Below are 115,343 nucleotides of genomic sequence, written 5' to 3' on the forward strand. Positions count from 1 at the left end.
TCACCCTCAATCCGCACCACCTCCGTATGATAGGAAATCGTAACATCAGGATGCTCTTTCAGCTCATCGACAGCCGCAGACGAGATCGAAAAGTCATCTCCGCGAACAAGGACATGGACTTTGCGACCATACTTAGTGAGGAAAAGGGCTTCCTCCACGGCTGCATACCCACCGCCAACAACAAAGATGTCCTTTCCGGTGAAGAACTCTCCATCACATGTCGCACAATAAGCGACACCATGCCCACGGAATTCTTTTTCGCCGGAAAATCCGGCAAGACGGGGATGCGCACCGGCTGCATAGATGATACCCATCGCCTCAAAATCTCCTCGATCGCTATGTACCACCTTTGTATCTGCAGTAAGCGACAGGCTCTTTACTTCTGCCGTCAAAAATTCTGCACCGAAGGCTTCAGCCTGACGCACCATTTCTCGGGTCAGTGCCTCCCCGTCCGTCTTATAAACGCCGGGATAATTCACCACTTCAGATGTGATCGTGATCTGTCCACCCATCTTCTCTTTTTCGATGACAAGGACATGAAAACGTGCTCGTGCCATATAAATAGCGGCGGAGAGCCCTGCCGGTCCTCCGCCTACTATAATGGCATCATATCGTTTTTCCATGATGCCGCTCCTTTTTATAATTTTCCAACCAGATCAAAGGACGGTTTCAGTGTTTTTGCACCTGGCTGCCATTTAGCCGGGCAGACTTCATCGCCATGCTCATATACGAACTGAGCGGCTTCGACCTTGCGAAGCAGCTCATCCGCATTGCGGCCGATGTTGCCTGCGCTCACTTCGTACAGTACGACTTCGCCCTTCGGATTGATGACAAAGGTACCTCTTTCTGTGAGGCCGGAGTCTTCGATGTAGATATCAAGCTCCTTAGACAGTTTACCGGTCGGGTCGCCGATCATCGGATACTCGACCTTGCCGACTGCCTGAGACGATTCATGCCATGCTTTGTGAACAAAGTGGGTATCGCAGGAAACAGAATAAATTTCACATCCGATTCTCTGGAAGTCAGCATACTTGCCCTGCAAGTCTTCAAGTTCGGTCGGGCACACAAAGGTGAAGTCCGCCGGATAGAAGAAGAGCACACTCCACTTGCCGAGAAGATCCTTATCGGTGACTTCGATGAAATCGTTCTGCTGGAATGCATTCAGTTTGAATTCGCTAATTTTTTTACCGTTGAGAGACATTTGGGATTCCTCCTTATAAGAAATACTCTCTCGTACAGGATTCGTATCGAACCCTCACGAAGCATATTTAACTTTCTGAATGTATTATAGCGGGTTATTCGAAAAATGTCAATATAGTATTTTGAAAATTTTCGATTTCAGGTATTTTTACCAGTTTAAGGGGACTACAGGAAAATGACAAAGAAAAATAATTCTATGCCTCACAGATTTAGGAGAATGCCGAGGAAATTACTGTTTGGTTTTATGCTTTGCCTAAGGAAACGCTGATTAAATCGCAGAGTCAAATTCTACAAGAATTTTTATACATAGCTTCGTCATAGCCTTCCTTAAATAGCTCGCTATTCTCGTTAGGTTATTCCTCGCTATGCATAAAAATTCAAGAGTAAAATCTGACAACGATTTAATCAGTGTTTCCTTAAAATGCCTGTGAAGTCAAACGCTGTGATATACTTGCGTTTCCCTTGCCCCTGTCACCAGTAACGCCTGCTTTCGTGCCTTCACTACCGCTTCGGTGAACGTATTCCCGAAAAGTTCATGCGTCACATAGTCCGGCTCGATGGCCTCGACGATCTCTCTGGCGGCTCTCGTACGAAACGGATCATGATGATCCAAAGAACATATATGACGCATCATGACCTGATTCGTCAGCGGAACCGGCATTTCTCGCCTGAACTGGCGGATATATGCTCCGGAAAGAGAGCAGGAGAGATGAATACCTTTCACGAGCGCTCTCATTTTCCCCAGCCGCTTCATGCATTCCCTGATATAGAGCGCGGCCTCTTTTTCGCTTTTCAGATCCGGATTCGTGATCATGAAATGTCCGCTGTCAAACATAAGGCCTGTATGAGCGGGATCATCCAGTCTTGTGAAAAAGTATTCCACCTTCTCTGGTTCAAGCCGGTAAAGCCCCGGCCAGAAGATATTTTCAAAGAGAATGAATACCCCGTCCGGGATCAGATCGCGGAAAGACTGATAGAGCTCTGCCGTCGCTGCCAGAACTTCTTCATCGGTATGGCGGAAGCGCCAGGAAAAGGCCTCTTCAGGCGTACTCTCCTGCACATGCCAGACCAAATAGCGGGGCTTCTCAGCCAGTGCTGCACGGATATTCGCACGGATGACCTGTATCCAGCCTTCTCTATCCTCTGCGCCATACATTTGGCGTATATTATCCTGATTTGTAAAAATTTCAAACAGACGATCCTTATTCCCTTCATAGAAATCCATCCAATAGGGCCAGTACCTGAGATGCGTTCCCACGGTGATTTGCAAAAATGGCGGACTCCCCGCCTGACTGCCATATATGAGGTTTTCCACCCCATCCAGACCTTCCGCATGGATAAGACGCGAGATCTCCTCCTCCCGGTCACCCGGCATACGATAGTAGCTGATCAGTTGTTTCATCGGAGTATATCCTTTTCTATGTATCTGACTGGAACAGTTTATTATTTATCAAAAAAGCGATTGTACACATCTACCGCTTCCTGTGCCTTTTTTACAGCTTTATTTCTGGCTTCTATGATGGCATTCGCACCATTTGTCGCTCCGTCAATGTAGTGCTGGCAGGCTTTCACATACAGATCCACCTCTTCTGCATATTTTTGAAAAGCGGCTACATCCTGGATCCCCTTCTCCGGCGGTACAGGCACTGGCGGAAGGATGGCATCCGGAGATGGATATGCCTCTGTCATCTGTGTCGCTGCCGGATCGACCTCCGGGCTCGTCTTCTCCTCCTCTGCAAAGACGCATCCCGCACCAAGAAGGGCGAAGCATAAAATAAAGGCACCCATTTTCTTTTTCATTTTCATTCCTCCTTAAAAATGAGAAATTCATCGCTGTAACACCTAAAAAAGCCGCACGAAGTCAGGATGGACTTCTCCATCCCAAGATCCTGCGGCCACTCTCTCGATGGCTTACGATCGGACTACATCTTTCAGGCGCTCTGACTTGGTTCCCTGCTCTCCCATGTCCGTGCGAAGGAATTGCCATGAGAAAACTCCCTATACAGTTGCGGAACAGTTCCGGAGTCTCACCGGATTCCCCTGTAAATATCACTCACTAACCTTTTCATAGGATATTCTTATTTCCCACTAATGTCAAGAGATTTTATTGTCCTATGATGCTGGAGGGCCGACATAAGCAGCCGATGCGTACTTTTCGATGGCTGTGCGTTATCCCTTCAAATCCTGATAACCTGAAGAAACGCTGATTCAATCGCAGCGTCAGATGTATTCGGTGTTTGTGTAAAGAACCTCATCATTCCCATAAAAAAAAAGCAGAGCTCTCGCTCTGCTTTTCATGTTCCTTATTCTGCTGCGATAAACATCGGATACAGCGGCTGGTCGCCTTCGTACATTTCAAAGGTGACATTCGGGTAGGCTTTTTCTGCCTTCTCGATCTCTTTCTGACAGTCTTCTTCCGAAAGGTCTTTTCCGAAGTAAATGGTGACGATCTCGGTATCTTCATCAATAAGTTCACCAAGTACCTGCATGAAGCAGTCGGAAAGCTCCGGTACAGAGATGACTTCACAACCTTTGACAAGACCCATGAAGTCGTCCTTGTGAATGGTGGATTCACCGACGATGCTGTCACGTACAGCGGTCGTGATCATACCGCTCCTGATGTCTGAAAGACGATCGGCCATGGCATCAAGATTTTCCGCGATAGTGGCCTTACCATCAAAAACCATAGCAGCTGCCAGCCCTTCCATCGGGTTCGTGGATGGTACGATATGGACTTTTTCACCAAGCATTTTCTTCAGCTGCTGCGCAGCAAGAATGATGTTTTTGTTATTTGGCAGGATGATATATTTCTCATACTGTCCATTTTCCATACCTGCCGAGAGTTCCTGCACGGATGGATTCATGGACTGGCCGCCGGAGACAACATCACAGCCTGATTTTTCGAAAAGCTCTGTCCAGCCTTCTCCAGAGACCACGGTCAGGACACCAAGCGGTTTCTTTTCCATCTTCTGCTGCTTTTCTTTATTTCTATGAAATTGGTCGACCATGTTATCACACTTGATGTCATGGAGCGTACCCCAGTCCGCTGCCATGTCCAGGACATGGCCCGGACGCTGGGCGTGGATGTGGACCTTCACCAGATTATCGCCCGCAGCGACGATCATAGATTCCCCCCAGGAAGAAAGCTTCTGGCGAACTTCACGAGCACTTACTTTGCATGGGCTGATGATGAATTCCGTGCAGTAGGGATACTCAATGGAGAAAGACTCTCCTTTTGCTTCCAGACGGCTGATGACCGGCTTCACATCGACTTCGATATCCTCGACTTTTCCGGTCAGACCATTCAGACAACCCATCAAAAAGAAGATCAGTCCCTGACCACCAGCATCAACAACATTCGCATCTTTTAAAATCTGCAGCTGCTCCGGCGTCTTAGCGAGTGCTTCTTCTCCCGCATCGATAGATGCTTCCAAAATTTTGCTGAAATCCGTTTCCACGCGGTATACATCATGTGTCCCTTTCGCAATGCCGCGAGCTACGGAAAGGATGGTGCCCTCCACCGGCTTGGTGACAGCACGATATGCATACAGGATACCGTACTGGAAAGCCTTGCTCATCTGTCCGCAGGAGGCAGTCTTCTTGCCATGCAGGCCACGGCTGATGCCATGAATGATCTGCGAAAGGATGACACCAGAATTTCCGCGTGCCCCCATGATAGCACCAGCAGAAGCTTTCTCAGCGATGATGCCAACCGGCTCTTCCGGGCTGACTTCCGCAATCATGCTGTACATGGACTTCAAGGTATTCAGCATGTTATTCCCTGTATCGCCATCCGGCACGGGGAAAACATTCAGCTGATTGATAATTTCATATTTCTTCTGGAAAAGCTGATACGCTCCTACCAGCATATTTTTGAAACAATTCCCATCAATAACGGTATACATCATTCTCTCCCCCATTTATTTGGCTCTTTCAAAAATGAATCCAGTAAGCCCAGGACCCAGATAGGCTGTCAGAACCGGGGTCGCCGTCGTGAGTGTAATGTCCATGTCCGGATACATTTCCTTCGCTTTGTCATAGAGCACCTTCGCTCCGGCTTCATTTTCGATGTGTACGATGCCGAGTCTCTTGAGCGGCTCCTGCTTTTTCAGATAATCGATCATGAGCGCATTTGCTTTTTTTGTCGTGCGCACCTTCCCTAAAGCATCTACTTCATTGTTTTCATTCAGGTAAATCACCGGCTTGATTTTGAGAATGCTTCCAATGAGGCCAGCAGCCTTCCCGATGCGTCCTCCGCGCTTCAGATAGTCAATGGTATCGAGCGCAACGGTGAGTCCCGTCCGCATCGAGGCTTCTTCGAGCGCTTTCGCGATTTCCTCATAGGAAAGCCCCTTCTCGATCATATCCAGACCATCCTCCAGCAGATGGATCATGCCGATCGCCGTCGTTCTCGTATTGATGACCGTGATATTCTTGCGTCCCGACTGTCGGGCAGCCAAAAGCGCCCCGTTGTACGTGCCGCTGATGGTGGAGCAAATGCAGAGCACAATGATCGGGTCTTCGGCAGGAATATCGGAGAACAGCTTCAAAAAATCGCCGGTACTCGGCTGGCTCGTAGGTACCGATTTCTTCGTCGCTTCGGAATAATCGATGACAGCCTTAATGGTTGCCTCGCTTTCCGGTACGTAATTCTCTCCCATTTCAATGGTCAGGGAAATACAGTGTACATTCGGGTGAAGGGCTAGAAAATCTGCACCAACGCCGGAGGTACTGTCCAGAATCAAATGAATCATAGCAGTATGTTCCTTCCTATTGTTATTATGTTAGCGGTTAAGAGCTGAGAGGCTTCTGTAAGAGCGCATCATGGCCGAAGTGACATGTCGATCCGCGTCTTTCCGCAAGATCAAAATGCCATTTCTCATATCAAACATATCCATGCCGGTCAAATGCATGGATGCCCTGAAACGCATTACGCTTTTTTCTCTTTGGCTACTTTTCTTTCCGCCTGACGTTCCTTGAATTCCTTCAGGAGCTGCTGGTAGTCATCATCATCGTAACCATTGGTCGCAAGCATATATTCATGCAGCTTTTTTCTCTGTTTTGCTACATTCAGCGCAGACAGCTCAAAAGGATCGAGGGAAATTCTTGCCAGCATTTCACCGGTCGAAGAATAGCCGACGATGCCTTCGCCAAGGATGTCCACCAGCTTCTGCTTCTTCACTTCTTCACAGAAGGTATGGAAAAACTTATCTGCTTCCTTCGCCATGCTGTCGCGAAGACGCTTGTACTCTTCGCCTTTGTCTGCAGGAATCTTGAAGCCGTCAATCATGACATATTTTTCTGGTAAATTAAACATTTTATCACCTATTCGATTTTATATTTATCCACTGTATTTAACTATATCGCCCAAGCCGATTTTGGTCAAGTTTTTTGCACCATTTTGTACTGATATTCTCAAGGAAATCGGTACATTTTCAAGGAACCCTGCTATAGTATATCTAAACATTTTTTATGTTTGATTTTAAATGAGAATACACCTGTAAAACAGAAGGGTGCGTTTGAAAAAAAGTTGAACCAGAGAAGGTACGAATGGGCCTTTCGCCCCCGCAAAAAGCCGCCTGGCCTCAAAGACCGGGCGGCTTTTCTAAATTCGATCATTCTACAATCAGATTTTTCTTTTCTTCTTTAGGGAATACGAGGTTCAGAATAACAGCGACAACAAAGACCACAGCCACACAGTTTTCCGCAAAAACACTGCGGAAGAGTTCCGGGAAGATATGGAAAATCTGCGGGGTCTGTGTGAAACCGAGACCAATGCTGAGAGAGAGGGCAGCGATGCTCATATTTCTCTGCGAGTAACCGCATTCTCCGAGCATACGGACACCGGAAACAACGATAGAGCCGAACATCATGAGCGTGCAGCCGCCGAGAACGGCATCCGGAAGGGACGCCAGGATGACGCCAAGGCCGGGGATAATGCCTGCCAAAATCATAAGTGCCGCACCGCATCCGATAGCCTTACGGTTTACGACCTTGGTCATAGCGACAAGACCGACATTCTGGCTGAAGGATGTGATCGGCATGCAGCCGAAAAGGGAAGACAGTGAGCTTACGAAGCCATCGACCGCGATGGAGCCAGAAACTTCACGGCTCGTCGCCTGGCGGCCATACCCCATCATAGCAAGAGCACTGGTATCCCCCAGCGTTTCTGTTGCGGAGACGAGGAAAATCAGGAAGAAGGAGAAAATGGCATCTCCATGGAATTCAAGCGAGATCGGCATGATCCCGGGAAGGGAAATGAGCGGGACTTCCGTCAGACGAGACAGATCGACCATGCCGAAGCAGTACGCGGCGATATAGCCGACGACAAGCCCGAAGAGGACGGAAAGCTGCTTATAGAAAGAGTGTGCTTTAAGATTCCACGCAAGGCAGGCGACAAGCGTGATGGTGCCGACGATCAGGTAATTCTGGGCGCCAAAATTTGGATTGCCAAAGCCGCCGCCAAAAGAATTTGCCCCGATGGGAAGCAGGGAGAAACCGATGGCCGTCACGACGGACGCAGACACGATCGGCGGGATAAATTTCCTCCACCAGGAGGCGCCAAGGCCAAGGATACCTTCCAATATACCGCCAATGAGCGCAGCACCAAGGACTGCACCATAGCCATACTTGGTACCGATGATGCAGGCCACGGAAACGAAGGTGAAGCTGATCCCCATGATGATCGGCAGACCGCTGCCAAAACGCCAGATCGGGAAAAGCTGGAGAAGAGAGCCGATGCCGGCTACGATCATCGCAGACTGCACGAGTGCCGCCGACTCCGCCGGATCCATTTTGACAGCACCGGCTACGATGAGGATCGGCGCGATATTGGCCACGAACATGGCAAGTACATGCTGCAGTCCGAAAGGAACCGCTTTTCTGATTGTGATTTTCCCATTGGTTTCATAAATCGGATCTTTTTCCACAATACACTCCTAACTATAATAATTATTGGACTCCCTACATAAATTCACTGCTTTGCATCTTTGCGCATTATCTAAAAGTAATCGTGCCTGTTTCTGCATCCATCTTTTCGATAATAGCCAACGATTTCACATCAATGCCGGAAGCACGGAGCTCATCACCGCCGCCCTGAAATCCTTTCTCGATACAGATACCGACACCTTCTACGATGCCGCCGGCCTGTTTGACAAGGTCGATCAGCCCCTGCACAGCGCAGCCGTTTGCCAGAAAATCATCCATAATGAGGATGTGTTCACCGGCATTCAGATATTTCTTGGAGGCTACGACATGATTCACTTTATTATGTGTGAAGGACTTCACTTCGGTCGCATAGACATCCTTATCCATATTGCTGCCTGCCGACTTTTTGGCAAAGAGGACCGGAACACCGAAATATACTGCAGTGAGACAGGCAATGCCGATACCGGACGCTTCGATGGTCAGGATCTTATCCACCTGGCGGTCACCAAAAAGTTTCTTGAACTCCTTCCCCAGTTCACTAATGAAAGGGACATCGATCTGATGGTTCAGAAAGCTGTCGACCTTGAGTACATTCCCCGCTTTGATGACGCCGTCTTTCATAATTTTCTTCTGCAGTAAATTGAGTTCGCCCACGATACTCCTCCTCATTTCACTCACGGTCTGCCAAGCTGAACCGTGCTGACAAAAATATTTTACCTATTTTATCACGTTCCTTTACCTAGTGCAAAATTTAACGCAAAAAACGAGCCGGAGAGGCTCGTTTTTGGGGTATCAGAAATGAAGGGTAGGCTTCCTCCTTTTTTATGTTTGTTGACGCTTCCATGAAGAGAAAATCATATCCGCTTTGCCTTACAGTCTACCGTCAGAAGAAGACCTCTGTCACGCCCGCGCCCCCATTTCTATAGTCAGCTTCATGGAATTCCTTTACGAAATTCAGCGTACGAAGATACTCCTGGATCCCCTGACGCAGTGCGCCGGTCCCTTTGCCATGAATAATCTGCACCGGCGAAACGCCTGCCATGAAACATTCATTCAGAAAACGATCTACTTCAGGGACAGCCTCATCGACTGTTTTCCCGATGACATTGAGTGTGGTATGAACGGTACGAACACTCGCCGCACCCCGGGCAGCGAACGGACGACTGACCGGCTTCCTGACCTTCTTCACCGGTTTCTTCGTCTCGAAGCAATGCTCCGGAGTCACGGTGACATGCATCAGACCGCAGGCGATGGTGATCTTATTCCCCGACACTTTGGTGATGGTACCATCACTGTCCAGCGTATCGATATAGACATAGGTGCCTTTTTTGATCTGCTCCTGGGGAAGCGGATTTCTTCGGTTTTCTCTTCCGGGGAGTGCCATGGCATCGATCGCACCACGCACTTTAGAAACATGCTGCTGGAGATCATCCTTCGCCATCGCTGAGGCCTTTTTCTTGAGATCTTTGATGATGGCTTCCGACTGATTTCTAAGATCTCTTTTGATGGTCTCCGCTTCTTGTCTGGTTTTCTCCAAGATCTGGTCTTTCTTTTTATAGAAAGCATCCGTCTCTGTCCTAAGTTCGTTCCGCAGTTCCTCAGCCTTCTTCAGCTGGGCTTCCACCTCTTCTTTTTCATGCGCGACTTCACGCGTCTGGCGGTTCAGCCGTGCCATGACTTCTTCCATATTGTGAAGCGGAGAGCCTTCTTTCAGCTGGCTGGCACGAGAAAGGACAAGGGGCGGCATGCCAAGCCGCTTGCAAATGCTGAAGGCATTGCTGTTCCCCGCAACGCCGATGATAAGGTGGTAAGTCGGCGTCAGTGTCTCTTCGTCAAACTCCACAAATGCATTTTCGATGCCGCGCGTCTCGTAAGCGAGTTTTTTCATTTCACTGAAATGGGACGTAATGATAGCAGGTACTCCCTGCATCTGCAGATACTCCGTAACGGACTGTGCAAGCGCGGCTCCTTCAACAGGGTCTGTGCCTGACCCCAGTTCATCGAGAAGCACCAGATCTTCTGTCCCCACATGAGAAAGAAAAGCCGTGAGCTGTGTGATGTAGGAAGAAAAGGTCGAAAGATTGTACTGGATGCTCTGCTCGTCACCGATAATGGCATAGATATTTTTATAAATCGGAAGCATCGAGCCCTCAGCCGCCGGAATAAAGAGACCGGACTGATTCATGAGCGATAGAAGCCCCGCTGTTTTGATCGCAATGGTTTTGCCGCCCGCATTCGATCCTGTAATGATGAGGATCTGGAAATCCATTCCCAGCGTCAAAGATATCGGCACCACCTTATCCGCAGGAATAAGCGGGTGACGAGCACGGCGAAGGTCGAGCGCATGAGCGGAGTGGATGGCTTTTACTCCCTGCATAGAGAGTGCCAATTTCGCACGCGCAAAAATAAACTCCAGCTCGGTCGCAAGGTGACAGTTGTTCTTCGTGACTTCCCGTGTCTTCTTCACCTGCTCGGTAAGTGCGCGGAGGATTTCCTGTACTTCCTGCTTTTCCGAAGCCGTGAGTTCCGCGAGGTCGTTATTCAGGCGCACTGAGACCATCGGCTCCATAAAAAGCGTCTGCCCGGTGGATGATCTGTCATGCACGATCCCTTCAAATTTATACCGGTATTCTTCCTTGACCGGTACGACATAGCGACCATTTCTCTGCGTCACGATGGCATCCTGAAAATAGGATGACTGATCCTTATCCTGGATGATCTGCTGGATCGTCTTGCGGATACGATTCTTGATCATTTCTTTTTCCGTGCGGATGCGGGAAAGACGCGGGGAGGCGCGGTCACTGACCTCGCCATGCTCATCGAAGACCTGATGGATCCTTGCAATCAGCTGTTCCTGCGGGATGATGAGCGAAGCAAGCTCTTCGAGCGCGGGATAGACCAGATGACGCTCGCCTTCGAAATAGTGATGCATCTTCTTATACGTTTCGAGCGTTGCGGCGAGATCAATGAATTCCTTCGCCATCAGGATCATGTCTTTCCCAGCTTTTTCCAGTGTCTCGGTGATGTCATGCGTCTCCCCCAAAGGGGTCGTGATCTCGCGCTCTAGAAGAATCGATGCTTCTTCTGTTTCCGTGAGCTTTTTCTCTATGATCTCCGGCTCTACGGACGGCATGAGCGTCCGTGCCATAGCTTTGGAAAGCTGCGAGGGGGCGAGCTCTGCGAGCTTTTCGCGGATCTTGTCGAACTCCAGTGTTTCCAGTACATCTTGTTTCATTTATAAAACTCCTCTAAAGAAGTGACCACGGGTGACATCGTCTCCCCTGCCTGCTCCGGGGGCCTCTTTCCGGCCGCATAGTATATCACAGGCATCCTTACAAAGCGAGAGGATGCTTCCTTCATTCCCGCGAACGTCCAGTGTCAACGCAGAAAGGCCTGCTTTTTTCAATTCATCAAAGTACGGACGCATATCAAGGACATGGCAGTTGGCGATATGCATATGGCACCATTCATCGGTATGGATAGGGAAACGGCGTCCTTCCCCATCCTTCAGGGCGAAGCGCCCCCGCATGCAATACATAGGGCAGTGCTTTTTGTCCTTATCTCCCATCACCGCATTGATCGCGCAGTACTCGGAAATCATCATCTCCGTCCGTCCATACACATAGGCCCCGAGCGGTATATCCGATCCTTTCGCAATATGACGGATCTGCGGGATCGTCAGCTCCTGTGAAAGGAAGCAACCTGAAAAGCCGAGCCTTTCGATTTCTTTTTCAGCTTCTCTATTGAAAATATTCATGGACGGTCCCGCCCAGACAGCGAGGCTTTCCTCCCCCTTTACCCATTCGATGGCTCCGGCATATTCCAGCACCACGCCATCGGGAAGGAGCGTCAAAAGCTTTCGCAGCTGCGCCTGCGCTCTGGCCTGATATTTTTCTCGTACCACGCGCGGTGTGGGGAAGAGGATCTCTGCCCCCGCCTCGTGGCAAAGACGCACCGCCTCCTCATAGTCTTTCCATGGAATCGGCCTATGCGAGAAGGATTCTCCGCCAAAAATCACCTGACGTACACCGGCCTCCAGCGCCTCTTTCACATGAGAAAGAAGCGTCGTCCGGACCGTCACATGTGTCCCCTCCTCAGAAGGAACCCTCGAAAAAGCAGGCGTCATCGAGGCAGGGAGTGAGCGCGGAATGCCAGCCTCATGTGCCTCTATGCGCTTTTTCCAAAGGGACTCTACCGCCTCCTGCCGCAGATGGTTCAGAATACTTTTCGGCACCATGCATCCCTCATTGGATACCGATATGTCTGCAAGCGTGAACCATGTATTGCCAAGTCGGCCCATCTGCTTTATGATCTCTTCCGCACTCGTCACACGGGCTTTAGCTTTTTCCATGAGAACATCGGACAGAACCGTCACCGCATGCCCCTTATCATCGGCAGCGGTCAAAGACAGCGCTTCCCCGGGAGTCGCCGACAGGGAGAGATAGAGCGGGATCTTCCCCTCCAGATCCTTCATTGCAAGTGACTTCTTCGGTATTTTCACATTCCAGTAGACATGTGCATGCGCGAGAGGGCGTTTTTCGAAAAGAGCGCGATATTTCCCCTTTTTCAGAGGAGACAGCCGTTCTACAGGAATAAAGGCGATTGTTTTTTCTTCTGTCGCATAGGAAATACCCGTCACATCCACAAGACGCCTATCTGCCTCTGATTTAAAAACAAAGGCGGCGCGCCCGATGCTTTCCACACGTCCTGCCTCGACGCCGTGATTTCCTGGCGCGTACTCCGTGATCATAGACGGTCCTGCGGTATCATCCGGATATGCCGTCGTATAGCCGCGGTTAAATTCCTCTTCCAGATCGAGCTTCAACGGCTCGGTATCGATCAGAAGATGCTGCTTCGCTGCATCGATCGCTTTTCTATACGCTGATACGGTATTATAGACGTACTCTGCACTCTTCATGCGGCCTTCCACCTTGAGAGAGGACACATGGGCGGCCAAGAGGTCGGGGATCCGAGGAAGCCCCATCATATCCTTGAGGCTTAGGATGTACTTTCCCTTCTCCTGCGCGAGAGGACGGCCCGCATCATCCACCAGCTCATAGGGCATGCGGCAGGGCTGCGCGCAGGAACCACGGTTTCCACTGCGCCCGCCGATGAAACTGCTCATGAGACACTGCCCCGAGTAACACACACAGAGCGCGCCATGAACAAAAACTTCGATCTCCACATTCGTTTGGTCGGTGATTTCCTTGATTTCCGCCAGAGATAGCTCGCGCGAAAGCACCACACGCTGGAATCCATGATCCCCCAGAAAACGAACGCCGTCCAGATTTGACACAGTCATCTGTGTGCTGGCATGGAGCGGAATGTGTGGAGCGATCTTCCTGACCATGGAAACGACACCGAAATCCTGCACCAGTAGTCCGTCAATTGGGATCGTCCCTAAAAACTGAAGATACTCTGCGAGAGCCTTATTCTCCATATCGCCGATCAATGTATTCAGTGTCACATACACCGAGACGCCTTTTCCATGCGCCATACGGACGGCCTCTTTCATCTCCTCATCAGAGAAATTGCCCGCAAATTTTCGCGCGCTGAAGCGTTTCCCACCAAGATACACAGCATCTGCTCCTGCATCGAGCGCAGCGATAAGATGTGCCGGAGATCCGGCTGGTGCTAAAAGTTCCATGATATTTCTCCTTTGAAAACGAATGGTAACTAGTGACTGATGATTAGAAATTGTGGATGAGGGATCGCACGTCTCATCGTACTCTCTTCCCCCAGAAAAGTGGTTTTGCGAGGGGCACAGCATTTCTGCTGAGAGCGCTTCACCCCGACGCTCTCCCCATGAATAAACTCGTCTTATTGTATACTACCAGCCGGATAGTTTCAATGATAAGCCTGAAAGCGAAGAACCATCCTGATCCCCAATCCCCTGTCCACCCACATGCAAAAACCGCCAAACGAGAAAATGTCGCTTGGCGGTTCCACCATTCCGGTCACTTATCTCTTATTTGACTTCAGCTTCGTAACGGGCAAGAGTGAAGCAAAGGTCAGACAGACGATTCAGGTAGCGGATATCCACTTCATGCACCTCTTCCTCTTCGGAAAGACGCCACATGTCACGTTCTGCACGGCGAACAACAGTACGCGCCACATCAAGGAAGCTGGCGCTCTGGGTATCCCCCGGCACCAGGAAATGATCAAGTGGTGCCAGCTCATCCGTATAGGTATCGATGATCTGTTCCAGCTTCGTCACATGATCCGGCGTAATGTTTGCTTCTTTGCCGACGCTCGCTACATCCGCCATCAAAAGCCACAGTTCTTTCTGCAGCGCATAGATCGTTTCCTTGACATTATCATGGGTCGCAAAAGCACGCGCCTCGCCCAGCACAGAATCCACTTCATCAATGGTGCCATAGGTTTCTACACGCTGACAGCCTTTCGATACGCGTTCTCCTGTGTAGAGAGAGGTCTTGCCCTTGTCACCCGTTCTTGTATATACCTTTGCCATTTGAATCCTCCTTATTATTAAATGAGAGAATTATGAAAATATAGGCTTTCCTGATTCCATTATATCGCATGCCGGAGAAGGGTTCAAGGTTCAGAAAATGCGACATCAAAGTTTCCTTAGGAAAACACTGATTAAATCGTTGTCAGATTTCATTCTTGGATTTTTATACAGAGCAAGGAATCATCTGACGCGAATAGCGAGCTATTTAAGGAGGATGATGACGAAGCTATGTATAAAAATCCATATGAAATTCGACTCTGCGATTTAATCAGCGTTTCCTTAGCACATCTTAATAAAAAGAGCAGCTGACACATCAGCTGCTCTTTTGTAGTGTTTCTCACATCGCATCATAGATATCTGCGACTGCATCATATTCATCATCCGTCGGAGGGACGTATTCAGCTTCTCCATTTTCATCGGTATCGATACGTGCCAGAATGATATCCGGCTCTTCTTCATCATCTTCTGATGTCGGAATGGAGACCAGGACGGCGAATTCTTTTCCCTGAAAAGGAATGACCACGTCCTGTGCATAATCTCTTTCATCACCATCCGGACCGGTAATGGTGATAATGATCGCTTCTTCTTTTTTCTCTGCCATGGGCTTATCCTCTGTTTTTAAAAGCCAGGTGCTGGAGATAGCCCTCCAGGATCACCACGGCGGCCATTTTATCGATGACTTTTTTACGCTTCTTTCGGCTGACATCTGCGGCGATGAGCTGTTTCTGCGCCATCACCGTCGTCAAACGTTCATCCCAGAAGTAATAAGGAATATCGGGGAAAGCAGCCGCAAGCTCAGCAGCGAATTCCTCTGTCCGCTCAGCACGCATGCCTTTCGTACCATTCATATTAAGCGGCATGCCAAGGACAAATTCTTCGACCTTGTATTCATCCGTCAGCTGACGAAGCCGTTCAAAATCTTTTTCCCTCGTCGTATGACGGATGGTTTCCAGTCCCTGTGCCGTCCAGCCGAAAAGATCACTCACCGCGACGCCGATGGTCTGGGATCCTACATCAAGACTCATGATCCGCATATCAAAGTCCTTTGTGCTTGACATAGAAACGGACCAGTTCTTCCACCAGTTCATCTCTTTCGATGCCGGAGATCAGACGTCTTGCGTCATGACGGCTGGTGATATAGGTCGGTTCGCCGGAAACCAGGTATCCCACCAGCTGCACGGTCGGATTGTGTCCGGCTTCTTTCAAAGCACTGTACACCTCCTGCAGGATCATGGCAGCCTGGCGATTCTCGCCTTCATCGACATTCGTATTGAATAAAATCGTTTCATCAGAAACTGACATGGGTATACCTCCTTTGATAGTTCAGTCCACGAGAAAAGGGAACGGAAAAACAGGTGCAGCAGGTTTCAATGGTTCTCAAGATTCGATGGGATGCCGTGTTCTCCAACCTTGGACGGATGCCGTATCCTCGCTCTTGCAGTTCTACGAGACCCTCCTTATTTTTGCGTAGTGCCTCTCATTGAATCCTGTGAGCCTTCTGGACCTGATAAATCCACTTTGGCTATAAGACCCAAAGGAACTCCTTCAAATCTGATTCCTTTATTGGATCATTTCTGCGATAGCTTTCACACCTTCAGCGATAGATTCATTGATCTTGGACGGATCCTTGCCGCCTGCCTGTGCGACAGCCGGCTTGCCGCCGCCACCACCACCACAGCAGATTTTAGCAGCTTTGGAAATGACTTTGCCCATATGGACACCTGCCTTGATGGCTTCCGGAGAAGCCATACCGACGAGGTTCACTTTGTCACCGCAAACTGCACCGAGCAGGAAACAACCGCCAGAGAGCTTAGCTTTCGCTACGTCAGCTGCCTTTCTGAGCTCATCCATATTACCTGCATGAACGATAGCGCCAAAGAACGGTACGCCATTCTTTTCCTGCACATCTTTCATCAGATCACCCAGTTCATTCTTGGCCTGCTGCTGTTTCAGGCTGTCGAGTTCACGCTCCAGATCTTTCATTTGTGCCAGCGTCTTTTCGATCTTTTCAGCCAGCTGTTCCGGTTTACCTTTCAAGAGAGCCGCTGCCTCGCGGAGAAGTGCTCTGTCCTTCTTCATGTCTTCATAGGAGGCTTTCCCCGTGACAGCTTCGATACGTCGAATACCAGAGCCGATGCCGCCTTCGGAAAGCAGACGGAAGGAACCGATCTCTCCGACATTCTTTACATGACTGCCGCCGCAGAGCTCCTTGCTGTAGCCGGGAATGCTGACAACACGGACAACGTCACCATATTTTTCACCAAAGAGCGCCATAGCACCGGATTTCTTCGCTTCTTCGATCGGCATTTCACGGATATCGACAGGTGTCGCTTTGAGGATCTCCTCATTAACGATCTGTTCAACGGCAGCGAGCTGCTTCTCAGAAAGCGGTTCTGGCCATGTGAAGTCGAAGCGCAGACGGTCAGGAAGAACGAGAGAACCGGCCTGATTCACCTGATCGCCAAGTACGCGGCGAAGTGCTGCCTGAAGCATGTGTGTGCCTGTATGGTTTCTCGCAATGTCTTCTCTTCTGACGCGGTCAACTGTGACAGTGACCGTTTCCCCTTCACGGATGATGCCTTCAGAAACGGTACCGATGACATAGACGATACCATCTGGCAACTTCTTCGTGTCTTCGACCTGAATGGTACCCTCTTCGCCAACGATGGTGCCGGAATCCCCGATCTGTCCGCCGCCTTCTGCATGGAACGGGTTATTCTTGAGGACTACAGTGACTTCGGTGCCGTCTGCTGCAGAGACGATCTCTTTGCCATCCTGACCAAGAAGGAGCAGCTTCGTTTCGCCATCTTTGTCTTCCGTGGTGAGCTCTTTTGCATCGAGTTTTGTGGTATCCGGTGTAGCGACTTTCGCAGAAACTTTCGCACGCGCAGCTCTTGCTCTTTCCTTCTGTTCAGCCATGGCCGCTTCGAAGCCTTTCTCATCGATGGTGAGGCCCTGTTCCTTGGCAATCTCATTGGTCAGTTCCCATGGGAAGCCATAGGTATCATAAAGTTTGAAAACCTGATCACCGGAAAGAATGGTCTGCTGCTTTTTCTTCGTATCTTCCAACATTTCAGAAAGCAGGTCACAGCCTGCATTCAGCGTGGTATGGAAGCGTTCTTCTTCGACGCCGGCGACTTTCTTAATGAAAGCCTGCTTATCAACGAGTTCCGGATAGGCCGGCTTCATCATCTGAATGACGACATCAATCATCTGACCCATGAAGGCATCCTGAATGCCCAGAAGCTTGCCAAAACGAACGGCACGGCGCAGTACACGGCGGAGGACATAGCCTCTGCCTTCATTCGACGGAAGGATGCCGTCAGCGATCATATTCGTGATAGCACGCGCATGGTCAGAAATGACCTTCAGTGCCACATCACCCTCGGCACTCTGTCCATAGGATACGCCGGAAAGCTTCGAAGCTTCTTCAATGATCGGGAAAAACAGGTCGGTTTCAAAGTTATTCTTTTTCTTCTGAAGAACGGCAGCCAGACGTTCCAGACCTGCACCGGTATCGATGTTCTTCTTGGCAAGCGGCAGGTAGGAACCATCCTTCTGGCGGTCGTACTGGGAGAATACAAGGTTCCAGATCTCAAGGAAACGATCTCCGTCTCCCCCCATCTGGTTTTCCGGATCCGTGCCGAATTCTTCGCCCTGATCAAAGAAAATTTCAGAGTCTGGGCCGCATGGGCCTTCCCCGATTTCCCAGAAGTTATCGGAAAGCGGATAGATATGGTTTTCCGGCAGGCCGATCATTTTGTGCCAGTAGTCATGCGCTTCATTGTCATCGGGATAAATGGTGACGTAGAGGCGGGACTGATCGAGCTTCAGGACTTCGGTCAGGAATTCCCATGCCCAAGAAATCGCTTCCTTCTTGAAATAATCGCCAAAGGAGAAATTCCCCAGCATTTCGAAGAAAGTATGATGGCGTGCGGTACGGCCTACGTTTTCAATATCTCCGGTACGGATACATTTCTGGCTGGTCGTCACTCTGTGTTTCGGTGGTTCTACTTTGCCGGTGAAGTACGGCTTCAGTGGCGCCATGCCGGCACCGATCAAGAGAAGGCTGGGGTCATCCTTTGGAATCAAGGAGAAACTCTTCAGTCTCAGATGGTCTTTTTTATTTTCAAAAAACGAAAGATAATTTTCGCGAATGTCATTGCCTTTCATGATAAACCCCCTTAGTGATTCTTAAAGTATTTCTACATTATACTTGACTTGGGCAAGGCATGCAAATTTTTTTAAGAGGGACCACGGGTTCTGCGGGTCCTGCAAAAGTGGTGCGCCGCAAAACACGATGAACCCGGAAGCAGGAACGCAGGATGACCGGCCTGCAGGGATAAGATTCGAACGGGATCAAGGGCGCTGCCCGCACAACGGGTCAACCCCAAGCCAAGCAAAAAACCGCAGTCTTGCTGCGGCTTTCGTATTCCTTATTTCTGAAGCAGTCCGTTGATGGCGATACTCGGACGACCTTTTCTCATCTCTATGTCCGCATCGACATCAAAGACTTCCGCGATAGCTTCATGAGTCATGACCTCCATCGGTGGTCCCGAACGTTCGATGACGCCATTTTCAAGGACGAGAAGGTCTGTCGAATAGCGGATAGCCTGATTGATTTCATGTAAGACCATGACGACGGTCAAATTCTCTTCATGGTTCAGCTTTGAAACAAGCTCCATGACTTCAAGCTGGTGACAGATATCCAGATACGTAGTCGGTTCATCCAGGATGAGGATCTTCGGCTCCTGTGCGAGTGCCATCGCGATCCACACGCGCTGTCGTTCACCGCCGGAAAGGCTCGCTGCCAGGCGATCTTTCAGATGAAGCGTATTCGTCTTTCTCATGACCTCTTCCACGACTTCTCTGTCATGCGTGGAGACTCCCGACCACCAGTGCTGGTACGGATAGCGTCCGCAGGAAACGAGCTCCTCCGCTGTCATATCTTTCGGGATCTCATGAAACTGCGGCAGGAAGGCAACGACGCGTGAGAGTTCATCCGCTTTGTAGGCACCCAGGGGTTTACCCGCGATTTCCACGCTCCCTTTATCCGGCTTGAGATTTCCCGTCACTGCCTTCAGAAGCGTCGATTTCCCGCAGCCATTCCGTCCAAGGAAGGTAACGATGCTGCCCTTTCTGATGAGGCCGCTCGCCCCTTTCAGTACTTTATGATCGCCGAAGGTCACATGAATGTCAGAAATTCGAATTGCAATATCACCCATCATGCGCTCCTCCTTAACAGATACAGGAAAAATGGAGCACCAAGAAAGGCCATGATGATGCCCGCAGGGATCTCTATCGGTGAGAAGAGGACACGTCCGAGCGTATCACAGAAGACGAGTACCCCCGCCCCCAGGATAGCTGAACCGGGTACGACATACTTGTAGTCCGTCCCGACGATCAAACGGACAATATGCGGCACAACAAGACCGACAAAACCGATAAGTCCCGCGATGCTGACCGCACCTGCGGCAAGAAGCGCTGCTACGGCTGTCATGGTGAAGCGGACTTTCTCGACAGGAAGGCCAAGCCCGCGCGCCGTCTCATCGCCAAGAGAGAGGATGGTGAGTGCCTTGCATCCGCAGATGGCAAAGACAAGCCCTAAGATCGTGTACGGGAAAAGAGACTCAACCTGCGGCCAGCTGCGTGCGGAAAGACCACCGACCATCCAGAGAAGCGCCCCCTGTACTTTATCCGAGTAGAAGACGAGCAGCGCCGAAATCCCACTCCCGAGAAATGCACTGACGGCAACACCTGCCAGAATGATACGGCTAGGCCGGATACCATTCTTCCACGCAAGAGCATACACCGCCGCTGCGGAAAGCATCGCGCCGATGAAAGCCACTGGCGTCAGCAGAAGCGATGCCTCCGGCATGAAAATCAGCATAATGACCCCGGCAAGACCTGCGCCGGAAGAAACACCCACGATGCCTGGATCCGCCAGCGGGTTCTTCATCACCGCCTGCAGGATCGCTCCCGATACGGCGAGATTGGCCCCGACCAGCGCCCCTACGATATTTCGCGGGAATCGGATATTCCAGATGACCATCTCATCTGTCGTCTGGACATTTCCCATAAGCGTATGCAGGATCACCCCAAAGGAAATATCTGCCGATCCGAAAAGAAGACTTGCGATCATGGCAAAGACAGTGAATACGGCAAAGCAGCCAATGATCGCTACGCGCAGCGCCTTGCTCTTCCCTGTCTCATATTCGCCTTTTTTACTCATCCTTCCTCCTCATAGAACTATATGATAAGACTCACTATTTTTCATTATACCACGATTGTCTCCTCTTTTTTCAAATTTCAAAGTATTTTTAATCCAACAGGAAAGTTTATGACAGCGCCTTGTATAAAAGCCCTTGTGCAAAACTATATCCGTCCCTGCATCGGCCTTCTTTAAAAGGCTCCCCTGTCACCCGCATACGGCATATCACGCTCTCTGCAAACGGAGAACGAGGGGCCTTACCTCATCTTTTCCATCTTCACGCGAAAGGCGATCTTTCTTGCGGTCATCATGCCATCAAAATGAATGGTATAGGACTATTCGGCTTCCTGTACCTCTTCCACAGTGCCTTCGCCAAAGACGCGATGGCGGATGCGATCACCTGCCTTGAATCGAATCCCGGAAGACGCATCCTCACGCAGGCCTTCTTCCATGCGCTCGATATAGGAGAGACTTTCTGCTTTGTATTCGTCTGTCAGCGGCGGATCATAAAAAAGAGTGTCCGGATCGATATCGAAAACGAATCGGGACGGATAGCGGGGCGCACCATCGAGCCCCCATCCGCCCGCCTCGGAGAGGTAGAGCCCTTTCTCAGCGCGAGTCAGAGCAACAAAAGCGAGCCGACGCTCTTCTTCCATCGCCTGACGGGTGCGCGTCTTCCTTGATGGAAAAATGCCTTCATTCATACCGCAGAGAAAGACGTAGGGAAATTCCAGCCCTTTCGCCGTATGAATGGTCATGAGCTTCACCTTGTCCTCTGAAGGCGATGTGTCCAGATTGGAGAAAAGGGCTGCATGTGCGAGATAGTCAGCGATGCCCGTCTCTTCGCCGGCGGTCATTTCATACTCGAAGACGGACTGCTTGAGTTCCGCAAGATTATCCAGACGCTCCTGGCTCCCCACGGTACGCATCATTTCCTCATAACCGCTCTCATCCAGTAAAGCAGAAAGGATCTCCGAAACGGGCTTCCCTTCCCTATCTTTGGAAAAGGTTTCGATGAGTTCAACGAAATCAGAAGCCCTTGTCCCTTTGAAGATCGGATCGTCCATGTGCGATGTGAGTGCTTCATAGAGAGTGATCCCCTGCTGCCGGGCAATCGTTTCCAAAAACTGCATGCGCTTAGGGCCCATGTTTCGTTTCGGGACATTCACGATGCGCCTGAAAGCCATATCATCCTTGTATACAAGCATACGAAGATAGCAGAGGGCATCCTTGATCTCCATCCGCGAGAAAAACTGCGTCCCGCTGTACATGGTATAGGGGATCTTTTCTTTGAGGAGTGCTTCCTCAAGATTCCTTGTCACGTAGTGAGCCCGATAAAGAAGCGTCATGTCCTTGTAGGGAATGTGATGGTCATGAAGCATGTGTATTTCTTCGCAGATCCTTCGGGCTTCATCCTCTGCTGTTTTCAGATGGAAGCAGGTCACCTTCTGACCACTCGGCTGATGAGCGATGAGATCCTTCCTCATGCGATTCTGATTCTTTGAAATCAGTGAATTGGCCGCTGCAAGGATTTCCGGCGTCGATCGGTAGTTGTCATTCATTATGATCGTCTTCACGTCGGGGAAATGCTTGTCAAAGTCCAAAAGAAAGCGAATATTCGCCCCTCGCCAGGTGTAAATCGTCTGGTCCGAATCACCCACGACGAAAAGATTCTTATGATAGCCAGCCAGCACACGCATCAGCTCGTACTGGAGCGGGTCGATATCCTGAAACTCGTCCACCATGATGTACTCGAGACGTGACTGCCACTTCCGACATATGTCTTCTTGCTCTTCAAAAATATAAAGCGTGAACTTGATGAGGTCATTGTAGTCGAGGGCAAAGCATTTTTTCTCCTGATAAAGGTATCCGTAGAAAATGATGTCCTCTACATTGCTCGCCTTGTGGTATTTTTCGTAGAGTGTGGAGATCGGCATCGCGATCATATCCCGATAGTACTCTGGCTCAAAGACGCACTTCTTCATCTCGATCATGTCACGCGCTTTGGAAAAAGGCATATCACGCAGTGTCAGCTCCATTTCCTCATACACCATCGAGAGCATATCATCAATATCTGCATTGTCGATCACCAGAAAGCTTTTCGGATACGACACAGCATAGCTGTCCTCCTGCAGGACTGACACGCAGAAGGAGTGGAAGGTGGAAATATAGCCCGTATCTTCATCTCCCGTCAGCTGATGGATACGCATCGCCATTTCCCGCGCGGCTTTATTCGTAAATGTTGCACAGAGAATATGACCGGGAAGGATGCCGAGCTCATTCACAAGGTATGCGAATCGATGCGTCAAAGCGCGCGTCTTTCCGCTCCCTGCACCTGCGATCACACGCACCACACCCTCTGTCGTCGTCACAGCTTCTTTCTGCCGCTCATTGAGCCCTGCTAGTACATCCTGCATCGTTCTCTTCCTCCCTGCGAATGGTTTTCTCTATTGTAACATATAGGAGGAGCGGTGGACTAACGACAGGGATCTCTCCTTTGACCGCCATAAAGAAACGCGGATGACATCCTTTTCCTATGTCATCCGCGTTTCTTTATTCACTTTTTCTGACTTCCGTCCGATGGAGCTCACTGCCGTCAGGGAGATAGCCTGTCAGTATGAGCGCATCCTCGCTGGCCTCAAGTACCACATAATTGTCTGTTTCCGGCTGCGGTGCCGTATATTCATCGAGAGCATGCTCTTTCCAAAGTCCCGGATAACGAACATTGCCGGAAAGTCCAAGGATCACATACGCCGGCCCCTCTGGATTTCTCTTAAAATCATATACATGACCGCGATCACGATAGGTATGAAGATGTGCGGAGAGTACCAGATCCACGCCTGTCTCATCGAAGATCGGCATGAAGGTCTGCCCTTCTTCAGAGAAGCCCTCCTGACGCATCGGCCGCGAGGGATCGGCGAAGCTGTACTGGAAAGGATCCTTGTGCATCAGGACCACTTTCCACTTCTTTTTAGATTGCAGGATATCCTTTTTCGCCCAGACCTTTTCTTTTTCGTAGAGATCCGGTATCCATTCCTTTTCTTCATAGAGCGATGTATCGAGTACCGTGAAATGAACATCGCCCCAGTCGAAAGAGTAGTAGTGATTCGGAAGCGCGCTGTCTCCATTCTGAGGCACGTTGAAATGTGATGTATAGCGCTCCGGGAGCATCATCTTCCAGTCGAGCGTATACGCCTCGTGATTTCCGAGCGCCGGCACGAGCGGAATATCCGAAATGGTGGGCTCAACCGATTTCAGCCAGGTCTGCCACTGGTACTCATCCTCGCCATTATCTACCATGTCCCCAAGATCGACGAAGAAATCCGCGTCCTGGTTCCGTGCCATCGCGCCTTTGAATAACTTCTCCCAATCCGCATAGTCCGAGCTCTGTGAATCAGAGACAACGACCGCCTTGAAAGATTTGCCGTCGTCGGTCTTCAGCGGATACCACTCGCTGACCGTGTCCCCTGTGCGCGTGCGATATTCGTAGTCTGTGCCCTTGGTCAGATTCGTGAGACGCACCGTGTAGAGATAGCTATCAGAGATACCGTTATTCCCTTTGTATGATTTCGACGTGGCTTTCTCTGAGGAGATCCTATCGCTCCCTTTCATGCGATACTCCAGCGTGCAGTCTTTCTCTGTCTTGAGCTGCCACATGATCGTGCGCTCTTTGGTATTATCCGCTGCCACGATCTGGCGCAAAGCCTGCGGCTGCATCGTCTGAATCACCGAAGAAGAAGAGGAAGAGGCTCCCTTTCCCGTGCTTGCCCCGCAGGCAGAGACTGCCAGCGCCGAAAGCGCGAGTACTGCTCCAAAGCATATTTTCCAGTATGTCATAGTTTTATAGTTCCTTCCTTCAGGTATCCGTGTTTCCCTGTTTTTACTTTAGTATAAAGAGAATCGCTCTTCATCGCAAATACCTGTCTTTTATCCATACCTATGCGCAAGGAGCATGGGGGAGCCACCTCCATGCCATCAAAAGAAATGCGGATCGTATGTCAAAATGTCCATGGTTCCCATTTCTGATGGCAGCAGGGCGACTGGGCGCATACAAAAACCGCCCTGCCGTATAAAAGGCAGGACGGTATGTAAAAAGATCGGAGCCAGCGGCTCTACGCTTTGGCTGCTGCTTCCATAGCTGTTTTGGCAGCCTTAATTGTCTTTTCGATATCTTCGTCGCTATGAAAATAGGACATGAAGAGTGTCTCGAAAGGAGACGGAGCCAGATAAATATGCTGATCGAGCATAGAGAGGAACCAGGCTTTGAACTGCGAAGCATTCGCCTCACAGGCATCTGGGTAGTTCAGTACTTCTTTTTCAGAGAAGAAAATGCCAAACATGGAGCCGGACTGGTGGCAGATGAGCGGGACGCCCGCTTTGTCAGCCGCCTCTTTCCAGCCCTCAAGCAGAGAGGCGGTTTTCTTTTCAAGGATCTCATCAAAATGCGGGATCGCCATCATCTGCTTCAGCGTTTCGATCCCGGCTGTAACAGCGAGCGGATTTCCGGAAAGGGTGCCTGCCTGATAGACAGAGCCATCCGGAGCGATGCAGTTCATGATCTCTCTCTTTCCGCCGTAAGCCGCTGCCGGGAGGCCGCCGCCGATGATCTTGCCGAGGCAGGTCATATCCGGGCTGATATGGTAGCGCGCCTGCGCCCCGTGGAAAGAGGTACGGAAGCCACACATGACTTCATCAAAAATGAGGACAGTGCCATGCTTTTCAGTCTCTGCTCGGAGCGTTTCAAGGAAACCCTTGACCGGAGGCACGCAGCACATATTGCCTGCGACCGGCTCAACAATGACAGCAGCGATCTCATCCCCCTCTTCATCCATCAGCTTTTTGAACGCATCGATGTCATTATAAGGGGAAACGAGGGTATCCTTTGCGGTGCCTTTCGTGACACCCGCACTGTCCGGACTGCCAAAGGTCGCTGCGCCGGAACCCGCCTTGACGAGAAGGCTGTCGCCGTGTCCATGGTAGCAGCCTTCAAATTTCAAGATCTTATCACGGCCGGTATAGCCTCTCGCTGCACGAAGTGCGCTCATCGTCGCTTCGGTACCGGAGTTCACCATACGGAGTTTTTCGATGGAAGGATAGACTTCGTGAATCAGCTCAGCGATTTCTGTCTCCATCGGTGTCGGCGCACCGTAAGAGGTGCTTCGCTCAGCTGCTTTCTGAATGGCAGCAATAACAGATGGATGTGCGTGTCCGAGGACCATCGGTCCCCAGGAGCCGACGTAATCAATATAGGTATTTCCATCGATATCTGTGATATGAGAACCTTTCGCCGACGCAATGAAGGGCGGCGGGCAGCCCATGTGCGGGTAGGAACGGACAGGACTATTGACCCCGCCGGGCATGAATTTCCGCGCTTCTTCAAACGCAGCTTTGGATTTCGTGAGATCGATCATTTCCCTGCTTCCTCCTTCATCCATTTCGCTACATCAGGCGCATGATAGGAAATGATGATATCGCTTCCGGCGCGTTTCATCGAGAGCAGGGACTCCATAACGATCCTCTTTTCATCGATCCAGCCCTTGGCAGCAGCCGCTTTGACCATGGCGTATTCACCGGATACATTGTAGCAGGCCACCGGACGGTCAATGCGGTCGCGCACCTGACGGACAATATCGAGGTAAGCGAGAGCCGGCTTCACCATGATGATGTCAGCGCCCTCTTCCATGTCGAGATCCACTTCCTTCATCGCTTCGCGGCTGTTTGCCGGATCCATCTGGTATCCTCTTCTGTCGCCAAACTGCGGTGCAGAGTCAGCCGCATCGCGGAATGGACCATAGTAGCCGGATGCATATTTCACGGCATACGACATGATGGATACCTGCGCGAGGTCATTCGCATCGAGTGTCTCACGGATCTTTGCGATACGGCCGTCCATCATATCGGACGGTGCGATGATGTCGGCGCCGCATTCTGCCTGAGAAAGTGCGACTTTCGCCAAAAGCTCCAGTGTCGGGTCGTTATCGACTTCATGGCCTTTCAGCTGCCCGCAGTGCCCGCTTGTCGTATACTGGCAAAGGCAGACATCCCCCACGATGACCAGATCCGGTACGGCTTCTTTGATGGCACGAATGGCACGCTGCACGGGGCTCGTCATATCCCAGGCGGAGGATCCCTTGTCATCTTTGTATTCCGGCAGGCCAAAGATCTCTACCGCCGGGATACCGAGCTTATATACTTCTTCTGCCATCTTGACCGCATTGTCAACGGAGAGATGGTACTGCCCCGGCATACTCGGGATTTCCTCCTTCACATTCGTGCCCGGTACGACAAAGATCGGGTAGACGAAATCATTCAGTTCCAGAGAGTTTTCTCTGACCATGCTGCGAATGGCAGCCGTTCTTCTTAAACGACGAGGGCGAAGAGTATTGAGTTTCATGATTGTCAGACTCCTTTGAATAAGTGATATACCGTCTGCTTCCACAGGCGAAAAATGATACGCAGGGTGCAAGGTTATCGGGAGAGCCCCTTTGATTCTGTTTGAAGCTCTGCTTGGATAGGTAATAAGAGGAATTGCTGATTCTATCTGATAGCGATTCCATCAGTATTTTCCCGGATTCTTCTCGATCGCTTCCACCAGTCCATCGATGGTATAGACATCAGAAACGATATGCGGTGCAAAGCCGTAGCTGAGGCAGGTGTCTGCGGTGATCGGTCCGATGCAGGCAAGCGCGACGCCTTCCAAGAGCTCCTTCTTCCCATCCAGCAGCTTCATGAGATTGTGAACGGTCGATGAGCTGGTGAAAGTGATGATATCGACTTCATGATGTGTCAGAAGGGAGAGCAGCTGATCTTTGTATTCCAGCTCCGGCGTGGTCATGTATGCTTCAGCGACGACGCAATGTGCGCCCATCGCTTCGATGCCTTCAGGGAGAATATTTCTCGCTTCCTTTGCACGAGGAAGGAAGATGCGATCGCCTTTCTGCACGTGCTTTTTCATTTCTGCCAGGAGATCTTCCGCCTTGTATTTTTCCGGCACGCAGTCACAGGAAAGACCGTATTTTCTAAGCTCTTTCGCCGTGACAGGTCCGATGGCTGCGATCTTTACATGTCCCAGCGCACGGACATCTTTGCCCTGCCGGAAGAGACGGTCAAAGAAGCAGTTTACCCCATTCTGACTGGTGAAAACGATCCACTGGAAGGAGGAGATCTCTGCAATGCCTTTGTCAAGACCAGCATAGTCATCTGACGGAGCGGAGATGGAGATCGTAGGGATCTCTTCGCAGAGCGCGCCTTTGGCATCGAGTACATGCACGAGCTTCGACGCCTGACTGCGGGAACGGGTCACGACGATGCGTTTTCCGAAGAGCGGACGATTGTCAAACCAGTCCATGGTGCTTCGCAGGTTTACCACATCCCCGACGACGAAGACAGCCGGCGGCTTAATCCCGAGCTTCTTCACATCTTCTGCCGCTTTTTCAAGTGTCGTGGTATAGGTCTCCTGGTACGGCCGCGTCCCCCAGCGTACAAATGCTGCCGGTGTCTCACCCGCGCGTCCGTACTTCATCAGCTGGGAAGCAATCATCGCGGTATGGCCGACGCCCATCAGGAAGATCAGTGTATCGACACCGCCTGCCAGCTTGTCCCAGTGAATGGAAGACTGGTCTTTCGTCGGGTCTTCATGTCCGGTAATGACGGCGAAGGATGCTGCCACACCGCGATGTGTGACCGGAATGCCCGCATAGGCCGGCGCTGCGATGGCACTCGTGATGCCGGGTACTTCTTCGAAAGGCACGCCATGCGCGCGGAGTACCTCGATCTCTTCCCCGCCGCGTCCGAAGACGAAGGGGTCACCGCCTTTGAGGCGGGCAACGATCTTCCCCGCCTCGCCTTTTTCGGCCAGAAGCTCGCTGATCTCATGCTGCTTCATGGTGTGACAGCCTGCTTGTTTCCCGACATAAATGTATTCGTAACCAGGCTTCGCATATCTCAAAAGACGTGGATCCGCCAAATAATCGCCGACGATCACATCGGCTTCTTCTAGGCAGCACTTGCCCTTCAGTGTCAAAAGTTCCGGATCTCCCGGACCAGCTCCGATCAAATATACTTTCCCTTTTTTCATAGAAATCTCCTCGTGTTCGTTAGTGGGTAGTTCTTGGTATAATGAGGGGTCAGACGTGACGGGTGACTGAAATACCACAGTCACCCACTATGTATTCAGCGCATGACCTCGCTCCTATGAGCCCCTATCAGGGGAGCCGGAGCGCACCCGATAGGCTCCTCAGATCTTACACCTGTTTTTAAATTTTCTGCATTTCCTCAAGCACTTCTCTTCCGCCGGCATCCAAAAGCTCTGCCGCCAGAGCCTTCCCGACAGATACGGCTTCAGAAACAGCAGCCGATCTCTCGCTGCGATAGAGTCTCTTTCCATCGGTGGAAGCGATAAAGGCATGGGCCTCGATGCCACCATCTTTCGCTGTCGCATAGATACCAGCCGGTACCTTGCAGTCCCCGCCGACTTTGGCAAGGAACGCACGCTCCGTGGTGATACAGGAAGCCACATCGCTGTCATGCAGGAAGGAGATCAGATCCAGTGTTTCCTTGTCATCTGATCTGGCTTCGACCGCCATGACGCCCTGCCCTGCAGCCGGGATGCTTGTCGCTGTATCAATGAAAGAGCAGATACGCTCAGCAAGGCCGAGACGTTTGAGTCCTGCTGCCGCAAGAATGATAGCGTCAAAATCACCTTCATCCAGATGCCGGAGACGGGTCTGCACATTGCCGCGCAGGGATCTGATTTCCAGATCCGGGCGCAGGTGCAGGAGCTGCGCCTGGCGTCGGAGACTCGATGTCCCCACCTTCGCATGAAGCGGAAGCTCGTCCAGCGACCGGTATTTATTCGACACGAAGGCATCTCTAGGGTCTTCTCTCTTCGTGACTGCGGCGATAGTGAGCCCTTTCGGACATTCCGCTGTCATATCCTTCAAAGAGTGAACGGCGATATCCGCCTTTCCTTCGAGCAGGATGACCTCAAGTTCTTTAATGAAAAGTCCCTTCCCTCCGATTTCAACCAGCGGACGATCGAGGATCTGATCTCCTTTCGTGGTGACGGGGAAAAGCTCGACCGTGAGCCCCGGATGTGCTTCTTCCAAAGTATGAGCGACGTATTTCGCCTGCCAGAGAGCCAGAAGGCTTTCTCTGGTTGCGATGGTGATTTTATTTTTCAAGTGCCTGCCCCTTTCTGACATCCAGCTTGAAGAGACGGGTCACAGCTGACTTATCCGCATCTTCCCACTTGGTTCCCGCGTGTTCATTGAGGTGCATCATCGGTTCTCGAAGGATCTTGCGGACGATCATGCGGGTCATGTACTGCAGGACACGTTTATCTTCCTCTGTCAGTCCATCGATCTTTGCAAAAATATGACGCAGCTCGCGCTGACGGATCTCCTCGGCCTTATCCGAAAGAGACACCATAACCGGACGTGTAGACAGATACGTGAAGCGGTCCTCAATGGACTCTATCTCTTCCTCGATGATGCTCTTCGCACGCTCCGCCTCCCCTTCGCGGAAACGGATATTGCTCTCGACGATATCCTGCAGATCATCGATATTGTAAAGCGTCACATGGCGGATATCACCGACCGACGGCTCGATGTCGCACGGCACTGCGATATCGATGGCGACCAGTGGGCGTGTCTTTCTCTTCATCATGAGGTTTCTGACATCCCATGCTTTTACGATGTACTGAGAAGCTCCGGTCGCTGTCACGATGATATCGACATCTTCAGCATGTTGGAGTGCTCCTTTGAACGGGACCGTCTCGCCGTCGATCTTCTTTGCGAGTTCTTCTGCTTTCTCAATGTGACGGTTTGTCACAATGACCTTTTTGAGACCTTTGCCCTGCAGATTCTTCACCAGCAGCTCAGCCGCCTCACCTGCTCCGAAGACCATGGCAGTACGATCGTCCAAGCCGCCCAGGATCTTCTCCGCGAGTTTCACCGCTGCATAGCTGACAGATACCGCACTGTAGGAAATCTGCGTCTCCGTCCGCACACGCTTGCCCGTACGGATGGCACGGTGAAAGAGAGTATTCAGGATGGTGCGGGTCGCTTTTTCTTCGAGCGCCATCGTGTACGCTGTCTTGATCTGATTCAGGATCTGGCTCTCTCCGATGACCATGGAGTCCAGACCTGAGACCACTTCGAAAAGATGTCGGATGCAGGCTTCCCCTTCAAAATAGAAGAAATACTCATCCTTCGCCTCGCTGTTTCCGGAAAGGGCTAAAAAGAAATCGTACAGTATTTCCTTCGCTGTCTCATCCTTGAGTACCGCATAGATCTCAGTGCGGTTACAGGTGGAAAGCACGACGGCTTCCTCGATCCCTTCCTGTTCATCCAGATGAATCAGCCCGCTTCTCGCACTGTCTGGCGAAATCGCAAACTGCTCACGAATATCTACCGGGACTGTCTTATGATTCAGCCCCAAAACGACCAATTGCATGACGTACACACTCCTCTGCTTCGTCTAATTTTCCCTGCATCACCAGATGCATGATATCTTCAGTAAAAACAGCTCTCCAGAAGGCTTCTCTGGCCTCGCTGGTGCTGATCCTTTCTTTCATTTCCACTCTCATCTTTCCCACCCGGTCCAGCCACAGGCCAAAGCCTTCGGGTATTTTCAGAGAAAGCCACTCTTTCATATACCGCGCCATCGCAGGCGATCGGCCATTCGTAGAAACGGTGATCTGAATCCCCCCTGCATCAAAAGCAGCCGGCAGTGAGCAATTCCCCAGCGAAGGAAAATCTGCAGCATTATAAAGGAAATGGCTCTCCTTCGATGCCTGCTGCACCGCTTCTGCCACTTTCCTCACACCACAGGCTGTCACTATCAGTCCATAGGAAGAGAGATCGTCACCACGGAAAAGGTGCTTTTCCCAGTGCACCTTTTTTGCCTCGGAAAGCGCCTCGATGTCAGAAACAACTTCCGGCGCAAGGATCGTCACGTCTGCTCCCTCTGCTATTAACTTTTTCACCTTTCTAAGAGCCACATGGCCGCCGCCGATGATCAGCGCACGAAGGCCTGCCGCTTTGAGATTCACAGGATACAAAAAAATCTCCTCACAATGATTAATAAACTCTGGATCTCATTTGCCCTGATTCATAAAAAATGATGGCAAATGACCAAATACCAGCATTTTAAATTATACAGCAAAAAGATAGCCGTCACAATAAAACAAGCCCATTAGAATATAGGACTTGTTTTATTGTGCTTTATTATAATATATTTATCCTGTCTTTATCTCTGATTATACAATATTAGAAAACCGTTCTACTGCTTTGGCAAAGCGAGCGATCGTCTCCTCGGCATCACCATGCTCGATACCATCTCGGACGCAGTGCTGAAGATGACCTTCGAGAATGATCTGTCCCACCTTGTGCAGAGCAGACTTTGCCGCATTCACCTGAGTGATGACATCCTCACACGGAATGTCTTCTTCGATCATACGATCAATCGCCTGCACCTGACCGATGATTTTTCGAAGACGGCGATGCAGATTTTCTTCATCCATACATTGTTTCATTTGATATACCTCATATATTGTACGTAACTGGCGGCCACTATCTTTAGTCACCGGATGGCGATCTGACAGTCTATCCGTCCAATGTCTATTCGTCTCTCATCTGACGTCTCAAAGCCTTCTCACTTTCCAAGCACCATGCTCTTTACCGGCTCAAAGCTCTTTCGGTGAATCGGCGTGATGCCCAGTGTCTTCAGCGCCGCAATATGCTCGGCAGTGCCATAGCCTTTATTTTGGGCAAATCCATAGCCAGGATACTGCCTGTCATACTCATCCATCAGATGATCACGATACACCTTTGCCACGATGGAAGCAGCCGCAACAGAGGCACTCTTCGCATCTCCATGAATCAAGGACTCGGTCGGACAGTTGAAATGAAGCGGCATCGCATCGACAATGACCACCTCCGGCGAGACGGTCAGATTCTTCACCGCCTGATACATCGCCATCATCGTCGCCTCATAGATATTTACAGCATCGATCTCTTCCGGCGAAAGGCTGACAACAGAGACATCCAATGCGCTCTCATAAATCTTCGCTGCGATCTCTTCGCGGTGTTTCGGTGTGACCTTCTTCGAGTCATTGAGCCCCGCACAGAACCAGTGCGGGGGAAGAATGACTGCCGCGACCGTTACCGGTCCGGCAAGCGGTCCCCGTCCCACTTCATCGATCCCGACGATATGTGTGAGTCCGTCCTGATAGAAACGGCTCTCCACGTCATACATGGACTCCACGCGGAGACGCTCCCTGCTCTTTCGCTCGAGACGCTTCATATAGGAGCCTACAAGGGTCTTCACGCCCTTCCTCCCATCCGAAAGTATCTCCTGCAAAAGCTCTTCTTCGACATCGTCCTGCGAAAGGATGGTACGGATTTCAGAAATGGTCATAGTGCCTCACATGATTTTGTACTACGATAGAGAAAACAGCCGCAAAAATGGACTGGCTGGTTCAGAAGATCCTACAGGTTCTGCGGGAAAAGTGCAGCGCAAAAATAAGAATACATCGCCGTGGAATTTGTTCATTGATAAAAACACATTTTTCCCAAAATAGAAACCGAAGTGAATCATCGGAGCCATCTTCCTTCCATTATTTTTCCGGAAGCGGATCCAGCGTCAGCTTCCCGAGCTTCCCGCTTCGGAAATCACGGAGGACCACCATTTCTGCGCGATCATAGTCGATGGCCCCGCCGGGAAGAAGGCAGCCTCTTCTCCTTCCGGCCGCCTCCAGAAGCAGCTGCGGATCCTGATGGACATCTTTGATATTGTACTTTTCCTGCAAAACCCAAGGTGCCGTTTCAGCCAGAGAAGCGAGCAGCTCCGGGACGACTTCATCGGCATTGAATACATCGCCTGCGATTGCACCTGTTGCCGCCAGCCTGAGCGCTGCGACCTGATCATCAAATTTCGGCCAAAGTACCCCCGGTGTATCCAGCAGATCAAGCCCTTCAGAGAGGCGCACCCACTGTTTACCCCGGGTATGCCCCGGAGTATTTGCCGTGCGTGTCGCTGCCGTTCCAGCAAGAAAATTGATCAGCGTAGATTTACCCACGTTCGGGATACCGAGGATCATGAGACGCACCGAGCGGCTCTTGATGCCTCGTTTTCGCCACTTCGCCAGCATCGGCTCTGCAGTCCCCCGGATCAGAGACAGCAGCTTTTTCTTATTTTTACTGTTCCCGACGCTCATGGGGACGACTGGTATATTTTTCTTCTGATAATAAGAGATCCAGCGATCCGTCGCCTTCGGATCCGCCAGATCCGCTTTATTCAGTATGATGATCCGAGGCTTGCCCTGAACCAGCTCTTCCACCATGGGGTTCGCACTCGACATCGGAATCCGGGCGTCCAAGAGTTCAGCTACGACATCCACTGCCTTTAGGTGACTTTCGATCATACGCTTCGTCTTGGTCATATGACCGGGAAACCATTGAATTAACATACGCACCTCCCGGATACCATACGGGGTATCCTGATAACGGTTCTATTTTAACATAAACGGGAGGTTTGGGAAACGCCGATTCCGTCGTGATCCATTTTCACTCCCTAAAAAAACGGTCCGGGAAAAACTGATGCATCACAGTATCCGTCTTTCCTGAGCCGTCGATCTTTCATTTCCTATTTCCTGTTTTTCATGACCTTTTCTACCGCTGCATCCACATCGCGCCCGATATCCGTGACACTTCGAAGCACACCCTCTCTGGCACACGGGATACGCTCCCAGCCGTAAAAGCGTACCAGCGCCTGATAGGCATCATGGCACTTCCTAAGGTAGTCCAAATGCTGCTCATGGATATCCATCGAACCGCCATCGGCAGCCCTGGCTTTTACCAGCGCTTCAGACATACTAAGAGGAATATCTAAAAGGATGACAAGATCCGGGCGCGGCAGCTCCAGCTCTTCGTACTCGGTTTTTTCCAGCCAAGAGAGGAACTGCGTACGGTCTTCCTCCTCATCATACTTTGTCATCTGATGGACCATATTGCTTGTGGTGTAGCGATCAGCAATAATGATGCCGCCTTTCTCATAGAAATCCTTCCACTTCATACGATATGAGGCGAAACGATCGACCGCGTAGAAAAGAGAAGCGGCATATGGATTCACATCGCCGGGATCCGCCCCAAAGTCACCTTTGAGATACATTTTCACGAGAGCGGATGAGTCGCTCTCGTAGTCAGGAAAGGAAATGTGCATGACATCCTTCCCGCCCTCTCTCAGTTTCTTTTCCAAAAGGGCAGACTGGGTCGCCTTCCCGCTGCCGTCAACGCCTTCTAATACAATCAATGTACCATGTGTCATAGTGATATCCTTTATTATTTGGTTTATAGTAATCGGGAATCTGGATTAGGAGTGACTGGTGACTAAATACCACCATCGTCCATCGCCATTATTTATACTCCGCGGCGTCTCTGATTGTTATTCACCGCCCCACCATCTCTAATTTCTCATTCGAGCGGAGCTTTCACCCGCAATCAAGGGATGGCACGCCCCAAGGGCTAAACCTATTCCCCATTTTCCCATTTCCTCGCGAAAAAAGCAACAGCCCACAGCTGTTGCTTTTCATTCGCTATTCCTATTTCTTCTTTTTGGGGTTGAACGCATTCATCGCGTGATCGACACCGTGCGCCAAGGCATCCTCGATGGAGTCAGCGGTATGAATCTTCGCCGCCTCGATAAGCTCGATATCCTCCCCGTAAGGGCGCTGCAGGACATGCTCGATGACGGTATGCCCGTCCTTCGGATGGCCTACACCGATGCGGAAGCGATTGAATGCCTCACTCCCGAGACAAGCTATGAGGGACTTGATCCCATTATGCCCGCCTGCCGATCCTTTCTTACGGATGCGCGTCTTTCCCGGCGGCAGGTCAAGGTCATCGCAGATGATGAAAATATCATCCAGATCCACCTTGTAGTACTTGGCGATCGCACCGACCGCTTCGCCGGAAAGGTTCATATACGTCAGCGGCTTCACAAGAAGAACCTTCTCTCCTCCCACGATGACGGTGGCAATGTCGGCTTTCATGTCCTTCTTCCAGCTGGCGACCTTCCAGCGATCCGCCAGAATGTCGATCACATCGAAACCCATGTTATGCCGCGTGTGCTCATATTCCTTTCCAGGATTTCCCAGGCCTGCAATGATCTTCATTATTTATCAAAGAGGGAGCTGACAGAAGCGTCGTGGAAAATACGAAGGATAGCTTCGCCAAGGAGCGGAGCGATGGAGAGCTGGGTCAGCTTGCTGCCAAGACCTTCCACTTTTTCTTTTTCAACAGGCAGAGAATTGGTGACGATGAGTTCCTTGATATTGGATTTGCTGATTCTTTCCGTAGCCGGATCTGTCAGTACCGGATGGCATACGGCTGCATAGACATCTCTTGCACCGGCTTCTGCAAGGGCTTTAGCACCTTCACAGAGAGAGCCTGCGGTATCTACGATATCATCGACGACGAAGCAGTTTCTGTCCTTCACATCACCGATAATGTTCATGACCTTGGCTACGCCCGGTTCCGGACGACGTTTTTCAATGATGGCGATCGGAGCACCGACACGGTCAGCCAGCTCTCTTGCACGGGTAACGCCGCCGAGGTCCGGAGAAACGATGGTGAGGTTTTCCAGATTCTTGGATTTTACATAGTCTGCGAGCAGAGATGCAGACATGAGGTGGTCTACAGGGACATTGAAGAATCCCTGAATCTGTCCTGCGTGCAGATCCATGGTCACTACACGGGTCGCACCGGCTGCCGACATCAGGTCAGCGACCAGCTTGGAGGAAATCGGTTCACGGCCGCGAGTCTTGCGGTCCTGACGTGCATAACCATAGTAAGGTACTACACAGGTGATATGACGGGCAGATGCTCTCTTCAGTGCGTCAATCATGATGAGCATTTCCATCAGATTGTCATTGACCGGTGCGCCGGTCGGCTGAATGATGAAGCAGTCTTTGCCGCGGACACTTTCATTGATCATCACCTGAATTTCACCATTGTTGAATTTGCCGCAGATGGCTTTTCCAAGCGGAACTCCGATGTAGTCGGAAATTTCCTTTGCCAGCGCGGGGTGAGAATTCCCTGTAAAAATCTTCAATTTAGAAGTGTCTTCCATGTCCATTTTGCTGCCTCTCCCTTTCCTTTCATTTCTTTGAAAGTTGTAAAATGTATTTTCTGCCGCCGGAGCGTCACTCCCTTTTGCCCCGGCAGGCATACTGCCTCTATATTATACCAATCCTTTGCAAAAATGCCAAAAAAAGTTTGATGATCGCCTGAAAATCGCCAGTGCAACGGGCCAAAGGCTCCACAGGATCGCAGGACGAAAATCGAAAACGCCGCAAGATTTTGATGAAAAGGAATCAAGCCATTTGATGCAGCGAAAACCTAGAGGGCGTCATATAGTTTCCCTTTGACCGCAGAACCGGTAAAACCCGGGATCCGTTAATCTTTATACGTATTCTCGTCGACCCAGCCTTCGATATTTCTCTGCTTTGCCCTTGCAATGGAGAGCGCCTTTGCCGGGACATCCTTTGTGATGGTGGAGCCGGCGGCAGTGAAGGCCCTCTCTCCGATATGGACAGGAGCGACCAGATTTGTATTGCATCCGATGAAGGCGTGGTCATCAATGGTGCAGCGATGCTTGTCCTTCCCGTCAAAATTGACAGTCACTGTACCACATCCGAAATTGACATTCTTGCCCAAATCCGAATCGCCGCAGTAGATGAGATGCGGCAGCTTCGTGCCATCACCCACATTGGAATTCTTGACTTCAACGAAATTACCGATCTTCACATGGTCATGCAGTACCGTATTCGGGCGAAGATGGACAAAAGGCCCGATCTCGTCATAGCTGCCAATGCTACATTCATGACCGTACACGCGGTTTAGATGCGTGAAATCACCGCAGTGTACATCGGTCAGCTGGGTATCCGGTCCGATCTCGCAGTGCTTGCCGATGACTGTCTTCCCCTGAAGCATAGTACCCGGCAGCAACACGGTATCGCAACCGACTTTAACATCCTGCTCGATATAGGTATGTTCCGGATCGATGATGCTGACGCCGGAAGCCATAAGCTCTTCTGCTTTGCGAAGGCGCAGGATGCGGTCAGCGGCTGCGAGCTGAATGCGGGAATTCACCCCCATCGTCTCATCAGCATCGTCCGCCGCGACCGGAACGACCTTGAGACCTTCTTTGATCATGATCCCGAAAACATCCGTCAGATAGTACTCACCCTGCGCATTTTTGTTGTCGATCTTTTCAAGTGCATCGAGCAGGGCGCCCACCTGGAAGACATACGTGCCTGTATTGATCTCATGGACGGCGAGCTGTTCCGGCGTGCCATCCTTCTGTTCCACAATGCATGTCATGTGTCCCGCTTCATCCCGGAGCACACGGCCATAGCCGAAAGGATCATCGAGGATCGCGGTCAGCACCGAAGCAGCCGCCCCCTCCTCCCTGCAGGTCCTTGCCAGATGCGCGATCGTCTCCGCGCGCAGCAGCGGCGTATCCCCGCAGATGACCAGCACATAGCTGTCTCTGTCTTTTTCAAATTCCGGCACCGCCTGCATGACAGCGTGGCCCGTCCCAAGCTGCTCCTCCTGATGGACAAAGGACACCTCTTGATTTCCAAGATATTCTCTTACCAGATGTTCCTTGAATCCGGTGATCACGACCTGATGATCCGAGCCCGCTTCTCGCACGAGGCGGATGACCTGCTCGACCATCGGTACTCCGCATACGCGGTGCAGCACCTTTGGAAATTCAGACTTCATGCGTGTGCCCTGTCCGGCAGCTAAAATAACGGCGGTAAATTCTGCCATAGTTTCCTCCTATTGAAATCCCATTTCATATCAAGCGACGGGAGCGGCGTATCCGTTCCCCCTGTTTTTTCAGATAGATAACAGGCTTTTTATCGAAAACCTGTAAGTTTTATTGTAGCAAAACAGAAGGTGCATCGCAAGGGAAAAACAGGGATCCGTGCTTTGCAATGGGATATATCTGTTTTCTGAAACAGTGCAGATGGCCTGCTTCCCGTTCCGTCATAACTTGGCTCCGGATGCTAAGAGCGAAAAAGTCTATCGGCACTTCATTTTTTGCTGCCCACGTGGATCCATGAGAACCTGCTTAGCCCTAAACGTCAAACAAAAAGGGCCATGACAAGATGTCATGGCCCTTCTTACTCAACTTTTATCAATGAAAGCGTCTCATTTTATGAGTGAGGCTGCCATTGCCGTAGCTGGAATCTGCATCCAGATCTTCTTCGATACGGAGGAGCTGGTTGTACTTAGCTACACGTTCGCTTCTTGCCGGAGCGCCGGTCTTGATCTGACCTGCGTTCAGAGCGACGGCAATGTCTGCGATGGTGGTATCTGCAGTTTCACCAGAGCGGTGGGAAATGACAGCGGTATAGCCTGCGCGCTGTGCCATCTGTACCGCTTCGAAGGTTTCTGTCAGGGTGCCGATCTGGTTCAGCTTGATCAGAATGGAATTCGCTACGCCCATGTGAATGCCCTTGGAAAGGCGTTTGGTATTGGTGACGAAGAGATCATCGCCGACGAGCTGGACTTTGCTGCCGAGGCGGTCGGTCAGTTTCTTCCAGCCTTCCCAGTCTTCTTCTCCGAGTCCGTCTTCGATGGAGATGATCGGGTACTGGTCGATCAGGTGTTTATAAAAGTCGATCATTTCCTCTGCGGTCTTGGCTGCGTGATCCCCAGCGAGGTGGTAGAGGCCGTCATCTCCTAAAAGTTCGGAAGCTGCGACATCGGTGGAAAGGACGATGTCCTTGCCTGCGGTGTAGCCGGCTTTTTCGATGGCTTCGCAAATGACTTCCATCGCAGCTTCATTGGACGGAAGGTCCGGTGCAAAGCCGCCTTCATCACCGATCGCGGTGGAAAGCCCCTTGGCTTTCAGTACATTTTTCAGGGCATGGTAGACTTCCGCACACATGCGGAGAGCTTCTCTGAAATTCGGTGCGCCGACCGGCATGATCATGCTTTCCTGGATATCGACGTTGTTGTCTGCATGTGCGCCGCCATTCATGATGTTCATCATTGGTACCGGCAGGTTGTGTGCGTTCACGCCGCCGAGGTACTGGTAGAGCGGAAGACCAGCAGACTGGGCTGCTGCATGCGCGGCAGCAAGGGAGACACCGAGAATCGCATTTGCGCCAAGACGGCTCTTATTTTCGGTGCCGTCGAGATTGATTAGGATGTGGTCAAGGCCTCTCTGGTCGCTGGCATCCCAGCCAAGGACCGCATCAGCGATTTCGCCATTGACGTTGTTCACAGCCTGCAGCACGCCTTTGCCGTCATAACGGTCCTTATCGCCGTCACGGAGCTCAGTGGCTTCGAACATGCCGGTGGATGCGCCGGACGGTACAGCGGCTCTGGCGAAGGTGCCGTCTTCGAGCTGCATATCGACTTCGACAGTCGGGTTTCCACGGGAATCCAAAATTTCTCTTGCGTGCAGATCAGTAATTGCTGCCATTGTTCTTACTCCTTTGGTTTTTGCGTTTCAAGGAAACACTGATTAAATCGTTGTCCGACTTGGCTCTTGCATTTTCATGCAAGGCGAGGAATAAGTCGCCGCGAATAGCAAGCTATTTAAGGCGGGTTATGACGAAGTATTGTATGAAAATACATGCTAAGTCGGGCTCTGCGATTGAATCAGCGTTTCCTTATGTTATAGTTCATGAAACCGGAAATCTCATAAGTATAAAATGGTGGGTGTGCGGGGATGGCGTAACGCAAGATATAAGAAAACGCCGCCACGCTTTCTATCAATGAGAGCGAATCCCTTTAGAACCATCAGGACCCGCTGCCCCTATTTCTCTTATTTTCCAGCCTTTTCATAAATACTGAGGAAATCCTCGGGTTTGAGGCTTGCACCGCCGATGAGAGCTCCGTCGATGTCTTTTTCCTTGAGGAAATCAGCGATATTTTCACTCTTGACGGAACCACCGTAGAGGATGCGGATATCGGAGGCGGCTTTCTTGCCTGCGATGTCCTTCACCGTCTCACGGATGAAGGCACAGACCGCTTCCGCCTCTTCGGCCGTCGCAGCCGCTCCGGTGCCGATGGCCCAGATGGGTTCATAAGCGATGACAAGAGAGCCGACATCCTTTTTATCGATGTCAAAAAACGCGGTGCAGATTTCCGAAGCGATGCGCTCCTCGGTCTGACCATTCTTTCGCTCTTCTGCTGTTTCGCCGATGCAAAGGATCGGTGTCATGCCATGTTCCTTGACGGCCTTCACCTTGCGCGCGATAAATTCATCGCTCTCGCCCAGGATCTCACGGCGTTCCGAATGACCGCAGATGACATAGCTGCAGCCGAGGCCTTTCAGCATGGCCGGAGATATCTCCCCGGTGAATGCGCCCTTCTCTTCCGGGTACACATTCTGCGCGCCCCAACGGACCGAGGTACGGGCGAGGAAGAAATTCGTCAGCGGCAGGTCAGTGAACGGCGGGCAGATGAGCATTTCCACGCCCTCCTTCTTCTGCAGTTTGAAATGCTTGAAGAAGGCCTCCGCCTCTTCGACCGTGCAGTTCATTTTCCAGTTTCCTGCGATAAGGATCTGTCTCACGGGGATCACTCCTTATCCGCCAGGATAGATACGCCCGGAAGGACCATGCCTTCGAGCATTTCCAGTGAAGCGCCGCCGCCGGTAGAGACGTGGGAGAATTTGTCTCCGAGCCCAAGCTCATCGACGACAGAGGCTGATTCACCGCCGCCGATGACGGTGGTCGCATCGAGATCAGCCATCGCTCTTGCGATGGTGAAGGTGCCTTTCGAAAATGGTTTCATTTCAAAGACGCCCATCGGCCCATTCCATACGACAGTCTTCATCTTTTTCAAAGTTTCCACATAGAGCTCAATGGTCTTCGGTCCGATATCGAGCGCCATCCATGGGTCCTGGAATTCTTCTTTGGAGAGGACCTTGGTATTCGCATCTTCCGCGAAGGCATCGCCTGCCATGAAGTCGACCGGCAGCATGATCTCGCTGCCCATATCATGGGCTTTCTTCATGAGATTTCTGGCGAGGTCGAAGCGATCCTTGTCCTGCAGGGATTTGCCCATGTCGTAGCCTTCCGCCGCGACGAAGGTATTCGCCATACCGCCGCCGATCAGGATGACATCGGCTTTTTCCATCAGATTCGCAATGACCTGAATCTTGTCGCTGATCTTCGCGCCGCCGATGATGGCAGCGAACGGACGCTCCGGCTTTTCGATAACGCCATCAAGGAAATCAATCTCTTTCTTGAGAAGCAGTCCGGATACCATCGGCATCAGCTTGCCGACACCGGCAATGGATGCATGGCTTCTGTGCGATACACCGAATGCGTCATTGACCGCCAGGTCGCAGCCTTCGACCAGAGCTTTCGCAAAGGCCGGATCATTCTTTTCTTCTTCTTTATGAAAACGAAGATTTTCAAGGAGCAGGACTTCGCCCGGTGCGAGAGCCGCTTTCTTCTCCTTTGCTTCTTCGCCGATGCAGTCAGAGGCGAATTTCACATCCATGTGCAACAGTTCGGAAAGGCGCTTAGCGACCGGCGCAAGAGACAGGTCCGGCTTCACTTCGCCCTTTGGTCGGCCCATATGGCTCGCAATGACGAGGGCAGCGCCATGGTCAAGAAGCCAGCGCAGCGTCGGCAGGGTCGCCACGATGCGGCGATCATCGGTGATATGACCTTCCTTGTCATGCGGCACATTGTAGTCCACACGGATATATATGGTCTTGCCTTCCGGTTTCAAATCATAAATGGTCTGCTTATTCATTCTTACAGTCCTTTCGATGCGACGAACTTGACGAGGTCAATGATTCTCATGGAGTAGCCCCATTCGTTATCATACCAGGCAATGACTTTGACCAGATTTCCTTCCATGACCATGGTGAGCAGGCTGTCAACGGTGGAGCTGACATCTGTGGTCTTGAAATCGGAAGAAACGAGCGGTTCATCAGTGTAGGCGAGAATGCCCTTCAATTCACCTTCTGCCGCCGCTTTAAGTGCTGCATTGATCTCTTCCTTCGTAGCCGGCTTTTCGATCTCAGCGACGAGGTCGACCAGGGATACATCCGGGGTCGGTACACGGATCGCAAGGCCATTCAGCTTGCCCTTGAGTTCCGGAATGACGATGCCGATGGCTTTGGCTGCGCCCGTGGAAGTCGGGATGATATTTTCCGCTGCCGCTCTGCCGCGTCTGGCATCCTTCTTGTGTGCCTTTTCCAGGATCGCCTGGTCATTCGTGTAGGAATGAACCGTGGTCATCAGACCGCGGACGATGTGGAATTTTTCATTCAGCACTTTGACCACCGGAGCAAGGCAGTTAGTGGTGCAGGAGGCATTGGAAATGATGTTGTCTGTTTCCGGATTGTAGGTGTCTTCATTGACGCCCATCACGATGGTCGCATCATCATCTTTACCCGGCGCAGTGATGATGACCTTCTTCACAGTGCCTTTGATGTGCTTGCCGGCACTTTCTTTATCTTTCAGCTTGCCGGTGGATTCGACGACGATCTCGACGCCGTACTTGCTCCAGTCCAGATGTTCCGGATCGCGGTCAGAGAAGACATGGACTCTCTTGCCATCAATGATGAGATCATCGCCTTCGATCTTGACGTCCTTACCAAGTCGGCCATGGACAGTATCGTATTTCAGAAGATACTCCGCAGTTTCCACGCCGCTCGGGTTATTGATAGCGACCACTTCCAGATCATCTCTATCCAAAAGTCCGCGGAATACCAGTCTGCCAATTCTGCCAAAACCATTGATACCGATCTTTGTCATCTTATATACCCTCCTGTAACTGAACCTGCTTTTGAAGCAGCTCTTCTGAGGCGCCGCGCAGAGAAACCCCTTCACCGACAGCCTAAAACATGCGGGCTCGATGGGATATCTTCTTTCGAACCACCCGCACTGTAAAACCGATACAAAAACCTCTCACCCGCTTCCATTTCCCTTGCGCAAGGCAGAGGAAATCAGGCGAAACATTACGACTACAGTATATCACGCCGGCTTTAATACTACAATATCTCTCGCAAGATTTCTATTTAAGTATACCCTTTAAGTAAAAAGAGTGTCAAATAAATTCGGAAATGGCTGCAGGCACCTTGTCAGGATGAGAAGCTGCAAAACTCATCCCCCATCGGCTTTCGTTGATCGCGTCGCGATAAGGCGTGATGGTTTGGGGCATGTATCGAAGGCTCTCTTCCGCTGTACCTTCCCCGTCAGCGAAGACTGCGACCGGTGCATCTCACTATCCCATTCTCAAGGAATCACCAAGCTTTCCAAACACGTTCATCCTGAGTTTCATCCTTTCTTTCCAAAAACGCATCGACCTTTCTGTTTCAATGACTTTTTTGAAAGAATTTACCGTTTCTACATTCCATTGTTAGAAAGAAACGGCTATAATATGCATAGACAGAATGAAATACATGAATATGTTAGTTGTGACTGGTGATTCAAACCTATTCTCTGATCACGTCCACGATTCTACTCTTCGGTGCTTTTCAAAATGACGCGCTGCTCTGCCATTTCTCATTTCTAATGTCTACTTTTTAGATGCAATCCGCATTCCCACGAAAGGAGCACTCCTATGTCTTGGAATACAAAAATCACAAAACTCTTAGGCATCGACTACCCGATCATTCAGGGCGGCATGGCCTACATTTCTGACGGTGTCCTCGCCGCCGCCATGAATCATGCTGGGTGCGCCGGCGTCATCGGAAGCGGCGGCTTCTCTGTCGATGATATCCGCGACCATATCCGTCAGGCGAAGGACATCTTAGGCCCGGGCAAATGCTTCGGTGTGAACCTCATGCTGCAGATGCCGAATAAAGATGATGTCGCGCAGCTCATCTGCGATGAGAAAATCCCCTTCGTCACCATCGGCGCCGGAAACCCTGTTCCCTATTTCGACCCCTTCCATCATGCCGGCGTGAAATGCATCCCCGTTGTACCGAATGTCAAGCTCGCCCATCGTGTACAGGACGCAGGCGCCGATGCCCTCGTCGTCGAAGGCATGGAAGCCGGCGGCCATGACGGCAAGATCACCCTCATGGCTCTTCTCGAAAACGTCCTCCCTGAGATCGAGATCCCGGTCGTCGCAGCCGGCGGCATCGTAGACGGACGTGCTGTCGCCGCAGCCCTCCTCATGGGTGCCTCCGGCGTACAGATGGGCACCCGTTTCCTTCTCTCCGAAGAATGCCGCCTCCATCCAAACGCCAAGCAGGCCATCATCGATGCCGCCGATACCGACTCCGTCGTAACGGGCTTCACCACCCGAGACACCGTCCGCGGCCTTAGAAATCCATTCTCTGAAAAATATCTGAAGCTCGAATACAGCGGTACAGCGCAGTCCGAGCTCACCGCCCTCGCCGCTGGAACGAACCGCAAAGCCGTCATCGACGGTGACACAGAGAACGGCTTCGTCTTAGCCGGCATGTCCCTCACCCACCTCACGAAAGTACAGCCCGTACAGGAAATCGTAGAAGAACTCGTGAGCGAAGCCGAAAGAAGACTCGCCGCAGCGCCGAAATTGATTTAAGGAAATGTTAATCAAATTACTGCATCTGATTTTACACGCATTTGAAAAGCCCCCATCGACATCGTCGACGGGGGCTTTTCATTGCTTCATTTTAAGGAAGCGCAACATCCTGCATCGATTTCGGAAGTGCGTGAAGAATTTGCATTTTTAACTTTCCCTGAAGGTACACCGGATTCAAACGACTCTTCGTGTATTGGAAGGGGGTTCCTGGAAGGGGGTTCCTGCCGTCTCCGTCACCAGAAGTGTTGTAAAATATCTCTCCCAGCTAAAGAACCTCGTGCTATCGGCATAATTTTCAGGCGCACGTAGTATGTCCTGTACAGCGTGCGTAGGAAGAAATCCCGACCGCAGAATGAGCCATTCGAAAGACTCCGGCAAATACAGAATGATGTGAGAATGCCGTTCTAGATAAGCATGAACTCTCATCATCTCGGCCCCAAACGCTGCTCCGTCTGCGATGACACAAATATTTCGTTCACTATCCCTCATAGATTTGAGCTTTGAAAATACATTGGATTTCCCCTGTGCACTAAGACAAGTATGTCCTGTTTCTTCCGCCATGCCACGGAAAAACTGGAATCCGGAATTAGAGTCTTCTGTAAGCAGGATTTCAATCGGCAAATCCACCGTCTGCCGAGCAGAATAAATCTGATACATCTCCTGATACGTTTTCTCTGCATGCTGATACTTCCCAGAAGATGTAAGTCCGTAAATCTCATCCACGCTGTAAGGCAGATTGTACAAACTTTCTCGCGTAATCAAGACGAAATAATTGTCCGATCCCTTCACCATTTCTGCAAAGCGCTGGCTGGTGATAAAAGAATTCCCTTCATCGATAAAAATGATATATCCAGAAAGGTTTTTCAAAATAAGCTCCCAGTCCGGCCCTTCCAAGATGCGGCACGGCTTCGCGCAGTCCACATGGATACCGCTTGACTCCTGCAGATTCATATACTGGCGTAGCATGTCAATCAGCGTCGTCTTCCCCGTGGCACTGTCCCCCTGGATGATGGTGATATTTCTCTTGATCTCAAGTGCATAGTGAAGACGCCGGTTTTGCACAATGATACGATACCGACCCGTCATACATAATCACCTGCGATTTCTACAAATTCATTCATCGTGTGAATCACGGTATGCGTATTCAGTATTTCCAAGGAAAACGGCTTCTCTCCAAAATTCATGATATGACGCAGATTGATCGTAAGCTCTTTCTCCTCGGCGATTTTCAAAATCCACAGCGCGCAATTATCCCCGCAGGCCGATGCATTGAAAACCGCCCCGCTTTCATCAAAAGCCAGCAGCAGCAAAGTTTTGACCCCGCCGGAAAGCGCCTTTGGGGAAATCGGCCCCAGCGCCGGGCTATCAATGAGATGGGCACTGATCACGTGTGACCGATCGACGTCCTCGATCATCTCCCGGCCCAAAGGATTCACGAGCCAGCTGTCTTCATAGCTGTTATCAAAATAGACCGGCGGATGGTATATCGCCTTCTCCATCGTCCCCAGATATATATGAAGCATCCTGTACTTCCTTTCCCTTGCAATCGAAATTATGTGTTTTCTATATATTATATTATCATAAAGACAACCGCCTTGGAAAAGAAATCCATTCTCCCAAAAAGGAAAAACACACTGCACCCGAAAGCGCAGAGTGCTCCCCCCTATTTCCTAAAAACGAAGAGATGCTCATGCGCGATGAGGAGGAAATTATATTTCACACTGTTCGTCTTCCAAAATCCCGTCGCGCGGCAGTTGTGCTGGGTCTTCACGATGAGCTCTTTCAGTGTGAAACCGGCGGCCAGAAAGCGCTCCATGACTTGGAAGCTGAGGGGGATCATACAGCCCTTCTGCCTCATATCCCCCATGAGGACGGCGCAGAATTTGTCTTTCTTCAAAACGCGATAGCTTTCCCCTGCCACCTTCTCCATTTCTGCAAGGAACGCCTCGCCCCTCAAGTGGGAGAGGTCACCCGCGAGATCTTCGCTGTAGCGGATGATATCCGCATACGGCGGGTGCGTGCAAATGAAGTCTATCGAGGCATCGGGAAGAAAATCCAAATGCCTCGCATCGCCTTCCCGGATGATGATTTTTCCCGCATTTTCGAAGGGGAAATCGCATTTCTCATGGCACCTGGAGAGCGCCGCGGGATTCACATCGAGGCCGATGCAGTTCCTATGAAGGAGCTTCGCCTCGACAAGCGTCGTCCCGCCGCCGGCAAACTGGTCGAGCACCCAGTCGTCTTCTTTGGAGTAGCGAAGGAGAAGATTTCTGGGAATGTAGGGGGACCAGTTGCCACGATATTTCGCATCATGCGTCGCCCAGCTCCCGCGCTCAGGGAAATCCCAGACAGTATTCATCTCGAGTTCGAAGTTTTCGGGCTCCCATTTGATCTTTTTCATGCAGCGCCTCGCTTCCTCAGCTCGTCCAGCACTCCATTTTCCAAGTCTTGAATGTTGTACACCGTATCCAATACATCAAATGTTTCTCGCAGATTTCCTCTGGCGCTCCGCCAACCTTTTCCATCAGTAAATCACAGAAAGGTCACGCCGCGGATGGTTTTCACCTCATTGGCAATGGTCTTATAACTACGCGCAGTCTCATTCAGCTTAGACCCACCGCTTGTGTAAAAGTTTGTTTCGATCACATATAGCTGGTCAGGCATTTTGATCACATAGTCAAATCGCTTCTCGGCTTTCCCATCATTGGAAATGGCAGATAAATCAATCCCCCATTTCTGATGAATTTTAGTGATCGTCATTTCTTTGAAATACGTCTCATCTCTTCGAAATCCCGCCTTCTGAATGAATTTCTCTACAAGATCTTCCATCAGATGTCCGCCTCGGTTCTTTCTCCCATTTGAGTCAAGCCCTGTTTCCACCCCCGTCACATAATCCAGCAGATTGCGAATGTGGTGATTCTGCATCAACTGAAAAAGTCCAGTCTTTCGCATGAATGTCTTGTACTGCTCGATGGTATCGCTCATCTTCTTAAAATGATACGTAAATGCGCCATCCTCATCCATCGCATAGATTTCGTTGCTTCGAACAGCCAAAAGAATCGGGATACACTTCAGCGTCTCCGGATATCGGGTTACAATTTTTTCGAAGTCGGCTTCTATCTGCTTTGATCCAATGAGTGAATTCAGTATATTCAGCTCCACCTTTACATCTGCTATATTTCGGTAAATCTTATCGAAATCAATGTAGTACTGATAGCTGGCGATGCTATCTCGGAAGGAGGCTAACCATACATCGAAATCTCGTCTCATTCCGACCACCCCTTCCAGCCATACGATATCAGCACCTCATTGATCTTTCCCCGCTTCGTTCCTTGGCTGTTCACACTACGGGACGCCCGTACCGTGACAAGGTCATACTCTTTATATAACTCGCGGATTTCAGGGCAGTCTGAATTCGACTGCAGGAATGGAATGCCACGCGAGCGAAGGGCATCACACGCTTCCTTCAGCGCCACCTGCTCCTCGTAGCTGAAGCCCTGCTCCGTATAGCTCGTAAAGGAAGAGGATGATGAAATCGGCATGTACGGCGGATCCAGATACACGAAGTCCCCCGCTTTCACGCCCTCGAGGATATCCCGATAGTCGCGGTTCTCTATCCGGATATCTTTCTCCCGGAAATAGACAGACACCACGCGAAGCATCTCTGCATTCACGATATTCGGATATTTGTAGCGTCCGAAAGGCACGTTAAACTACCCCTTCGAATTCACGCGAAAGAGCCCGTTGTAACATGTCTTATTCAGATACAGAAATCGCGCCGCCCGTTCGACCGCGGAAAGCCCATGGTAGCTTTCTGTCCGGTCCCAGCTGCGCACTTCATAGTAATACTCCTTGCTGTTCTGCTCCGCATGATATGCCAGACAGGAAATCAATGCCTCCACATCTTCCTTGATGACGCGGTAAACATTGATCAAATCCCTATTGTAATCATTGATGACAGCTTTGTCCGGCAGGAGGGAGAAAAAGACAGCACCCCCCCCGAAAAAAGGTTCGACATATCGTGTGTAAGGGATGGTTTCCACGCGAGGCAGGATCTCACGCAGCAGCTGCCGTTTGCCACCCACCCATTTCAATACCGGACCAATCACTTGACTTTCTCTCATAGCTTCTCCTTTCAAAAATAGAATATTTTCGATCTATTGTACTATTGATCTCTGCTTTGAGTCAACGCAAAAAGCCCCTTCCCATTCGGGAAGGGGCTGGTAGCTGGTGGCGGGTGACTTGTTACTGGTAGCTAGGAATTAGTGGCTAGGGATTAGGTTTGCGATACGAGAAAACCGCTAGTCTCAAACCTCCGCGGCGCTTCTGTTTTTTATGCGCCGTACCACCATTTCTCATTTCTCATTTCTCATTTCTCATTCAATCGAGGCTTTCGCGCACAATCAAGGAACGGCACACCCCATGAGCTAACGCTGAACCCAAAGCTATGTTACCACGTTGTGAATCAGTGGTAACATAGCTTTCTATTATCTGTTATGTCCGAAGAAGGTTTTCGCGACTTCAGGGAATGAGATGTAGCTCAGGAGGTCTTCCATGGAGGCATTCGGATAGCCGTCTTCGGCGAGGCGTTTCCGATAAGTATCGAGCTCAGGCGGGATCATATCCGCCGGACGGCAGGTGATTGGCTCCTGATTTCCGATGGCTAGGCGTTTCACTTCCGGATCGATGGGCCCCGGTGTACGGCCATACTTTCCCGCGACAAGGTTTCTGACTTCCTGCGGAATCATCTTGTAGCGTCCGAGGACGACATTCATGACGGCCATGGTGCCTACGATCTGGCTCGTCGGGGTGACGAGCGGCGGGTATCCGAGTTCTTTTCTGACACGCGGCATTTCAGAGAGAAGCGCATCGTATTCATCAGCGACGCCCATTTCTTTCATCTGGTTCAGAAGATTCGACAGCATACCGCCCGGGATCTGGGAAGAGAGGATCTTGGGATCGATGGAAATATTCGTATTCAGATGGAAATCTTCCTCCAAGTCTTTTTTGACGCGCTTGAAATAATCCGCCACTTCGCCCAGTCGTTCCAGATCCAGCCCGGTATCGTAGTCTGTCCCCTTGAGGGCTGCCACGATGGACTCGGTGCAAGGCTGGCTGGACGCACATGAGAAGGGCGAAATCGCGGTGTCGATGATATCGACGCCGGCTTCGATGGCTTTGAGATAGGTCATATCGCCCAGTGCTGAGGTGAAATGGGTGTGAAGCTCGATGGGGATGTGGATTTCTTTTTTCAGTGCCTGAATGAGCTTGTAGGCATTGTACGGGAGAAGGAGTCCCGCCATGTCTTTGATGCAGATGGAGTCAGCCCCCATTTCTACGAGTTCCTTCCCCAGCTTCACAAAGTCCTCGTCTTTGTGATAGGGACTCACGGTGTAGACGATGCAGCCCTGGGCATGCGCGCCAGCTTCCTTGGTTGCACGCATGGCGGTCTCCAGATTTCTCGTATCATTCAGTGCATCGAAGATACGTATGATGGAAACGCCGTTATCTACGGATCGCATGATGAATTCACGGACAACGTCATCTGCCATAGGATGATAGCCGAGAAGGTTCTGCCCGCGAAGCAGCATCTGGATCGGGGTTTTGAGATTCTTTTTGAGAAGACGGAGCCGCTGCCAGGGGTCTTCATTCAGAAAACGCAGGCAGACGTCAAAGGTCGCCCCGCCCCACGCTTCGATGGCATGGTAACCGATGCTGTCCATTTTCTCAAGGATCGGCAGCATATCGACGATGCGCATGCGGGTCGCCGCCAGAGACTGCTGTCCATCGCGCAATACCGTTTCTGTGATTTTCACTGATTTCTTAGCCATAGTGATACTCCATTCTTGTGCTTGTCACAACGTAATTTCATGTTGTCATGAATATAACACGGCTAAGAAGATAAATGAAATTTATAACGTTAATGATTGTATTAGGAAGTTTTATGGCCAATCATTAAAAAGGTTCAGGATTAGCCTTCGGGGCGCGCCGCCCTTTTGACTGCGTGCGAAAGAGGTTCAGCAGGTTCTATAGGTTCAAAAGGGGGGCGGCGCATTTCATCATCCTGAGCGGAGAAAAACGTCGTATGTTAAGGAAACGCTGATTCAATCGCAGAATCAGATTTCATATGGATTTTTATACATAGTGTCGTCGACATTCTCCTTAAATAGCTCGCTATTCGCGCCCTCTGTCTCCTCGCTCTGTATAAAAACCCAAGAATGAAATCTGATAACGATTTAATCAGTGTTTCCTTAAAAATGGCTTATCTGAAAATATGAGAACTGAGTCGAAGGATCTAAGCGCCGCGGAGTATAAATAATGGCAATGCCCGAAGGCCTGCGGATGGCAGGCTTCCCGTTTTGGGTTTCCACACATCGACCATTGAGCCGCGAATAACAAAGATTTCTCGCTTCGCTCGAAATGACGATACGGGAGTCTGATGTCTCTTGGTCTCAGTCTCTTAGTCTTTTAGTCACTAGTCACAAGAGATCACAAATCCTTAGTCACTCGTTTTTAACAACTTTATGAATTCCTTCACCGCCGCCGGTGTATAGGATCCGTGCGGCAGGAGCAGGCGGTAGCGGCGGATGGCGTAGCGGGAGCGGAATGTAAAGAAACGGATGTGCTGCTCGGTCCCGTCGACAAGGCGGTCGCTCAAGAAGGAGGCACCGATGCCGGCAAGCGCAAGGCGATAAGCGGTGACGAGCTGCGGCACTTCGATATATCTCTTGGGATTCACCCCTGTTTCTTCAAAAATTTTCAGGCTGCGCGCCCCGAGATTGATATGCGCATCGATGGCGATGAAAGGGATCTCGGGAAAATCGGATAGCTCCACCTGAGGAGCATCTTTTGCCAGATGGCGTCCCGCAGCTACATCACCTGCCGAGAGAGCCTTGGAAAGCAAGGTCTCCGGCAACGCAAAGTCCGAGGGCAGAGCCAGCAGGATGTGGTCGCTGAAGCTCTCGTAGTTCTCGAATTCCTGAATGACGGATTCGTCGCAGCTGAATGTAAAATCAAGCTTATGTTCTTTCAAAAGGTTGATCAGCTGGTCCGAGCTCGTTTCCTCCATGCGGATATGGATGTGCGGGAAGCGGCGCGTGAAGCGCGTGATATAGGGCGGAAGCAGATACGCATTCATATAGTTCGTCCCGCCAAGACAGATGTCCCCGCTCATGAGGCCGTGCAGGTCATCGATCTGCTGTTTCATTTCCTGTTCGAGGAGCATTTCTTTCTTGATATAGGAAATATACATCTCACCCACAGGCGTCAGCGTGAGCGGACGCTGCCCGCGGTGGAAGAGCGCGGCTCCGATTGCCTTCTCTACTTTCCTGATGGCGATGCTCAAAGCCGGCTGTGTGACAAAGAGCGCTTCCGCTGCTTTCGAAAAGCTGCCATTGACATAGACCTGATATATATATTTTTTCTCCAGCTCCATAATATAAATCTCCTTTATGAAATCATTAGTATGATTAAATTGATTATATAATGCATAAAGCGTATAGTAAAGGCATTCGATGAGAAAAAAGAATGATCGAAGGTCAGAGTTCAGAAAAACTGATGTAACAGATCCGACACATCCTGTGGGTCCTACATGGATGGAACGGTGCCTAGGATGGATGAAACGCACTCCCTCCTCTTTGCGCCTTCAGGATCCACGGAAATCCGATCATATCCATTGGATTTCCTGTAACGCACCCTTCGAGAAAGGATGATCCCTATGTCAAATACGATGTACCAAGTTTCCACACTGCAGGCTCTCATGATGGGAGACTACGAAGGACACATATCCATTCGTAAGCTTTTAAAAAAAGGCGATACAGGGCTCGGCGCCTTTGACAGTCTTCACGGAGAAATGATCCTGTTAGATGGCATCTGCTATCGGGCGCTCGAAGATGGCCATGTGGAGGTCTCGCAAGAAGAAGACCGCTCCCCTTTTGCCGTCGCTTCTTTTCTGAAAGAGGACGACTCTTTCCCTATCAGTGCCCCTGATTTCTCTGCGCTGCAGAAGGCGCTCGATGCGAAACGCATTCGTCAGGGAAAGAATAATATCTGCCTTTGCCGCATAGATGGCGACTTTGAAAAAATCAAAGCGCGCTCGGAAGTCCCGCAGGCAAGGCCATACCGTCCGCTTGCAGTCGCCATGAAAACCGACCAGCGGGAATTTACCTTCGAACATGTATCGGGCAGTCTCGTCTGTGTCTATTTCCCGCCCTACATGGATAAGCTGAATATGGCAGGCTGGCATATCCATTTCATTTCCAAAGACAGGCGTCATGGCGGTCATGTCTTCGGTCTATCCCTGACCAAAGGCAGCGCGCACCTCGCCTCTCTTCCCTCTTTCGAACTTGCCATCCCGCAGGAATCCGATTTCCAGCATCTCGATCCCACGGTCTCGAAAGAAGATATCGAAGCGGTAGAAGGGAAGAAGGCGTAACGTGTTCAAAGGGTTTTATGGATGCTCTGGGGAAACGCTGATTCAATCGCAGAGTCAGCTTCTACGAGAATTTTTATACATAGCTTCGTCATAGCCTTCCTTAAATAGCTCGCTATTCGCGTCAGGTGATTCCTCGCTATGCATAAAAATTCAAGAGTAAAACCTGACAACGATTGAATCAGTGTTTCCCTTGGTTTCCCATAAGTAAAATGACACGACGTATCTTTTAATGCGCCGCCTTTCCCCTGTACCTCTCGAACCTTTCACGCCTCATTCCTCATATCAAAAAGGAGCCCTCATGAAGCAATTACTATCCATCATCGCACACAATCGTCCGGGTGTGCTCTCCAAGATCACCGGACTGATCTCACGCCGCGGCTACAATATCGACAGTCTGATGAGCGGCACCACAGAAAAACCAGGCTATGCCCGCCTTACGATCACCGTCGATGCGGATGACCGCACCGTAGATCAGATCTCCCGCCAGGTCGAAAAGATCAGCGAAGTCGAGAAGATCACAGTCCTCAAAAAAGAAACAAGCGCCCTTCGCAGCATGCTCCTCATCAAGGTGCACGCAGGTGACAAGCGTATGGAGATCCTGCAGCTTGCGGCTGCTTTCCGCTCCCATGCCATCGACATCACCGGTGACAGTATAACCTTCGTAAATACAGGCAGCGAGGACAAGCTCCATGCGTTCGTGAATGCCCTTCGCCGTTACGGCATCGTCGAAATGGTCCAGACAGGCGTCGTCGCTCTGGCTCGCGGTGATGAAGCTTTGATTTTAGATGGCTCTCGCTATGAATGGCCTGAGCAGTATGACACTGTAGGAGGTAAATGAGATGAAATTGACAGGTGCAGAAGTCATGGTCAAATGCCTCCAGGCAGAAGGCGTTTCCACTATTTTCGGTTATCCGGGCGGTGCTATCCTCCCCTTCTACGATGCCCTGCGCGATGAGACATCGATCCGCCATATACTGACCGCGCATGAGCAGGGAGCAGCGCACGCTGCCGACGGCTATGCCAGAGCGAGCGGTACTGTCGGTGTCTGCTGCGCGACCTCCGGCCCGGGGGCGACGAACCTCGTCACCGGCCTTGCGAATGCTTTCCTCGACTCGATCCCGGTCGTCGCCATCACCGGACAGGTGAAGCGCAGCACCATCGGCCACGATGCCTTTCAGGAAGTCGACATCTGCGGCATCACTATGCCGATCACGAAGCAGAATTTCCTTGTGAATAAGCCCGAAGAGCTGGAACAGACTATGCATCTTGCCTTCCAGATCGCCAGAAGCGGACGTCCCGGGCCTGTACTGATCGATGTACCGAATGATGTGCAGAAAGCCATGATCGAGTACCAGGGAAGAAAGCTCCCGGCCCTCTCTCCGAAAGCCCCCGATCCCATGCGTATCGATCTTGCCATCGATGCTCTCAGCAAAGCCAAGCGCCCGGTCATGCTCGTAGGCGGCGGCGTCGCCATTTCCGGTGCCCAGTATGAAGCCGTGCATCTCGCGGAGAAGCTGAATCTCCCCTGCGCTAGCACCCTCATGGGGCTCGGCTGCATCAGCTCCTACCGCAAGCAGTACCTTGGCATGGCCGGTCTTCACGGACATGAACGTGCAAACCGCGCGCTTGCCGAAGCGGATGTCATTCTTGCACTGGGCAGCCGTTTCAATGACAGAGAAACGGGTGACCGCGCGACATACAGCCAAGGCAAGACCATCATTCATGTCGATATCGACCCCGCTGAATTCCATAAAAACATAGACAGCCGCATTCATATCGCAGGTGACATGCGCACCATCATCAATATGCTCGAAAGAGGCTCCTCTTTTCACGATCTGTCCGCATGGTGGGACAAGATCCTCACCTGGCCTTCTATGGACGAAGACTACGGAGAGAATACCGCTCCCCTCTTCATTCAGGCACTGAATCCGCTGCTCAAAGGGAAAGACTATCTCTGTGCCACCGATGTCGGACAGCACCAGATGTTCACCGCGCAGCATCTCAAAGTCGAGTACGCCCACCAGCTCATCACCTCCGGCGGCCTTGGCACCATGGGATTCGGACTGCCGGCTGCTATGGGCGCAAAGCTGGCGAAACCGGAAAAAACCGTTCTTCTCGTAGCCGGCGACGGCGGATTCAAGATGACAGGCAGCGAACTCTTCACACTCGCCTCCTACCATATCCCGGTGATCGTCATCGTCTTCAATAACAGCGGTCTCGGCATGATCCGCCAGCTGCAGCAGACCGGATACAAGGAACGCTATATGGCCTGCAACCTTCCATCGTATGTAGACTTCGTGAAATATGCATCCGCTTTCGGCCTTGCCGGCGAACATGTCTCCACGCCCGAAGAGCTCACCGCCGCTGTAGAAAAGGCTATGAAACTGGATCAGCCTTACGTCATCGAAACAGCCATCCCGCCCAAAGACATGGTCGTCCCTATGGTCGCAGCCGGAAAAGGCATCGACGTCTTTGTCCCAGGACTCGGAGAAAAGGACATCGATGTAAAGGATTAGTGATGAGTGTCTGGTGGCTAGGGATGAGGCGACGCCAAATGACAGATGTCAAGTGTCAGATGGCTAACGTCTGATATCTGATCACTGACTTGTTCGTATCCTCCTTTCGACCTGCCCACGGGACTGCCCGCTCACACGGATCCACATAAAAAAGCTCCATGCCTTCGCATGGAGTTTTTTGTGTGATGTATTGTATTACACGGCCATGATGCCATTCTGATCGAAGTCGAGCACGAGGTAGCGCGCCGTCATCTTGGCGGAGCGGAATCCGTCGACCATGGCTTCACCGACCATGTGCGCTTTCTCCGCAGGGGCGAAGGCAATGATGGTCGGGCCGGAGCCACTGATGGTCGCTCCGTAGGCGCCGGAATACATGGCATTTGCAATGACCTGACTGGAGCCCGGGATGAGATCCAGACGATACGGGACATGGATGCAGTCGTCGAGGCCGAATTTCAAATACTCGGGCTTCTGATACATGAAGGCAGCCATCAGGAAGGAAACGGCACCGATATTATGCACAGCATCACTTCTGCTGTATGTCTTCGGAAGCACGGCTCTGGCTTTTTCCGTGTGAAGCTCGAAGTCCGGGATCGTGACAACTGCTTTCCAGTGGGACGGGATGTCGATGCTTTCCGCTGTGACATGGCCATCCTTCAGAAGTGCCATGCAGAAGCCGCCTAAGATCGCAGGCGCCGCATTGTCGGGATGCCCTTCCATCTCCGCGGTGATATTCAGGATCTCTTTCCTGTCGAAGGGCTCCCCCATCAGCAGGTTCGCAAGAAATACGCCGGAAGCAAGTGCCGCTGAGCTGCTGCCGAGGCCTCTGGCAAAGGGGATACGGTTGATGAGGTACATGCTACCGCCGGGGATCTCTTTTCCTGCCTTTTGGGCCGTTTCCGCCATCGCCTGAATGATCATGTTATCCATTCCGGAAGGGATCTGGTCTGCGCCTTCCCCTTCTGCGCGGATCACGGTATCCTTAAGCTCTCGTCCTTCCTCGGGGACGAACTGGACGACATTGTAAAGGCCGAGCGACATGCCGAGGGTGTCAAAGCCGCTTCCGATATTCGCCGTGGTGGCCGGTACACGGACGATGTATGTCTTATTCTCTGTCATCATTCATGACCCTCACAATGTTCGCGACCTGGCGCATGCAGGGCAGGACCTGCAGGGCTTTTTCGACTTGAATGATATTTTCGCGAGGCGTATCCTGCGTGATGATCATCAGTTCCGCTGCGTCCTCGAAGCGGCTCTTCTGCACGACTTCCTTGATGCTGATGTCATGGTCGGCATACGCAGAAGCGATCTGGGAGAGGACGCCCGTCACATCGTCGACGATCAAGCGGAAGTAGTAGGAGTTCTTCAGCTTCAGGGAAGAGTAGAATGGGATGCGCTTGGTTTCCGTCAGCATCATGCCGGTGCCGGTGGAGCCATTCATGATGTGTTTCGCGGTGGAGATCACATCTGCCATGACCGCACTGGCTGTCGGGAGCGAGCCGGCGCCGCGTCCGTAGAACATGACGTCATCGACGATGTTGCCGGTGACATAGATCGCATTGTAGGAGCCTTTGACAGAAGCGAGCGGATGGGTGCGCGGTACGAAGGCCGGATAGACATTGAGCGCGATGCCATTGTCCTGCCGGGTACCGACAGCGAGCAGCTTGATGGCATAGCCCATCTCACTCGCATACTGTACGTCCTTCTGGGAGATCTTCTCGATGCCTTCAACGAGTACGTCATCAAAAGTGACGTTCGCACGGAAGCCGATGGAGGCGAGGATCGCGAGCTTTCTGGCTGCGTCGTAGCCGCAGACGTCATTGGTCGGGTCGGCTTCTGCAAAGCCCTTCTTCTGCGCCACGCGAAGAGCATCCGAGTAGCTGACGCCTTCTTCGTCCATACTGGAAAGAATGAAATTCGTCGTCCCGTTCACGATGCCTACGATGCTTTCGATCTCATTCGCCGCCAGGGAATCGTGCAGCGGACGAAGGATCGGGATACCGCCACCGACACTGGCTTCACAGGAGAAATTCACATGATTCTCCATCGCGGTATGCATGATCTCCGGTCCAAAGAGCGCCACGACATCCTTATTGGCACTGACGACGCTCATTTTGTGATTGAGTGCCTCAAAGATATACTCCTTGGCCGGATGGATGCCTCCCATGACTTCGACTACGATGCCGATATCAGGGTCGGCCATGATCTCTTCAAAAGAAGATGTCAGATGGACACCTTCCAAGAGAGGTACATTTTTGTACTTGTCCGGATGACGCACCAGTACATAGGTGATTTTCAGCTGACAGCCCAGCTGTTCTGCCATCATCTGGCTGTTTCTTTTGATGGTTTCAGCGACGCCGCTTCCGACGGTGCCGAAGCCAAGGAGTGCAATATTGATTGTTTTCATAAAATCTCCTCCTGATCAAGGATGCATTGAAAAGCGGGAAATGAGGGCATCTCACGGATCGGTTTTGCGCAGAGCGCAAAACGCGATCCCAGTCACTATCTGCCAGCTATCTTCCCTATTCTCCTGCTTTCAGCATGGCTTCCTGAAGAACAACGGACTGAATTCCTTTCATGGACTTGACTGCATCTTCCAGAACTGATAATGGTTCCGATGCATCTTCTATCTGCAAGGTCATGGTGACAGAGACGAGCTTCTCCCCCGCCCGGCTGCGGTTCATGGAAAGGATCTCGAAATTTCCTTTCATGACGCGTCGCATGAGTCGGGCAAAGTGAGGATACTCCTCCGTCATGACTGTGGACAGCATGGCGATCCTGAGCGCCCGGCTCCGGGCTGACGCTACATGATCTTTATATTTATAATAAGCACTGCGGCTCATATCGACTTTTTTGACAGCTTCATTGATGGATCCGCAGATCCCGTCATTCAGCAGCTCTTTCACTTTGATCGTTTTCTTGATGGCTTCCGGAAGTACCTTCAGATCCACCAGGTAAAATTCTTCTTTTCCTTTTTTCATAATGAACCGTATGACAGAAAGGTATGGGGCGTGTCACAGACGGCCTGCTCCCCGCCCGTTTCCCTATTCTATAAATTGAAATAAAATCACCGCAGCGGCCACGGAGACATTGAGTGACTCGACCGTGCCCGCGAGCGGAATATATAAATTCATGTCGGTCATCGCGAGGAGCTCCTCGCGGATGCCGTTTCCTTCATTGCCAAAAACGAAGATCCCTTTCCGGATCTCTCCCACCGTTTTGTAGGGGACGGCATGCGAAAGGGCTGTCCCGTAGAGCGCAAGACCGCTCTTTTCTCGGATCAGGGAGATCTGATCCACTGTCAGATCTTCATAGACAGGGACGCGCAGGATGCTCCCCATGGAGCTTCGCACCGCTTTTTCCGCAAAAGGATCGGTGCATCCTTTCGTAAGAAGGACTGCCTTGACGCCGGCTGCTGCCGCACTTCGAAGGATCGTCCCCATATTGCCGGGGTCCTGCACCGCATCCAGCAACACGTAGTATCCCTCAAGCGGGTGCATCAGTTCTTCAATGTCTCTTTTTTTCTTAGAAGCCAAGAGCATGATGCCCTGTCCATGCTGTGTGCCGGAGATGAGCTTCATGAGTCCCTCATCGAGTTTGAGAAAGCGCCAGGAAAGTGCTTCTCCCTCTTTCATGAGTGCCTTGAAGCGTTCATTTTCCAGCTGGTTTTCTGTGAAAAAACAGGTACATGCTTTCATGCCCTGACGGAGAGCATCCTCGACGCTGCGAAGGCCTTCCATCAGGAACATGCCATAGGCCTGCCGGTATTTTCTCTGCTTCAGCTGCAGTGCTTTTTTGATCCACTGGTTGCTGCGGCTCCTTATTTCTTCGATCATCCTGTCCTCCAAAGCATCATGTCCTATCGGCGATACTATCCATAAAAGCTGTGCGTGCATAAGTTGAGAGGTTCCTATCGGTGCAATGAGGTTTATAGGGAAGGAGGGTGTACTATCGCAAGCTCCTCCTAAACCCATGAAGCCTGACAGGTCTCTTTCCTGGTCAGTGGCTCATCCGATGGTGAAATGTCCTGCCAGCTTCTCCCGCACGAATGCTTCTATATCGCCGCCCGGGAAAAGGAATCCGCGGATGCCCGCCTTCTCTGCGGCTTCGACATCGCGTTTTCCATCCCCGAAAAGGACCGCCCGGTCTTTGTCTATGCCGTATGCATCAAGTGCACGAAGGATCATCCCCGGTGCCGGCTTGCGGCAGCTGCATACCTGATCATACGCGGGAAGGGGCGCACCGGGAAGGTGCGGACAGTAGAAAAACTCTGTGATATGCCCGCCCCATTTTTGAAATTCTTCATTCATTTCCCGATGGAGCTGCCGAACCGTTTCTTCGGTGAAATAACCGCGTGCCACACCGCTCTGGTTCGTCACGACAAAGAGAAGAAAGCCGGCCTTGGTGAGCTCGGCTACGATCTCCCTTGCGCCTTTCACCCAGCGCAGCTTCCTCATCTGATGCACATAGCCATCATCTTCATTGAGGACGCCGTCGCGGTCAAAAAAGACCGCTTTTCTTCTGGTGTCCATCATTTCGTCCAGTCCATCTCATCGATGATCTGGCAGATGATATGCGCCGCGAGCATGTGGATCTCCTGAATGCGGGCGGTCACATCGTCGGGTACCACCAAAGAGGCATCGCACCAGAGTACCATGGCTCCGCCGGTCTTCCCGGTCGAGCCAATGGTCGTCAGCCCTTTTTCTCTCGCTATTTTCAGCGCTTCGAGCACATCCGGACTGTTTCCGCTGGTAGAGATCCCCCAGAGGACGTCCCCCGGATCTCCGAGTCCTTCGACTTGACGGGAAAAAACACGGTCAAAGCTGTAGTCATTCCCGACGGCGGTCAGGATCGAGGTATCTGTCGTGAGGGCGATGGCAGGAAGAGAGCGGCGCTCGTTATGAAATCGCCCGACAAATTCCGCAGCGATGTGCTGCGCGTCTGCAGCGCTGCCTCCATTGCCGCAGATGAGGATCTTGTGACCAGAGCGCAGGGCTTTTTCGCAGATCTTCGCCATATCTTCGATGACAGGATAGAGTGCACGGCTCTTTTCCAGTGCTTTCTGATGGTCATCGAAGCATTTTTCTATGAGTGCTCTCATTTCTTTTCCTCACCCTGAGCGGCCTTAGACGAAGGCTGCTGATTGGTCATCAGATTCTGAAGCTCTTGCATGAATGTATTGATATCCTTGAATTCGCGATATACGGAAGCAAAACGGACATATGCGACCTGATCGAGCTTGCAGAGCGCATCCATCACGATGTTGCCGATCTCCGTGGTCGGAAGCTCACGCTTCGGATCGTTGCGGATCGTATGTTCCACCAGATCGATGATCTCTTCGATCTGGGCAGAGGATACATTCGTCTTTTCACAGGCTCTGGTGATACCGTTACGGATCTTGGATCTATCGAAAAGCTCACGCTTGCCATTCTTCTTGATGACACGAAGCGGCAGTTTTTCTACGGTCTCATACGTCGTGAAACGGCGTCCGCAAGAGAGGCACTGACGGCGGCGGCGAATGGCTGCGCCTTCATCCGTATCTCTGGAGTCTGTCACTTTCGTATCTCTGCTTTTACAGAATGGGCATTTCATATCGAATTCTCCTTCTTAGAGTTAACAAAAAGCAAAATCAATAAAAGCCACACTGCATATGCGGTGTGGCTTTTCAGACAGGTAGAAAGAGCCGGTCTGTCTCCGGTCAGGAGAATACGGATGCGATCATGGTCCGCATCCTCCCTCTCTCTCCATATGGTGCCATATCAGAAAGAGAGTCATCCATGAGAGCAGTCAGTCGGCGTATTTTCCCTTATTTTCTGAGGAATTCCGGAACCGCAATTCCCGTGCTCGGGCGGACAGCATTGCTGAATCTGTTTCCTGCCTGCGCCGGAGCCTGTGCTTTTTTCTTTTCGCCGAAGCCGGTCGCAATGACAGTGATCCTGACGGTATCGTTATCGAGGGTATCATCGACAGAAGTACCCCAGATGATGTTGGCATCCGGATCGGCTGCTTCGGTAATGATCTGGGATGCTTCGTTGATCTCAAAGAGTCCCAGGTCTTCATTGCCGGTGATATTGATGATGATGCCTTTCGCACCATCGATGCTGCGTTCGAGAAGCGGGCTGTTGATAGCCATGGAAGCGGCGTCGCTCGCACGGTTGTCGCCGGTGCCGATGCCGATGCCCATGAGCGCTTCGCCTTGGTCACTCATGATGGTCCGAACGTCCGCAAAGTCCAGGTTGATGATTCCCGGTACGGTGATCAGGTCGGAAATGCCCTGGATGCCCTGACGGAGTACATCATCCGCGGTCTTGAAGGCATCCTTCAGAGATGCTTTCTTATCCATGATCTGCAGCAGCTTGTCATTCGGTACAACAAGGATGGCATCGACGCTGTTCTTCAGACGTTCGATCCCTTCCTGAGCATTTCTTGCTCTGACCTTGCCTTCGAATGTGAATGGTTTCGTCACGACAGCGATGGTGAGCGCGCCCAGCTCTCTGGCGCACTGTGCAGCTACCGGAGCCGCACCTGTACCTGTACCGCCGCCCATGCCGGCAGTGACGAAGACCATGTCTGCGCCCGCCAGTGCTTTGGAGAGATCTTCCTTGGATTCTTCGGCTGCCTGTTCACCGACTTCCGGTTTTGCACCGGCGCCGAGACCCTTGGTCAGCTTTTCACCGATCTGAATCTTGTTATCTGCTTCGGATTTATTCAAAACCTGGGTTTCGGTATTGACTGCAATAAATTCAACCCCTTTGACCTGGGCATCGATCATGCGGTTAACTGCATTATTTCCGCCGCCACCTACACCAATTACTTTAATGTTTGCCATTTCAGACTGTTCCATGTTCGCTCCTCCTTCAGGATATTTTGCGTCATGTATGTAAGGAAACGCTGATTAACTCAGGATGTTATCCACCTATATTACATTTCTGCTAATCATATGTACCATTGTACAATACTTTCCACAAGTTCGCCACCGGTAGAATGAGACAATTTGCAATTTTCCCGGTTAAAATCTCTATTTTTTCAGTTTTATAAAGGGAGAGGAGAGATTGGCGTCCACATATTCTACGGAAAGGCCGCGCGCCTTCACATCCCCTACCATATTCTCAGCCAGTTTGGCCTGCGCTTCCATGTCACTGCCGCTGCCAAGTCGGACGGTGATGCCATCTCTGGTATAAGCGCGTATGTTTTCCGGATTTCCGATATTGATCTCCGAAAAGAACCGCTGCCCTTCCGGAGAGAGTGCATTGAGAAAAGCGAGTGCTTTGTCCAGGTCTTCCTGCGACACGGTATCTCCGAGGAGCAGGTTTTCCATGCGCTTTCCTGTGATCATAGCGACGTCGCCCTTCCGGATCGACTGCACGGAATCGATCACCATGCCCTCTTTATCCAGCACGACATAGCTGTACTCCGCCTGCATGATGGCCAGCGGCTCTCTGTCTTCGATGTGTACTTCGAGAACAAAGGGAAATCCACGGCTCACCTCGACATGAGCCACACGAATGTCATGAGAAAGACGCTCTGTCAGGCCGGAGGCGCTGATCTGCAGCACATTGACCGGCTGGCGGATCTGCCCTTCGAAAAGAATATCCTCCATCGTGAGAGCCTTCGTGCCGGTGAGATGGATATAGCCTAAGGGCAGCGGCAAAAGAAATATGCCAAGTGCCGCAAGGAGAAGTCCGCCGCCTGCGAGCAGGATGGACTGCCTGATACGGAACCCCTTCCTTTTCTTTTTGCGCGATACCCGGGGTGCCTCCTTCGCCTCTATGTCTTGCGAAGGATCTTCCGGTGTCACTTCCGTCTCTTCCCGCGGCTTCTGCTCGGGGATATTTCCTTCATGCAGCTCGCGCCGGAAATCATTGAAGCTTTTAAAATTATCCATAAGAATCAAATCCTGTTTGTATAAGGTTTTACGGAAACGCTGATTAAATCGCAAAGCCGAATTTCATATGGGTTTTTATACATAGCTTCGTCATCATCCTCCTTAAATAGCTCGCTATTCGCGTCAGATGATTCCTTGCTCTGTATAAAAATCCAAGAATGAAATCTGACAACGATTTAATCAGTGTTTCCTTAGGTGTAAGGTTTGCGTTTTAAGGAGACATCCGTAGGACGTGCCGTCCCCGGTCACTGAGATCACACCTTATCCAGACCCGCTTCGAGGAGAATTTTTTCGCAGAGCGCGGGGAATGAGATCCCCGCCGCTGCGGCGGCCTTCGGGACGAGGCTCGTCGCCGTCATGCCCGGAATGGAATTGGCTTCCAGAAGATGCGGACGGCCGTCGCGATCCGTCTTGAAGTCGAAGCGGCACGCACCATCACATTCCGCCGTGCGATAGCCGGTCTCTGCGAGACGGCTCATCTCTTCCGCAAGCGCCTCCGGGATCGGAGCCGGGACGAGGTAGTCTGTCGCGCCCTTGGTGTACTTGGAGTGGTAATCATAAGACCCCGAATGCGGACAGATCTGAATGACCGGCAGTGCTTTGCCGTCCAGCACGGAAACGGTGAATTCGTCTCCGGAAAGGAAAGCCTCTGCCAGGATCCTGGGTTCTACCGAGAAGACACGGTCGATCGCCTCTTTCAGATCTTTTTCTTCCTTTACGATCTCGATGCCGATGGTCGAGCCTTCACAGGCGGGCTTGAGGACGACAGGAAGGGTAAAGCTCTTACGAATGTCTTCTTCTATATTTTCCTTCCCATCCTTCAGATAGTACGCCTTGGAGAAGGCCATGGGAAGGCCCGCCTGCTTGAAGAAATGGCTGCTCATGATCTTATCCATGGTGATGGCACTCGAGGTCACACCGGAGCCCGTGTACGGGATGCGGGCGAGCTCGAGTACGCTCTGGATGGTGCCATCCTCCCCGTACTTGCCATGTAGCGCGATGAATACGGCATCTGCCTTCGCTTCTTTCAGCTGCTCCACCACATGGTGCGGGTCATACTCCATAGAAATGGCCTGATAACCAATGGAGGTCAGGGCTTCTAAAATGGCCTTCCCTGTATTTCTGGAGACTTCCGCCTCTCTGGAGGGTCCTCCCATGAGGACCACGATTCTGCTCTCTTTAGTAATCACTTTTTCAACCCTTTATCCTTCACCAACTGAATGAGCTCTTCCCCTGCGCGGTAAATACTGCCAGCGCCCATGGTGATGATCATATCTCCCGGCTTTACAAAGTCGTAAAGCGCCTGAGACACGCCTTCCACCGTTTCCACATAGTGGATGTCCTTTTCCGGCAGACGCTGATGGACCAGTGAGGGGATCAGATGTCCGTCGACACCTTCGATCGGTGCCTCACTCGCCGCATAGATATCGGTGAAGAAGAGTACATCTGCATCATCGAATGCTTCGGCAAACTCCTGCTGCAGAAGCTGCGTGCGGGAATAGCGGTGCGGCTGGAAGGCGCAGATGATGCGATGATCGCCTGTCTCTCTCGCTGCTTTCAGAGTCGCTTTGATCTCTGTCGGATGGTGTGCATAGTCATCGACCACCCAGAGATCATTTTCTCTGGATTTCGTCTCGAAGCGACGCTTCACTCCCACAAAGTGAGACAGCGCCATCTCGATCGTTTCCATCGGGATGCCGCAGTAGAGCGCTGCGATCACGGCGCCAAGCGCATCACGGATATTATGCGACCCCGGGATCTGCAGCTCGATGGTGCCGAGCGTCTTTCCCTCATGCACCACATCGAAAAGCAGATGTCTCTTTTCGTATCGCTTGTTCACGGCCCGATAGTCTGCTTTTTCATTGAGGCCATAGGTGATGCAGGTCTTATGGATCTCGGGCAGAATCGCACGGACGCCTTCGCTGTCTGTGCATACGATGGCGACGCCATCCTCATAGCAAATATGGCTGATAAATTCGGAGAATGCACGGCGGATATTTTCGACGCTGCCATAATGATCCAGATGGTCATCCTCAATATTCGTCACCACCGTCATATAAGGGGAAAATTTCAGGAAAGAGCCGTCGCTTTCGTCCGCTTCCGCGATGACATACTCGCCCTTTCCGAGACAGGAATTTCCTCCAATATAGCTGGCTGCCGCCCCGAGAACGATCGTCGGGTCTTTGCCTGCTTCATAGAAGATCTGTCCCACCATGGCAGATGTCGTGGATTTCCCATGTGCGCCTGCGACAGCGATGCCTTTGCCCCAGTGGAACATGGCCGCCAGCACGTCGGAGCGATGGAATACCGGAATGCCAAGACGTCTCGCTTCCAGAAGCTCTGGATTTTCTTCGGAGATCGCCGAAGAAATGACAACGCAGTCTGCGCCCTTCACATGAGACGCTTCATGCCCGATATAGATCTCTGCGCCTTTTTTTCGGAAATCGCGCAGAAAGGGAGAGTCTGCCACATCGGAACCGGAAATGCGCTCCCCCTTATCGAGCAGAATGACGGCCAGCGCACGCATGCCCATACCGCCGATCCCTATAAAATGGAATGAATGATACTTCGTGAGGTCCATAATCGTCTTCCTTTATTTAATGAGCGACAGTGCAAGTCTTGCGATATCCTCTCCGGCATGCACTTTTTTCAAAGTGCCAATGGACTTCTCCATCGTCTGAAGATCTTCGGGATGCTCGCGAAGCGCTGTGATATTTTCAATGAATCGGGCGCCTGTGACGTCCTTATCCAGAATCATTTTCGCCGCTCCCGCCTCGGAAAAGACGCGGGCATTGTATGTCTGGTGATCCTCTGCCGCATAGGGATACGGGATCAGGATGGCCGGCAGCTCTCTTGCTGCGACTTCTGCCAGACTGATGGCTCCCGCGCGGCAGATGATGAGATCAGCGGCTGCAAGCGCATTCGGCATATGATACTCATAGCGGATGATGCGGCTCGCAGAGCCATAATGTCCGTCTTCATCAGAGCCGAGTGCGCTCGTGATCTTGTCATATTCCAGCTCACCCGTCACATGGTAAAGGCACAGGTTCTTCGCGTCTTTGAAGTGGCGATGCACATCCAGCATGGCGGTATTGATCGTCCTCGCTCCGCGGCTGCCGCCGGTGACCAGTACCATGAAGGTATCCGGCGAAAGCCCGAGCGCCCTGCGGGATGTCTCCCGCTTGGCTTCCATAATGTCGGGACGGATCGGATTTCCTGTATAGATGCATTTCTCCGGATGCGGGAAACGGGAAGCGGCTGCTTCATAGCCCAGCGCGATCTTATCGACCACACGGGAAAGGATCTTATTCGTGATCCCGGGGATCACATTCTGCTCCTGGATCAGCGTCGGTATATGAGACAGCGCTGCCGCCATCAGGATCGGCCCGCATACATAGCCGCCCGTCCCGATGACTACATCCGGTGCGAAATCCTTCAGAATCCGGCGCGCCTTGAAGAGGCTCCCTGCCGCATGACACAGGATGCTGATATTTTCCAGCGTCAGCTTCCGCTTCAGGCCCGAAGCCGGCAGCGAGGCGAAACGATACCCTTCCTTCGGAATGATACGTGACTCCATCCCATTCGGCGTGCCCACGAAAAGAAATTCTGTTTCTTCCAGTTTTGCTATTTCCTTAGCAATGGTGATGGCCGGGTAAATATGTCCCCCCGTACCGCCGCCAGATAAAATAACCCGTTTCATGAATGCTCCGTTATAATCAGTGAGAAAACAGGGATCAGGGATCAGCCTTGGAGACATCAGATGTCAGATGTCTGGCTTCTGACTTATTTTCTGACCCCGACCCATTTACATAAGGCTCTTTACGTTTTTCTTAAAATCCATGCCGCGCTCTTCCATATTCTTGTACATATCGAAAGAAGAGCAGGCCGGTGAAAGGATGACGACATCCCCCGCTTTCGCCAGTTTCTGTCCGAGGAGGACGGCCTCTTTCATAGAGGATACGCGGTGGATCGAAGAGACGCCCGCCTCTCTGGCCGCTTTCTCGAAGCGCTCAGCCGCCGCTCCCAAAAGGATGAGCTCTTTCGTATGAGAGCGCACGGTCTGCATGAAATCAGAAAGAGGCGTGCCCTTATCATGACCGCCGGCGATCAGGATGACCGGCTTGTCGAAGGCCTCCATGCCTTTGATGGCTGCATCGGTATTCGTAGCCTTGGAATCATTGTAGTAGGAAACGCCATCCAGTTTGCGAACAAATTCGATGCGGTTCGGAAGAGCAGCAAAGGTCTTCAGTGCCTCTATGATGACAGCTGTGTCGACGCCGCCCTCATGCGCCAGAAAAGCGGCAGCCAGACAGTCCTCGATATTCTGCCTTCCCTTCAGCAAGAGCTCACCTGCGGTGCAGAGAGGAATGGTTTCTCCCCGTCTCTTCAGCACGAGACGGTCACCGGAAAGGCATGCACCTTCCTCGACCCCGTGCGATGTGGAGAGCAGGCACACATGAGTGTGTGCTTCCGCCTGCTTTTTCAGCATCGGCGTATACGGATCGTCAGCATTCAGAAGGATGCAGTTCGTTTCGTCCATATTTTCAAAGATCCGCGCCTTGGCTGCCACATAGGCCTCCATGGTGTGGTGACGTTCCAGATGATCGGGCGTGATATTCAGGATGACCGCCGCTTTCGGCTGGAAGTGGGTGATGAATTCCAGCTGGAAGCTCGAAACCTCTGCTGCGATCAGACCATTCTCCGGCACCAGCTCTGCTTCGCGGGAAAGGGAGATCCCCAGATTTCCTGCCAGAGCAAAGGGCCTTCCCGAGTGGGAAAGCATGCTGCCAAGAAGCGTCGTGGTCGTGGTCTTCCCATTTGTTCCCGTGATGGCCAGGATCGGCGCCTTCGTCACGCGATAGGCGAGCTCGACTTCACTCAAAACAGGGATGTGCCTTTTCATCGCCCCCTGGATCACGACATTTTCCGCCGGGATGACAGGGGAAACGACGACGGCATCCATCCCGTCCAAAAGGCTCTCAGACTGCGCGCCGAAGCAGAACTCAGCCCCGAGCCCGATGAGCTCTTCTTTTTCTTTGTTATTCTGTATCTGATCCTTGAGATCAGAGATCACGACATGGGTTCCATGACGGAGAAGTACATGAGCCGCGCCAAGGCCACTGATACCGGCGCCCAGAATAAGTACATGTTTCAAAGCTATACCTCCCATGAATGGTAAAACATGGATAGTCGGCGGGAAGGGATGGGAATAAAAAGCATCAGCTTTCATCCCCGATCTCTGCCTCCCGTTCTGCTGCCGGCCGATTTATGGCAGTGCATAGATCGCCAACATCAGACTGCCCGCGGCGGCGAAGCCTTCGAAGATCCAGAAGGACCAGACGACACGGACTTCACTCCAGCCGGACAGTTCGAAATGATGGTGCAGCGGACTCATCTTGAAGACACGCTTGCCCGTTGTTTTGAAAGAAATGACCTGAATGATGACAGATAAGGCTTCCAGCACAAAAATAAGGCCGAGGAAGGCGAGCAAGAGCTCCGTCCGGGTCATGACCGAGATCCCGGCGATGGCTCCGCCGAGGGCAAGCGAGCCGGTATCCCCCATGAAGACCTTGGCCGGATGATAATTGAAGAAAAGGAAGCCAATGCAGGCCCCTGCCAGAATAATGATAAAATAACCGAGGTCATGAAACCCTGTCATATAGCAGAAGACCGCATAGGCCGTAAACGCAATGACGCAGCAGCCGGAAGCCAGTCCGTCCAGCCCATCCGTCAGATTCACCGCATTCGATGCCCCCACAATGACAAGAACGACGAAAGGATAGTACAAAAGTCCGATGGAAATATCCATGTCCGTGAATGGGATCGCGATCGAGTAAGGCAGGTGCAGTGTATCTACGACGCCCCAGCAGAAGAGCACAGCGAGGATCAGCTGCCCCAGCATTTTCTGCTTGGCCGTCAGCCCCAGATTTCTTTTCTTTTCTGCTTTGATGAAATCATCGAGAAATCCTAAAAGCCCATGCCCCAGCGTCAGAAAAAGAAGCCAGAGGACCGATGGATCCAAGAGGCGGTTGAAAAGCACCACCAGCACCATCGCTGTCAGCATGAAGAGCCCGCCCATGGTCGGAGTGCCGCTCTTGGCCCGATGAGACTTCGGCCCTTCGGTGCGGATCGACTGGCGCGCCTTCAATTTCTTCAAAAGCGGAATGCCCACCCATCCACAGATGACGGTGAGGACCGCTGCTTCCAGCAGGTATATAAAATAATTACTTTCCATCCTTTGTCAGAACTCCCCTCAAGAGCATTGGTACTTTCTCCATATGCATATAGTGCGAACCCTTCACCAGCACAGCATCTCCGGCCTTCGCCAGAGCCGCCAGCTTCTCTGCCGCTTCTTCACAAGTGTCATAAGAGAAAACGGACGTCATGCCGCCCTCTTTGGCGCCCAAAGCCAGATGGCGAGAGAGAGGTCCCACCGTGATGAGGCCGTCAAAGCCCATGGCGGCGGCTTTCTTTCCCGTCTCATGGTGCAGCGCCTCTTCCATCTCGCCCAGCTCTCCCATATCGCCAAGCACCAGGTAGTGATGCGAAGCGGGGATCTGCTTCAGCGAGCCGAATGCCATTTCCATGGAGAGCGGATTCGCATTGTACGAGTCATCCATGACGGAGATACCCGCGATGGTAAGCAGTGCCTGCCGCTGACCGATCGGATGGAAATCCGCAAACGCTCTCTGAATTTTCCGGCTGTCCACGCCAAGGACACGGGCTGCCGCGATGGCGGCCAGTGCATCGTAGACATTGTGAACGCCTAGAAGATGAAGCTTCACGCGGAATGCTTCATCAAAGGACGTACAGATGAATTGGGTTTGCGAAGCTTCATAACGGGCATCTGTCCCGCGGACGGTATAGCGCCCCGCAAGGCCATAGGAGATCACGCGTCCCTCGAAGCTGTCCCCCATCGCTTTGACGAAGGGGTCATCCCCATTCAGGATCGCCGTGCCATCCTTCGGCAGTGCTTCGATCAGCTCGGCCTTCGCCTTCGCGATATTTTCCTGACTGCCCAGGATCCCGATATGCGATGTGCCGACATTGGTCACGATACCGATGGTCGGGCTTGCGATCGCACAAAGCTCTGCGATCTGTCCGAAACCACGCATCCCCATTTCCACGACGCAGACTTCCGTCTCTTTCGTCATAGAGAGGAGTGTCATGGAAAGGCCGATCTCATTATTGAAATTTTTCTGTGTCGCGCAGACATGAAAACGAGACGACAGGAGCGCCGTCGTCATGTCTTTCGTCGTTGTTTTTCCATTAGAGCCCGTGATGCCGATCACCGGTACATGGAAACGCATACGGTGAAAATGGGCGAGATCTTCCAGTGCCTTCTTCGTATCCTTCACGAGAAACACTGATACATCGGAAGGCACCTCTGCGGCAAAAGAAGCATCCGAAAGGATGACTCCCGAAGCCCCTTCTTCGCACGCCTTTTTCAAAAAGGCATGCCCATCAAAATTTTCTCCTTTAAGCGCCAGAAACAGATTGCCCGTCTCGATGGTGCGGGTATCGGTACTGACCCCGTCCATGGACGGCTCCCTGCCTCGCTGGAGCAACTTGGCGCCGCAGGCTCTTTCTATTTCTTCTATCGTAAATGAAGCCATGAATTTCACTCCTTCAGTAGTGTCCTCAAAAGCGAGCCGACTGCTTCAGCGCTTTCCTCGCTTCTTCCCTATCGTCGAAATGAATGGTCTTGTCTTTCAAGATCTGGTAGTCTTCATGACCCTTGCCGGCGATGAGGACGATATCGTCTCCTTTAGCGAGGGAGATCGCCTTCTGGATAGCGCTTCTTCTGTCGACCACCACTTCCACCTGCAGGGACGGCTTCTCCGCCTTCACCTCTTCGACGCCGGCTGCCACTTCTTTCACAATGGTCTCTGGGTCTTCCGTGCGGGGATTGTCACTGGTCACGATCGCTACATCCGCATAGCGGGCAGCAATACGGCCCATGATCGGACGCTTCATCTTATCACGGTCGCCGCCGCAGCCGAAAACGACCAGAATGCGGCCCTTCGTGATCTCCTGTGCGGTCGTCAGGATCTTCTCAAGACCATCCGGGGTATGTGCGTAGTCGACCACGACGGTGAAGGACTGGCCCTCATCGATCAGCTCGAAACGCCCCGGCACACTGTGGAATGTCTTCATAGCAGCTGCAATGGTTTCCATGGAAATTCCTTCGGAAAGCGCCGCACCGATCGCCCCCAGTGTGTTATAGATATTGAAACGGCCTGCCAGTCTCGTCTCGAACTGGTAGGTCTTCCCTTCATAGGTCACTTTGAAGGCAGATGACTTGCCGGTGAACCGGCTGTCAAAGGCATACAGATCCGCCGTCTTGTCACTCATGCTGTAGGTGTGAAGATCCGCCACCTTCTGATCGACAACGTCCATCATCACATGGGCATACGGGTCATCCACATTCACCCACGCTGCCTTATTGCCCTTCGTCTGTCCTACCGAAGATACCTTCTCGAAAAGGATAGCCTTGGCCTTCGCATAGTTGTCCATCGTCTTGTGGTAGTCCAGATGATCTTCCGTGAGGTTCGTGAAGACGGCATTATCAAATTCCACGCCTTCGACGCGCCCCATGACGAGCGAATGGGAAGAAACCTCCATACACACATGGGTGACCTTTTCTTCTGCCATCTGCCAGAGCAGACGCTCCAGATCGATGACATCTGGCGTGGTATTGTGCGTCGGCAGCTCCTTATCCCCGATCAGGGCATGGATGGTGCCGATGACACCGGTCTTGTAGCCTGCCTGCTCAAGGATATGGCTCACGACATGGGTCGTGGTGGTCTTGCCATTCGTCCCCGTAAGTGCGATCATGCGCATCTTGCGCGACGGATAGTCAAAGAAAAACGGTACCATATCTTCCATCGCTTTTCTGGTATCTGCCACATAGACGACAGTGACCCCTTCCGGTGCCTTCACCTCTTTGGAAGCCACGATGGCTTTCGCCCCCAGCTTCACGGCAGAGTCCACGAATTTGTGTCCATCCACATGCGCCCCCTCGAGGCAAAGGAAAAGGCTTCCCTCTTTCACCTGACGCGAGTCCGCTGTCACATCCAAGATCTCAATATCTGTAGCGCCTTCCGTGCGCAGGATCGGCGTTGTTTTCAGTAATTCTGCTAATTTTTTCAAAACAGTCACCTCTGGTTTTTTATTTAGGAAACATAGACACCCCTCCGGATGTCATCCGCGCTTCCTGTCTTCTATGAGTCGTACTTTTGAAATCATCACGGCATGCGCCATCACCTCCAGCAGAGATGACGCTCGAATGCCACTCATTATATTAGCTTAAATCTATGGCAAGCACAAGGGGCTGTGAAAGATGAAATTTCATTTTCACAGCCCCTTTCTTGTGTAGTTCACTTCTATCTGCTTATTTTTTAACCCCACTGATTCATTGTAAGAAAGGTTCAACAGGTTTGACAAGTGTGGTGCGGCGCATTTCGTCATCCTGAACGGAGAAAAACGTCGTATGTTAGGGAAACGCTGATTCAATCGCAGAATCAGATTTCATATGGATTTTTATACATAGTGTCGTCGACATTCTCCTTAAATAGCTCGCTATTTGCGCCCTCTGTCTCCTCGCTCTGTATAAAAACCCAAGAATGAAATCTGATAACGATTTAATCAGTGTTTCCTTAAAAATGGCTTATTTGAAATTATGAGAACTGAGTCGAAGGATCAAAGCGCCGCAGAGTTTTTAAGGAAACACCATTGCCCAAAATGGGAAACCCGTTGCACCTTTTGAACCCTCAGAACCTTCCAAACCCATTTCTCTATCTTCCTTTGTTCGGGTGCGGTTTGGCGGGATCCGCACTGCCATAGACCGCACGAACAGGCAGGCTCATCTTGAGCTTCTGCTCTGCGATCTGCTGGATGCGTACCGGTGCCTCCAGACGGGACACCTCGAGCTTATCCACCGCATTCTCCTTCGCCATCGTCATGACCTCGCTGCGGATACGCTGCATTCTGTATTCCTCCTGAATATTGATCCCACTCAGGAAGACCAGCAGCATCACGGGAAAAAGGATCATCAGCGTCCCCAGAATGATGTCATGGAAAAAATAGGAAGAGTCAGACCTCTCGCGCTCGATCCGGCGAGACGCGGCGACGCTTTCCGGCATCGACGGCATGTAATCCATGACTTGCACTTCCTGTACCATACGATATCTCTCCCATCTTTTTCAGACTCTATATCTCAGGCTGAAGGAAACAGGGCCAGATCCCCGGTCGCTCCCTACACTCTTTCTACAACACGCAGGACCGCACTTCTCGCACGCGGATTCTCCTCGATCTCTTTCGCACTTGGCTTTTGCGCCTTGCCGATGGACTTCACCAGACGATGGTGGTGGCACACACAGACAGGCAGCTCCGGCGGGCAGATGCAGTCCCTTTCCATTTCCTTGAAAGCCTTCTTGATGATGCGGTCTTCCAGTGACTGGAACGTGATGACGCCGACCCGTCCCCCCACTTTCAGGTGGGAAACGCAGGCTTCCATCGTGTCCTTCAGGATCCCCAGCTCGTTATTTACCTCGATGCGGATCGCCTGAAACGTGCGCTTCGCTGGATGCGGGCCATTTCTTCTGGCATGCGCCGGAATGGCCGCCTTGATGACCGAGACCAGATCATCCGTCGTCTCGATGGGCTTCTTCTCGCGGAATTCACAAATAAACTGCGCGATCCGCTTCGCCCATCGCTCTTCCCCATACTCCCAGATGATGCGTGCAAGCGCTTCCTCTTCATACGTATTCACGATCTCATACGCCGTGCGCGGATTCCTCTGATCCATGCGCATATCGAGCTTCCCGTTATTCATATAAGAGAACCCACGGCTGCCGTCATCAAGCTGATGGGATGAGACCCCCAGATCGAAGATGAAGCCATCGACCTTGTCGATCTCAAGCGAGGCCAGGATATCATGGATGTGAGAAAAATTATCCCGTACAAAGAGATGCCGGCAGGCACAGCCGGAAAGACGATGAGAAGCCGCCTCGATCGCTTCTTCATCCTGATCGACGCCGATCAGAAGCGCATCTGGAGCGAGCTTCTCCGCCATAGCGAAAGAATGTCCGCCGCCCCCTAAGGTGCAGTCGACATAAATGCCATGTGGATCCGTCAGGATCCGGTCGATCATTTCGTGCAGAAGCACGGTGGTGTGTTGAAATTCCATAAATGAGTCCTCGAAAAAAGGTTCAGGGTTGTGGTGGCGGCTTCGCCGAAATCCTTCGACTCAGGCCTCAACTTTCTGAATGCGACTTTTCCAACAAACGACATTTCACTCCGCTCAGGATGACGAAATGGGCGATGCCCTAAAGTAGCATTCAAGTCACCAGTCACTCCCAAACCTCACAGATCAAAATTCAGCGGAAGGTCGAGAGCATCCGCGATCTCTGCGATATCCTCGCCCTCTTCGTCCTGACGCAGGAGCTCCGGATCCCAGATCTCGATGATGGGTCCCGTCCCCACGATGCAGGCTTCCTTCTTCAGCTTTGCAAATTCACGAAGGTGGGCAGGGATCAGGATACGCCCCTGGCGGTCGCACTCCATCTCCGTCCCGCGGCCGATCAGATGACGCATGATCTTGCGGACATTACGGTTCGTGAAGGGCAGCTTCTGTAGCCGGGCGATCAAGGCATCCCAGCGCTCTTTCGGATAAATATTGAGGCAGGTATCCAGACTTGGAGCCAGCACAAAACGACTTCCCAGCTCTTCTCTGAATTTCGCTGGAAGGATCATGCGCCCCTTGGCGTCTATGGTATGAGAATATTCATTCATAAACATATCCTTCCACCTCCTCCACATTTACCCACATTCTACCACAATCTCCCACCCTGTGACAACGAATTTTTTTCAAACTCATCATTTTTCCGCCTGCTGCCCGTGTATTGATTTTATCGATGTTTTCAGCACTTTCTGCCTGAAATCAAACCACTCCCCGCTATGATTTCTTCCGTTTTTCGAAAAACAGACAAAATAAAAAATCCCCACTCGGGAATCTTTCTATCCAAATGCTTAAAATAATTTCGGATTCCACAACGTTGTTTACCTGTATCCAAAAGTTGGGATAGGTGTGAAACAAAGAAACAAAAAGTGGCTGTGAAGAAATGAGGATTCATTTCTTCACAGCCACTTTTTTATTGTCGTATTTTGGATAAAACAGTCTTTCTTCCGTCATCCGCACTTATTTATGCGATGATAGAGTAACAATGCCTTGGCACTGCGATTTCTAGAGAAACTGTTTTTCCGCTGTGCAAGGAAGATTCCTCGGCTTCGCTCGGGATGACGATACGGGGCGGCGCTCGTCCAACATGAGTTTTCATCCAGATTTAGAAGCCAACCTCCGCCCCTTCGGGGCACCTCCTTCCAGAGGAAGGAGGTAGAATGTCGCATTACCCCGTATCATCCGCCTTCCTTCTCCACATCCATCCCCTGCAGGACGAGCTGTTTCTCATCTTTTCTCATATGGAAGAACCGATAGACATTGTGCGCGGCGCGCTTATTCATGCCCGCCACCTTGGCGAGCTCCTCTTCGCTCGCTTTTTTCATTTCATCGAGCGAACGGAAGGCATGCCAGAGCGCGTTCCGGCGGTTTGGGCCGATGCCTTCGATGTGGTCAAGGACGGACTCTGTATTTCTTTTATTCGTCCACTTCCTATGGTAAGTGATGACGAAGCGGTGGGCTTCGTCACGTATGAATTGGAGAAGCTGGAGAGCGGGCTCATGGTGATCGAGGACAATCGGGATGTCGCTGCCTTCTACGTAGATCTCTTCGATACGCTTGGCGAGCCCGATGACGGGTGCATGGCAGCCGGCCTCGCGAATCACGGGAATGGCCGCATGCATCTGCCCAAGACCGCCATCAAGGACGATGAGGTCGGGCTCGGGCCAGTCCTTTTCCTTCCCATAGCGGCGGCTCATGACTTCTGCCATGGACTTGAAGTCGTCCGCATGCCCCTGCGTGGTCTGCAGTTTGAATTTCCGGTATTCGCTCTTTGCCGGACGGCCATGCTCAAAGACGGCCATGGAGCCGGTGGTCTCTGAGCCCTGGTTGTGAGAAATATCGAAGCATTCCATGCGCTCGGGAAGGCGCGGCAGAGAGAGCAGTTCTTTCAGCTTCTGCACGGCGCCCTGCTCGCGGGCGTCCTGATACTCCCACTGCAGCTTCTTGTCGGAGAGATACTTCGCTGCATTTGCCATCGCCATGTCTTTCAGACGGCGCTTGAAGCCGCGCTCGGGGCGGATGAGCTTCACTTCGCTTCCGCGAAGCTTCGTCAGCCACTCGGAGAGAAGACCGGACTCTTCCGGCAGGAGCGGCAGGATGATTTCTTTCGGGACGGATGTCGGATTTCCTCCGTAGAAATCGCGAAGGAACGTGGTGATGATCTCCTCATCCGTCTCGGATGCACTTTCGGGGATACTGAAATTCTCCTTCCCCACCATGCGGCCATAGCGGATATAGAAAATCTCCAGTCCGGTATGACTGCCATCGCGTGCCATGCCGAGCACGTCGAAGTCCCCTTCCGCAGATACGATGTGCTGGCGCTGCTGCACGCTTTCGATGGCGCGGATGTGGTCACGCAGCTTGGCGGCTTTTTCGAAATCCATCGCTTCCGACGCCTCCATCATCTGCCGCGTGAGCTCCTTTACCAGCAGGGTGCTCTTCCCTTCCAGCAGGTCGCAGATGGTCTTCACATCACGGTCATAGTCGATGTGATCGACGTGGCCGCCGCAGGGCGCACTGCAGAGGTGCATGTGGTACTGCAGACAGGGACGGGATACCTTCATGGAGCGGCAGGTGCGGATGGGATAGTAGTGACGAAGGAGGGACAGCGTCTGACGAAGGCTTCCCACGTCGGTGAAGGGGCCGAAATACTTCGCACCATCATCGCGGCGGATGTTCCTCGTGACGAAGATGCGCGGCCACTCATCATTCACCGTGATCTTCACATAGGGGTAAGACTTGTCATCACGCAGGGAGATATTGTACTTCGGGTGCAGTTCTTTGATGAGATTGCACTCCAGGATCAGCGCCTCCATCTCCGTCCCGGTCATCGTGATGTCGAGATCGTCTGCGTGACGGATCATCGCAGCGACTTTCGGGGAACGGTTCTTATCCTCTCGTACATAGGAACGGACACGGTTCTTCAGGTTCTTCGCCTTGCCGACGTAGATGATCCGCCCGTCTTTGTCTTTCCAACGGTACACCCCGGGCGAGTCAGGAAGGGCTTCTACCTTGGCTTTGATTTTTTCATTGACATCGATCATAAAAGACTCCTGAGAAAAAGAATAAGGGATTAGGGGTTCAGAGGGTTCAGAGGGTTCAGAGGGTTCAGAGGGTTCAGAGGGTTCAACGGGGGTGGTGCGGCGCATCATCATAGGGAAGCGCCGCGGAGTTTTAGAATATATGATATTCACGAAAGATGAAAAACCTGTGAACCTTTTGAACCTGTTTAACCTATGAGGATTCCTATAAAGGGAAGATGGTTATTTTCTGCTTTCAAACTTTTTGGGGTATCCCTTTCCCGTATCGTCTCGTCATCGAAAGCGCTTCCGATGATTCTTTCTTGCACTGCGGTCAGAATCACATAGGCACTGATACGGAAATGACGCCTCGGTACTGCGTATTTCTCCTTTCTCGCATCCTTCGTTTATCGGTCTGCAAGAAAGATTTCTCGCTTCGCTCGAAATGACGATACGGGGGCTGATGTCTTCTAGTCTCCTAGTCTAATCCCTAGTCCCTAATCCCCAGCCACTAACCCCTAGTCACTTTAGCCCCATAAACTTTTTCGTCCGTTCGATGACCGGGCCGAGGTACTGCCCGGTGTAGGACGCTTCCACTTTCGCGACTTCTTCCGGCGTGCCGGTGGCTACGATCTCGCCGCCTTTGTCGCCGCCTTCGGGGCCGAGGTCGATGATGTAGTCGGCGGTCTTGACGACATCAAGATTGTGCTCAATGACGACGACGGTATTTCCTTGATCCACCAGCTTCTGGAGGACGATCAAAAGCTTTCGGATGTCTTCGCTGTGAAGGCCGGTGGTCGGTTCATCGAGAATGTATAGGGTATCTCCGGTGCCGCGGCGCATGAGCTCGGTCGCTAGCTTCACTCGCTGGGCTTCGCCGCCGGACATGGTGGTGGCCGGCTGTCCCAGATGGATGTAGCCGAGGCCGACCTCCTGCAGGGTCTTCAATTTCCGCAGGATCTTGTCATGGTTTTCAAAGAAAGGCACGGCTTCATCGATGGTCATATTCAGCACATCGGAGATGTTCTTGCCCTTGTAGCGGACTTCGAGCGTCTCTCGGTTGTACCTGGCACCATGGCAGACTTCACAGGGGACGTAAACGTCTGAGAGGAACTGCATCTCGATCTTGATGATGCCGTCACCGTGGCAGGCTTCACAGCGTCCGCCTTTCATATTGAAGCTGAAACGCCCCGGTTTGTAGCCGCGCATCTTGGCTTCGGAGGTCTGGCTGAAAAGCTCGCGGATGTCATTGAAAACGCCGGTATAGGTGGCCGGATTCGAGCGCGGCGTGCGGCCGATCGGCTGCTGGTCGATATCGATGATCTTATCCACATACTCTGCGCCGTCCATGGAGTCAAAAGCCCCGGCACGGTAGGATGTATGGTTCTTGATATTCGACAGTCCCTGATAGAGGATCTCATTCACGAGCGTACTCTTGCCCGAGCCGGACTCCCCGGTGACGACGGTGAAGGCACCGAGCGGGATGGTCACGTCGATGTGCTTCAGATTGTGTTCGTGAGCGCCATGGATGGTGAGCGAGAGTCCGTTTCCTTTTCTCCTCTTTCCCGGCAGCGGGATGTATTTCTCACCACGCAGGTACTGCCCCGTGATGGAGTCCTTCACCTTCATCACGTCCTCAGGCGTACCCTCCGCGACGACGTAGCCGCCATTTTCCCCTGCGCCGGGGCCGATATCCACGACCCAGTCTGCGGTTCGGATGGTATCCTCATCATGCTCGACGACGATGAGCGTATTTCCCAGATCTCGCATGCCCTTCAGTGTCGCAAGGAGCTTGTCATTGTCGCGCTGATGCAGACCGATGGACGGTTCATCCAGGATGTAGAGGACACCGACGAGACCGGAGCCGATCTGCGTCGCCAGACGGATGCGCTGGGCTTCGCCGCCGGAGAGCGTCGAGGCGCCGCGGGAGAGTGTCAGGTAGTCGAGCCCGACATTCACGAGGAAGGAGAGACGGCTCTTCACTTCGCGCAGGATCTGGTCTGCGATGATCTTTTCCTTTTCGGAAAGCGTGACATGGTTCATGAAGTCCAGAAGGTCGATGACGGCCATAGAGGAGATCTCTGCGATATTCTTTCCGCCCACGCGGAAAGCGAGGCTCTCGGGCTTCAGGCGCGCCCCATGGCAGACGGGACATGGCTTTTCGATGAGGTAGTTCGACAGCGTTTCCTTCATCTTCTCTGTCCACGCCTCGTCATAGCGCCGCTTCGTCATCGGGACGATACCTTCGAAGGGACGCTCATAGGACTTTGTGATGCCTTCGGGGCTGGTGTACTGAAAGGAGAGAAGCGCCGTGCCGCCGTTTTCAAACTCTGCCTTTGCCTGATCCGGCAGGTCATCATAGCATGCATCCATGGTGAGTCCATAGGATTTCAGGAAGGCATCGAGCAGCTTGTAGAGCCAGGTCTCCTTGTTGTATGGAAATGGCTGGATCGCGCCCAGACGGAAGGGCATCGTGTGATCCGGCAGGATGCGATGGAAATCCGCCTCCAGCGAAGCGCCGAGGCCCATACAGGCTGGGCAGGCGCCGAAGGGATTATTGAAGGAGAAAATGCGCGGCTCCGGCTTTGGCAGGGAAATGCCGCAGTCCGGGCAGGAGAAGTGGGTGGAAAAGACCATATCCTTTCCGCCGATGATGCTTCCCACCATCATGCCATCTCCCAGCTTCAGCGCTGCCTCCACCGAGTCCGTCAGGCGGCGCACGATGCCGTCCTTCACGATGATGCGGTCCACCACCACCTCGATGGTATGCTTCTTATTTTTCGCGAGCTCGATGTCATCGGAAAGGGAGAGGACATCGCCATCCACGCGCACGCGGACATAACCCTCCTTGCGGAGCTCTTCCAAGAGCTTTTTATGCGTCCCCTTCTTCGCGACAGCGACCGGCCCAAGGAGCATGAGCTTCGTCCGCTCGGGGAGCGAAAGGAGCGCATCGACGATCTGGTCCACCGTCTGCCGCTGGATCGGCTTGCCGCAGTGCGGACAGAAGGCACGGCTCGCATGTGCATAGAGCATACGGAGGTAGTCATGGATCTCCGTCACTGTGCCGACCGTCGAGCGCGGATTATGGCTGGTGGATTTCTGATCGATGGAGATCGCCGGCGAAAGCCCTGCGATCTTATCCACGTCCGGCTTATTCATCTGCCCTAAGAACTGCCGCGCATAGGCAGACAGGGACTCGACATATTTTCGCTGCCCTTCCGCATAGATGGTATCAAAAGCCAGCGACGATTTCCCCGAGCCGGACAGCCCGGTGAAAACGATGAGTTTATTTCGCGGGAGCGTCAGATCGATATTCTTCAGATTGTTCTGACGCGCGCCTTTTATGATGATTCCTTTTTCCATGGATGTCCTTTCGAAATTGGTTGATAGGGAAATGTAAAATGACGATGCGGGGTATCGTGTACACTCTCCCTCCGCCCCTTCCAAGGGAAGGAGGGAGAATGCCGCCTCACAGACTACCCATGAAGAAGGCTTTCGATACGAGAATACCGCTTCCACACATTCGTCATTTCGAGCGAAAGCGAGAAATCTTTTTCGTTCGCGGCAAGGCAAAGGCTGTGAGAGGAGCGGGCAATGGGAAACACCCTGCTCCCTGCGCCCCGAAAAACGGTGTTTCATGCAGACCGCTCCATGCAGGAAAAGGAACACGGCAAACGAAAAAGATCCCTCGGCTGCGCTCGGGATGACGATACGAGAATACCGCTCTCCCGCACGACTTTCATCCCTCTGCGATGCCAACCTCCGCCCCTTCGGGGCACCTCCTTCCAAGGGAAGGAGGGAGAGTGCCGCTCCCCCGCATTCGTCGCTCATACCCGTTTCTTGATCGGCTTATAGATGCGTTTCTTCGCCGCAGCTTGACGCTTCAGCGCTTCTTCCGCGCGGGAACCGTAGCGATCGGTCCAGAGCTGGCGCAGCTTGGCGAGCTGGTCGCGGAAGCGGGCAGCGGCTTCGAATTCCAAATCCTTCGCCGCCTGTTTCATCAGCTTCTCACATTCCTTCATACGGGCGTAGATCTCCTCATCAGAAAGCTCGCCCTCTTTATTCTTGCCGCCATAGGCAGCCGGCTTCTCTTCGATCTTCGTGAGATCAATAAGGTCTTTGACCCGCTTTTGGACAGTGTGGGGGATGATGTGATGCTCCTCATTATATGCCTGCTGGATGGTGCGGCGGCGATTCGTCTCATCGATGGCATACTTCATCGACTTCGTGATGCGGTCCGCATACATGATGACATGCCCGTGCTCATTTCTGGCTGCACGGCCGATGACCTGGATCATCGAAGTTTCCGAGCGCAGGAAGCCCTCCTTATCCGCATCGAGGATAGCCACGAGCGAGACCTCCGGCATATCGAGACCCTCACGCAAAAGATTGATGCCGACAAGCACATCGAAAACGCCCGCACGCAGGTCACGGATGATCTCCGCGCGCTCGATGGTCGCGACATCAGAGTGCAGATAGCGTACCTTCACGCCCGCTTCCGTCAGGAAATCGGTGAGATCCTCCGCCATTTTCTTCGTGAGTGTCGTGATGAGGACGCGCTCGTGAACCTCCTCACGCTTATGAATCTCCCCCAGCAGGTCATCCATCTGTCCTTCGATAGGACGCACCTCGATGGAAGGATCCAAGAGCCCCGTCGGGCGAATGATCTGCTCAGCCAGATTCGTCTGGACGCCCATTTCATACGGCCCCGGCGTCGCCGACACATAGATTATCTGATTGATCCGTTCGGTGAATTCGTCAAAAGTCAGCGGACGGTTATCCAGCGCAGACGGCAGGCGGAAGCCATAGTCGACGAGCGTACTTTTTCTCGACTGGTCGCCATTGTACATCGCACGCAGCTGCGGTACCGTCACATGCGACTCATCGATCATGATGAGGAAATCTTCAGGGAAGTAGTCCAGGAGCGTAAATGGCGGCTCGCTTGGCTTCCTATCCGACATGTGGCGGGAATAATTCTCGATGCCGGAGCAGTATCCGACCTCCTGCATCATTTCCAGATCATAATTCGTCCGCTGCTCCAGACGCTGCGCCTCCAAGAGCTTATCCTGATCCCGGAGCTCTTTGAGCCGCCCTTCCAGCTCCTTCTCGATAGACGTGACGGCACGGCGGAGCTTATCCGAACTGGTGACATAGTGCGATGCCGGGAAGATGCCGATGTGATTTCTCTCAGCGACCGTCTCCCCCGTCAGGACATCGAACTCCGTCAGTGAGTCGATCTCATCACCGAACATTTCGATCCTGACAGCGACATTGTTTTCCGATGCAGGAAATACATCGATCGTATCTCCCCGCACGCGGAAAGTATCTCTCGTGAAATTCATGTCATTACGCATATACTGCATACTGACGAGCTTTTCCAGGATCTTGTCGCGCTCGATCTCCTCGCCCGGCCTGAGCGAGAGCCCCATGGAGCTGTAGTCCTCCGGATCACCCAAACCGTAAATACAGGACACCGATGCCACGATGATGACATCCCGCCGCTCGAAAAGCGCCATCGTCGCAGAGTGGCGCAAGCGGTCGATCTCCTCATTGCGTGACGAATCCTTCTCGATGTAGGTATCCGTCTGCGGCACATAGGACTCCGGCTGGTAGTAGTCGTAGTAGGAAACAAAGTAGTACACCGCATTGTCAGGGAAGAAATCCTTGAATTCACTCGCCGTCTGCGCGGCCAGCGTCTTATTCGGAGAAATGATAAGCGTCGGGCGCTGCACCTCTTCGATGACCTTCGCCATCGTGAAGGTCTTCCCCGTCCCCGTCGCACCGAGCAGCACCTGCGCCCATTCGCCATTCCTGAGTCCGCTCACCAAAGACTTCACCGCCTTCGGCTGATCCCCCATCGGGCGGAACGGCGCTTTCAGCGTGAAAGGCACCGCCGGCTCTGTATATTCTCTTTTGATCCGCGAATGATCCATACCCTCGCCTCCATTTTCTTTTATCGATATTTATCTATGTATTATAGCATAGATGGGAAGGGGTGACTAGGGAGAACGCTCCTCTCCCATGACTTTCATCCCGCTCGATGCCAGCCTCCGCCCCTTTGGGGCACCTCCTTCCAAGGGAAGGAGGGAGAATACCGATTCACAGACTCCTCATACAGATGGCTTTCGATACGAGAATGCCGCTTCCCCGCATTCGTCATTTCGAGCGAAAGCGAGAAATCTTTTTCTTTCGCGGCAAGGCAAAGGATGTGAGAGGAACGGCAAGCGGGAAACACCGTACTCCCTGCGCCCCGGAAGAACGGTGTTTCATGCAAACTGATTCACGCATGAAACAGAAAATGGCAAACGAAAAAGATCCCTCGGCTGCGCTCGGGATGACGATACGAGACAATGCTCCCCCCGCACGACTTTTCAGTCCTCTGCGATGCCAACCTCCGCCCCTTCGGGGCACCTCCTTCCATGGGAAGGAGGGAGAATGCCGCTTCACGAGCTCCACATGAAGATGGCTTTCGATACGAAAATGCCGCTTCCCCGCATTCGTCATTTCGAGCGAAAGCGAGAAATCTTTTTCGTTCGCGGTCAAGAAAGGATGTGAGAGGAGCGGGCAATGAGAAACCCTCTGCTCCCTGCGCCCCGAAAAAACGCTGTTTCATGCAGGCCGTTCCATGCAGGAAAATGAAGGGAAAAAGCACCTCAAACAGGCGATAAGGCAAACCAAAAAGCCCCGCCTTTCGGCGGAGCCTTTTCATCGGCAGTATTGTCCCAGAACCTCTATGACATGATCGATCTCTATCGGTTTCGTCAGGTGGGCGTTCATCCCGGCTTCGATGCATTTTTTCGCATCTTCATCGAAAGCAGTCGCTGTCATCTCCCTGTCTTCTTTTTTCCAACGCTAAAAGGCCAGAACCTTCGTCCTGACCTTCGAGAAGCTCGCTTTGATAAGGGATCTTCCTTCCCTCAGAATGTTTTTCTTGCGAGCGGATTTGCCGCTTCCCCATAGAAATGCTCTGACATATCCACGAAAACATCGGAAAGGAGCGCATCGAAGACGTCATCGCTCATCTTGCTTCCGACGACAGAGAACGCATACTCCCCTTCCGTCCAGAAAGCAGCGAGTGAGCCATCCATTGTCTTCGCTGTCATGACCTCCGTCGCACCGATCATGCGCGATTCCCAGCGACCGGTATAGACTCCGCTGATATTTTTTCCTGCCTCTTCTCCCACCAGCCTCGCCGTGCGGACAGAGAGCGTGCTGCCATCATCCATCCGATAACGGATATCCGAGAGCTTGCCGCCGATGGCGATATAGTCCGTCAGATGGCACTGACCGGCAAGCAGCGTTCCTTTCGGAAGGAAGAGAGGACGGCTGTCCGTGGCTTCTGCGAGCGCATGGTACGTCTTGTATTCCACCAGAGGACTCCGCATCCCGATTGGCGGCATCTCCGCACGGCTCGCAAAAGCAGGGATCACCAAAGCCGTCGCAGCGGCCATCAGTGCATATTTCCATTTTTTCATCATCTATCATCCTTTCCACAGCAGTCATCCTGTTTTGAAGATGCGGGTATTATAGCATGAAATTGACCGCAGGTCAAATGCATACGGAAAGGTTCCTCCCCGGGACGATAAGTCTCGCTGTCATCCCCCTTTGCAAAGCCTTAAACACCTGTACATCTTGCAGCCTATATGTCCGTCCTTTCTTGTAGCTTTATCACAGCCAGGAAGCTCGCTGAGCGATCAGGATGCACACTTTACAAAGCAAAAAATGAACTGACGAGCTCCTGCGTATAGGGGTGCTGCGGATGATGCAGCACATCTTCTGCCGCCCCGATCTCCACCAGCCTCCCTGCCGATAGGATGCCCACGCGGCGTGCCATCGCTGCAAGGACATCGAGGTCATGAGAAATGAAGAGATAGGCGATCTTCTGCTCCTCCTGAAGCTCTTGCAAGAGGGTCAGGATCTCCGCCTGCACCGACACATCCAGCATCGAAGTCGGCTCATCCAAGATCAGGACCTCCGGTGAGATGAGGAGCAAACGAGCAAGCGCCACACGCTGGAGCTCCCCGCCGGAAAGCTCAGCCGGATAGCGCGAGAGCAGCTCGCGTCGAAGCTGGAGGCGTGAAAGCATCTCTTGCATACGCTCCTCAAAGCGATCCATCTTCCCATATAGGCGTGATGGCTCTTCGATACTCTCACGGATCGTCATACGCGGATGAAGCGCAGCCGCAGGATTTTGAAATATCATCTGCATCGTGCGACGTGCCGCGAGCATCTCTTTCCCGGAAAGCTCGCCAAGATCCAGCCCGTGATAGAGCACGACTCCTCCATCTGGCCTGAGAAGCTGCATCAGGATACGGATGAGTGTCGTCTTCCCCGCACCGCTCGTCCCCGCGATCCCCAGCGTCTCTCCTTTTGATAGCGTGAAGGAAATATCCTTCAGCACCTCCTTCTTTACTTTCCGTATATATCCAGTCGTGAAGGATTTCGAAATATGCTGTACATCTAAGAGCATGGGCACTCCTTTCCTGAATAATAGTGACTGGTAGCTGGTGACTGGTGGCTAGGGATTAGGGATTAGTAGCTTGTCACTAGCCACTAGTCACTAGCCACTTTGACCCCGCATTTCACAAAATGCCCCTCTCCCACTTTCCTCGTCGTCTGCCTCTTCTCACAACCTTTTTCGCAGAATGCACATCGACTCCGAAAAATGCAGCCGCCGGTGAGACGGGAAAGATCCGGTGGATTTCCGGAGATGGGATGAAGGCCGCGAGAAGGCGCCGCGGCGAGAAGTCCCCGCGTATAAGGGTGGTATGGATTCTTGAAAATATCCTCTGTGCTCCCCTGCTCGAGGACTTCCCCGGCGTAGAGCACCACCACACGATCGGCGAGACATTCTGCCAGTGCGAGGTCGTGAGTGATGAGCAGCATCCCCCTTCCTGCCATCTTGATCTGAAGAAACATATCTGCCACCTGTTTCCTTACAAGCGGATCCAGGCCCTTCGTCGGTTCATCTGCGATGAGCCACTCCGGGGAAGGCAAGGTCATCATCGCCGCCATGACGCGCTGCGCCATACCCCCTGAAAGCTGGTGCGGATAGGACGCACACACACGGATAGGATCCCCAAGACCGTACTTTTCCATCTGCGCAAGAGCGCTCTCCCTGCGCTTCTCTTCCCGCCAGCCCAGCCGCTTCCGCAAGACTTCTGTCACCTGCCGTCCGACACGCATCAGCGGATCCATGGCAGAGATCGGATCCTGCGCGATCCAGCCGATGCGATCGCCTCGGATCTCATTCATTTCTTTCTCGGAAAACCGGAGAAGATCATTTCCATTATAAAAAATGCTTCCTGTCATTCGTGCATTTTCCGGAAGAAGACGCATGATTGCCGTGCCCAAGATCGATTTCCCGCTCCCCGACTCGCCAACCAGCGCAGTGATTTTCCCCCCGTGAAAGAGAAGATTTACGTCACGAAGCACGCGGACAGCGCCCATCGGCGAAGGGAAAGTAACAGAAAGTTGCTTGACTTCGATATCCATAGAAAAGGCTCCTTTCAGGTAAGGGAAGTGTTACAGATTCTAAAGGTGCTGTGGAGAAGGGCTGCCCCCGCTAATGCGGTACAGTGAAAGGGCAGCCTATTCTTAGCTTCCCATCGGGGGCGCGCCTTGAAAGAAGCTATGCTCCGATGAAGCTCTCCGTCATTTCCTTAAGAACATTGCCCGCACAGGCGGACATGCAAAACCCATCCCTTTCCCCTCTTATCTCCTTATTCGTTCTCTCATCGCATCTCCCAGAAGATTGATAGAAAGGCAAAAGAGAGTGATGCCTGTACCGGGAGCGATCATCATCAACGGGTATGAGCGGAAATAGGTCCTCGCATCAGAAATCATGACGCCCCAATCCGCCGTCGGAGGCGAGACGCCCAGTCCCAAGTAGGACAGCGCCGAAGCCGAGAGCAGCGAAGTCCCGATGCGGAGCGTCAATAGCACGATGACGACGGGAAGCACATTCGGAAGTACATATTTCCTTACGATGTACCCATGGGATGCCCCCAAGCTTTTGATGCTTTCCATGTAGAGCTCCCCACGAATACGTATGACCTCACTCCTCACGATACGTGAAAAACCCGCCCACGAGGTCAGAGTCAATGCGATGATGAGGCGGAAATTGTTCTCCGGAAGGATCGCCGCGACCGCGATCATAAGACTCATCCCCGGAAGTCCCTGAAATACAGCCACAAGACACTGGATCCCCCGATCCACCCAGCCGCCAAAGTAACCGGAAAGGATCCCCAGCATAAGGCCAAGAACCATGGTACAAAACGCCGCCACAAAGGCAAAAGCCACTGACGTCCGCGCCCCATAGATGGTACGGGAAAGAATATCACGCCCCAGCGCATCCGTCCCCAGCCAGTGTGAGGATGACATGCCTTCCAGGATTTCCTCCGTAGACACCGCGGTGGGATCATAGGGCGCGATCCATGGAGCAAAAAGCGCGAGAAATACGATCCCCATCGCCAAAAAAAGCGCCATTTTGTAGATCCAGTGAAGCTCCTTCTTCATCAGCCCTCCCTCGCTTTCGGGCTCAGCAAATAGTAGCTGAGATCAACCAGATAATTAAATACGATGAAAACTGTCCCACTGACCAGCACATAGCCCTGAATCACCGGATAATCCCGTCCCCAGATAGCCGAGAGTACATAGCTTCCAAGACCGGGTATGGAAAAAAGATTCTCGATAATGACCGAGCCGCCCAGGATCGAGGCAAAAAACGTCCCCAGCATGGTAATGACCGGCATCAGCGAATTGGGCAGGACATGATAGATCTCTATATACGAAGCGGAGAGCCCCTTCGCCCGCTCTGTCAGAAGAAAGGGCTTCTCCATCACCGAAAGGACCGACGTCTGCTCCAGACGCAGCACCGCAGCCGCTGTCCCTGCTGCCAGCACAAAAGAGGGCAATATCATGTGGAGTGCATCGCCATACCCAGAGGAAGGCAGGAGCTGCCACTCTTCCGAAAAGATCAGCATCATCATGATCCCCAGCCAGAAAGACGGCATAGAAATAAAGAAGAGTGCCACGAGCTCAAGTCCGATCTCTGCCGCATGACCTTTCCTGCGCGCCGCCCATATGCCCGCAGGGATGCCGAGCAGGATCACCCATCCCATCGCCCAGAGAGCCAAGTGGAGGGTGACGGGAAATCTTCGCATGAGCTCGGACAGCACCGGTCTATGTGTCAGATACGATACACCCAGATCTCCCACTGCCGCATGTGTGAGCCAGCTCCCATACTGCATCCAAAAAGGCTGATCCAGCCCCATGCTCTCCCGCATCGCAAGCAGCTCCGACTCCGTCGGTTCTGCCGTCCCGTCCATCGTAAGGACCGCCATCGCCGGATCTCCGGGCGCAAGCACGCCCAGAAGGAACGCCAAGATCGTGAGTCCGATGAGAAAAGGGATCAGGAGAAAAATGCGCCGAACCGCATAGATCAGAAAAGATTTCATGAGATGTGCCTCCTTTCGTGAATCACTGACACGAGGGCCATACGAAGCGAGAAGGACGGATCCATCCGTCAAGACGCAGCACAAAGAAATTTTATAGAAGAAAAGCGCCAACCTGTCGCCGATACCTTTTCCTACTCCTTCCACGCCACCTTGTCCAGCGTAATGCCATAGACCGCCGCATGGTAGCCTGTGATTTTTTTCGAACAGACAGCGAGATTCTCATCTTCCAAGAGCGGGATGACCGCCGGATGGAGGAGAAGCTCTTCCCGGATCTCATGGTAGAGCACCTGCCGATCTTCGATCTCATAGGTATGAGTAAGCGCATCAAAGGCTGCATCTATTTTCGGATTGGCATAGCAGAAATGGCTGGCAAGATTCGTCGCACCATCGCTATGAAAGAACTCTCTCAAAAGCGAAGTCGGATCGAGATTTCCGAGCCCCCTCGTCCCGATGGCGAGATCGTAATCCCCTTCCTTCATCATTTTCCTTGACGTCAAACCATCCACCATCACGATCTTGACATCCAGGCCGAGATCCTTCAGCTCCGCCTGCAGAAATTCTGAAATGACCTTGTAAGGGTAGCGCTCGGCGCCATACTGCGGGAGGAGAAATTTCACCTCACACCGGGCATCCCCCAGCACTTCTCGCGCAAGTGCCTTCGCCTCAGCAGGATCATAGACCGGCGGCTCCGGTCGCGAAAAAGGATTCGTACTATTCAAGAAGCTCCGCGTCGGTGTACCGAATCCCGCAAAATAATATTTCACGATCTTTTCCCTATCGATGGCTAGATCGAGCGCCCTTCGCATGCGTTCATCGGAGAAAGGGAAACGGCCGCCATTGACAGAAAGATAGTGGGAAATCGTCGAGTGCGCACTGTCTACCGAGAAATCCCCCGTTCGCATGAGCTCCCTCACCATCATTGGTGTCAGTCCGCCCAGATCCAAGACCCCCTGCACCTCTCCCGAACGCATCGCCGAATATCGCGCCTCCGCCGAAGTGATCACACGGATACGGATCCGCTTCGCCTTTGCTTTTTCGCCATGGTATCCATCAAATCGCGAAAGGAGCGTATAGTCGTCCGCCTTCCTGTCAATGATCTGAAAAGGCCCCGTGCCCGCTGCGATTTTCGTGAAATCTCCCGTTTCTCTATCAAAAGAAGCCGGACTGAACATCGCGCTCCCCCAGCCCGCCATGCGATAGATCAGCATGGGGACAGGCCGCTCGAAATATAGATGAAGCGTGTAGTCATCGTCCGCCTCATAACGGACAAGCCCCGGGTAAATGCGCGAGACCAGATAACCATAGAAGGAAGATGGCTTGTATCCCATGTGCGTCACACGGTAGAAATTCTCGCACACCGCATGTGCATCGAAGGAAACCCCGTCATGGAACTTCACCCCCTTCTTCAGATGAAAAATCCACTCCGTCTTCTCCGCATTCGACTCCCAAGACTCGGCGAGCATCGGCATGACTTTCCCATCATCAGAAATCCCGACCAGCGACTCCCAAGTCTTTAGGATCACTGTGGAGTAGTAGGGATCCTTTTCCCCCGGCGAAAGATCCCGCCCCGCCGCGAGTACGATCTCTTTCTCCTCTCCCGTCGGTGAGGCGTTGCCACAGCCGGCAAAAACCATCGCACAGGTCAAAAGAAGAACGAGTGATAGATAGCGAAAGAAGGTACGCATGAGGATTCGCCTCTTTTCTTATGGAAACGTTTGAGAATAGGGGAATAGGCGGCCGATAGGCCGCCTATTATTATAATACATATATTAGAAGTGAAGTTTAGCCGTGAAGGTGAAAGTACGCGGGAGTGACAGATAGACCTGATTGCCACGGGAAACCATCCAGTAGTCTTTGTCGAATACATTGTTGCACATCAGAGAGAGTTCTGCCGGAGTCTTGCCGAAGTGTGTCTTATAGGTAGCGCCCAAATCGAAAATGGTATAACCGCCAGCCCAGACTTTTTCATTCATGACTGGAGTTCTGCCAGTATAGATGCCGCGACCAAGAATGCTCCAGGATTCATTCGGATTGTATTCTGCGCCGAAGACAGCCGTCCACTGGCTGGTGCCATTGACGCGAATGCCGTCCAGCTGACCTTTTGTTGTTTTTTCCTGTTTGGCATCAAGGTGGGAAAGACCGCCGAAGACATTCCACTTGTCAGTCAGCTTGCCATTCACAGAAAATTCTACGCCTTTATGACGTGCTTCCCCGTCTTTAGACTGGAAAGGTTTGCTAAATCCCGGCTTATAGACGCTAATCAGATTATCCTGTTTCAGATCATAGTATGCCAGTGTCCAGAGCAGATCATTCTTCATGTATTTGAAGCCGATTTCATTCTGCTTTGTTTTGAGCGGTGGGAGAATGTCTCCAAAGTTTTCAAATGTGGTGTTGACGCCCGTACCGCAGTCAAAGTTTTCGGAATGGCTCGCATAGATAGACATATTTTCGTTTGGATGGTAGATCAATCCGTAAGTCGGGCTGGTGTCATCGCTTTCCGTTCTATCGATGCCTGTTACTTCGCTGCTGGTTGCATTTTTATATTTATATGCATTTGACACTGCTTCATGTTTATGGACACCCAGCACGGCATTCCACTTCTCATAAGTCATGTAGTCGACCAGAGAGTAACTCTTGATACGTGTCTTATTATTCCAGCGGGTATCGAACTTTGTTGGTGCAGCCAATGTCTGATGGATGCCAGTGTACAGGTCACCAGTACCAATATTTACCAGCGAGCCATTGTTGTACGCACTTTTTCGATTTCTCCACGCCTGATTATAAGAAAGGGTAATGTCATGCTTCACATCCCCTGTATTATAATGTGCGGTCGTTCCCACCTGCCAGTAATAATACTCCTGTGGCGTCGCTCCTGGTTTAGCCGTCACAGTCAAAGTACCGTCTTCTTTTAACACATAACCGCTACCACCATTCGCCATGACGTTGCGGTCGAGATTGTTTCTCTGCATGCCGAAATTGAAGAACCCATCCCAGTGTTCATTGAATTTCTGATCATGATTGTACGTCATCAGCCAGCCATGGGTCGATTTCACCATACCATCAAAGCTGTAATCGTTCGAACCTTTCGGTACTGCCGGCAGTTTTGTCACACCGCTGTCAAGAATGAACCAGCGTAGCCCGCCCTGAATGTCCAGATTTCTATAGCCGATGAAGAGATTATCCTTCGCGTGTTCCGTGGTATGGTCGATATTGGCAAAAATACCCTGTCCATTGATTTTCGTCCCTTTGACAGACGTTCTGCCATTGAGGTTTTCTGTCGTGATACGAACGCCCCATTCCTTCTTGTCCCCGAAACGTTCGCCATAGTCAAGATATTCTCCAAAGAGACCGCGGCCAGAAATCGTCTGCGTGTAGTCGAGTACTCTTTCATCCGGAGCCACCTTCGTCTTCACACTGATAATGCCGCCCGGGTTAGTGGTTTCATACTGTACACCTGTACCATAGATCCCTACGTTTGGTCCAGAAAGAACTTCCAGGGATTCGATCGGATACAATGGGGTATTGAACTGTGTAAATACGCCCGGTACATTATTTACATAGAAATTCGTACCATTTGTACGAAGACCGCGGAAGAAAAAGTCGCCATGCAGAATCGATCCCGACTGACGAACAGATGGCGAATTGGCGAGAAGCGCATCCATCGGTTTATCCGGACCGGTGAATGTTTCCATAGCTTTTTCGGTAAAGTTCATCTGCGTAAAAGGGACGTCCAGCGTATTTTTTCCACTCAAAAAACCTGTCTGCGATTTGGTATAGACGAAATCGCCAGGCAGGACTTCACGTTCCTTATTTCTGTCACCAATGACAACGACTTCAGCGAGCTGCGTCACCGCAGGTTCTTCTGCAAAGACAGTACCCCCCTAAAATTCCGGCAGCAGCCAGAGTTCCAAGGATGAGGCACGACAACATTTTCCCTTTTTTCATAAATATCTCTCCTCGATAAAAAACTCGCCAGCATATAGCCAGCATGAAATAATATATATTCCATTCCCGAAGCGCCGTGTATCCAAGTTTCCACGCGCGGGGAAAAGAAAGCAGTATAAGTGACTAGGGATTAGGGGCTAGAGGCTAGCCCCATTGAACCCATTAAACCCATTAAACCCATAGAACCTATATTTCATGATTCCCGAAAGTACGAGATCACTTCTACGATTCGTTTCGAATGCCAGACGTAACCATTCTCATCCTGCTCAGCGCGCTCTTTGAAAAGCGGCTCAAGCTCGGTATTATAATTCAAGTACGACATTTCGCCCAAATCCTCCACCATTTCTTTCTCCGCCGCTTCCCAGTCGGCATAGCGGAGCACCTTATCATAGTGCGTGAAAGAGACTTCGGCATGGATACCCATATTCCAGAACATCATCGGCATCATCATGTAGTCGTTGTTTCGGCGATAATTCAGCGAAAGCTCATCATAGAGACTATAGAGGTAAGGTTTCAGAAGCGTACGGACAAGGATGAAGCCTTTCTTCCCGTAGCGGGCGATCTTTTCGAGCGCCTCTCTCATATAGCAGACACGGTACAAGGAATTGACAGAGAGGACGTAGTCCGCATCGTAAGGCTCCTCGAAGTCTTCCCACTTCGAGTGGACCGCTTTCACATTCGTGAGGCCTTCTCTTTGTAAGGAGATCGAGAGCTCGCGGAGCATGGCTGGTGAGAAATCAACCGCAAGTATGTCCCGGCTGTATTTCGCCATAGGAATGGTGAAATTACCGCATCCTGAGCCCACATCTAAGATGCGCTGATTTTCTCCGAATTTCTCATGGATCCAGTCTCCAAGCCCGTACACATCCCGATAGAGGTTGAAGCGCTCTGCGTAATGTGGGGCAAGCCCTTCCCAGAATCGCAGCTCTGCCTCGTCATCAAATTTACGTCCTGATTTCCTCTTCGCGTTCCAGCCTTGTTCTTTCTGCCAGATCTCATCCAAGTCGATTTTTTTCAGCTGCTGCATCTTATCACCGCCAATCTTGAACAAAATGAGTGTAATCTGTATAGTTTCTATAAAGTCAAGTATCTTTTAGAAAAATTTAAAAGTTTTTCCTTAATCAATGACTAAGAGCAGCAGTGGAAGGGCATGATGGTGACTTCTCTGCCCCTATAAGAAGAGCCGAAGCGCGCCGCCTCTCCCCATCGGGAAAGGCTTCGAAATGAGAATACCGCCTCCCCCGTATCGCAGACCCTCCCTGCGCAAGGAAGGTCACGAACCAAGTGATCCGGATAGGGTGCTGGTGGGCTTGAAGAAAAAGAGATCAAACGGAAGAAGCAGATATCTCAAGTGAAGCAAGGACGAAAGCCCCCTATACACTGCCATGTCGCTACCATTTCCCATTCCCTGCCTTGAACCACTCTCTGCTCTATGCTATGATAGACATGATTTTAATCCAGTCTTTATAAAGTCTATAGCAGGTATAAACTTCTCATAGAAGGGACTCATGTTTCATGAAGCAAGGAAAAAATCACTACACGCCGCAGGAATTTGCACGGCTCTTTCACATCGATAAACAGACCCTCATCTACTATGACAATCAAGGGATCTTCTCTCCCGCCTTTCGCAGCGAGAAAGGCTATCGATACTATGAAACAGCGCAGATCCTCCCCTTTGCAGAACTCTTATCTCTCAGAAATCTTCACATTTCGGGCGCAGAGATGGGGGTATTTAATCAGCACCCTTCGCGCAGTAAACTTATCGAACTCCTGTCCGATAAAGTCATGGAGCAGGAAGAAGCGATCCGTGCCATGCAAAGCAATATCGAAAGCCTGAAGAGGAAAATCCGTCATCTGGCGGAAAGCCGCAGCCACCCCATGGAGCAGGTCATGCTGATTCCCAAGCCGGTACGCCTCATGCAGCGCAGTCCCCTCTTTCCTGCCAAAACATCTTTCCGAGATGCCTGTCAAAAGAGTGCTCTTCTCATCACGGAGTATGCCGCTCACCTTTTCGACAAAGATTTGGAAATCGCCGTCAGCCCAGCCGTAGACACACTCTCCGCCTTGTGCAAACCCTACGCCTACCACCTGCTGCTGATCTCGCCCCATGCGCCAAGCCTGGAAATGGAGAATCCCCTCACCCTCCCCGCCGCACTCTATCTGACCTACATCTTTCCTTCGCCGCAGTTCCCTCTTTCGAGTGCCGTCCTTTCAACCATCGAAAACACGATGCAGGCACTCTCCCTTTCCCCCGACGTTCCTTTTCTCGTCACCCCACGTCTGGATGACGAAGGACGGGCTAGCTGCTATCGTCTGGAAATACCCGTCACAAAAAAAGCTTGAGACCGTTCATCTCAAGCTTTTTATTATGGATGATGCCCATTATCAGTAAAACTGATAGCCAAGGGCAATAGGATTTTGTCGGTATGAAAAACAAATCTCCCAAAATAGAAAACGCCGTGATTCCATACATATCCGGAATCACGGCGTTTCATTCAGATGGCTTCGAAAAAGCCAGACCGGATCACTCATCTCACGAGATACACTTTGACGCGGCTCTTCGTCCCCCACTGGTAAGCCTGCTCGAGGGTGTCGACACCGACATCGATGACATTTCCATGGATCGCACCTCCGATATCATCGCAGATGGCGTAGCCATAGCCTTCGATGAATACGATGCTGCCGAGCGGGATGACACTCGGATCCACGGCGGCATGCCCCTTGCCGGCGAATCCACCCAGAGCGGTATGCCCTTCACCGCCCCCGTCATAGGGCGTGTACGCCGTCGATCTCATGTGATAGGTCTTCGTATACTTGCCGCGGAAATAGGGCGCATTGTCCAAAGCATCCCAGACATCTTCATCCGCCACACCGGTGGTCTCAAGGCCTGTTTCATCCTGCAGCCTGCGGATGGCATCTGCCGTACCGGCGCCGAAGACCCCGTCAACGACACCGGGATCGTAGCCGTGCAGAAGAAGCTGATTCTGCAGATGGATGACTCTCTTTCCCCTGGCCCCCACCGAGAGGATATAGTCTCCTGTCTGCGCCACATAGACTTCATTCAGCTTCGTGCGGGTCTCGCTGTTCACGCCGCCCGTGACGGAGATCCCCTGCTCTTTCTGGAAAGCCGTGACCGCATCCTCGGTCTGCCCACCATAGATGCCGTCTGCCTCCCCGTCAAGATAGCCGAGGCGTTTCAGCTTCCGCTGGATGGTCTTCACATCACTGCCGCTGTCACCGACGCCATAAGACTCCCCGCCGGAGGAGACCGCAGGCGCCGGCGTCCCTGCGCTGATATCCCGAAGCGCGCTGTAGGTCACTTCATCGATCGCACCGGATACAGGAAATCCACGGGATCTTTGGAAGTCCTTCACCGCCTTCACGGTATCTCCCCCGTAGACACCATCGATGTCACCTTTGAGAGAGCCGGCCTCTTGCAAGCGCTGCTGCATATCGGAGATCACATCTCCGCGATTTCCTTCTGCATACACGACGCCCCCACCATTCCGATAGCCTGCGCCTTCGGCACGTCGAATGGCATCTCTGGTCGCATCATCGGCTTCGCCGGTCGCGGTCAGGCCTTTATCCTTCTGAAATAAATAGACTGCTTCCTTTGTGGTGGAACCATAGTCTCCATCCACGGTGCGGGCCAGATAACCTGCCGCTACCAGGGAATTCTGCAGGGCTGTCACAGCATCCCCACTCATCCCTGCGTGCAATGTTTCTGCAGAAGCGGGAACCATGGCAAGTATCCAAAGCGCCAGGACCGAGCTCCATTTGTAGATAGCACGCATGAATTATCACCTCCATAAACTTCCTGTATTTTACCATTTTTCTTCAAATTTGTAAAAAATGAGGGGAAACCCTTTTATTTTTAAAGAAATCCATGGAGCTGCCGCGCGGTGCGAGGCGGTGTGAAAAAGCAGACAGCATCGGTGGGAAATGGGGATTCCTATGGCGTTCTTTTCTAAGGGAATGGGAGCGTTTTGCAGAAAAAGTGGGGGGAGCCAAAAGAGAGAATGCCCTTCCCCGTATCACTGTCCTCCCGCCCCTCGTCATTTCGAGCGCAGCGAGAAATCTTCCTTGCACAACGATCAAACGGAGAGCGTCAGTTGAGGAGCAGCCGAAGCACCTAGGCGATTTTATCATTACCTCATAAGTACAGAGTACCGCTACGACGTAAAAGATCCCTCGGCTCCGCTCGGGATGACGATACGAGAGGCGGGCTATCTCACATGGCTTTTCATCCGACCACGTAGAAGGAGCTGTGAAATAATAGCTCCATGAACACAAAAAAGGACTTTCGATTTTTGCGAATCAAAAGTCCTTTTTTGTGTTAGAATTTAACTGCAATGAAAAACCTAACTGTGTATTATAGTACTCCCAAACAGGGAATTTTACCAGCATTTTTTTCTGAGTGCCTAGATATCACAGATCCGGTTTTCACGTTTGACAGATTTATGGAGGAAATCGATTTACGCAAATATCTGAGCAAACTCCCTGCTCATGAGTTGGGAAGAATCAGATATAATCCCGTCAATATGTTGAAAACGGTTCTGTTCGGGTTTATGGATGAAGGATGCATCTCTCTCAGAAAGCTGGAAGACAATTGCAAAGTCAATATCCGCTATAAATACCTTATGGACGGTAAACGCCCGTCCTATCGGACTTTCGGATATTTCATCAATACTGTCCTGCTGAATCAAGCTGAATCGCTCTTTTATGAAATCACCCAGGAAATCATCACCAAAGAGCATGTGGACCTGGACCACCTTTATATCGATGGCTCTAAATTCGAAGCCAATGCCAACAAGTACTCCTGGGTCTGGAAAAAAGGTACGGAGAAGTCGAGATTCCGTCTGTATACCAAAATTTCAGCACTTCTGGAAGAAATCAATGGAATGTTGGGCTGTAGTGGTCTGAAAGTCGAGATCAATTCAGAATATGCTCCTGAATATCTGGAGCTCATCCTGAGCAAACTTCATGAAATCTGGAGCCTGGACGAGGAAAAATTTGTCCATGGCAAAGGGCACCATAAGAGTCCGGAACAGCGGAATATGGAAGTGTTTTTGGTTTCTATTGGCTTCAACCTGTACAAATACCATAGGAAGCAACAGGCACATATGGATATGGCAGCTTAATTTTAAAAAGCCAATTTTTTGGGGGAAAGGGGGAAGTATGCCCTTTTCCTCTTGTTTTTTACTACCAGGAGTGAAAAGGACACAAAAGAAGGAGCTATGAAGAAATGAATCTTCATTTCTTCACAGCTCCTATCCTCCGCCTTCGGCGCGCCCCTTCTTCAAGGGGCTACTCCGCTGGCATGTAAAAGCGCAACGCCCAAGCGCCACTTTCTTCTCGATGGGAAAGTCAACAAAATGAGAATACCGCTTTCCCCCGTATCGTCATTTCGAGCGAAGCGAGAAATCTTCCTTGCACACGGGAAAACGGGACTGTGGGATAGCAAGAAGCAAAAGCTCCCGGGGGCATGAAAACAAATGAAAGAAAAGCAGATCCCGTATCGTAAGCCTTTCCCCAATGGGGAAGGCTACGAGCAAAGCGAGCTGGATAGGGTCCTAACGGCATGAAAAAGAGCAGGGAAAATCATCTCAAGTGCGCCGTTAACGAAAGTACCCTATCCACCGCTGGCGCGGTCCCCCCCTTCCCCAATGGGGAAGGCTGCGAAACGAGAATACCGCTTTCCCCCCGTATCGTCATTTCGAGCAAAGCGAGAAATCTTCCTTGCACAACGGCCAAACGGAGAGCATCAGATGAGGAGCAACCGAAGCACCTAGGCGATTTTATCATTACCTCATAAGTACAGAGTACCGCTACGACGAAAAAGATCCCTCGGCTACGCTCGGGATGACGATATGAGAGAACGGGTGATCTCACATTCCCTTTCATTCCTTCACGTAGAAGGCTGCCCCTGCGGGGCAGATCTATCCTCCGCCTTCGGCGCGCCCCTTCTTCAAGGGGCTACACAACAGTCATGTAAAAACGCTGACCCTTCGCAAGGTCTCCTTCCCCCATATCGTCATTTCGAGCGTAGCGAGAAATCTTCCTTGCACACGGGAAAACGGGACTGTGGGATGGCAAAAAGCAAAAGCACCCGGGCGGGCATGAAAACAAATGAAAGAAAAGCACATCCCGTATCGTAAGCCTTCCCCGCGTGGGGAAGGTGGCGAGCGAAGCGAGCCGGATAGGGTTCTAGCGACATGAAAGACAGATAAGAAAAGCGGAGAAGTGCGCGGCACATGTGGGGAATGCGTGAGTCCCTGACCGCGAATGGCAAAGATCTCTCACTTTGCTCGAAATGACATGCACGAGAGATGGATCGCTTCACATTGGTTTTCAAACCGCCACGAGGATCCATCCTGCGCCTTTGGTGCGCCCCTTTTCTAAGGGGCTGCTCAGCGGGAAGGAGTTCCTTAAACCCAATCCCCGCTTTCATTTCTCTATAGGAGCCAACCTCCGCCCCTTCGGGGCACCTCCTTCCATGGGAAGGAGGGAGAATGCCGCCTCACAGACTCCCCATGAAAAAGGCTTACGATACGAGAATGCCGCCTCCACCGCCCGAAACAAAAAAATACCGCCAAGTTTCCTTGACGGTATCTGATCTCTATCCCCACCATGTCGTTAAAGCCGGATTTTGAGTCTGCGTATTTGCAGGTGGGTGCTCTCATGTGAATTTCATCTGTCCCCGTGAAGGGCATAGATTCCATCCGCAGTTCTGAACTCCCTTAATAAAGGTATCGGTTCAAAATATGAAGCCGCACGTGCACAGCAGGGTTGTTACATGTAGTATAGCAAATTTGCATGAGATTTACAAGAAATTTATGAGACATAGCAGGGATCCGGAGCGATCGGTGACGGATCACCGCCTGCCCCCTTCATCCCCATGTTTCACTCACTCTCCTTTGGAGCTCTTGAAGGCTTCTCTTTTGCCGATGACTGTCACGCCATTCATGTACGGTACGAGGACATCCGGGACGCGGATGGTGCCGTCAGCCTGCTGGTAGTTTTCCATGATAGCAGCGACAGTACGGCCGACAGCGAGGCCAGAGCCATTCAGCGTATGGACGAATTCCGGTTTCGCACCCGGCGTTCTGCGGAAGCGGATATTCGCGCGGCGTGCCTGAAAATCGAGGCAGTTCGAGCAGGAGGAGATCTCTCTGTACTTATTCTGTGCCGGCATCCAGACTTCGATATCATAGGTCTTCGCAGAGGAGAAGCCGATATCACCGCTGCAGAGGCAGACGACATGGTACGGGATCTCGAGCAGCTGGAGGATCTTTTCTGCTTCTGCCGTCAGAGATTCCAGCTCATCCCAGCTGTCTTCCGGCTTGCAGTACTTCACCATTTCTACCTTATGGAACTGGTGCTGACGGATAAGGCCGCGAGTATCCTTACCTGCGGAGCCTGCTTCTTTACGGAAGCACGGAGTGAGCGCCGTCAGATGGACCGGCAGCAGCGCACCGTCGATGATCTCGCCGGAGAAATAATTCGTCAGCGGCACTTCCGCAGTAGGCGTCATATACATGCTTTCCCCTTCGACTTTGTACATATCATCGGCGAATTTCGGCAGCTGGCCGGTGCCCTGCATGGACTTGCCATTGATGATGTAGGGCGGGATGACTTCGGTGTAATCATTCTGCTGGGTATGTACGTCGAGCATGAAATTATATACCGCTCTTTCGAGACGGGCTGCCTGCGAGAGGTAGAAATAAAAACGCGCACCGGAGACTTTCCCCGCTCTTTCTGCATCCAGGATGCCGAGGGTATCGCCGAGCTCATAGTGAGCCTTGATCGGGAAATCAAAGGTCGGGATCTCGCCCCATTTGCGAACTTCCGGATTTTCGCTGTCATCCTTGCCGACCGGGACAGACTTATCGCACATATTCGGGATATGGAGAAGCAGTTCATTCAGCTTCGCTTCGACTTCACCGAGTTCCTTATCGATGGCAGAGATCTTCTGTCCGACTTCTCTCATGCGAGCGATAGCGTCTGCCGCATCTTCGCCATTCTTCTTCGCCATCGCGATCTTCTTGGATTCTGCATTCTTTTCGCTCTTCAGCGCTTCGGTGTCGCGCAGGAGTTCTCTTCTCTTGCCATCGAGTGCGAGGACTTCGTCCAGATCGAATGGATTGTGACGGTTGACGAGGTTCTGCTTCACTTCGTCTGCGTGTTCTCTGATGAATTTCATGTCTAACATAGTATCGCTCCCTTTAGGAAATATAAGATAGGAAATCGGCTTTCCTCATCTGACGGAAATAGTGATCGGCTGGCCGCTCGCTGACGCTAGAAACGGATCGGATGGGAAGAGACCGCTCACAGGCCATGGTGTCCTCGAAAAGCAAATAAAAAGACCTCTTCCCTCCATGGGACGAAGTCATCGCGGTGCCACCCAATTTGCATAAGCCAGCTCATGGCTGATATCGGCTGCCTGCCGTCCGATTCTTCACCGGCCGCTCCTGAGTGGAAACTTTCTCATCTGCCAGGGCTCTCACCAGCCGCCCTGTCTCTGAAAGACATCTGAAAAAGATTTTCTCTTTCCCTGCGTTATTAGTATTATAGCGAGTTCATCTGTGTTTTGCAATAGGGGAAAGGGTTCAAGATGCGGGGTTCAGGGTTCAGGGTTCAGGGTTGTGGTGACGGCTTCGCCGCAAGTATATATGAAGCGATGCCCGAAGGTTTGCGGGTGGCAGGTTTCCCTCGTATCGCCAGCCTTCCCCGCGTGGGGAAGACAAAGAGGAGGCGACTTCGCCGCCCAAAAAGGAAGCCAACCCCGCCTCACTGTGCTCGGCAGCCCCTTCCAAGGGAAGGGGCTCGCGTGGACACTCCCTCCTTCCTATGGAAGGAGGTGCCCGAAGGGGCGGAGATTGGGTGAGGAAAGGTGTATATGAGAAAATCTGTAGCACCGCCTCAGCAAGGCGTCATTTCCCTATCACCGCATGCATGCTGATAAGCGTCGTGCAATAAAGATCCCTCCACTTCGGTCGGGATGACGATACGGGGGAAACGGCATTCCCTTTTGCCACCTTCTGCGTGATGGGTTGAAAACAAATGTGAGGCGAGCGTTTTCCCATACCGTCATCTCGAGCGTAGCCGAGAAATCTTTCTTGCAGACAGGGAAATGGTGTATGTGAGGAAATCCGTAGCACAGCCTCAGCAAGACGTCATTTCCCTATCACCGCATGCATGCTGATAAGCGTCGTGCAATAAAGATCCCTCCACTTCGGTCGGGATGACGATACGGGGAAATGTCTGACGTCTAATGTCTCTCAGTCTCCTAGTCTTTTAGTCATTATAAAAGAGCGGCGCTCATATGCTGACGCGCCGCTCCTTCATTTCTACTTTCTCATCAGTCTCGTCCTCGCCATGGCGAGAGCCGCGAGGGTCTTCGCATCGTAGATTTCTCCGCGATCCACCATCTGATAGACCTTGTCGATCGGAAGGCGGATGACATCCAGAAATTCATCCTGATCGAGATGCTGATGAGACTTCACCAGATGGTCAGCGAGGTAAAGGTGGATGGTCTCATTGCAGAATCCCGGCGTGGTATAGACATAGCCGAGCTTTTCCATATGCTCCGTCTTGTAGCCGGTCTCTTCCGTAAGCTCTCTAGCCGCACAGGTATCGGGGTCTTCTCCCCCATCGAGCTTGCCGGCCGGGATCTCCAGAAGCGGCTGCTCGACCGCATAGCGGTACTGACGGACGAAGAGGATCTCTCCATCCCCGGTGACAGGGATGATGGCAGATGCCCCCGGATGCAGGACGACTTCTCTTGTGGTCTTGTGACCATGGATCTCCACTTCATCATCAAAGACGTGCAGCATCCGCCCTTCGAAGGCAGGCGCGCGATGGATCAGCTTCTCCTTTTCTATGCTCATTTCACACCTGTGCTTCCTACGCCGCCGGTGCGTACACCTTCGGCATGGTCATCGTCCGTGGTGAGGTATTTCGTGAAGATCCCCTGCGCCACGCGATCGCCTTTATTCACATGGAATGGTTCATCCTTTGTATTGTAAACAGCGACCATAAGATGCCCCTCGTTGTCCTCATTATTGTAATAGTCCGCATCGATGATGCCGGTGCTGTTCGCAAGGAAGAGCCCTTTCTTGATCGCCATGCTTGAACGGATGAAAATGGCGAGGTATTCATCATCTTTCATATACGCCTTCAGTCCGGTCTTGATGAGCGTCACCTGATGCGGCATCAGATCGATGTCTTCCCCGCATTCGATGTCATAGCCGGCACTCTTTTCCGTCTTTCTTTCCGGCAGATGGATGTCTTTCCCCTGCCACGTGGACAGGATCTCAAAGCCTCTTGTTTTTGTCATAGAATGGATTCTCCTTATAGAAATAGGGTTCATGTGGACAGGTTCAGGATCGTGGTGACAGCTTCGCCGCGATCCCTGTTTTCAAACTTCAGCGTTGTAGTAGCAGATTTCCCGTACCGTCATCGAAAGCGTAGCCCTCGATCTTTCTTGCAGACAGGGAAATGGTGTATATGAGGAAATCTGCAGCACCGCATCAGCGAGGCGTCATTTCCCCATCACCGCATGCATGCTGATAAGCGTTGTGCAATAAAGATCCCTCCACTTCGGTCGGGATGACGATACGGGGACGCGGCATTCCCTTTTGCCACCTTCTGCGTGATGGGTTGAAAACAAATGTGATGCGAGCGTTTTCCCGTACCGTCATCTCGAGCGTAGCCGAGAGATCTTTCTTGCAGACAGGGAAATGGTATATGTGAGGAAATCCGTAGCACCGCCTCAGCAAGACGTCATTTCCCCATCACCGCATGCATGCTGATAAGCGTTGTGCAATAAAGATCCCTCCACTTCGGTCGGGATGACGATACGGGAAAAAATGTCTCTCAGTCTCCCAGCCTCCTAGTCTCATCCTCACCAAGCGAAAAAGCCCAGTGAGCCCCGGGGCTCCTGCTCTTTCGAGACGAACCACCAGAACCCACTGCGCTTTTGCATGATTCATGAACATCGAAGGTCGCGCGTATCGCAAACCTTGAGCCCCAAATCAACTGTATGACCTGCCCGCTGGCGCGAGCCAGTTTCCGCCATTATTTATTCTTCTTCTCCAGCAGCAGTGCTTTTCTGGAAAGATTGATACGGCCCTTGTCATCGATCTCCGTGACCTTGACCATGATCTCATCCCCTTCGTGGACGATGTCTTCCGGCTTCTCGACTCTCTGGAGAGCGAGCTGGGAAACATGGACAAGACCTTCCTTGCCCGGCAGGATCTCTACAAAAGCGCCGAACTTCATGAGACGGGTGACGCGGCCAAGATACGTCTCGCCGACTTCGACTTCCTTCACGAGAGACTCGACCATCGCTTTTGCCTTCTGGGCAGCTGCCTCATCTTCGGAAGCGATATATACGCGGCCGTCCTCTTCGACGTCGAGTTTCGCACCGGTCTCAGAGATGATCTTATTGATGGTCTTTCCGCCGCTGCCGATGACGACACGGATCTTGTCGACCGGGATGGTGAGAGAAATGATCTTCGGTGCATACTTGGAAAGATGTTCTGCCGGCTTATCGATGCATTCTGCCATCTTGCCCAGGATATAGAGACGGCCTTCATGCGCCTGCTTCAGTGCAGTCAGCAGGATATCTCTGGAAATGCCATGGACTTTGATATCCATCTGGATGGCATTGACGCCCTTTGCCGTACCTGCGACCTTGAAGTCCATATCGCCCAGTGCATCTTCCATGCCCTGAATATCAGAAAGGATGGAGAATTTGCCGCCATCTTCGATAAGACCCATCGCGATGCCTGCGACCGGTGCCTTGATCGGTACGCCTGCATTCATAAGGGACATGGTGCTGCCGCAGACAGAAGCCTGCGAGGAAGAACCATTGGATTCCAGGATCTCAGAAACGACGCGGATCGCATACGGGAATTCATCGACACTCGGGATGACCGGGAGGAGCGCACGTTCTGCGAGCGCACCATGACCGATCTCACGGCGTCCCGGACCACGGGAGCCCTTCGTCTCGCCGACGCAGTAGGACGGGAAATTGTACTGATGGATGTATCTCTTCTCGGTGACCGGGGTGAGGTCGTCAATGATCTGTGTCTCCGACATCGGAGCCAGCGTGGTGATGGAGAGCGCCTGGGTCTGGCCGCGGGTGAAGAGCGCCGAGCCGTGAACGCGCGGGAGCAGTCCCACTTCGCAGGTGATCGGACGAATCTCCGTCAGCTTTCTGCCATCTGGACGGATGCCTTCATTCGTGATGGTGTGACGGACGATTTCCTTCGTCAGATGGTCGAGCGCATCCGCCACATCCGAGAGATGTTCCGGGTAGATCTCAGCGAAATGCTCCATTGCCGCCTTCTTCGCAGCAGCGATATTGCCATCACGGCGCAGCTTATCCGCATCGAAGATCGCCTTCTTCAGGGACTCGGTCGCAAACGCTTCGACATCCTTTTCGATCTCTGCCGGAACTTCCGGGAAGGTCAGCACGCGCTTTTCCTTGCCGACTTCTTCGATGATCTTTTTCTGGAAACGGCAGATCTCCTTGATCGTCTCATGGCCGAACATGATCGCATCGAGGACTTCTTCCTCCGGTGCTTCCTGCGCACCGCCTTCGACCATCATGATCGCCTCTTCCGAGCCGGCGACCGTCACATTCATCGTGGACGCTGCCATCTCTTCCTGTGTCGGGTTGATGACATACTTGCCATCCACACGGCCCACGCGGACACCGGCGATCGGGCCGTCCCACGGGATATCAGAAATACCGATGGATGCGGACGCACCGATCATACCGCACAGCTCCGGTGCATTGTCATAGTCGACAGAGAGCACCGTCGCTACGACATGGATATCATTTCTGCATCTTTTATCAAACAGAGGACGGATCGGACGGTCGATCAGACGCGCGCAGAGGATCGCCGAATTTCCCGGACGGCCTTCACGGCGAAGGAATCCCCCCGGCATCTTGCCGACAGCATACATCTTCTCTTCATAGTCGACAGTCAGCGGGAAGAAATCCGTGCCTTCGCGAGGCTCCTTGCTCGCCGTCGTAGCGACGAGGACAGCGGTATCCCCATATCTTACCAGTACAGCGCCATTCGCCTGCTTGGCCATTTTACCAGTCTCAATGATCAGTGGACGACCGGCCAGTTCCATTTCAAATGTTTTGAACAATTCCTGTTCCTCCTTAGTAAATGCTTCTTTATACGCCTATTTATTATATAATACAACTTTCATCTTTCACAAGGGGGGAAAATGAAATGGGTTGTCGGGTTCGGGGATTCGGGGTTAGCCCTTGGGACGGGGCGCCCTTTGATTATGACTGAAAGCTCTGCTCGCCAGTGAGGGGTGAGGAGTGAGGAGTGCTGGTGCGGCGCATAAAATATAGAAGCGCCGCAGAGTAAAAATAATGGCGATGCCCGAAGGTTGTATTCAAGTCACTAGTCACCAGTCGCTCGGCGCTCCTAATCCCTAGCCACTCATCCCTGCTTTCAAACTTCAGGGTTCGGGGTTCGGGGTTCAGCGGGGCAGTACGGCGCATTTCGTCATCCTGAGCGGAGAAAAACGTCGTGTGTTAAAAAATAGCTTATCTGAAAATACGAGAACTGAGTCGAAGGATCTAAGTGCCACGAAGTATAAAAACAGCCTTCACCAATAGGAAAGGCAAAGAGGAGGTGGCTTCGCCACAAAAAAGGAAGCCAACCCCGCCTCGCTGCGCTCGGCTGCCCCTTCCAAGGGAAGGGGCTAGCGTGGACACTCCCTCCTTCCTATGGAAGGAGGGGCCCCGTAGGGTCGGAGGTTGGAGCGGTTCTTAGTATAGTGGATAATCACCGCGACGCGGACATCTCACAAAGCAAAAGCCTCCTTCTACAGGGAAGGAGGCTCCCAGAGAAGCACCTCTCACGGGATCTGTCTCAGCAGTTTGAAAAATTCTTCTCTCGTGTACGCACCATTCTGCTGCGGCTTCTGGTGTTCGAATACCATAAAATAGCGATACTTGAGTCCTGCCATGCTGGCCCACTGATTCCCCAGCTCCAGCTTATCGAGGCTGTCGTCATTGGCGAGGAAATCCCCCTTCGTTTCCACAGCAAGGAGCCGTCCCGCCTTTGTCATGACAAGGAAATCCGGGTAATGATTGAGGAAGCCATTGATGAAGAATCCCCTGCGGTCAATATTTCGATGCCACCAGCGGACATTCTCCATACGGGCCAGGTCGTTTGCCATCTGCCACTCGAAGTCATTCATATCATTGGCCTCTGCGGTATAGAGGCTCTTGGGAATCGCGCTCGTTTCCTTCTGCGGCGTAATGACCTGCGGGAAATGCCACATCGGCGCGCAGGTCACGACCGTCTGCGTGCCATCCTTGAACTGCGTCTTCCGATATGCATACGCCAGCTTCTTGATTTTTCCTTCCACGACCGACGCGTAAGACTCGATCCCCTGCATGACGCGCTCGAGCTCTTCCTCCGTATACTGCGCGATAACACGCTTCAAATACTTGCGGACATCCGTATCGTTCAAGGCATCCTGCTTCGAAAGCTTCCCTGCCACAAGACCGATGCAAGCCGCGAGGCGTTCTTTGCTGGGCATCCGTTCCAGCTCTTCCCGCAGCTCGGCGCCAAAGAGTCGGCTCGTCATCCGGTACTTCGGCACCGCATCTCCCGACACGGACAGATCCACCGTATACATATCATCCGATACGCGAGAGAAAGGAATCTTTGCATCCTGCACCGAAAGAGAGAAACCCTTCATCAGATACTCTTTCGTCAGCAGCCGCTTCTCCCCTTCCCCGCCGAAAAAGCTCATCGGCAGCTCCGTCGCCACGACGAATTGCGGAAGAGCGAGCCGTAGCACCTCATCCCGCCATTCCTCACAGATTTCATACTGTTTCAGCATCGCTCCGAGCTCACCTCCTATGCGGCCGCTCTCCGCCTCCTTGCGTCCCTCCTCGATATAAGCCGACTCTGCCTTCTCTACCGTTTTCACAAAGCCCCCCAGCGGATCCGGAGAACGACTCCCCTCTCCGCTTTCCTTTCCCGGCATCCCCTCGATAGAAGCCCCCGGCTCCAGCTGCCGGATATAACTTGCAACGCTCGTCGTATCGACATCAGCCAGATCTGTCTCCGCCGCTTCTTCCTCCTTTTTCACCTCATCCACGCCTGGATTCTGCGGGAAAAGACTTGCCTGCCAGGCAGGCGTCTCCTTTCTCTCCTCGATCTCCTCTCCGATGCGGTAATCCTTCGAAGAGAAACCCGCCCCATTCAACCCGAGCACGATATGGTCCAGCGTATTTCGGAAATCCGCCGAACACGTCAGCACATAAGAGAGATTCATCACCGCCGCCTCCTGCCGGATCGCATACGGTTGGCGCAGAACACGCCCTAGGATCTGCTCCACATCCACCGACGATGTCTTATTCGCCAGCGAAGCCAGAATGTAAGCGAAAGGACAGTCCCAGCCCTCTTTCAGCGCATTCACCGTGATGATATAGCGGATAGGGCAATCTCTCGAGAGCAGGTCAGCCTCCTTCAAGTCATCCACCGTCGACGTCTTGATCGCTATTTCCTTCTCCGGAATGCCGACCTCCATGAGAAGCCTCTTCACCTTCTCGAACGTCTCACTCCCACTCCCCGTCCTCGGCTGCGCCTGGAAAAGAACGATCGGCCGAATATACGGCGCGCCCCGCTTCTCCTCCGACCTCGCCCGCTCCTCCAGAAGACGCCGGAGACGGATCGCATCCCCGATCACCGCATCCTTCGTCGGACGATTGTACACAATGACCGGAAGCTTCACCATGTGCTCCTTCTTCAGCTCCCGCGCATCCACATAGGAGATCACATTGCTGTTCGCCCGAGGCGTCGCCGTCAGATCCAGCACAAAAGAAGGATTCAGCCGCTCGAGCATCTCGACCGACAGATCCGAGGACGCATTGTGACTCTCATCCACAACGACCACCGGCGAGAGCTGGCGCAGCACCTGGATCAGCGCCGTATCCGGCGTATCCGGCAAACACGCCTCCGGATGAGAAATCTCCATCTTGAAACGGTACAGCGCCCCGTTCTCCTGATACACCTTGCGTACATCCTTCTTACGGCTATTGATACGCAGCGAATCATACGACAAGACACACACTGAGAGCTCCTCCCGTACCGTGTCCGGTGAGAAATTCTGCCCCGTGAGCAGCTCCTCCTTCGTCAAGACCTCCACGCGCCCCTGAAAATCCCGCGAAAGGCGCAAACGGTACGGATGCGACGGATTCGACAGATTTCTCACCGTCTGCTGCAGGATCGACTGCGACGGCACCAGCCAGATCACCAGCTTCTCCTTCAGAAATGGCAGCGCCTCGAAGATCGGGCGCAGCGCCGCGCACGCCATGAACGTCTTCCCGCCCCCCGTCGGCACCTTCATGCACACATGCGGCACGCTTTGGATCGAATTATTATACGGCGGCACCCCGCCCCGTCCGACCGCGATATCCTTCCGCGACCAGTAGAGACTCCATGCCTTGAAAAGCTCCGGCGCATCAGAGAGCGCCTTCATATAGTCCTTCAGGTCTTTCATGACCATCTTCTGATAATTTTTAAGCTCCATAAAAGTCTCCTGAGAAATCATGAAAATATGTATGGGTTTAGGGGTTTGGGAAACTCCCCCGAAACGATGCCTCTATATGGCATGACCACTGTGTAGCCCCTTGAAGAAGGGGCGCGCCGAAGGCGGAGGATAGATCTGCCCCGAAGGGGCAGCCTTCTACGTGATGGAATGAAAGCGAATGTGAGATCGCCCGTCTTCTCGTATCGTCATCCCGAGCGTAGCCGAGGGATCTTTCTTGCAGGCTGGAAAACAGCACATATGAGGAAGTCCGTCATTCCAAGTCGTATGGAGTACGGTGTTTCCCTCTCCCCTCACATCTTTTGTCTGACCGGTGTGCAAGGAAGATTTCTCGCTTCGCTCGAAATGACAATACGGGGAAAGCGGTACTCTCATTTTCCACCTGTTTGAGACACATTTCCCCTCGAGGGGAAGGCTTTGGGACTTCTCCCTCCTTCCTTTGGAAGGAGGTGCCCCGAAGGGGCGGAGGTTGGCTCCCGCAGCGGGATGAGATGAAATGTAAGACAGCCCGTCCCTCGTTCCGTCATCCCGAGCGGAGTCCTCGATCTTTTACGTCGTAGCGGTACTCTGTACTTACGAGGTAATGATAAAATCGCATAGGTGCTGCTCCTCATCCCACACTCTCCGTTTCACCGGTGTGCAAGGAAGATTTCTCACTTACACGCGAAATGACGATACGAGAGAGACCGAGGCCCTTTAGTCACCAATCACGCGAAGCTACTCATCCCTGCTTTCAATCTTCGATCCTACGGCGAGCCTGAAATGTCCATTCCTCTTACAATCTCGCGATATCGCGTGGAATCTTCTTGAATGTGATGTGATAGTTCGAAAGCTCTTCAGCCGAAAGCAGACAACTGTCCGCATACATCACGTAGGACTCTGCCTCAGTCTTTACCGTCGCAAGGAAATCGTAAGACAGCACCGTCGCCTCGCCCTTCTTATAGTAGAAATAGTACGCCGCGCCCTGATGCGTCCCGAGAAAGTACGGCTCATCCGCCTTCTCCTGTGCGCGATTTTCCCTTGTATCCATGAAGTAGACATAGTCACGGATCGCCTTCTCCGAAGCGTCTTCATTCAAGAAGCCATCTTTCATGAGCGGTGCGCCCAGTTCATAGAAAGAGAAATCACCGCCCGTGCCAGAGACAGCCTTCTTCCCTTCCCCATAGCCATGGATGACGCGCTTCACACGCTCAGCGGTGATGGAGTCTGCATAGTCCCCCATCTCGATCAGAATGAATTTGCGATTTCCTCTGTCTTCCGCATTCTGCTTCAGCACAGCATGCGCCGTCGTCCCGCTGCCAGCAAAGGAATCAAGGACGATAGAGTCCTTATCAGTTGCAATTTGGACGATTCGTTGAATAAGCCTAACAGGCTTAGGATAATCAAAAACGGTCGATGTTCCAAAAATTTTAGAAAGCTCTTTTGTGGCCTCCTGTGAATGACCCACACTTTTGTTATCCCACCAAGTCCAAACGTTCTTCCCTTCACGTTCGCTCAAATACGTTTTTCTCCGCGGAACACCTTTACCATCTAGGCCAAACCAGATGCGACCTTCAGCACACTGCCGCTGAAATTCACTCTCAATGTTTTTCCAACAGTGTCCTTTTGACGGGGTGTACTTAGCGCCACCAGGAGTAGTGATTTCATATACTTGATTCGGTCGATATCCCTGCGCAGTGAAATCAGTTGACGCCCAAGGCCCCCTTGGATCGTTGTCTGGATTCTTGTACTTTGCCGCGTCCTCTTCTGTGAGAGCCACTTTATGAATAGCGGATTCCAAATTCCCAATATCCTTACAATACGCACATATGTATTCGTGCGAGGTACTAACCAATTTACGCATGTCTGGGGAAGTGCGCTTCTGCCAAATGAACTGAGCGAGAAAATTTCGTTCCCCAAAGATTTCATCACAAATCATCCGCAAACGTACCTGCTCACGATCATCAATCGAGATAAAAATAACCCCATCATCCGAGAGCAGGCGCTGAAGGAGACGGAGGCGGGGATACATCATGCACAGCCACTTGTCATGCCGCGACAGATCCTCCCCTTCCTTCCCCACGACCTCGCCCAGCCAGCGCTTGATGACCGGATCATTCACCGCATCATTGTATACCCATCCTTCATTGCCGGTGTTATAAGGTGGATCGATGTAGATGCACTTCACTCGCCCCTCATACTGGGGGAGGAGCGACTTCAGGGCAAGCAGATTGTCCCCATGGATCACCATATTCTCGCTCCCATTATCCTTCTCCTTCTGCCCCTCTTCGTCAAAACTGTACGTGCGGGAAAGTACATGGCAGGGCACTTCGAGGTGATGGTTCACCACTTTTTCTTTTCCGATCCATTGTAATATAGGCATAGGTGTCTCCTTAACGTTCTGCGCTCATACAAGATGAGCGTCTGTCGAATCTTTTCTCTTTAGTATACCACATCGGCCCACGCAAAAAGCGGCGAGCCTTCCGGCCGGCCGCTTTTGGGTTATGATTTCTGATCGGTTTCTTCCTTTTTCTTATGTTTCATCAGCCATCTGTCAAGCTCTTCGGGCTGCCCGAGTGCCAAGGCGTGGGGCATGGGCCGTATCATTCCCATCGAAGTGTTGAGCTGCGAAAGATTGGATATGGCAGGCATCATGGACGCCAGACCTGGCATTTGCCAAGCCGGCGAAGTAGTCCCCTTCACGACGGAGAGCGGATCTAGGCCCGGCATTTTGAAGGCTGCCGCGCTGGTCAGAATCGGCGAATGGATCCGCGGCATTTGCCTACCCATCTGTCCAGCTGCCCGCCACTTTTCCAAGAAGGGATCCATCGATACCACTGTCTTCGACAGCTCTTGCATGAAGGGAGAGGGCATTGCGAACGTTTGCATCGCTTTTGCTATACTTTCTGTCATTGGCGATTTCAGCGCGTCCCGGATGTGGTCCTGCCAAGAGAAGGCCCCTTTGACGATGCTCTGTACATCCCGCATGGTATCCGAAAAGGTCACCGCATGATATGTCTCTTTCTTCCGGGCCTTCGGGCTGATCGCGGGCCAGTATTTTTGTCTCTCTCCGGCTTCTGCCACAGGTTTCGCCGGAGGCATTTCTGAGGAAGGGACGATTTCTTCCCAAGGAAGCAGTCTTTCGGGATGCTGCGCGAGCAGTGCGGCTCTTCTTTCTTCTTCCGGTGTCATCGGTTTCTTCAACATCGTCTGAAAGCAGGCTTTGATGTAATTGATCGTACCTGAGCCATACTTTTGTCCCCGCATATGCGAACGCCATAAAAATTTATACACATCATCTATGATGCGCGACTGGTCCTCCGGCGGGCACTGATGAATGAAATCGATGCTTCCCAGCAGAAGGGATTTTTGCAAGGCTGTCTCTTTCTCTGCCCCTTCCGGGTCTCTTGCGTCTTGCATCTCCTGCTTTTCCTTCTCACCGATAAAGCGTAAGACGACATCCGAGTCTTTGTGCCCTTCGAGGTAGCGCCTCGATGCTTTGGAAATGCAGTCATAGAGGCCTTTCACTTTCATGGCGGTCTTCAGTGTCACGGATTCGCCGCAGAACTGGATGACGCCGATGCCCTGCTCTGCATAGACACCGACGATTTCGCCGAGGGAAACATACCCGGTGCCTCCTTTTTCCGCCAGAATCTGTACGGGCGAAAGAAACTGCCCATTCGGCAGCTCCCACACTTTTCCGCGCGAGGTTTTCGCGCCTTCGTGGAGGGCATGGCAGGCACCCTCTTTCCTGGTCGTGCTCACCATGCTTTTCATCAGGTACTTGATGTAATTTTCCGCTGTCCCGCGAATCTGCTGGGGATGGGTATTCCCTTTGATCAGCACCCGGCAGCTCGGTTCATCCCCATTTCGACGCTCTGCCGGCACGATATATACATAGATTTCCTGTGAAGTATCTGTCATTCTCTCTCCTTTACTGGAAATGATATTATGATCTGGCTTCTATATGCACTGTGTTTTCCTTTGATAGATTCCTCTCTGGCCTTACGTGACGCACATCTTTCCTGCCATGCAGGCTGAGGGACTGGTTTCCTTGTTCTTGTGCCGTCCAAAAAGCCGATGGATGCAATTTCGTCATTGTCTAGGCTGTTTGACTATATTGTACTTACTTTCCGAAGATGATTCAAGCCCACTGCTTTGTATGACAGAAACGCACAAAAAGGGGCTGTGAAGAAATGAGGATTCATTTCTTCACAGCCCCTTTGCCTACCGGTTGTCAGGTCGCATCTGCGAGTTCACTGGTGTCGATCACGCGGATGCCGGAGAGGGTGTACTGCGTAAGTCCTGCGATCGCCGTTCCCGCTTCGAGAAGCTGGGCTTCTGTCGCGGTCATCTTGATCTGGTTGTAGTTCAGATTTTTGATCGCCTTTTTCGCTGCATCGGTATTTTCTACACGGACCTGCAGTTTCGTATCAATGATTTTCTTTTGTGCTGCCATGGTGATGGCCTCCTTTTTTTAAATCTGTCATGAACATCCACCTCATTCCAGGACTTCCTGTGTGGTGGTGGTGAGGACGGCCTTCTCGAAAGAGATGACCTCGACGCCGCTCTTTGTGGTGAGGACCGGCAGGATCTTCGCTGCCGCGGTCTTCGCCTCATCGAGCGTCAGATTTTCCTTCGCGTTTTCAATGCTGACTGTAGAAGTCGTGTTTGCTGCCGTCTTGAAGACGAGCTGGAGTTTTTTTGCCATATGTATGGCTCCTTTCTGAGGGATACTCTTTCGGATTTTTCAACCAGGGCCCTTGGTTGTTCCGTTTCTCTTGCCCCTCTGTAAATAGCATCGGAGACGCATGTGTTTTGTGACCCTCTGATTTACAAAAGTTTCGAAGATCGCCGTCATGCGTTTCCCTAAGGGATTTCCATA

General features: G+C 52.0%; 89 protein-coding genes, 1 other RNA gene, 2 pseudogenes and 1 riboswitch (1 of these 93 cut by a window edge). Of the genes and pseudogenes, 6 read left to right on the top strand and 86 right to left on the bottom strand.

Annotated elements, in window-relative coordinates; translation table 11 throughout:
* The 37 genes from ACGG9R_RS05735 to gap form a co-directional block, all read right to left on the bottom strand.
* A protein-coding gene (locus ACGG9R_RS05735; protein WP_390152585.1) for an FAD-dependent oxidoreductase crosses the window boundary here: on the bottom strand, positions 1-623 show its 5' end (the start). 982 nt of this gene lie to the left of the window's left edge; 623 of the gene's 1,605 nt are visible here — the first part of the coding sequence; the start codon lies at positions 621-623; the stop codon falls past the left edge of the window.
* A gap of 14 nt (positions 624-637) precedes the next feature.
* Positions 638-1,201, bottom strand: coding sequence for an alkyl hydroperoxide reductase subunit C (gene ahpC, locus ACGG9R_RS05740; RefSeq protein ID WP_022106063.1), 564 nt, complete (start codon positions 1,199-1,201; stop codon positions 638-640).
* A 432-nt stretch (positions 1,202-1,633) separates the two neighbouring features.
* Positions 1,634-2,602 (bottom strand): hypothetical protein, encoded by a 969-nt coding sequence (locus ACGG9R_RS05745; RefSeq protein ID WP_390152588.1) that lies wholly within the window; start codon positions 2,600-2,602, stop codon positions 1,634-1,636.
* A gap of 41 nt (positions 2,603-2,643) precedes the next feature.
* Positions 2,644-3,000, bottom strand: a complete 357-nt coding sequence (locus tag ACGG9R_RS05750) for a hypothetical protein (RefSeq protein ID WP_390152590.1) — start codon at positions 2,998-3,000, stop codon at positions 2,644-2,646.
* Positions 3,001-3,112: 112 nt separating this feature from the next.
* Positions 3,113-3,288: riboswitch (cobalamin riboswitch) on the bottom strand.
* A 215-nt stretch (positions 3,289-3,503) separates the two neighbouring features.
* Positions 3,504-5,108, bottom strand: a complete 1,605-nt coding sequence (locus ACGG9R_RS05755) for a DAK2 domain-containing protein (RefSeq protein ID WP_390152593.1) — start codon at positions 5,106-5,108, stop codon at positions 3,504-3,506.
* A 12-nt stretch (positions 5,109-5,120) separates the two neighbouring features.
* Complete coding sequence (locus tag ACGG9R_RS05760; protein WP_022106487.1) at positions 5,121-5,954, bottom strand: DegV family protein; 834 nt, start codon at positions 5,952-5,954, stop codon at positions 5,121-5,123.
* Between the two features lie 176 nt (positions 5,955-6,130).
* Complete coding sequence (locus ACGG9R_RS05765) at positions 6,131-6,517, bottom strand: hypothetical protein (RefSeq protein ID WP_390152595.1); 387 nt, start codon at positions 6,515-6,517, stop codon at positions 6,131-6,133.
* 298 nt (positions 6,518-6,815) lie between these two features.
* Positions 6,816-8,129 (bottom strand): uracil-xanthine permease family protein, encoded by a 1,314-nt coding sequence (locus ACGG9R_RS05770; RefSeq protein WP_390152597.1) that lies wholly within the window; start codon positions 8,127-8,129, stop codon positions 6,816-6,818.
* 67 nt (positions 8,130-8,196) lie between these two features.
* The gene (locus ACGG9R_RS05775; RefSeq protein ID WP_390152600.1) at positions 8,197-8,796 is read right to left on the bottom strand and encodes a xanthine phosphoribosyltransferase; all 600 of its coding nucleotides are present in this window, start codon (positions 8,794-8,796) and stop codon (positions 8,197-8,199) included.
* 214 nt (positions 8,797-9,010) lie between these two features.
* Positions 9,011-11,362, bottom strand: coding sequence for an endonuclease MutS2 (locus tag ACGG9R_RS05780; protein WP_390152603.1), 2,352 nt, complete (start codon positions 11,360-11,362; stop codon positions 9,011-9,013).
* On the bottom strand, positions 11,363-13,774 hold the full coding sequence (locus ACGG9R_RS05785) for a DUF3656 domain-containing protein (protein WP_390152606.1): 2,412 nt from the start codon (positions 13,772-13,774) through the stop codon (positions 11,363-11,365).
* A gap of 321 nt (positions 13,775-14,095) precedes the next feature.
* Positions 14,096-14,599 carry a cob(I)yrinic acid a,c-diamide adenosyltransferase gene (locus tag ACGG9R_RS05790; protein WP_390152609.1) on the bottom strand — a complete coding sequence of 168 codons (504 nt, stop codon included), beginning with the start codon at positions 14,597-14,599 and terminating at the stop codon, positions 14,096-14,098.
* 337 nt (positions 14,600-14,936) lie between these two features.
* Positions 14,937-15,200, bottom strand: coding sequence for a DUF1292 domain-containing protein (locus ACGG9R_RS05795; protein WP_390152612.1), 264 nt, complete (start codon positions 15,198-15,200; stop codon positions 14,937-14,939).
* Between the two features lie 4 nt (positions 15,201-15,204).
* On the bottom strand, positions 15,205-15,633 hold the full coding sequence (gene ruvX, locus ACGG9R_RS05800; RefSeq protein ID WP_390155101.1) for a Holliday junction resolvase RuvX: 429 nt from the start codon (positions 15,631-15,633) through the stop codon (positions 15,205-15,207).
* A gap of 1 nt (position 15,634) precedes the next feature.
* Positions 15,635-15,901 carry an IreB family regulatory phosphoprotein gene (locus ACGG9R_RS05805; RefSeq protein ID WP_390152615.1) on the bottom strand — a complete coding sequence of 89 codons (267 nt, stop codon included), beginning with the start codon at positions 15,899-15,901 and terminating at the stop codon, positions 15,635-15,637.
* Positions 15,902-16,159: 258 nt separating this feature from the next.
* Complete coding sequence (gene alaS / locus ACGG9R_RS05810; protein ID WP_390152618.1) at positions 16,160-18,772, bottom strand: alanine--tRNA ligase; 2,613 nt, start codon at positions 18,770-18,772, stop codon at positions 16,160-16,162.
* A 263-nt stretch (positions 18,773-19,035) separates the two neighbouring features.
* On the bottom strand, positions 19,036-19,827 hold the full coding sequence (locus ACGG9R_RS05815) for an ABC transporter ATP-binding protein (RefSeq protein ID WP_390152621.1): 792 nt from the start codon (positions 19,825-19,827) through the stop codon (positions 19,036-19,038).
* Positions 19,824-20,831 (bottom strand): FecCD family ABC transporter permease, encoded by a 1,008-nt coding sequence (locus ACGG9R_RS05820; RefSeq protein ID WP_390152624.1) that lies wholly within the window; start codon positions 20,829-20,831, stop codon positions 19,824-19,826. The genes ACGG9R_RS05815 and ACGG9R_RS05820 overlap by 4 nt, the downstream gene beginning before the upstream one ends.
* Positions 20,832-21,145: 314 nt before the next feature.
* Positions 21,146-23,227, bottom strand: coding sequence for an ATP-dependent helicase (locus ACGG9R_RS05825; RefSeq protein ID WP_390152628.1), 2,082 nt, complete (start codon positions 23,225-23,227; stop codon positions 21,146-21,148).
* A 136-nt stretch (positions 23,228-23,363) separates the two neighbouring features.
* Positions 23,364-24,647 carry a metallophosphoesterase gene (locus tag ACGG9R_RS05830; RefSeq protein ID WP_390152631.1) on the bottom strand — a complete coding sequence of 428 codons (1,284 nt, stop codon included), beginning with the start codon at positions 24,645-24,647 and terminating at the stop codon, positions 23,364-23,366.
* A gap of 275 nt (positions 24,648-24,922) precedes the next feature.
* Positions 24,923-26,221 (bottom strand): glutamate-1-semialdehyde 2,1-aminomutase, encoded by a 1,299-nt coding sequence (gene hemL / locus ACGG9R_RS05835; RefSeq protein WP_390152634.1) that lies wholly within the window; start codon positions 26,219-26,221, stop codon positions 24,923-24,925.
* Positions 26,218-27,204 carry a porphobilinogen synthase gene (gene hemB / locus ACGG9R_RS05840; RefSeq protein WP_022106470.1) on the bottom strand — a complete coding sequence of 329 codons (987 nt, stop codon included), beginning with the start codon at positions 27,202-27,204 and terminating at the stop codon, positions 26,218-26,220. Before hemB ends, hemL begins: the two co-directional genes overlap by 4 nt.
* Before the next feature lie 162 nt (positions 27,205-27,366).
* Entirely contained in the window at positions 27,367-28,887 is a 1,521-nt protein-coding gene (gene cobA, locus ACGG9R_RS05845) for a uroporphyrinogen-III C-methyltransferase (RefSeq protein ID WP_390152639.1), read from the bottom strand.
* A 178-nt stretch (positions 28,888-29,065) separates the two neighbouring features.
* The gene (gene hemC, locus ACGG9R_RS05850) at positions 29,066-29,992 is read right to left on the bottom strand and encodes a hydroxymethylbilane synthase (RefSeq protein WP_390152642.1); all 927 of its coding nucleotides are present in this window, start codon (positions 29,990-29,992) and stop codon (positions 29,066-29,068) included.
* On the bottom strand, positions 29,982-31,265 hold the full coding sequence (gene hemA, locus ACGG9R_RS05855; protein WP_390152645.1) for a glutamyl-tRNA reductase: 1,284 nt from the start codon (positions 31,263-31,265) through the stop codon (positions 29,982-29,984). The genes hemC and hemA overlap by 11 nt, the downstream gene beginning before the upstream one ends.
* Positions 31,234-31,863, bottom strand: a complete 630-nt coding sequence (locus tag ACGG9R_RS05860) for a bifunctional precorrin-2 dehydrogenase/sirohydrochlorin ferrochelatase (RefSeq protein WP_390155103.1) — start codon at positions 31,861-31,863, stop codon at positions 31,234-31,236. The genes hemA and ACGG9R_RS05860 overlap by 32 nt, the downstream gene beginning before the upstream one ends.
* A gap of 207 nt (positions 31,864-32,070) precedes the next feature.
* Positions 32,071-32,346 (bottom strand): metal-sensing transcriptional repressor, encoded by a 276-nt coding sequence (locus ACGG9R_RS05865; RefSeq protein WP_390152648.1) that lies wholly within the window; start codon positions 32,344-32,346, stop codon positions 32,071-32,073.
* 119 nt (positions 32,347-32,465) lie between these two features.
* Complete coding sequence (locus ACGG9R_RS05870; RefSeq protein WP_390152651.1) at positions 32,466-33,230, bottom strand: ribonuclease HII; 765 nt, start codon at positions 33,228-33,230, stop codon at positions 32,466-32,468.
* Positions 33,231-33,429: 199 nt separating this feature from the next.
* Entirely contained in the window at positions 33,430-34,281 is an 852-nt protein-coding gene (ylqF, locus tag ACGG9R_RS05875) for a ribosome biogenesis GTPase YlqF (protein ID WP_390152654.1), read from the bottom strand.
* A 176-nt stretch (positions 34,282-34,457) separates the two neighbouring features.
* Positions 34,458-35,138: a dTMP kinase gene (locus ACGG9R_RS05880; RefSeq protein WP_390152657.1), complete on the bottom strand. Its 681-nt coding sequence runs from the start codon at positions 35,136-35,138 to the stop codon at positions 34,458-34,460.
* Between the two features lie 274 nt (positions 35,139-35,412).
* A complete protein-coding gene (gene pth / locus ACGG9R_RS05885; protein ID WP_390152660.1) occupies positions 35,413-35,985 on the bottom strand; it encodes an aminoacyl-tRNA hydrolase in 573 nt (190 codons plus the stop codon).
* A complete protein-coding gene (locus tag ACGG9R_RS05890; RefSeq protein ID WP_022106460.1) occupies positions 35,985-36,947 on the bottom strand; it encodes a ribose-phosphate pyrophosphokinase in 963 nt (320 codons plus the stop codon). The genes pth and ACGG9R_RS05890 overlap by 1 nt, the downstream gene beginning before the upstream one ends.
* A gap of 320 nt (positions 36,948-37,267) precedes the next feature.
* Positions 37,268-38,647, bottom strand: a complete 1,380-nt coding sequence (gene glmU, locus ACGG9R_RS05895; RefSeq protein WP_390152663.1) for a bifunctional UDP-N-acetylglucosamine diphosphorylase/glucosamine-1-phosphate N-acetyltransferase GlmU — start codon at positions 38,645-38,647, stop codon at positions 37,268-37,270.
* A 370-nt stretch (positions 38,648-39,017) separates the two neighbouring features.
* Positions 39,018-40,313 carry a phosphopyruvate hydratase gene (eno, locus tag ACGG9R_RS05900; protein ID WP_390152666.1) on the bottom strand — a complete coding sequence of 432 codons (1,296 nt, stop codon included), beginning with the start codon at positions 40,311-40,313 and terminating at the stop codon, positions 39,018-39,020.
* Positions 40,314-40,658: 345 nt separating this feature from the next.
* Positions 40,659-41,411: a triose-phosphate isomerase gene (gene tpiA / locus ACGG9R_RS05905; protein WP_390152670.1), complete on the bottom strand. Its 753-nt coding sequence runs from the start codon at positions 41,409-41,411 to the stop codon at positions 40,659-40,661.
* Between the two features lie 5 nt (positions 41,412-41,416).
* Positions 41,417-42,604, bottom strand: coding sequence for a phosphoglycerate kinase (locus tag ACGG9R_RS05910; protein ID WP_390152673.1), 1,188 nt, complete (start codon positions 42,602-42,604; stop codon positions 41,417-41,419).
* 2 nt (positions 42,605-42,606) lie between these two features.
* A complete protein-coding gene (gap, locus tag ACGG9R_RS05915) occupies positions 42,607-43,614 on the bottom strand; it encodes a type I glyceraldehyde-3-phosphate dehydrogenase (protein ID WP_390152676.1) in 1,008 nt (335 codons plus the stop codon).
* Between the two features lie 808 nt (positions 43,615-44,422).
* Here gap and ACGG9R_RS05920 point away from each other — a divergent pair.
* Positions 44,423-45,373: a nitronate monooxygenase gene (locus ACGG9R_RS05920; RefSeq protein WP_390152679.1), complete on the top strand. Its 951-nt coding sequence runs from the start codon at positions 44,423-44,425 to the stop codon at positions 45,371-45,373.
* A 174-nt stretch (positions 45,374-45,547) separates the two neighbouring features.
* Here ACGG9R_RS05920 and ACGG9R_RS05925 read toward each other — a convergent pair whose 3' ends face one another.
* The 7 genes and pseudogenes from ACGG9R_RS05925 to ACGG9R_RS05955 all read right to left on the bottom strand — a co-directional run bounded on the left by ACGG9R_RS05925 (position 45,548) and on the right by ACGG9R_RS05955 (position 52,808).
* The gene (locus ACGG9R_RS05925; RefSeq protein ID WP_390152681.1) at positions 45,548-46,459 is read right to left on the bottom strand and encodes a translation initiation factor 2; all 912 of its coding nucleotides are present in this window, start codon (positions 46,457-46,459) and stop codon (positions 45,548-45,550) included.
* Positions 46,456-46,896: a DUF4869 domain-containing protein gene (locus ACGG9R_RS05930; RefSeq protein WP_390152684.1), complete on the bottom strand. Its 441-nt coding sequence runs from the start codon at positions 46,894-46,896 to the stop codon at positions 46,456-46,458. The genes ACGG9R_RS05925 and ACGG9R_RS05930 overlap by 4 nt, the downstream gene beginning before the upstream one ends.
* A 140-nt stretch (positions 46,897-47,036) precedes the next feature.
* Positions 47,037-47,774: a TRM11 family SAM-dependent methyltransferase gene (locus ACGG9R_RS05935; RefSeq protein ID WP_390152687.1), complete on the bottom strand. Its 738-nt coding sequence runs from the start codon at positions 47,772-47,774 to the stop codon at positions 47,037-47,039.
* Positions 47,771-48,643 (bottom strand): annotated as a pseudogene (locus ACGG9R_RS05940) (type II restriction endonuclease). The gene ACGG9R_RS05935 and the pseudogene ACGG9R_RS05940 overlap by 4 nt, the downstream one beginning before the upstream one ends.
* Positions 48,640-49,497: pseudogene (locus ACGG9R_RS05945) on the bottom strand (DNA adenine methylase). The pseudogenes ACGG9R_RS05940 and ACGG9R_RS05945 overlap by 4 nt, the downstream one beginning before the upstream one ends.
* A 363-nt stretch (positions 49,498-49,860) precedes the next feature.
* Positions 49,861-51,204, bottom strand: coding sequence for a pyruvate carboxylase subunit B (locus ACGG9R_RS05950; protein ID WP_390152690.1), 1,344 nt, complete (start codon positions 51,202-51,204; stop codon positions 49,861-49,863).
* Positions 51,205-51,872: 668 nt separating this feature from the next.
* A complete protein-coding gene (locus ACGG9R_RS05955; RefSeq protein ID WP_390152693.1) occupies positions 51,873-52,808 on the bottom strand; it encodes a LysR family transcriptional regulator in 936 nt (311 codons plus the stop codon).
* A gap of 282 nt (positions 52,809-53,090) precedes the next feature.
* Between ACGG9R_RS05955 and budA the strand changes: the two genes are divergently transcribed.
* The 3 genes from budA to ilvB all read left to right on the top strand — a co-directional run bounded on the left by budA (position 53,091) and on the right by ilvB (position 56,323).
* Positions 53,091-53,807, top strand: coding sequence for an acetolactate decarboxylase (budA, locus tag ACGG9R_RS05960; protein ID WP_390152696.1), 717 nt, complete (start codon positions 53,091-53,093; stop codon positions 53,805-53,807).
* Between the two features lie 298 nt (positions 53,808-54,105).
* On the top strand, positions 54,106-54,645 hold the full coding sequence (gene ilvN / locus ACGG9R_RS05965; protein WP_390152699.1) for an acetolactate synthase small subunit: 540 nt from the start codon (positions 54,106-54,108) through the stop codon (positions 54,643-54,645).
* A 1-nt stretch (position 54,646) separates the two neighbouring features.
* On the top strand, positions 54,647-56,323 hold the full coding sequence (gene ilvB, locus ACGG9R_RS05970) for a biosynthetic-type acetolactate synthase large subunit (RefSeq protein ID WP_390152703.1): 1,677 nt from the start codon (positions 54,647-54,649) through the stop codon (positions 56,321-56,323).
* Between the two features lie 195 nt (positions 56,324-56,518).
* On the opposite strand, the gene thrB is transcribed toward ilvB, so the two are convergent.
* The 31 genes from thrB to ACGG9R_RS06125 all read right to left on the bottom strand — a co-directional run bounded on the left by thrB (position 56,519) and on the right by ACGG9R_RS06125 (position 94,925).
* Positions 56,519-57,445 carry a homoserine kinase gene (thrB, locus tag ACGG9R_RS05975; RefSeq protein WP_390152705.1) on the bottom strand — a complete coding sequence of 309 codons (927 nt, stop codon included), beginning with the start codon at positions 57,443-57,445 and terminating at the stop codon, positions 56,519-56,521.
* On the bottom strand, positions 57,429-58,730 hold the full coding sequence (locus tag ACGG9R_RS05980; protein WP_022106436.1) for a homoserine dehydrogenase: 1,302 nt from the start codon (positions 58,728-58,730) through the stop codon (positions 57,429-57,431). Before ACGG9R_RS05980 ends, thrB begins: the two co-directional genes overlap by 17 nt.
* Before the next feature lie 115 nt (positions 58,731-58,845).
* Positions 58,846-59,304: an amino acid-binding protein gene (locus tag ACGG9R_RS05985; protein ID WP_390152709.1), complete on the bottom strand. Its 459-nt coding sequence runs from the start codon at positions 59,302-59,304 to the stop codon at positions 58,846-58,848.
* 63 nt (positions 59,305-59,367) lie between these two features.
* On the bottom strand, positions 59,368-60,159 hold the full coding sequence (locus tag ACGG9R_RS05990) for an RNA methyltransferase (RefSeq protein WP_022106434.1): 792 nt from the start codon (positions 60,157-60,159) through the stop codon (positions 59,368-59,370).
* 171 nt (positions 60,160-60,330) lie between these two features.
* Entirely contained in the window at positions 60,331-60,858 is a 528-nt protein-coding gene (locus tag ACGG9R_RS05995) for a D-glycero-alpha-D-manno-heptose-1,7-bisphosphate 7-phosphatase (RefSeq protein ID WP_390152712.1), read from the bottom strand.
* On the bottom strand, positions 60,855-61,424 hold the full coding sequence (gene gmhA / locus ACGG9R_RS06000; RefSeq protein WP_022106432.1) for a D-sedoheptulose 7-phosphate isomerase: 570 nt from the start codon (positions 61,422-61,424) through the stop codon (positions 60,855-60,857). The genes ACGG9R_RS05995 and gmhA overlap by 4 nt, the downstream gene beginning before the upstream one ends.
* A complete protein-coding gene (gene nrdR, locus ACGG9R_RS06005; protein WP_022106431.1) occupies positions 61,421-61,915 on the bottom strand; it encodes a transcriptional regulator NrdR in 495 nt (164 codons plus the stop codon). The genes gmhA and nrdR overlap by 4 nt, the downstream gene beginning before the upstream one ends.
* A gap of 214 nt (positions 61,916-62,129) precedes the next feature.
* Positions 62,130-63,167 carry a cell division protein FtsZ gene (gene ftsZ, locus ACGG9R_RS06010; RefSeq protein WP_390152715.1) on the bottom strand — a complete coding sequence of 346 codons (1,038 nt, stop codon included), beginning with the start codon at positions 63,165-63,167 and terminating at the stop codon, positions 62,130-62,132.
* A gap of 174 nt (positions 63,168-63,341) precedes the next feature.
* A complete protein-coding gene (locus ACGG9R_RS06015) occupies positions 63,342-64,208 on the bottom strand; it encodes a cell division protein FtsQ/DivIB (RefSeq protein ID WP_390152717.1) in 867 nt (288 codons plus the stop codon).
* Positions 64,209-64,462: 254 nt separating this feature from the next.
* The gene (locus ACGG9R_RS06020) at positions 64,463-65,398 is read right to left on the bottom strand and encodes a D-alanine--D-alanine ligase (RefSeq protein ID WP_390152718.1); all 936 of its coding nucleotides are present in this window, start codon (positions 65,396-65,398) and stop codon (positions 64,463-64,465) included.
* Positions 65,395-66,789, bottom strand: a complete 1,395-nt coding sequence (murC, locus tag ACGG9R_RS06025) for a UDP-N-acetylmuramate--L-alanine ligase (RefSeq protein ID WP_390152720.1) — start codon at positions 66,787-66,789, stop codon at positions 65,395-65,397. Before murC ends, ACGG9R_RS06020 begins: the two co-directional genes overlap by 4 nt.
* Positions 66,790-66,801: 12 nt before the next feature.
* Entirely contained in the window at positions 66,802-67,908 is a 1,107-nt protein-coding gene (gene murG / locus ACGG9R_RS06030; protein WP_390152722.1) for an undecaprenyldiphospho-muramoylpentapeptide beta-N-acetylglucosaminyltransferase, read from the bottom strand.
* Between the two features lie 105 nt (positions 67,909-68,013).
* Positions 68,014-69,363 carry a UDP-N-acetylmuramoyl-L-alanine--D-glutamate ligase gene (gene murD, locus ACGG9R_RS06035; protein WP_390152725.1) on the bottom strand — a complete coding sequence of 450 codons (1,350 nt, stop codon included), beginning with the start codon at positions 69,361-69,363 and terminating at the stop codon, positions 68,014-68,016.
* A 111-nt stretch (positions 69,364-69,474) separates the two neighbouring features.
* Complete coding sequence (mraY, locus tag ACGG9R_RS06040; protein ID WP_390152728.1) at positions 69,475-70,443, bottom strand: phospho-N-acetylmuramoyl-pentapeptide-transferase; 969 nt, start codon at positions 70,441-70,443, stop codon at positions 69,475-69,477.
* Entirely contained in the window at positions 70,433-71,824 is a 1,392-nt protein-coding gene (murF, locus tag ACGG9R_RS06045) for a UDP-N-acetylmuramoyl-tripeptide--D-alanyl-D-alanine ligase (RefSeq protein WP_390152731.1), read from the bottom strand. Before murF ends, mraY begins: the two co-directional genes overlap by 11 nt.
* Before the next feature lie 25 nt (positions 71,825-71,849).
* On the bottom strand, positions 71,850-73,361 hold the full coding sequence (locus ACGG9R_RS06050; protein WP_390152734.1) for a UDP-N-acetylmuramoyl-L-alanyl-D-glutamate--2,6-diaminopimelate ligase: 1,512 nt from the start codon (positions 73,359-73,361) through the stop codon (positions 71,850-71,852).
* 644 nt (positions 73,362-74,005) lie between these two features.
* Positions 74,006-74,392: a hypothetical protein gene (locus ACGG9R_RS06055; protein ID WP_390152737.1), complete on the bottom strand. Its 387-nt coding sequence runs from the start codon at positions 74,390-74,392 to the stop codon at positions 74,006-74,008.
* Between the two features lie 74 nt (positions 74,393-74,466).
* Positions 74,467-75,399 (bottom strand): 16S rRNA (cytosine(1402)-N(4))-methyltransferase RsmH, encoded by a 933-nt coding sequence (gene rsmH / locus ACGG9R_RS06060; protein WP_390152739.1) that lies wholly within the window; start codon positions 75,397-75,399, stop codon positions 74,467-74,469.
* Positions 75,400-75,575: 176 nt separating this feature from the next.
* Positions 75,576-76,010 carry a division/cell wall cluster transcriptional repressor MraZ gene (mraZ, locus tag ACGG9R_RS06065; protein WP_390152741.1) on the bottom strand — a complete coding sequence of 145 codons (435 nt, stop codon included), beginning with the start codon at positions 76,008-76,010 and terminating at the stop codon, positions 75,576-75,578.
* 618 nt (positions 76,011-76,628) lie between these two features.
* Complete coding sequence (uvrC, locus tag ACGG9R_RS06070) at positions 76,629-78,494, bottom strand: excinuclease ABC subunit UvrC (protein WP_390152744.1); 1,866 nt, start codon at positions 78,492-78,494, stop codon at positions 76,629-76,631.
* 498 nt (positions 78,495-78,992) lie between these two features.
* The gene (uvrA, locus tag ACGG9R_RS06075; RefSeq protein ID WP_390152747.1) at positions 78,993-81,833 is read right to left on the bottom strand and encodes an excinuclease ABC subunit UvrA; all 2,841 of its coding nucleotides are present in this window, start codon (positions 81,831-81,833) and stop codon (positions 78,993-78,995) included.
* A 464-nt stretch (positions 81,834-82,297) separates the two neighbouring features.
* A complete protein-coding gene (gene uvrB, locus ACGG9R_RS06080; protein ID WP_390152750.1) occupies positions 82,298-84,403 on the bottom strand; it encodes an excinuclease ABC subunit UvrB in 2,106 nt (701 codons plus the stop codon).
* 772 nt (positions 84,404-85,175) lie between these two features.
* A complete protein-coding gene (locus tag ACGG9R_RS06085) occupies positions 85,176-85,298 on the bottom strand; it encodes a hypothetical protein (RefSeq protein WP_390152753.1) in 123 nt (40 codons plus the stop codon).
* Between the two features lie 89 nt (positions 85,299-85,387).
* A complete protein-coding gene (locus ACGG9R_RS06090; protein WP_390152756.1) occupies positions 85,388-85,945 on the bottom strand; it encodes a hypothetical protein in 558 nt (185 codons plus the stop codon).
* A gap of 233 nt (positions 85,946-86,178) precedes the next feature.
* Positions 86,179-86,940, bottom strand: a complete 762-nt coding sequence (locus tag ACGG9R_RS06095; RefSeq protein ID WP_390152759.1) for an ABC transporter ATP-binding protein — start codon at positions 86,938-86,940, stop codon at positions 86,179-86,181.
* A gap of 83 nt (positions 86,941-87,023) precedes the next feature.
* Positions 87,024-87,965, bottom strand: coding sequence for an ABC transporter ATP-binding protein (locus ACGG9R_RS06100; RefSeq protein WP_390152762.1), 942 nt, complete (start codon positions 87,963-87,965; stop codon positions 87,024-87,026).
* 219 nt (positions 87,966-88,184) lie between these two features.
* Entirely contained in the window at positions 88,185-88,988 is an 804-nt protein-coding gene (locus ACGG9R_RS06105) for an ABC transporter permease (protein WP_390152765.1), read from the bottom strand.
* Positions 88,988-89,929, bottom strand: a complete 942-nt coding sequence (locus ACGG9R_RS06110; RefSeq protein ID WP_390152768.1) for an ABC transporter permease — start codon at positions 89,927-89,929, stop codon at positions 88,988-88,990. The genes ACGG9R_RS06105 and ACGG9R_RS06110 overlap by 1 nt, the downstream gene beginning before the upstream one ends.
* A 131-nt stretch (positions 89,930-90,060) precedes the next feature.
* Complete coding sequence (locus ACGG9R_RS06115) at positions 90,061-91,614, bottom strand: ABC transporter substrate-binding protein (protein ID WP_390152771.1); 1,554 nt, start codon at positions 91,612-91,614, stop codon at positions 90,061-90,063.
* 84 nt (positions 91,615-91,698) lie between these two features.
* Positions 91,699-93,780 (bottom strand): TonB-dependent receptor, encoded by a 2,082-nt coding sequence (locus tag ACGG9R_RS06120; RefSeq protein WP_390152774.1) that lies wholly within the window; start codon positions 93,778-93,780, stop codon positions 91,699-91,701.
* A 287-nt stretch (positions 93,781-94,067) separates the two neighbouring features.
* Positions 94,068-94,925, bottom strand: a complete 858-nt coding sequence (locus ACGG9R_RS06125) for a class I SAM-dependent methyltransferase (RefSeq protein ID WP_390152777.1) — start codon at positions 94,923-94,925, stop codon at positions 94,068-94,070.
* A gap of 464 nt (positions 94,926-95,389) precedes the next feature.
* Here ACGG9R_RS06125 and ACGG9R_RS06130 point away from each other — a divergent pair, with 464 nt between their 5' ends.
* On the top strand, positions 95,390-96,217 hold the full coding sequence (locus ACGG9R_RS06130; protein ID WP_390152780.1) for a MerR family DNA-binding transcriptional regulator: 828 nt from the start codon (positions 95,390-95,392) through the stop codon (positions 96,215-96,217).
* Positions 96,218-96,402: 185 nt separating this feature from the next.
* On the opposite strand, the gene ACGG9R_RS06135 is transcribed toward ACGG9R_RS06130, so the two are convergent.
* A complete protein-coding gene (locus tag ACGG9R_RS06135) occupies positions 96,403-97,668 on the bottom strand; it encodes a peptidoglycan-binding protein (protein WP_390152783.1) in 1,266 nt (421 codons plus the stop codon).
* Between the two features lie 666 nt (positions 97,669-98,334).
* Here ACGG9R_RS06135 and ACGG9R_RS06140 point away from each other — a divergent pair.
* Positions 98,335-99,015 (top strand): transposase, encoded by a 681-nt coding sequence (locus ACGG9R_RS06140; RefSeq protein ID WP_390155106.1) that lies wholly within the window; start codon positions 98,335-98,337, stop codon positions 99,013-99,015.
* A 1,477-nt stretch (positions 99,016-100,492) separates the two neighbouring features.
* On the opposite strand, the gene ssrS is transcribed toward ACGG9R_RS06140, so the two are convergent.
* The 10 genes from ssrS to ACGG9R_RS06190 all read right to left on the bottom strand — a co-directional run bounded on the left by ssrS (position 100,493) and on the right by ACGG9R_RS06190 (position 115,169).
* A non-coding RNA gene (ssrS, locus tag ACGG9R_RS06145) (6S RNA) lies at positions 100,493-100,667 on the bottom strand.
* Between the two features lie 114 nt (positions 100,668-100,781).
* Complete coding sequence (serS, locus tag ACGG9R_RS06150) at positions 100,782-102,086, bottom strand: serine--tRNA ligase (protein WP_390152786.1); 1,305 nt, start codon at positions 102,084-102,086, stop codon at positions 100,782-100,784.
* Positions 102,087-103,224: 1,138 nt separating this feature from the next.
* A complete protein-coding gene (locus ACGG9R_RS06155) occupies positions 103,225-103,764 on the bottom strand; it encodes an NUDIX hydrolase (protein WP_390152789.1) in 540 nt (179 codons plus the stop codon).
* Positions 103,761-104,213, bottom strand: a complete 453-nt coding sequence (locus ACGG9R_RS06160; protein WP_390152792.1) for a dUTP diphosphatase — start codon at positions 104,211-104,213, stop codon at positions 103,761-103,763. Before ACGG9R_RS06160 ends, ACGG9R_RS06155 begins: the two co-directional genes overlap by 4 nt.
* A gap of 740 nt (positions 104,214-104,953) precedes the next feature.
* Positions 104,954-107,026: a polyribonucleotide nucleotidyltransferase gene (locus ACGG9R_RS06165; RefSeq protein WP_390155109.1), complete on the bottom strand. Its 2,073-nt coding sequence runs from the start codon at positions 107,024-107,026 to the stop codon at positions 104,954-104,956.
* A 744-nt stretch (positions 107,027-107,770) separates the two neighbouring features.
* Entirely contained in the window at positions 107,771-110,461 is a 2,691-nt protein-coding gene (locus ACGG9R_RS06170; protein ID WP_390152795.1) for a DEAD/DEAH box helicase, read from the bottom strand.
* Between the two features lie 793 nt (positions 110,462-111,254).
* Positions 111,255-112,841, bottom strand: a complete 1,587-nt coding sequence (locus tag ACGG9R_RS06175; RefSeq protein ID WP_390152797.1) for a site-specific DNA-methyltransferase — start codon at positions 112,839-112,841, stop codon at positions 111,255-111,257.
* Positions 112,842-112,960: 119 nt separating this feature from the next.
* Positions 112,961-114,382 (bottom strand): hypothetical protein, encoded by a 1,422-nt coding sequence (locus tag ACGG9R_RS06180; RefSeq protein ID WP_390152800.1) that lies wholly within the window; start codon positions 114,380-114,382, stop codon positions 112,961-112,963.
* 313 nt (positions 114,383-114,695) lie between these two features.
* Complete coding sequence (locus ACGG9R_RS06185; RefSeq protein ID WP_390152803.1) at positions 114,696-114,917, bottom strand: DUF1659 domain-containing protein; 222 nt, start codon at positions 114,915-114,917, stop codon at positions 114,696-114,698.
* Positions 114,918-114,959: 42 nt separating this feature from the next.
* Complete coding sequence (locus ACGG9R_RS06190) at positions 114,960-115,169, bottom strand: DUF2922 domain-containing protein (RefSeq protein ID WP_390152806.1); 210 nt, start codon at positions 115,167-115,169, stop codon at positions 114,960-114,962.
* Between the last annotated feature and the right edge of the window lie 174 nt (positions 115,170-115,343).

The organism is Dialister sp. i34-0019-2H8 (assembly GCF_042846925.1).
Taxonomy (GTDB): domain Bacteria; phylum Bacillota; class Negativicutes; order Veillonellales; family Dialisteraceae; genus Dialister.

Excerpts from the sequence above, each read along its gene's own strand:
- ACGG9R_RS05920 (WP_390152679.1), top strand. The coding sequence starts at position 44,423 with ATGTCTTGGAATACAAAAATCACAAAACTCTTAGGCATCGACTACCCG.
- ACGG9R_RS06135 (WP_390152783.1), bottom strand. The coding sequence starts at position 97,668 with ATGCGTGCTATCTACAAATGGAGCTCGGTCCTGGCGCTTTGGATACTT.
- pth (WP_390152660.1), bottom strand. The coding sequence starts at position 35,985 with ATGAAGATCATTGCAGGCCTGGGAAATCCTGGAAAGGAATATGAGCAC.
- ACGG9R_RS06095 (WP_390152759.1), bottom strand. The coding sequence starts at position 86,940 with ATGCTCTTAGATGTACAGCATATTTCGAAATCCTTCACGACTGGATAT.
- ACGG9R_RS05990 (WP_022106434.1), bottom strand. The coding sequence starts at position 60,159 with ATGATCGAAGAAATAAGGAGCCGCAGCAACCAGTGGATCAAAAAAGCA.
- ilvB (WP_390152703.1), top strand. The coding sequence starts at position 54,647 with ATGAAATTGACAGGTGCAGAAGTCATGGTCAAATGCCTCCAGGCAGAA.
- glmU (WP_390152663.1), bottom strand. The coding sequence starts at position 38,647 with ATGGCAGAATTTACCGCCGTTATTTTAGCTGCCGGACAGGGCACACGC.
- ACGG9R_RS05815 (WP_390152621.1), bottom strand. The coding sequence starts at position 19,827 with ATGATGGGTGATATTGCAATTCGAATTTCTGACATTCATGTGACCTTC.
- ACGG9R_RS06180 (WP_390152800.1), bottom strand. The coding sequence starts at position 114,382 with ATGACAGATACTTCACAGGAAATCTATGTATATATCGTGCCGGCAGAG.
- ACGG9R_RS06115 (WP_390152771.1), bottom strand. The coding sequence starts at position 91,614 with ATGCGTACCTTCTTTCGCTATCTATCACTCGTTCTTCTTTTGACCTGT.
- ACGG9R_RS06055 (WP_390152737.1), bottom strand. The coding sequence starts at position 74,392 with ATGGTACAGGAAGTGCAAGTCATGGATTACATGCCGTCGATGCCGGAA.
- ACGG9R_RS05955 (WP_390152693.1), bottom strand. The coding sequence starts at position 52,808 with ATGGAGCTGGAGAAAAAATATATATATCAGGTCTATGTCAATGGCAGC.
- ACGG9R_RS06110 (WP_390152768.1), bottom strand. The coding sequence starts at position 89,929 with ATGAAATCTTTTCTGATCTATGCGGTTCGGCGCATTTTTCTCCTGATC.
- ACGG9R_RS06175 (WP_390152797.1), bottom strand. The coding sequence starts at position 112,841 with ATGCCTATATTACAATGGATCGGAAAAGAAAAAGTGGTGAACCATCAC.
- ACGG9R_RS05825 (WP_390152628.1), bottom strand. The coding sequence starts at position 23,227 with ATGCAGGATGTACTAGCAGGGCTCAATGAGCGGCAGAAAGAAGCTGTG.
- ACGG9R_RS05995 (WP_390152712.1), bottom strand. The coding sequence starts at position 60,858 with ATGATGGACACCAGAAGAAAAGCGGTCTTTTTTGACCGCGACGGCGTC.
- ACGG9R_RS05870 (WP_390152651.1), bottom strand. The coding sequence starts at position 33,230 with ATGACCATTTCTGAAATCCGTACCATCCTTTCGCAGGACGATGTCGAA.
- uvrA (WP_390152747.1), bottom strand. The coding sequence starts at position 81,833 with ATGGAAAAAGGAATCATCATAAAAGGCGCGCGTCAGAACAATCTGAAG.
- ACGG9R_RS06170 (WP_390152795.1), bottom strand. The coding sequence starts at position 110,461 with ATGGAGCTTAAAAATTATCAGAAGATGGTCATGAAAGACCTGAAGGAC.
- ACGG9R_RS05795 (WP_390152612.1), bottom strand. The coding sequence starts at position 15,200 with ATGGCAGAGAAAAAAGAAGAAGCGATCATTATCACCATTACCGGTCCG.
- ACGG9R_RS05925 (WP_390152681.1), bottom strand. The coding sequence starts at position 46,459 with ATGACGGGTCGGTATCGTATCATTGTGCAAAACCGGCGTCTTCACTAT.
- ACGG9R_RS06140 (WP_390155106.1), top strand. The coding sequence starts at position 98,335 with ATGGAGGAAATCGATTTACGCAAATATCTGAGCAAACTCCCTGCTCAT.
- mraZ (WP_390152741.1), bottom strand. The coding sequence starts at position 76,010 with ATGTTTATGAATGAATATTCTCATACCATAGACGCCAAGGGGCGCATG.
- ACGG9R_RS05805 (WP_390152615.1), bottom strand. The coding sequence starts at position 15,901 with ATGTCAGTTTCTGATGAAACGATTTTATTCAATACGAATGTCGATGAA.
- cobA (WP_390152639.1), bottom strand. The coding sequence starts at position 28,887 with ATGAAAAAAGGGAAAGTATATTTGATCGGAGCTGGTCCGGGAGATCCG.
- ACGG9R_RS05775 (WP_390152600.1), bottom strand. The coding sequence starts at position 8,796 with ATGAGGAGGAGTATCGTGGGCGAACTCAATTTACTGCAGAAGAAAATT.
- ACGG9R_RS05865 (WP_390152648.1), bottom strand. The coding sequence starts at position 32,346 with ATGAAACAATGTATGGATGAAGAAAATCTGCATCGCCGTCTTCGAAAA.
- ACGG9R_RS06190 (WP_390152806.1), bottom strand. The coding sequence starts at position 115,169 with ATGGCAAAAAAACTCCAGCTCGTCTTCAAGACGGCAGCAAACACGACT.
- ACGG9R_RS06085 (WP_390152753.1), bottom strand. The coding sequence starts at position 85,298 with ATGACAGCGACTGCTTTCGATGAAGATGCGAAAAAATGCATCGAAGCC.
- murG (WP_390152722.1), bottom strand. The coding sequence starts at position 67,908 with ATGAAACGGGTTATTTTATCTGGCGGCGGTACGGGGGGACATATTTAC.
- ACGG9R_RS05750 (WP_390152590.1), bottom strand. The coding sequence starts at position 3,000 with ATGAAAAAGAAAATGGGTGCCTTTATTTTATGCTTCGCCCTTCTTGGT.
- ylqF (WP_390152654.1), bottom strand. The coding sequence starts at position 34,281 with ATGTTAATTCAATGGTTTCCCGGTCATATGACCAAGACGAAGCGTATG.
- ACGG9R_RS05760 (WP_022106487.1), bottom strand. The coding sequence starts at position 5,954 with ATGATTCATTTGATTCTGGACAGTACCTCCGGCGTTGGTGCAGATTTT.
- budA (WP_390152696.1), top strand. The coding sequence starts at position 53,091 with ATGTCAAATACGATGTACCAAGTTTCCACACTGCAGGCTCTCATGATG.
- ACGG9R_RS06155 (WP_390152789.1), bottom strand. The coding sequence starts at position 103,764 with ATGAGCATAGAAAAGGAGAAGCTGATCCATCGCGCGCCTGCCTTCGAA.
- ACGG9R_RS05790 (WP_390152609.1), bottom strand. The coding sequence starts at position 14,599 with ATGGCAAAGGTATATACAAGAACGGGTGACAAGGGCAAGACCTCTCTC.
- ACGG9R_RS05830 (WP_390152631.1), bottom strand. The coding sequence starts at position 24,647 with ATGACATACTGGAAAATATGCTTTGGAGCAGTACTCGCGCTTTCGGCG.
- serS (WP_390152786.1), bottom strand. The coding sequence starts at position 102,086 with ATGTTAGACATGAAATTCATCAGAGAACACGCAGACGAAGTGAAGCAG.
- uvrC (WP_390152744.1), bottom strand. The coding sequence starts at position 78,494 with ATGATCGATGTCAATGAAAAAATCAAAGCCAAGGTAGAAGCCCTTCCT.
- murC (WP_390152720.1), bottom strand. The coding sequence starts at position 66,789 with ATGGACCTCACGAAGTATCATTCATTCCATTTTATAGGGATCGGCGGT.
- ACGG9R_RS05950 (WP_390152690.1), bottom strand. The coding sequence starts at position 51,204 with ATGGCTAAGAAATCAGTGAAAATCACAGAAACGGTATTGCGCGATGGA.
- ACGG9R_RS06105 (WP_390152765.1), bottom strand. The coding sequence starts at position 88,988 with ATGAAGAAGGAGCTTCACTGGATCTACAAAATGGCGCTTTTTTTGGCG.
- uvrB (WP_390152750.1), bottom strand. The coding sequence starts at position 84,403 with ATGGATCATTCGCGGATCAAAAGAGAATATACAGAGCCGGCGGTGCCT.
- ACGG9R_RS05935 (WP_390152687.1), bottom strand. The coding sequence starts at position 47,774 with ATGAAAAAGATCAAATGGGAGCCCGAAAACTTCGAACTCGAGATGAAT.
- gmhA (WP_022106432.1), bottom strand. The coding sequence starts at position 61,424 with ATGAGAGCACTCATAGAAAAATGCTTCGATGACCATCAGAAAGCACTG.
- ftsZ (WP_390152715.1), bottom strand. The coding sequence starts at position 63,167 with ATGGAACAGTCTGAAATGGCAAACATTAAAGTAATTGGTGTAGGTGGC.
- ACGG9R_RS06165 (WP_390155109.1), bottom strand. The coding sequence starts at position 107,026 with ATGGAACTGGCCGGTCGTCCACTGATCATTGAGACTGGTAAAATGGCC.
- hemB (WP_022106470.1), bottom strand. The coding sequence starts at position 27,204 with ATGAAACTCAATACTCTTCGCCCTCGTCGTTTAAGAAGAACGGCTGCC.
- ACGG9R_RS05985 (WP_390152709.1), bottom strand. The coding sequence starts at position 59,304 with ATGAAAAAAGGAAAAGAAGAATTTTACCTGGTGGATCTGAAGGTACTT.
- gap (WP_390152676.1), bottom strand. The coding sequence starts at position 43,614 with ATGACAAAGATCGGTATCAATGGTTTTGGCAGAATTGGCAGACTGGTA.
- hemA (WP_390152645.1), bottom strand. The coding sequence starts at position 31,265 with ATGCAATTGGTCGTTTTGGGGCTGAATCATAAGACAGTCCCGGTAGAT.
- thrB (WP_390152705.1), bottom strand. The coding sequence starts at position 57,445 with ATGATGACAGAGAATAAGACATACATCGTCCGTGTACCGGCCACCACG.
- ACGG9R_RS06100 (WP_390152762.1), bottom strand. The coding sequence starts at position 87,965 with ATGGATATCGAAGTCAAGCAACTTTCTGTTACTTTCCCTTCGCCGATG.
- ACGG9R_RS05890 (WP_022106460.1), bottom strand. The coding sequence starts at position 36,947 with ATGGACATGGAAGACACTTCTAAATTGAAGATTTTTACAGGGAATTCT.
- ACGG9R_RS05765 (WP_390152595.1), bottom strand. The coding sequence starts at position 6,517 with ATGTTTAATTTACCAGAAAAATATGTCATGATTGACGGCTTCAAGATT.
- ahpC (WP_022106063.1), bottom strand. The coding sequence starts at position 1,201 with ATGTCTCTCAACGGTAAAAAAATTAGCGAATTCAAACTGAATGCATTC.
- ACGG9R_RS05755 (WP_390152593.1), bottom strand. The coding sequence starts at position 5,108 with ATGATGTATACCGTTATTGATGGGAATTGTTTCAAAAATATGCTGGTA.
- ACGG9R_RS05745 (WP_390152588.1), bottom strand. The coding sequence starts at position 2,602 with ATGAAACAACTGATCAGCTACTATCGTATGCCGGGTGACCGGGAGGAG.
- ACGG9R_RS06090 (WP_390152756.1), bottom strand. The coding sequence starts at position 85,945 with ATGAAAAAATGGAAATATGCACTGATGGCCGCTGCGACGGCTTTGGTG.
- ACGG9R_RS06185 (WP_390152803.1), bottom strand. The coding sequence starts at position 114,917 with ATGGCAGCACAAAAGAAAATCATTGATACGAAACTGCAGGTCCGTGTA.
- ACGG9R_RS05820 (WP_390152624.1), bottom strand. The coding sequence starts at position 20,831 with ATGAGTAAAAAAGGCGAATATGAGACAGGGAAGAGCAAGGCGCTGCGC.
- ACGG9R_RS06160 (WP_390152792.1), bottom strand. The coding sequence starts at position 104,213 with ATGACAAAAACAAGAGGCTTTGAGATCCTGTCCACGTGGCAGGGGAAA.
- ACGG9R_RS05980 (WP_022106436.1), bottom strand. The coding sequence starts at position 58,730 with ATGAAAACAATCAATATTGCACTCCTTGGCTTCGGCACCGTCGGAAGC.
- hemL (WP_390152634.1), bottom strand. The coding sequence starts at position 26,221 with ATGATCGATCTCACGAAATCCAAAGCTGCGTTTGAAGAAGCGCGGAAA.
- ACGG9R_RS05880 (WP_390152657.1), bottom strand. The coding sequence starts at position 35,138 with ATGACACATGGTACATTGATTGTATTAGAAGGCGTTGACGGCAGCGGG.
- ACGG9R_RS05930 (WP_390152684.1), bottom strand. The coding sequence starts at position 46,896 with ATGCTTCATATATATCTGGGGACGATGGAGAAGGCGATATACCATCCG.
- murF (WP_390152731.1), bottom strand. The coding sequence starts at position 71,824 with ATGGCTTCATTTACGATAGAAGAAATAGAAAGAGCCTGCGGCGCCAAG.
- ACGG9R_RS05910 (WP_390152673.1), bottom strand. The coding sequence starts at position 42,604 with ATGAATAAGCAGACCATTTATGATTTGAAACCGGAAGGCAAGACCATA.
- ACGG9R_RS05780 (WP_390152603.1), bottom strand. The coding sequence starts at position 11,362 with ATGAAACAAGATGTACTGGAAACACTGGAGTTCGACAAGATCCGCGAA.
- ruvX (WP_390155101.1), bottom strand. The coding sequence starts at position 15,633 with ATGCGGATCATGAGTCTTGATGTAGGATCCCAGACCATCGGCGTCGCG.
- mraY (WP_390152728.1), bottom strand. The coding sequence starts at position 70,443 with ATGGAAAGTAATTATTTTATATACCTGCTGGAAGCAGCGGTCCTCACC.
- rsmH (WP_390152739.1), bottom strand. The coding sequence starts at position 75,399 with ATGGAATTTCAACACACCACCGTGCTTCTGCACGAAATGATCGACCGG.
- ilvN (WP_390152699.1), top strand. The coding sequence starts at position 54,106 with ATGAAGCAATTACTATCCATCATCGCACACAATCGTCCGGGTGTGCTC.
- ACGG9R_RS06130 (WP_390152780.1), top strand. The coding sequence starts at position 95,390 with ATGAAGCAAGGAAAAAATCACTACACGCCGCAGGAATTTGCACGGCTC.
- eno (WP_390152666.1), bottom strand. The coding sequence starts at position 40,313 with ATGGCAGCAATTACTGATCTGCACGCAAGAGAAATTTTGGATTCCCGT.
- ACGG9R_RS05785 (WP_390152606.1), bottom strand. The coding sequence starts at position 13,774 with ATGGAACTTTTAGCACCAGCCGGATCTCCGGCACATCTTATCGCTGCG.
- alaS (WP_390152618.1), bottom strand. The coding sequence starts at position 18,772 with ATGAAAGGCAATGACATTCGCGAAAATTATCTTTCGTTTTTTGAAAAT.
- ACGG9R_RS06015 (WP_390152717.1), bottom strand. The coding sequence starts at position 64,208 with ATGGATAATTTTAAAAGCTTCAATGATTTCCGGCGCGAGCTGCATGAA.
- nrdR (WP_022106431.1), bottom strand. The coding sequence starts at position 61,915 with ATGAAATGCCCATTCTGTAAAAGCAGAGATACGAAAGTGACAGACTCC.